This is a genomic window from Bombilactobacillus sp. ESL1202 (assembly GCF_058107125.1).
In genome coordinates this window covers 922745-1038087 of sequence record NZ_CM176590.1, presented here as the reverse complement: position 1 = coordinate 1038087, position 115343 = coordinate 922745, and the positions used below count along the sequence as shown (strand labels likewise).

General features: G+C 36.0%; 105 protein-coding genes, 3 rRNA genes, 2 pseudogenes, 1 riboswitch and 1 other annotated feature (2 of these 112 running past the window's edge). Of the genes and pseudogenes, 69 read left to right on the top strand and 41 right to left on the bottom strand.

Annotated elements, in window-relative coordinates:
• The 9 genes from AC3B7A_RS04585 to AC3B7A_RS04545 form a co-directional block, all read left to right on the top strand.
• A protein-coding gene (locus tag AC3B7A_RS04585) for a YycH family regulatory protein (RefSeq protein WP_489754963.1) crosses the window boundary here: on the top strand, positions 1–935 show its 3' portion. The gene continues 400 nt to the left of window position 1, outside the view; 935 of the gene's 1335 nt are visible here — the last part of the coding sequence; its start codon lies beyond the left edge, outside the window; the stop codon is at positions 933–935.
• Positions 935–1759: a two-component system regulatory protein YycI gene (locus AC3B7A_RS04580; protein ID WP_489754962.1), complete on the top strand. Its 825-nt coding sequence runs from the start codon at positions 935–937 to the stop codon at positions 1757–1759. Before AC3B7A_RS04585 ends, AC3B7A_RS04580 begins: the two co-directional genes overlap by 1 nt.
• Positions 1752–2552: an MBL fold metallo-hydrolase gene (locus AC3B7A_RS04575; protein ID WP_489754961.1), complete on the top strand. Its 801-nt coding sequence runs from the start codon at positions 1752–1754 to the stop codon at positions 2550–2552. The genes AC3B7A_RS04580 and AC3B7A_RS04575 overlap by 8 nt, the downstream gene beginning before the upstream one ends.
• 72 nt (positions 2553–2624) lie before the next feature.
• Complete coding sequence (locus tag AC3B7A_RS04570) at positions 2625–3887, top strand: S1C family serine protease (protein WP_489754960.1); 1263 nt, start codon at positions 2625–2627, stop codon at positions 3885–3887.
• A 406-nt stretch (positions 3888–4293) separates the two neighbouring features.
• Positions 4294–4773 carry a 23S rRNA (pseudouridine(1915)-N(3))-methyltransferase RlmH gene (gene rlmH, locus AC3B7A_RS04565; RefSeq protein WP_489754959.1) on the top strand — a complete coding sequence of 160 codons (480 nt, stop codon included), beginning with the start codon at positions 4294–4296 and terminating at the stop codon, positions 4771–4773.
• A 459-nt stretch (positions 4774–5232) separates the two neighbouring features.
• On the top strand, positions 5233–5823 hold the full coding sequence (gene apf, locus AC3B7A_RS04560) for an aggregation-promoting factor (RefSeq protein WP_489754958.1): 591 nt from the start codon (positions 5233–5235) through the stop codon (positions 5821–5823).
• 268 nt (positions 5824–6091) lie between these two features.
• Positions 6092–6451: an arsenate reductase family protein gene (locus AC3B7A_RS04555; RefSeq protein ID WP_489754957.1), complete on the top strand. Its 360-nt coding sequence runs from the start codon at positions 6092–6094 to the stop codon at positions 6449–6451.
• Between the two features lie 351 nt (positions 6452–6802).
• Entirely contained in the window at positions 6803–7888 is a 1086-nt protein-coding gene (locus AC3B7A_RS04550) for a YibE/F family protein (RefSeq protein ID WP_489754956.1), read from the top strand.
• Positions 7888–8628, top strand: coding sequence for a YibE/F family protein (locus AC3B7A_RS04545; protein ID WP_489754955.1), 741 nt, complete (start codon positions 7888–7890; stop codon positions 8626–8628). The genes AC3B7A_RS04550 and AC3B7A_RS04545 overlap by 1 nt, the downstream gene beginning before the upstream one ends.
• Before the next feature lie 113 nt (positions 8629–8741).
• On the opposite strand, the gene AC3B7A_RS04540 is transcribed toward AC3B7A_RS04545, so the two are convergent.
• The 4 genes from AC3B7A_RS04540 to AC3B7A_RS04525 all read right to left on the bottom strand — a co-directional run bounded on the left by AC3B7A_RS04540 (position 8742) and on the right by AC3B7A_RS04525 (position 13630).
• Positions 8742–9602, bottom strand: coding sequence for a helix-turn-helix domain-containing protein (locus AC3B7A_RS04540; RefSeq protein ID WP_489754954.1), 861 nt, complete (start codon positions 9600–9602; stop codon positions 8742–8744).
• A 558-nt stretch (positions 9603–10160) separates the two neighbouring features.
• Entirely contained in the window at positions 10161–11960 is a 1800-nt protein-coding gene (locus tag AC3B7A_RS04535) for a heavy metal translocating P-type ATPase (RefSeq protein WP_489754953.1), read from the bottom strand.
• 220 nt (positions 11961–12180) lie between these two features.
• Positions 12181–13131 (bottom strand): nucleoside hydrolase, encoded by a 951-nt coding sequence (locus tag AC3B7A_RS04530; protein WP_489754952.1) that lies wholly within the window; start codon positions 13129–13131, stop codon positions 12181–12183.
• A complete protein-coding gene (locus AC3B7A_RS04525) occupies positions 13124–13630 on the bottom strand; it encodes a MarR family winged helix-turn-helix transcriptional regulator (protein WP_489754951.1) in 507 nt (168 codons plus the stop codon). The genes AC3B7A_RS04530 and AC3B7A_RS04525 overlap by 8 nt, the downstream gene beginning before the upstream one ends.
• 388 nt (positions 13631–14018) lie before the next feature.
• On the opposite strand from AC3B7A_RS04525, the gene AC3B7A_RS04520 reads away from it, so the two are divergent.
• Both AC3B7A_RS04520 and AC3B7A_RS04515 read left to right on the top strand, forming a co-directional pair.
• Entirely contained in the window at positions 14019–14885 is an 867-nt protein-coding gene (locus AC3B7A_RS04520) for a CAP domain-containing protein (RefSeq protein WP_489754950.1), read from the top strand.
• A 93-nt stretch (positions 14886–14978) separates the two neighbouring features.
• On the top strand, positions 14979–15131 hold the full coding sequence (locus AC3B7A_RS04515; RefSeq protein ID WP_489754949.1) for a hypothetical protein: 153 nt from the start codon (positions 14979–14981) through the stop codon (positions 15129–15131).
• Between the two features lie 173 nt (positions 15132–15304).
• Here the strand turns inward: AC3B7A_RS04515 and AC3B7A_RS04510 are convergent, their stop codons facing one another.
• From AC3B7A_RS04510 to AC3B7A_RS04490, 5 genes are all read right to left on the bottom strand, one after another.
• Positions 15305–16045 carry a GntR family transcriptional regulator gene (locus tag AC3B7A_RS04510; RefSeq protein WP_489754948.1) on the bottom strand — a complete coding sequence of 247 codons (741 nt, stop codon included), beginning with the start codon at positions 16043–16045 and terminating at the stop codon, positions 15305–15307.
• A gap of 161 nt (positions 16046–16206) precedes the next feature.
• Entirely contained in the window at positions 16207–18096 is a 1890-nt protein-coding gene (locus AC3B7A_RS04505; RefSeq protein WP_489754947.1) for a beta-glucoside-specific PTS transporter subunit IIABC, read from the bottom strand.
• Between the two features lie 24 nt (positions 18097–18120).
• Positions 18121–19602 carry a glycoside hydrolase family 1 protein gene (locus AC3B7A_RS04500; RefSeq protein ID WP_489754946.1) on the bottom strand — a complete coding sequence of 494 codons (1482 nt, stop codon included), beginning with the start codon at positions 19600–19602 and terminating at the stop codon, positions 18121–18123.
• Between the two features lie 286 nt (positions 19603–19888).
• Positions 19889–20887 carry a D-2-hydroxyacid dehydrogenase gene (locus tag AC3B7A_RS04495; protein ID WP_489754945.1) on the bottom strand — a complete coding sequence of 333 codons (999 nt, stop codon included), beginning with the start codon at positions 20885–20887 and terminating at the stop codon, positions 19889–19891.
• Positions 20888–20949: 62 nt separating this feature from the next.
• Positions 20950–22374, bottom strand: a complete 1425-nt coding sequence (locus tag AC3B7A_RS04490) for a C69 family dipeptidase (protein WP_489754944.1) — start codon at positions 22372–22374, stop codon at positions 20950–20952.
• A gap of 341 nt (positions 22375–22715) precedes the next feature.
• On the opposite strand from AC3B7A_RS04490, the gene scrK reads away from it, so the two are divergent.
• A complete protein-coding gene (gene scrK / locus AC3B7A_RS04485) occupies positions 22716–23591 on the top strand; it encodes a fructokinase ScrK (RefSeq protein ID WP_489754943.1) in 876 nt (291 codons plus the stop codon).
• Positions 23592–23847: 256 nt separating this feature from the next.
• On the opposite strand, the gene AC3B7A_RS04480 is transcribed toward scrK, so the two are convergent.
• On the bottom strand, positions 23848–24750 hold the full coding sequence (locus tag AC3B7A_RS04480; protein WP_489754942.1) for a LysR family transcriptional regulator: 903 nt from the start codon (positions 24748–24750) through the stop codon (positions 23848–23850).
• 479 nt (positions 24751–25229) lie between these two features.
• Between AC3B7A_RS04480 and AC3B7A_RS04475 the strand changes: the two genes are divergently transcribed.
• From AC3B7A_RS04475 to AC3B7A_RS04460, 4 genes are all read left to right on the top strand, one after another.
• Positions 25230–25847, top strand: coding sequence for a histidine phosphatase family protein (locus AC3B7A_RS04475; RefSeq protein WP_489754941.1), 618 nt, complete (start codon positions 25230–25232; stop codon positions 25845–25847).
• On the top strand, positions 25847–26416 hold the full coding sequence (locus AC3B7A_RS04470) for a DNA-3-methyladenine glycosylase I (protein ID WP_489754940.1): 570 nt from the start codon (positions 25847–25849) through the stop codon (positions 26414–26416). Before AC3B7A_RS04475 ends, AC3B7A_RS04470 begins: the two co-directional genes overlap by 1 nt.
• Positions 26417–26624: 208 nt before the next feature.
• A complete protein-coding gene (locus AC3B7A_RS04465) occupies positions 26625–28025 on the top strand; it encodes a DHA2 family efflux MFS transporter permease subunit (RefSeq protein WP_489756545.1) in 1401 nt (466 codons plus the stop codon).
• Between the two features lie 310 nt (positions 28026–28335).
• The gene (locus AC3B7A_RS04460; RefSeq protein ID WP_489754939.1) at positions 28336–29208 is read left to right on the top strand and encodes an aldo/keto reductase; all 873 of its coding nucleotides are present in this window, start codon (positions 28336–28338) and stop codon (positions 29206–29208) included.
• A 282-nt stretch (positions 29209–29490) separates the two neighbouring features.
• Here AC3B7A_RS04460 and AC3B7A_RS04455 read toward each other — a convergent pair whose 3' ends face one another.
• The 6 genes from AC3B7A_RS04455 to AC3B7A_RS04430 form a co-directional block, all read right to left on the bottom strand.
• Positions 29491–29985 carry an Asp23/Gls24 family envelope stress response protein gene (locus tag AC3B7A_RS04455; RefSeq protein ID WP_489754938.1) on the bottom strand — a complete coding sequence of 165 codons (495 nt, stop codon included), beginning with the start codon at positions 29983–29985 and terminating at the stop codon, positions 29491–29493.
• A gap of 23 nt (positions 29986–30008) precedes the next feature.
• The gene (locus AC3B7A_RS04450; RefSeq protein WP_489754937.1) at positions 30009–30188 is read right to left on the bottom strand and encodes a DUF2273 domain-containing protein; all 180 of its coding nucleotides are present in this window, start codon (positions 30186–30188) and stop codon (positions 30009–30011) included.
• A 14-nt stretch (positions 30189–30202) separates the two neighbouring features.
• On the bottom strand, positions 30203–30766 hold the full coding sequence (amaP, locus tag AC3B7A_RS04445; protein ID WP_489754936.1) for an alkaline shock response membrane anchor protein AmaP: 564 nt from the start codon (positions 30764–30766) through the stop codon (positions 30203–30205).
• A gap of 174 nt (positions 30767–30940) precedes the next feature.
• A complete protein-coding gene (locus AC3B7A_RS04440; protein ID WP_489754935.1) occupies positions 30941–32083 on the bottom strand; it encodes an ABC transporter permease in 1143 nt (380 codons plus the stop codon).
• Complete coding sequence (locus tag AC3B7A_RS04435) at positions 32080–32751, bottom strand: ABC transporter ATP-binding protein (protein WP_489754934.1); 672 nt, start codon at positions 32749–32751, stop codon at positions 32080–32082. Before AC3B7A_RS04435 ends, AC3B7A_RS04440 begins: the two co-directional genes overlap by 4 nt.
• Complete coding sequence (locus tag AC3B7A_RS04430; protein WP_489754933.1) at positions 32752–33498, bottom strand: hypothetical protein; 747 nt, start codon at positions 33496–33498, stop codon at positions 32752–32754. It abuts the gene before it with no gap.
• 409 nt (positions 33499–33907) lie between these two features.
• On the opposite strand from AC3B7A_RS04430, the gene AC3B7A_RS04425 reads away from it, so the two are divergent.
• From AC3B7A_RS04425 to AC3B7A_RS04400, 6 genes are all read left to right on the top strand, one after another.
• Positions 33908–35356: a glycoside hydrolase family 1 protein gene (locus tag AC3B7A_RS04425; RefSeq protein WP_489754932.1), complete on the top strand. Its 1449-nt coding sequence runs from the start codon at positions 33908–33910 to the stop codon at positions 35354–35356.
• Between the two features lie 403 nt (positions 35357–35759).
• Positions 35760–36614, top strand: coding sequence for an ABC transporter ATP-binding protein (locus tag AC3B7A_RS04420; protein WP_489754931.1), 855 nt, complete (start codon positions 35760–35762; stop codon positions 36612–36614).
• Positions 36614–37474: an ABC transporter permease gene (locus AC3B7A_RS04415; protein WP_489754930.1), complete on the top strand. Its 861-nt coding sequence runs from the start codon at positions 36614–36616 to the stop codon at positions 37472–37474. Before AC3B7A_RS04420 ends, AC3B7A_RS04415 begins: the two co-directional genes overlap by 1 nt.
• Position 37475: 1 nt before the next feature.
• Complete coding sequence (locus AC3B7A_RS04410) at positions 37476–37928, top strand: LytTR family DNA-binding domain-containing protein (protein ID WP_489754929.1); 453 nt, start codon at positions 37476–37478, stop codon at positions 37926–37928.
• Positions 37928–38314, top strand: coding sequence for a DUF3021 family protein (locus AC3B7A_RS04405; RefSeq protein ID WP_489754928.1), 387 nt, complete (start codon positions 37928–37930; stop codon positions 38312–38314). The genes AC3B7A_RS04410 and AC3B7A_RS04405 overlap by 1 nt, the downstream gene beginning before the upstream one ends.
• A gap of 146 nt (positions 38315–38460) precedes the next feature.
• A complete protein-coding gene (locus AC3B7A_RS04400; RefSeq protein WP_489754927.1) occupies positions 38461–38679 on the top strand; it encodes a hypothetical protein in 219 nt (72 codons plus the stop codon).
• A 209-nt stretch (positions 38680–38888) separates the two neighbouring features.
• On the opposite strand, the gene AC3B7A_RS04395 is transcribed toward AC3B7A_RS04400, so the two are convergent.
• Positions 38889–40322, bottom strand: a complete 1434-nt coding sequence (locus AC3B7A_RS04395; protein ID WP_489754926.1) for a nicotinate phosphoribosyltransferase — start codon at positions 40320–40322, stop codon at positions 38889–38891.
• A gap of 187 nt (positions 40323–40509) precedes the next feature.
• A riboswitch (M-box (ykoK) riboswitch) is annotated at positions 40510–40680 on the top strand.
• Positions 40681–40736: 56 nt separating this feature from the next.
• Between AC3B7A_RS04395 and mgtA the strand changes: the two genes are divergently transcribed.
• A complete protein-coding gene (gene mgtA / locus AC3B7A_RS04390) occupies positions 40737–43382 on the top strand; it encodes a magnesium-translocating P-type ATPase (RefSeq protein ID WP_489754925.1) in 2646 nt (881 codons plus the stop codon).
• A gap of 9 nt (positions 43383–43391) precedes the next feature.
• The gene (locus AC3B7A_RS04385) at positions 43392–43598 is read left to right on the top strand and encodes a hypothetical protein (protein WP_489754924.1); all 207 of its coding nucleotides are present in this window, start codon (positions 43392–43394) and stop codon (positions 43596–43598) included.
• Positions 43599–43791: 193 nt separating this feature from the next.
• Here the strand turns inward: AC3B7A_RS04385 and AC3B7A_RS04380 are convergent, their stop codons facing one another.
• Positions 43792–44244 (bottom strand): threonine/serine exporter family protein, encoded by a 453-nt coding sequence (locus AC3B7A_RS04380; RefSeq protein ID WP_489754923.1) that lies wholly within the window; start codon positions 44242–44244, stop codon positions 43792–43794.
• Positions 44245–44256: 12 nt separating this feature from the next.
• Complete coding sequence (locus tag AC3B7A_RS04375) at positions 44257–45006, bottom strand: threonine/serine exporter family protein (RefSeq protein ID WP_489754922.1); 750 nt, start codon at positions 45004–45006, stop codon at positions 44257–44259.
• A gap of 74 nt (positions 45007–45080) precedes the next feature.
• On the opposite strand from AC3B7A_RS04375, the gene AC3B7A_RS04370 reads away from it, so the two are divergent.
• Both AC3B7A_RS04370 and AC3B7A_RS04365 read left to right on the top strand, forming a co-directional pair.
• A complete protein-coding gene (locus AC3B7A_RS04370; protein ID WP_489754921.1) occupies positions 45081–45695 on the top strand; it encodes a hypothetical protein in 615 nt (204 codons plus the stop codon).
• A 102-nt stretch (positions 45696–45797) separates the two neighbouring features.
• The gene (locus AC3B7A_RS04365; protein ID WP_489754920.1) at positions 45798–46061 is read left to right on the top strand and encodes a SemiSWEET family transporter; all 264 of its coding nucleotides are present in this window, start codon (positions 45798–45800) and stop codon (positions 46059–46061) included.
• 241 nt (positions 46062–46302) lie between these two features.
• Here the strand turns inward: AC3B7A_RS04365 and AC3B7A_RS04360 are convergent, their stop codons facing one another.
• A complete protein-coding gene (locus AC3B7A_RS04360; protein WP_489756498.1) occupies positions 46303–47058 on the bottom strand; it encodes a biotin--[acetyl-CoA-carboxylase] ligase in 756 nt (251 codons plus the stop codon).
• 196 nt (positions 47059–47254) lie between these two features.
• On the opposite strand from AC3B7A_RS04360, the gene fabZ (AC3B7A_RS04355) reads away from it, so the two are divergent.
• From fabZ (AC3B7A_RS04355) to AC3B7A_RS04240, 24 genes are all read left to right on the top strand, one after another.
• Positions 47255–47686, top strand: a complete 432-nt coding sequence (gene fabZ / locus AC3B7A_RS04355; RefSeq protein WP_489756497.1) for a 3-hydroxyacyl-ACP dehydratase FabZ — start codon at positions 47255–47257, stop codon at positions 47684–47686.
• A gap of 60 nt (positions 47687–47746) precedes the next feature.
• A complete protein-coding gene (locus AC3B7A_RS04350) occupies positions 47747–48208 on the top strand; it encodes a MarR family winged helix-turn-helix transcriptional regulator (protein WP_489756496.1) in 462 nt (153 codons plus the stop codon).
• A gap of 6 nt (positions 48209–48214) precedes the next feature.
• The gene (locus tag AC3B7A_RS04345) at positions 48215–49183 is read left to right on the top strand and encodes a beta-ketoacyl-ACP synthase III (protein ID WP_489756495.1); all 969 of its coding nucleotides are present in this window, start codon (positions 48215–48217) and stop codon (positions 49181–49183) included.
• A 30-nt stretch (positions 49184–49213) separates the two neighbouring features.
• Positions 49214–49462, top strand: coding sequence for an acyl carrier protein (locus tag AC3B7A_RS04340; protein ID WP_489756494.1), 249 nt, complete (start codon positions 49214–49216; stop codon positions 49460–49462).
• Between the two features lie 2 nt (positions 49463–49464).
• The gene (fabK, locus tag AC3B7A_RS04335; RefSeq protein ID WP_489756493.1) at positions 49465–50418 is read left to right on the top strand and encodes an enoyl-[acyl-carrier-protein] reductase FabK; all 954 of its coding nucleotides are present in this window, start codon (positions 49465–49467) and stop codon (positions 50416–50418) included.
• Positions 50419–51354, top strand: coding sequence for an ACP S-malonyltransferase (locus AC3B7A_RS04330; protein WP_489756492.1), 936 nt, complete (start codon positions 50419–50421; stop codon positions 51352–51354).
• Positions 51354–52088, top strand: coding sequence for a 3-oxoacyl-[acyl-carrier-protein] reductase (gene fabG, locus AC3B7A_RS04325; RefSeq protein ID WP_489756491.1), 735 nt, complete (start codon positions 51354–51356; stop codon positions 52086–52088). The genes AC3B7A_RS04330 and fabG overlap by 1 nt, the downstream gene beginning before the upstream one ends.
• Positions 52089–52098: 10 nt before the next feature.
• Positions 52099–53331, top strand: a complete 1233-nt coding sequence (gene fabF / locus AC3B7A_RS04320) for a beta-ketoacyl-ACP synthase II (RefSeq protein WP_489756490.1) — start codon at positions 52099–52101, stop codon at positions 53329–53331.
• Positions 53332–53769, top strand: coding sequence for an acetyl-CoA carboxylase biotin carboxyl carrier protein (locus AC3B7A_RS04315; protein ID WP_489756489.1), 438 nt, complete (start codon positions 53332–53334; stop codon positions 53767–53769). It begins immediately after the preceding gene.
• Positions 53770–53906: 137 nt separating this feature from the next.
• A complete protein-coding gene (gene fabZ / locus AC3B7A_RS04310) occupies positions 53907–54347 on the top strand; it encodes a 3-hydroxyacyl-ACP dehydratase FabZ (RefSeq protein WP_489756488.1) in 441 nt (146 codons plus the stop codon).
• Between the two features lie 11 nt (positions 54348–54358).
• Positions 54359–55744, top strand: a complete 1386-nt coding sequence (locus tag AC3B7A_RS04305) for an acetyl-CoA carboxylase biotin carboxylase subunit (RefSeq protein ID WP_489756487.1) — start codon at positions 54359–54361, stop codon at positions 55742–55744.
• Positions 55737–56603 (top strand): acetyl-CoA carboxylase carboxyltransferase subunit beta, encoded by an 867-nt coding sequence (locus tag AC3B7A_RS04300; protein ID WP_489756486.1) that lies wholly within the window; start codon positions 55737–55739, stop codon positions 56601–56603. Before AC3B7A_RS04305 ends, AC3B7A_RS04300 begins: the two co-directional genes overlap by 8 nt.
• Positions 56581–57354 carry a carboxyltransferase subunit alpha gene (accA, locus tag AC3B7A_RS04295; RefSeq protein ID WP_489756544.1) on the top strand — a complete coding sequence of 258 codons (774 nt, stop codon included), beginning with the start codon at positions 56581–56583 and terminating at the stop codon, positions 57352–57354. Before AC3B7A_RS04300 ends, accA begins: the two co-directional genes overlap by 23 nt.
• 192 nt (positions 57355–57546) lie before the next feature.
• On the top strand, positions 57547–58557 hold the full coding sequence (locus tag AC3B7A_RS04290) for a zinc-ribbon domain-containing protein (protein ID WP_489756485.1): 1011 nt from the start codon (positions 57547–57549) through the stop codon (positions 58555–58557).
• Between the two features lie 67 nt (positions 58558–58624).
• Positions 58625–59308: a response regulator transcription factor gene (locus AC3B7A_RS04285; protein ID WP_489756484.1), complete on the top strand. Its 684-nt coding sequence runs from the start codon at positions 58625–58627 to the stop codon at positions 59306–59308.
• Position 59309: 1 nt separating this feature from the next.
• Entirely contained in the window at positions 59310–60362 is a 1053-nt protein-coding gene (locus tag AC3B7A_RS04280; protein ID WP_489756483.1) for a sensor histidine kinase, read from the top strand.
• Positions 60359–61891 (top strand): UDP-N-acetylmuramoyl-L-alanyl-D-glutamate--2,6-diaminopimelate ligase, encoded by a 1533-nt coding sequence (locus AC3B7A_RS04275; RefSeq protein ID WP_489756482.1) that lies wholly within the window; start codon positions 60359–60361, stop codon positions 61889–61891. The genes AC3B7A_RS04280 and AC3B7A_RS04275 overlap by 4 nt, the downstream gene beginning before the upstream one ends.
• A gap of 3 nt (positions 61892–61894) precedes the next feature.
• Positions 61895–62641: an aspartate/glutamate racemase family protein gene (locus AC3B7A_RS04270; protein ID WP_489756481.1), complete on the top strand. Its 747-nt coding sequence runs from the start codon at positions 61895–61897 to the stop codon at positions 62639–62641.
• Positions 62642–62806: 165 nt separating this feature from the next.
• Positions 62807–63934: an LCP family protein gene (locus AC3B7A_RS04265; RefSeq protein ID WP_489756480.1), complete on the top strand. Its 1128-nt coding sequence runs from the start codon at positions 62807–62809 to the stop codon at positions 63932–63934.
• 436 nt (positions 63935–64370) lie between these two features.
• Positions 64371–65937 (top strand): 16S ribosomal RNA (locus AC3B7A_RS04260).
• Between the two features lie 148 nt (positions 65938–66085).
• A 23S ribosomal RNA gene (locus AC3B7A_RS04255) occupies positions 66086–69003 on the top strand.
• A gap of 73 nt (positions 69004–69076) precedes the next feature.
• Positions 69077–69193, top strand: a 5S ribosomal RNA gene (gene rrf / locus AC3B7A_RS04250).
• The 16S, 23S and 5S rRNA genes sit together here, the layout of an rRNA operon.
• An 82-nt stretch (positions 69194–69275) precedes the next feature.
• A complete protein-coding gene (locus AC3B7A_RS04245; RefSeq protein ID WP_489756479.1) occupies positions 69276–70031 on the top strand; it encodes a threonine/serine exporter family protein in 756 nt (251 codons plus the stop codon).
• 14 nt (positions 70032–70045) lie between these two features.
• On the top strand, positions 70046–70495 hold the full coding sequence (locus tag AC3B7A_RS04240) for a threonine/serine exporter family protein (RefSeq protein WP_489756478.1): 450 nt from the start codon (positions 70046–70048) through the stop codon (positions 70493–70495).
• Positions 70496–70666: 171 nt separating this feature from the next.
• Here the strand turns inward: AC3B7A_RS04240 and AC3B7A_RS04235 are convergent, their stop codons facing one another.
• Together AC3B7A_RS04235 and AC3B7A_RS04230 are read right to left on the bottom strand one after the other, a co-directional pair.
• A complete protein-coding gene (locus AC3B7A_RS04235) occupies positions 70667–71503 on the bottom strand; it encodes an alpha/beta hydrolase (RefSeq protein WP_489756477.1) in 837 nt (278 codons plus the stop codon).
• Positions 71481–72593, bottom strand: a complete 1113-nt coding sequence (locus tag AC3B7A_RS04230; protein ID WP_489756476.1) for a hypothetical protein — start codon at positions 72591–72593, stop codon at positions 71481–71483. Before AC3B7A_RS04230 ends, AC3B7A_RS04235 begins: the two co-directional genes overlap by 23 nt.
• Before the next feature lie 91 nt (positions 72594–72684).
• On the opposite strand from AC3B7A_RS04230, the gene AC3B7A_RS04225 reads away from it, so the two are divergent.
• Both AC3B7A_RS04225 and AC3B7A_RS04220 read left to right on the top strand, forming a co-directional pair.
• Positions 72685–73869, top strand: a complete 1185-nt coding sequence (locus AC3B7A_RS04225; protein ID WP_489756475.1) for an MFS transporter — start codon at positions 72685–72687, stop codon at positions 73867–73869.
• Complete coding sequence (locus tag AC3B7A_RS04220; RefSeq protein WP_489756474.1) at positions 73853–74788, top strand: alpha/beta hydrolase; 936 nt, start codon at positions 73853–73855, stop codon at positions 74786–74788. Before AC3B7A_RS04225 ends, AC3B7A_RS04220 begins: the two co-directional genes overlap by 17 nt.
• Here the strand turns inward: AC3B7A_RS04220 and AC3B7A_RS04215 are convergent.
• Entirely contained in the window at positions 74781–75287 is a 507-nt protein-coding gene (locus AC3B7A_RS04215; RefSeq protein WP_489756473.1) for a GNAT family N-acetyltransferase, read from the bottom strand. The genes AC3B7A_RS04220 and AC3B7A_RS04215 overlap by 8 nt on opposite strands.
• Positions 75288–75492: 205 nt before the next feature.
• On the opposite strand from AC3B7A_RS04215, the gene AC3B7A_RS04210 reads away from it, so the two are divergent.
• Positions 75493–77136, top strand: a complete 1644-nt coding sequence (locus AC3B7A_RS04210; protein WP_489756472.1) for a peptide ABC transporter substrate-binding protein — start codon at positions 75493–75495, stop codon at positions 77134–77136.
• Between the two features lie 177 nt (positions 77137–77313).
• Here AC3B7A_RS04210 and AC3B7A_RS04205 read toward each other — a convergent pair.
• Positions 77314–77601, bottom strand: a pseudogene (locus tag AC3B7A_RS04205) (IS30 family transposase); the annotation flags it as partial.
• A gap of 518 nt (positions 77602–78119) precedes the next feature.
• On the opposite strand from AC3B7A_RS04205, the gene AC3B7A_RS04200 reads away from it, so the two are divergent.
• Both AC3B7A_RS04200 and AC3B7A_RS04195 read left to right on the top strand, forming a co-directional pair.
• Positions 78120–78809, top strand: coding sequence for a hypothetical protein (locus AC3B7A_RS04200; RefSeq protein ID WP_489756466.1), 690 nt, complete (start codon positions 78120–78122; stop codon positions 78807–78809).
• Positions 78810–78975: 166 nt separating this feature from the next.
• A complete protein-coding gene (locus tag AC3B7A_RS04195) occupies positions 78976–80451 on the top strand; it encodes a glycoside hydrolase family 1 protein (RefSeq protein ID WP_489756471.1) in 1476 nt (491 codons plus the stop codon).
• Positions 80452–80537: 86 nt separating this feature from the next.
• On the opposite strand, the gene AC3B7A_RS04190 is transcribed toward AC3B7A_RS04195, so the two are convergent.
• Genes AC3B7A_RS04190 through trpX form a run of 3 tightly spaced genes read right to left on the bottom strand, consistent with a single transcriptional unit; the run spans position 80538 to position 83201 of the window.
• Positions 80538–81305 (bottom strand): ABC transporter ATP-binding protein, encoded by a 768-nt coding sequence (locus AC3B7A_RS04190; RefSeq protein ID WP_489756543.1) that lies wholly within the window; start codon positions 81303–81305, stop codon positions 80538–80540.
• Positions 81301–82206, bottom strand: coding sequence for an ABC transporter permease (locus tag AC3B7A_RS04185; protein ID WP_489756470.1), 906 nt, complete (start codon positions 82204–82206; stop codon positions 81301–81303). Before AC3B7A_RS04185 ends, AC3B7A_RS04190 begins: the two co-directional genes overlap by 5 nt.
• A complete protein-coding gene (gene trpX, locus AC3B7A_RS04180) occupies positions 82203–83201 on the bottom strand; it encodes a tryptophan ABC transporter substrate-binding protein (protein ID WP_489756469.1) in 999 nt (332 codons plus the stop codon). The genes AC3B7A_RS04185 and trpX overlap by 4 nt, the downstream gene beginning before the upstream one ends.
• A gap of 685 nt (positions 83202–83886) precedes the next feature.
• On the opposite strand from trpX, the gene AC3B7A_RS04175 reads away from it, so the two are divergent.
• Together AC3B7A_RS04175 and AC3B7A_RS04170 are read left to right on the top strand one after the other, a co-directional pair.
• Positions 83887–84519: a hypothetical protein gene (locus tag AC3B7A_RS04175; RefSeq protein WP_489756468.1), complete on the top strand. Its 633-nt coding sequence runs from the start codon at positions 83887–83889 to the stop codon at positions 84517–84519.
• Positions 84520–85087: 568 nt separating this feature from the next.
• Entirely contained in the window at positions 85088–85633 is a 546-nt protein-coding gene (locus tag AC3B7A_RS04170; RefSeq protein WP_489756467.1) for a TetR/AcrR family transcriptional regulator, read from the top strand.
• Between the two features lie 96 nt (positions 85634–85729).
• Here AC3B7A_RS04170 and AC3B7A_RS04165 read toward each other — a convergent pair whose 3' ends face one another.
• The gene (locus AC3B7A_RS04165) at positions 85730–86419 is read right to left on the bottom strand and encodes a hypothetical protein (protein ID WP_489756466.1); all 690 of its coding nucleotides are present in this window, start codon (positions 86417–86419) and stop codon (positions 85730–85732) included.
• A 511-nt stretch (positions 86420–86930) separates the two neighbouring features.
• Here AC3B7A_RS04165 and AC3B7A_RS04160 point away from each other — a divergent pair.
• The 3 genes from AC3B7A_RS04160 to AC3B7A_RS04150 all read left to right on the top strand — a co-directional run bounded on the left by AC3B7A_RS04160 (position 86931) and on the right by AC3B7A_RS04150 (position 91071).
• Positions 86931–88205, top strand: a complete 1275-nt coding sequence (locus AC3B7A_RS04160; RefSeq protein WP_489756465.1) for an MFS transporter — start codon at positions 86931–86933, stop codon at positions 88203–88205.
• Positions 88206–88365: 160 nt separating this feature from the next.
• Positions 88366–89787, top strand: a complete 1422-nt coding sequence (locus tag AC3B7A_RS04155) for a glycoside hydrolase family 32 protein (RefSeq protein WP_489756464.1) — start codon at positions 88366–88368, stop codon at positions 89785–89787.
• A gap of 294 nt (positions 89788–90081) precedes the next feature.
• On the top strand, positions 90082–91071 hold the full coding sequence (locus AC3B7A_RS04150) for a LacI family DNA-binding transcriptional regulator (RefSeq protein WP_489756463.1): 990 nt from the start codon (positions 90082–90084) through the stop codon (positions 91069–91071).
• Positions 91072–91231: 160 nt separating this feature from the next.
• Here the strand turns inward: AC3B7A_RS04150 and AC3B7A_RS04145 are convergent, their stop codons facing one another.
• Positions 91232–92044, bottom strand: coding sequence for a Cof-type HAD-IIB family hydrolase (locus AC3B7A_RS04145; RefSeq protein WP_489756462.1), 813 nt, complete (start codon positions 92042–92044; stop codon positions 91232–91234).
• A gap of 3 nt (positions 92045–92047) precedes the next feature.
• A complete protein-coding gene (locus AC3B7A_RS04140; protein WP_489756461.1) occupies positions 92048–92824 on the bottom strand; it encodes a tyrosine-protein phosphatase in 777 nt (258 codons plus the stop codon).
• Positions 92825–92882: 58 nt separating this feature from the next.
• Between AC3B7A_RS04140 and AC3B7A_RS04135 the strand changes: the two genes are divergently transcribed.
• Together AC3B7A_RS04135 and AC3B7A_RS04130 are read left to right on the top strand one after the other, a co-directional pair.
• Positions 92883–93656 (top strand): glycosyltransferase family 2 protein, encoded by a 774-nt coding sequence (locus tag AC3B7A_RS04135; RefSeq protein WP_489756460.1) that lies wholly within the window; start codon positions 92883–92885, stop codon positions 93654–93656.
• Positions 93653–94033, top strand: a complete 381-nt coding sequence (locus tag AC3B7A_RS04130) for a DUF1694 domain-containing protein (RefSeq protein WP_489756459.1) — start codon at positions 93653–93655, stop codon at positions 94031–94033. The genes AC3B7A_RS04135 and AC3B7A_RS04130 overlap by 4 nt, the downstream gene beginning before the upstream one ends.
• A 315-nt stretch (positions 94034–94348) precedes the next feature.
• Here AC3B7A_RS04130 and AC3B7A_RS04125 read toward each other — a convergent pair whose 3' ends face one another.
• Positions 94349–96673 carry an HAD-IC family P-type ATPase gene (locus AC3B7A_RS04125; RefSeq protein WP_489756458.1) on the bottom strand — a complete coding sequence of 775 codons (2325 nt, stop codon included), beginning with the start codon at positions 96671–96673 and terminating at the stop codon, positions 94349–94351.
• 74 nt (positions 96674–96747) lie between these two features.
• On the opposite strand from AC3B7A_RS04125, the gene AC3B7A_RS04120 reads away from it, so the two are divergent.
• Together AC3B7A_RS04120 and AC3B7A_RS04115 are read left to right on the top strand one after the other, a co-directional pair.
• Entirely contained in the window at positions 96748–97398 is a 651-nt protein-coding gene (locus AC3B7A_RS04120; protein WP_489756457.1) for an HAD hydrolase-like protein, read from the top strand.
• The gene (locus AC3B7A_RS04115; protein ID WP_489756456.1) at positions 97395–98324 is read left to right on the top strand and encodes an alpha/beta hydrolase; all 930 of its coding nucleotides are present in this window, start codon (positions 97395–97397) and stop codon (positions 98322–98324) included. Before AC3B7A_RS04120 ends, AC3B7A_RS04115 begins: the two co-directional genes overlap by 4 nt.
• A gap of 185 nt (positions 98325–98509) precedes the next feature.
• Here AC3B7A_RS04115 and AC3B7A_RS04110 read toward each other — a convergent pair whose 3' ends face one another.
• From AC3B7A_RS04110 to AC3B7A_RS04100, 3 genes are all read right to left on the bottom strand, one after another.
• Positions 98510–99922 carry a C69 family dipeptidase gene (locus tag AC3B7A_RS04110; RefSeq protein WP_489756455.1) on the bottom strand — a complete coding sequence of 471 codons (1413 nt, stop codon included), beginning with the start codon at positions 99920–99922 and terminating at the stop codon, positions 98510–98512.
• A 513-nt stretch (positions 99923–100435) separates the two neighbouring features.
• Positions 100436–101350: a class II fructose-1,6-bisphosphate aldolase gene (fba, locus tag AC3B7A_RS04105; protein WP_489756454.1), complete on the bottom strand. Its 915-nt coding sequence runs from the start codon at positions 101348–101350 to the stop codon at positions 100436–100438.
• A gap of 210 nt (positions 101351–101560) precedes the next feature.
• The gene (locus AC3B7A_RS04100) at positions 101561–101977 is read right to left on the bottom strand and encodes a helix-turn-helix transcriptional regulator (protein ID WP_489756453.1); all 417 of its coding nucleotides are present in this window, start codon (positions 101975–101977) and stop codon (positions 101561–101563) included.
• A gap of 259 nt (positions 101978–102236) precedes the next feature.
• Between AC3B7A_RS04100 and AC3B7A_RS04095 the strand changes: the two genes are divergently transcribed.
• Complete coding sequence (locus tag AC3B7A_RS04095; RefSeq protein WP_489756452.1) at positions 102237–102500, top strand: helix-turn-helix domain-containing protein; 264 nt, start codon at positions 102237–102239, stop codon at positions 102498–102500.
• A 160-nt stretch (positions 102501–102660) separates the two neighbouring features.
• Here AC3B7A_RS04095 and AC3B7A_RS04090 read toward each other — a convergent pair.
• A pseudogene (locus tag AC3B7A_RS04090) lies at positions 102661–103712 on the bottom strand (IS30 family transposase).
• Positions 103713–104536: 824 nt separating this feature from the next.
• On the opposite strand from AC3B7A_RS04090, the gene AC3B7A_RS04085 reads away from it, so the two are divergent.
• Complete coding sequence (locus AC3B7A_RS04085; protein ID WP_489756451.1) at positions 104537–108079, top strand: pectate lyase-like adhesive domain-containing protein; 3543 nt, start codon at positions 104537–104539, stop codon at positions 108077–108079.
• Positions 108080–108325: 246 nt separating this feature from the next.
• On the top strand, positions 108326–109600 hold the full coding sequence (locus AC3B7A_RS04080) for an ATP-binding protein (protein WP_489756450.1): 1275 nt from the start codon (positions 108326–108328) through the stop codon (positions 109598–109600).
• A 114-nt stretch (positions 109601–109714) separates the two neighbouring features.
• On the opposite strand, the gene AC3B7A_RS04075 is transcribed toward AC3B7A_RS04080, so the two are convergent.
• Positions 109715–110047, bottom strand: coding sequence for a type II toxin-antitoxin system PemK/MazF family toxin (locus AC3B7A_RS04075; protein ID WP_489756449.1), 333 nt, complete (start codon positions 110045–110047; stop codon positions 109715–109717).
• A gap of 3 nt (positions 110048–110050) precedes the next feature.
• On the bottom strand, positions 110051–110314 hold the full coding sequence (locus AC3B7A_RS04070) for an AbrB/MazE/SpoVT family DNA-binding domain-containing protein (RefSeq protein WP_489756448.1): 264 nt from the start codon (positions 110312–110314) through the stop codon (positions 110051–110053).
• Positions 110315–110529: 215 nt separating this feature from the next.
• Positions 110530–110766: a binding site (T-box leader), on the top strand.
• 111 nt (positions 110767–110877) lie between these two features.
• Here AC3B7A_RS04070 and asnA point away from each other — a divergent pair.
• Both asnA and AC3B7A_RS04060 read left to right on the top strand, forming a co-directional pair.
• Positions 110878–111885, top strand: coding sequence for an aspartate--ammonia ligase (gene asnA, locus AC3B7A_RS04065; RefSeq protein ID WP_489756447.1), 1008 nt, complete (start codon positions 110878–110880; stop codon positions 111883–111885).
• Positions 111886–112003: 118 nt separating this feature from the next.
• Positions 112004–112573, top strand: a complete 570-nt coding sequence (locus AC3B7A_RS04060; protein WP_489756446.1) for an NAD(P)H-dependent oxidoreductase — start codon at positions 112004–112006, stop codon at positions 112571–112573.
• A gap of 149 nt (positions 112574–112722) precedes the next feature.
• On the opposite strand, the gene AC3B7A_RS04055 is transcribed toward AC3B7A_RS04060, so the two are convergent.
• The 4 genes from AC3B7A_RS04055 to AC3B7A_RS04040 all read right to left on the bottom strand — a co-directional run.
• Complete coding sequence (locus AC3B7A_RS04055) at positions 112723–113463, bottom strand: LytR/AlgR family response regulator transcription factor (RefSeq protein ID WP_489756445.1); 741 nt, start codon at positions 113461–113463, stop codon at positions 112723–112725.
• Positions 113464–113474: 11 nt separating this feature from the next.
• Entirely contained in the window at positions 113475–114275 is an 801-nt protein-coding gene (locus tag AC3B7A_RS04050) for a GHKL domain-containing protein (RefSeq protein ID WP_489756444.1), read from the bottom strand.
• 526 nt (positions 114276–114801) lie between these two features.
• On the bottom strand, positions 114802–115113 hold the full coding sequence (locus AC3B7A_RS04045) for a hypothetical protein (protein ID WP_489756443.1): 312 nt from the start codon (positions 115111–115113) through the stop codon (positions 114802–114804).
• Between the two features lie 191 nt (positions 115114–115304).
• On the bottom strand, positions 115305–115343 hold the 3' portion of the coding sequence (locus AC3B7A_RS04040; protein ID WP_489756442.1) for a ThiF family adenylyltransferase. The gene runs 414 nt beyond the window's last position; only the last 39 of its 453 coding nucleotides appear in the window; its start codon lies off the right edge, out of view; its stop codon occupies positions 115305–115307.

Sequence of the window (115343 nt, the reverse complement as noted above, 5' to 3'; positions counted from 1 at the left end):
CCTTGGCACAAATGATTGACCAGAATGGATTGCAGCAGCATGGTGATCATAATTTTAATCGTATTGTCATAACGTTACCCCCTAAAAATCAGCGCGCTAAGATTTTTTTGTTAAATGATCATAATCAAGCCGTCTATCAAGTGCGTCAGCGTCAATTGGCGGTTCAACGTTTACGAAAAATTAGTCAAACTGATAATTTTCAAATTCCGGTTAGTATCAAGCAAAATGCTAAAACTAAAACGGCCAATCTTTACTATGAGCGACCATTGAATTTAAGTAAGGTTAGTTATTTAACAGCTAAGCAAACTAACAATACTTATGTTTCTAATTTATTGAACTCGCAGCAGGAAGCTAATATTTCCACGCGTAAAACAGGTGATCTAACCACTTATCGTAGTGGTTCTAATCGCAGTTTAGTGATTGATAATAAAACTAATGAAGTCACTTATAACGATTATTCTAAAACTAGTGTTCCTAAGACAACGAGTGATATCTTTAATCAATCTTTTCAAACTTTGGTGAAGTCAGGTAGTGCACTCAATAGTCTATATTTATTTTCTTACAGTCATAAAGATAATCAATTAGTTTTTCGCGACTATGTTAATGGCTACCCCATTTTTTATTTAGGAATAACTGGGAGTATGAACATCAATTATTCTAATGATGGTCAGATGTTAACTTTCTCCAAGCAGTTTTTACAAGTGCCTTTACCCACTGATCAAGCGCCCGTTCAGTTGCCCTCAACAGCCACCGTTATGCAAAAATTGGCTCAAGCTGATTATAATCCTAAAAATGTGCAGAAAATTTTAATTGGTTATACTTGGATGACTGATCAACAAAATAAACAAATTGTTGATTTAACGCCGGAGTACTATATTTTAATTAACAATCAGTGGCGAACTTTAGATAATTGGTTAAATCGTGGGAGGCAATAATGGACTTTCGCAGAATTGAAATTATTTTTATAGCTGTTTTTATTGCATTAGATGTCTTTTTATTTACTTCTTATACGCAAACGCGCCATCAGGTAGTTATCACCAATAATCCAGTGCATTCCACCTTGGAAAAAGAGATGAATCAAGATAATATCACGATTAATGGAAAATTAAGTACGCATAATGGCGAAGGTTATTATTTAGCTAGTAAAGATAATCAGCATGTTTTACGAACTGATCAAATGAAATTGCGTGATATTACTTGGAGTTATGATGAAATTAAAAAGCAGTTGAATTGTTATTTAGAAACACCGTTAGTTCTAAAACCACAAACGGAAGTTGCGCAGTTAAATCGCTACTTGACTAAAGCGCAAAATGTGACCTATGGCCAGTCTTATCAATATTCAAAACATCTTTCAACAAATAACAATTTAGTTTTTGTGCAAAAGGTTCAATTAGGACAAGTCTATGAACCAACGGGGCGAATTAATTTTAAAATCGTTAATCATCGCCTAGTTAGTTATGAGCAAACTTACGTTAACGCCATGAATGTTTTGCGAGAAAAACAAAGTACTATTAGTGAACAACGGGCCGTTTATAATTTATATACTAATAATGAAATTCCCAGCAATTCCCAAGTTAAATGGGCCGATTTAGCTTACGCTGAATTATTGAAAGTGAAAAACAGTACGATTTATATTCCAGTTTGGTATGTCGCTTTTGTGGCAAAAGGTGCCCATACAACGCAAGTCAGACGTGTCAATGCGTTTAGTGGCGCAGTGTTTAAGAAGAATACTACACAAGGAGTAAAAATTAATGACTGAAGCAATGCAGATTAGTGTGTTGGCAAGTAGTAGCCAAGGAAATTGTCTTTATATTAAAACACCACAACGTCAGGTTTTAGTAGATGCTGGTTTATCCGGAAAAAAAGTCAAAGAACTTTTAGCTAGTATCGGTGAAGATATTAATCAAGTTGATTCATTGTTTGTAACACATGAGCACAGTGATCATATCCAAGGCGTGGGTGTTTTGGCTAGAAGATATGGCATTGATATTTATGCAAACCAAAAGACCTGGCAGGCGATGAGTGCTAAAATAGGACGCATACCAGTACAACAACAACATTTTTTTGCAGCGAATAGTGTTTTAAATTTGGGTGATTTGGATATTGAAAGTTTTAGTGTGTCACATGATGCAATTGATCCACAATTTTATAATTTTCATTATCAAAATCATAGTTTTGTTGATTTAACAGACACGGGTTATGTTTCCGATCGCGTAAAATATGTTATTCAAAATGCGGATGGCTTTTTGATGGAATGCAATCATGATCTAGAGATGTTGCGGGAAGGACAATATCCGTGGTCATTAAAACAAAGAATCATTAGTGATGAAGGACATTTGTCCAATTTGGATGGTGCTGATGTGTTATTAGATGTGATTGGTAATCGGACAAAACAAGTTTTTTTAGGTCATTTAAGTCCGCATAACAATTTACCTAAACTAGCACATCAAACTGTTAGTCAAATATTAATGAGCCACGATTATGGAGTTGATCATGACTTTCAACTTCATGATACTTATTCGCAGCAGGCAACAAAGTTAACAATAATTTGAAGAAATATTCATGATTTTTTTAAATCCATTGTTTAAAATAAATTAAGTAAGATTAAAAGGGGGAACAAGAACTTGAAGAATAATTCAAATCTAAGCCTATTAAAAATAGCAGTTGTCGCTTTAGTTTCGGCATTTATTGGTGTGGGATTAGGCTTCTATGGTTTTAGCCATTGGGGCAGCCAGCAAGCTTCTAATGCGACGCAAATGATGACCGCTGGTTCTGGTAAAGCTGGTACTACTAAAATAAGTAATGTGACCGTGAAATCCAATAATCAGATGACTAATGCTTTTAAAAAGGTTAAGGGTTCTGTGGTTTCAGTCATTAATTATCAGCGTGAGGAACAAAATGATGATAGTTCTTTAGGCGCTTTATTTGGTAGTCTTTATGGTGATAATGGTGGTTCACAAGGTTCTAATTCCGATGATCAAGATAAAGATAAATTGCAAGAATCAAGTGAAGGTTCTGGAGTAATTTACGCTAAGCAGAATGGCAAAGCTTATATTGTAACTAATAATCATGTGGTTTCTGGTTCGCAAAAATTAGAAGTCATTTTAAGTGATGGTAGTAAAATTACGGCTAAGAAAGTCGGTACAGATTCAATTACTGATTTAGCAGTTTTATCAATTGAAGCAGCTAAGGTTAAATCTATTGCTACTTTTGGTAATTCTGATGCAATTAATCCTGGTGAGTCAGTAATTGCTATTGGTTCACCTTTAGGTAGTCAATATGCAACTTCAGTCACAGAAGGGATTATTTCTGCTAAGAACCGGACGATTGATACAACTGATGAAAAGACTGGTCAAAAAACTGGACAAGCAACAGTTTTGCAAACTGATACGGCGATTAATCCTGGTAATTCAGGTGGTCCCTTAGTCAATGCGGCTGGTCAAGTTATTGGTATCAATTCGATGAAGCTAGCTTCGAGCACTGATGGAACTTCGGTTGAAGGAATGGGGTTTGCCATTCCAAGTAATGAAGTAGTCAAAATTATTAATCAGTTAGTTCAAAATGGTAAAATTGAACGTCCAGCTTTAGGCGTGAAAGTTGCCGATTTAGATCAAGTACCAAATCAACAGCAACGCTCAATTTTGAAATTACCAGATAATGTTAACTCAGGGGTTTTGGTCTACTCAGTTTCGAATGATTCAGTAGCTAAGACTGCCGGTTTAAAGAAGTATGATGTCATCGTAGGCTTAAATGGCAAAAAGATTAGTAATATTGCTGATTTGCATACGCAATTATATAATCATTCAATTGGTGATACGATTAAATTACAATTTTATCGTGATGGTAAAGAACAGACAGTTGACCTCAAGTTAACTAAGGCTGATTAGTTTTCTAATAAAAATAAAAATAATTCAAAATGAGGTTGGGTTGAAGGTCTCCTATTAGGTGCACTGCCAATTGATTGAATTTCGAAGTGGAACTTGACTTCAGAGAATTAATCAATCTAGGCAGGCACGGATGGCGGACTTTTAGAAAACAATAGGAGTTAATGCTCGTTTTTTAATCTGAGTGTGTGGCCTATTGACCCGACCTCTTTTTGTCTGGCGTTGTCTAAATAACAAGTTATCCACATGAATGTGGATAATTATGTTTATAACTGCGAGAGCAAACCTTAAAAAAATGACAACTTATCCACAAAATTATCAAAAATTAGTTGATAAGTGGATAAACTTGAGTTGTTTGTTAACTAGACTTGATTTAATCGTGTTTTCAATTTGTGGAAAAGAGTAACTAATGAAAATAAAAATAATTGGTGTTGGTAAAATTAAGAAAAATTTTTTTAGCCAGGGTATTAATGAATATGCGAAACGCTTGAAAAAATTTTGTAATTTTCAAATAGTAGAAGTTAATGATGAAAAAGCACCTGAAAATTTGAGTGCGGCTCAAATGGAGCAAGTAAAATTAATTGAAGGTCAGCGCATCTTAAGGAAAATAAAAACTGACGAATACGTTTTTGCGCTGGCCATTAGGGGGCAGGAACTGACTTCTCCACAATTAGCGGCTAAAATCAGTGAGCTAACAACTTATGGACACAGCAAACTAACCTTTGTAATTGGTGGTTCCCTGGGATTAAGTGCGGAAGTGTTACAACGATCCCAATTCCAATTGTCTTTTGGTCAATTTACAATGCCGCATCAACTCATGCGCTTAGTTTTAAGCGAACAAATCTATCGTTCGATGATGATTAATGCCGGCAATCCTTATCATAAATAAATTTTCGTTTTTAGAAATGTTACTTGAGAGTCAATCTAGTTCAGGTTCATAATGTAAATTTTGGTGTTAATGGCTGAAAATTAGTAACTTTAAAAAACAATAAGCGGCTAATTTTGAAGAATTGTAATATTTGAGAATAAAAAGATTGCTACATTTTTTGCTAGCAATTTTTTTTATGGGCGCAATCAATTGGTGAAAATATTAATTTTGTTAGTTGCAAAGCCTTAAATAATAGGATTTAGTTAAATGCTGATTTTTAAAAGATTTTCATTTCTAATATAAGATAAATCTAAAAAATCAATTAGATTCTATGTAATATTTTTGTAACATAGCTCGGAATTTATTATTAGTTTGAAACACTTTCGTAATATTTCTCTGTTAGTATATCCTTTGTTGAACGGCAGAGCCCGTTTAGTAAATTTATTTTCGTTTTTTATTTTAAAGGAGAGTATATATTCTATGAAATTTAGACAAGTAGCCGTTGCCACAGTTTTAAGTATTGTCTCATTCTTCGGTGCTTCACAGGTTGCTAAAGCAGACAGCATTTATACAGTTAAACCAGGTGATACTTTATCCGGTATTTCCTTACAACTTCGTAATGATCTTAGTTTAATTAATCAAGTTGCTGCTGATAACAGTATTCAAGATATTAATATGATTTATGTTGGTCAAAAATTAGTGATCAAAGATGACGGTCAAGTTGCGCAAGCCACTGATAGTCAAGTGCAAAGCACACCAGCTGTGGCTTCTGTACAACAAGCAGTTAATAACAATGCTACAAGTTACCAACAACCAGCAGTTCAAGCAAGTAACCAACAAGCTGCTGGTAATTATGACAGTGCTCGCGAATGGATTGCTGGCCGTGAATCTGGTGGCTCTTATACTGCCCAAAACGGTCGCTATTATGGTAAATATCAATTAGATTCTTCTTATTTGAATGGTGACTATTCACCAGCTAATCAAGAACGAGTTGCTAATAATTACGTAACTTCGCGTTATGGTTCATGGGCTGGTGCTCAACAATTTTGGATGAGCCACGGCTGGTACTAAAATATCAATTACAATTTAATATTAACTTATCTTCTATTCTAACGTGCTAAAAGGCGGCCTATTATTGGTCGCCTTTTTTAATCTATTAATTCTTTTGTCTTTTAGTATATGATGTAATTGGTAACTTAATTTATCCATTATTGGTATTAAAAAATCTGCTTAAGATTAGAGTTAAACTTTTTTGCTTTTTAGACTTCAACCAATGGAATGACTAGAATTATCAGTTACTAATCATAATTATTTGTTTGAATAAGGGGAGGATTATTATATGAAAAAATTTTACGGTTATAAAAAATGTTCTACTTCGCGTAAAGCACAACAATATTTGGATGAGCATCATGTACAGTATGAATTTCAAGATTTAGTGGCGCAACCACCGACTAAAGAAGATTTAGTTAAGTGGTTGCGTGCTCATCAAGATCGTGATTTAAAATATTTTTTTAATACTCATGGTGCTGATTATCGCCAACAAAACTTGAAAGCTAAAGTAGCTACGATGACTATTGATGAAGCGGCGACTTTAATGTCTCAAAATGGTAAATTAATTAAACGACCATTAGTGGTTGAAGGCGATTGTTTAACTTGTGGTTTTAGTGAGAAAACTTTTGCTGAAAAGTGGTTATCTTAGTAATTTTGTCAATGTTGTTCAAAAATATGTGAAGCGGGCTGAAGTTTAGGTGACTGATAATTTTAGATTGGAGTATAATAGGCCATTATGAAATGGTATAACTGGTAGGTTACTCATGTTTTGTGGAGAATTAAGCAAAAGTTAATTCATTAATGCAGCTACAGTTTTTTAATGACGTTCACAAAAATTTAGTTCGAACTACCTGAACCTTTAAATTTAAAACCTAACCTAAAAATGGGGTTATTCTCAGCTGTTAAAAGTTTCTTGACTCAGTCGATGTAAAAGTCAGCAGTTTATTGTTTAGCTGCAAGACGACTTTTGTTCTAGACATTAAAGAAAAGGATATTTGATTTGAAACAAAAGTTACAAGCTAATAAATGGTGGGGCTTGCTTTTCGTTGTGGCGATATTAATAGGCATTGTTAATTGGCAAAGCTTTCAGCATCAAACCGTAGCACAAGTTCAATCAGTACAAGTAATTAAGCGTCAGAATCAACAAGATTCTTATCAAAATCATGATCAACGGATTACGCAGAAATTACGGGTTAAAATTTTGAATGGGTCTAAACGTGGTCAAGAGGCAACTCTATATAACACGTACTTAAAATCTCAAGCTAATACAAATCGTTATTTTAAATACACTAAATTATTTGTGGGTAAAGATTTAAAGGCTAAACACTATAGTATTATTGGACCGAAACGTGACGGAGTTATGTGGTTGATGAGTCTGTTAGTGTGTGTTTTATTAATTGGACTCTTAAAAAAAGCAGGTTGGCAAGCTTTATGTAGTGCATGTTTAAATATTGTCTTTTTTTTAGGAGCGCTAATTTTAACTACTAATTTACAAAATCAGCATATTTTAGCCGTGAGTTTTGGTCTAACCGTAGTGGTAACGGTGGTGACTTTATGGATTATTTTTGGACATACAAAACAAACGCTCATTGCAGTAATAGCCACTTTATGTAGCACATTGTTGGCTTTGGGCTTGAGTGCAGGAATTTTACAACTGAGTCATAATCAAGGTATACATTTTGAAACCTTAAATTATGGGATCCAACCGTTTGAATTGGTTTTTTTGGCAGAAACTTTACTGGGAGTTTTAGGAGCAGTGATGGATGAAACTACAGACATTACCGCTTCTTTAGCACAACTTCTACAAGAACAACCAGAATTAACCGCACACCAAATTTTTCAATCAGGTTTAATAATTGGTCGTGAAATTATTGGTCCATTGGTTAATATTTTATTTTTTATTTTCTTAGCAGAACTAATTCCAATTGTGGTGTTATATTTACGTAATGGCAATACGTTAGGTTTTGCCTTATCACGAACTATGACGTTAGGCTATACGCAAACTGTGATCAGTGCCATTGGCATTGTTTTAGCAGTACCACTAACAACGCTTTTAGCTGGGCATTTTTTACGAGGACATAAGTAATGATTTATTTGACGATAGTTTTATTAATTCTTTTATTATTAATTTGTGGACAGCAAGGGTGGAAGATTTTTTTAAGTTTAGGTAGTAATTTTTTACTGTTACTTGTTTTAATTATGCTTATTGCGGATGAGTTTCCGCCGATTATTGTGGGCGTTATTTTGATTATTGGACTCACCTTTTTAGCAATTTATCCTAATACTAAAAATCCATTAGTGCAAAAGACGGCAGTTGTAACTACTTTAATCATGTTAGTAGTAGTCTTATTAATGACATTATTAATAGTTAAACTTTCTTTCAGTCATGGTTTTTCTGTGGAAGATACCGAGGAAATTGAGCAGTTCGTTTTAGGCGTGGGGATTTCGTTCCCACAAATTCAAGTAGTAGTGGTGCTCATCAGTGCGTTAGGGGCGATTGCAGAGGCTAGTATTGCCGTCAGCTCTGGTGTTTGGGAGATTGTTCGCTATCAACCTGATATTTCTGAAAAAAAATTATTAAATGCAGGATTAGTTATTGGTCAAAAGAATATTGCTACAGCCTTAAATACGTTATTGTTTAGCTTTTTTGGCAGTTATTTAACTTTGTGGCTTTGGTTTGTACAATTGCACTATTCGTGGCTTAAAATTATTAATAATGCCATTTTTACGGCAGCTATTTTAGAGTTGATTATTTCTTTTATCGGAGTTTTAGGCGCAGTTTATTTAACAAATTATTATATTTTATGGCAGAGACGACACCAATAACGTAACTGAAATAACATTAGACTAGTATCCATCATAAAAAAAACTAAGCCGTTAAGCTTAGTTTTTTAGTTTGTGAGAATATCTCCCAAAGCTAGGATTTTGTCCTAATTTTTTTATGATTCGTAATTAAGAACTAATTGTTCAGAATCTTTTAATTTATGGATCCAACGTTGCATGGAATAGTGTTCCAAAGTTTGAATAGCTGAATCCATTTGAGCCTTTCCTTCAGCTGATAAACCATTAATATAATGAATGGCTCCATTAATGAATTCTCGTAGTAAACGTTCTAGTAATTGATTAGGTGATAATTTAATTTGGTTTAAAGATCCCGCCAAGAGTGCTAATTTTTCAGTTTGTTTTTTTTCAATTGCTAAAAAGGATAAAATTACGTGAATTTGAACTACTAAACTTAATTCACTGGGATAATACATGTATTTGTTGATGTCTTTCATTAAGGTTTGCAAAAAATGATCAATTGCCTTGTTACTAAACGCAAAGATACAGTTCAAAAACAGTGTGATATCGTATTGTGACCAAAATTCTAAATTATTAAAATATTTCAGCAATGGATCTGCTTTTTCAGTATGCACTTGATTTAATAAGTAATCAGATGATAATTCAGCTTGAATGGCTAAATGTTGATATTTAGAATTTTTGTCGTTACCATATTTTTGCTTAATTTCTTCGGATAATTGATGAAGTTCTGTCGCTTTATGATTGCTGAGTAAATCAGCAATTTGATCCTGATAAAGAAAAAAGTCAGTACGTTGAAATTCATTATTAATGTATTGAAACTCTTCTAAAGTCACGTGTAAACGATCTAATAATTGAAAGAAAACGTCAACCGCTAACTGCGTTTGACCATTGATAAACCGATAATATTCCGATCTGGAAACAATATTATCAATTAATTCGGTGACTTTAATACCCTTCATTTTTTGGAGATTAGCAATAGTCTGCCCAATATGTTGCATTTACAACTTCCCTACCTATCACTTTTCAATTCGACGAATTTGGTTCAAAATTAATCTAACGATTGAGTTTAAGTCAAGGATGTTGGTACCAAAAAGCGGATAGTAATGAGCATTAGTCATAACATGTATCGAGGTTATACACTTTGGTTTGAAAATTCAATGCTGCTAATCCCAACGATTTCCTAGTCGAACCGCCTTAAAAATTAATGCCCAAATAATTTATCCAAATATTTGATTATTAATTCTATTTTTCTCAATCATTATTCTAGAAACCAATCTTAGCTTATGGAATATAAGACTTATTTAACTTTCAATGTAAAAGAGTTGATCATAATTATTCCAAGTTTAAGCCTAAACAACCAAAAATAATTCACTTGCTATAAAAAGTATCTACTATTTCTAGTATAACGCTAAATGATTAGAATTATTGCCTTTTTGATGTAATTTATCTAAATAATTATTTCTTGGGATAATTTAGAATAAATAAAAAGTTACCATATTTAATTAATGATGGCAACTTTGAATAAGTGGTAACAAACTTTGAAAAGTTGATTAAATTTAGTTAAAGGTAGTTCTACCATGCCGAGCTTTTAAGGCCCATAAAATAGAAACAGTATCAATCACTTCTTGTAATAATGCGCCAATGATGGTCGGAATAATACCTAATGCAGCAATCAACATTAAAGCAATACAGATAAAAATCCCAATTAAAACAGATTGTTTAGCAATGGCCATTGTTTCACGAGAAATAATTAAAGCACGTGTTAAACGGCTGAGGTCATCTTTAACGATTACCATATCAGCGGCTTCACTAGCAGCAGTTGATCCTTTTGCACCCATGGCAATACCAACATCAGCAATTGCTAAAGAAGGAGCATCGTTTACGCCATCACCAACCATTGCGAGTGGTCGTTGCTCAGCAGGAGTTTGTTTCAGTGCTTTGATTTTGTCTTCAGGTAAAAGATTAGCTTTAACTTCGGGCATTTTAACGACTTGAGCAACATTTTCAGCGGTTTTTTGATTATCACCGGTTAACATTTGCAAATGGTTGATGCCTAACTGTTTTAATTGATCTAAAGTTGATTTAGCTTCAGGACGAACTTGATCTAGGAAAGTTATTTTACCAGCATATTGTTGATTGATACTCAAATAAATTGTTGGTTGATTATTGTTGTCACTAGAAGTGCTTGGGGCGACGAATTCTAGTTTACCCGCTTTAACTAGCTGATTGTCAACTTGGCCTTGAACACCTTTAGCAGTGACTTCTGTTAATTTTTCAACGTTTAATAATGAACCGTGATAGGAACTTAACAAAGAAGTCGCCAGGATATGATTAGATTGCTGTTCAACACTAGCGGCTAATTGCAAAACTTGCTGTTCAGTGAAAGGGGCTTGAACTTCAATTTGATCTAAAGCTAATTGCCCCTGAGTAATAGTGCCAGTTTTATCGAAAGCGATTGTTTTTAAGAGTGCCATCTTTTCGATTGAGGTACCACTTTTGACAATAATACCGTTGCGACTAGTTCGACTCATACCAGAAACTAGGGCAATCGGTGCTGCTAAAATTAAAGGACAGGGTGAAGCGACAACTAAAACTTGAGCAAAACGATTAGGATCTTTAGTAATAATCCAAGCAATCCCCGAAATAATTAAAGCAACAATTGTAAAGGGAACGGCATACCGGTCGGCTAAACGAACAAAATGAGCTGGCTGATTTTGCGACTCTTTAACTAAACGGATAATTTTTTGATATTGTGAATCCGCTGCTAACTTAGTGGCTTGGTATTCAATGGCTGCGGAACCATTAATTGAACCAGACATTAATTCACTACCAATATTTTTTTCAACAGGTTGTGATTCACCAGTTAATGAAGATTCGTCAAAGTTGCCAGCACCTTGAGTGACTATTCCATCAACTGGCACTTGCTCACCAGGCTTAACCAGTAGATGGTCATTGATTTTAACCTCATCTAAGGCCACATCTTTAATTTCACCGTTAGCACTTAATAAATGGGCTTGTTCAGGCGCATTGGCAAGCAAAGCTTTTAATTCACTGCCAGCACGATTGGCGGCATAATCCTCCAATGTATCACCACCAACTAACATTAATAAAATAATTAAGCTAGCCCAATATTGACCAACTGCTAACGTTGAAATAATAGCTAAAATAGCTAATAAATCGACACCGTATTTACCAGAACGTAAGGTTTTAATCATCTCAAAAGTCATTGAAACAGCTAAAATCAAGCCGACTACTGTGATTAAAATTTGCGCCCAAAGATTTAGATGAAAACCAAATTGTAATACGACTGCGAGTAAGGCAATCATAAAGATAACGAGTAACTTCTTATAATGCATAACAGGACTTCCTACCTTTTTCTAGTTTAGAATCATTATAATCTAAAAAAGATAATAGTCAATTGATTAGGCTTTGAAGCAATTCCAGATATGAAAAAAGATTGGTAGCAAGTGATAAATTTTACTTGCATACCAATCTTGAGGTAAAAGTGGAAATTACTTAATAGTTGTGTACAACCTTACCGAATAGAAAATTATATCCGGAAGATGGTTGTTGATTTTATTCAAATGCTGATAAATGATGATCTAACTGTGTTAATGAATCGCTTAATAATTGAGCAACACGCTCACGGTCAACTTGTTTTAATACTAAAACGTTAGCTGTGGCGGTTGCGTCAGGATTAATGCTGACTTGGCCACGCAATTCGCCCCAAGAAGTATCGACTTTCAGGGCTAATTTTTGACCTTGATAAATATCAGGCTGTAGTAAATAAGTGGTTGTTGCTAAATCATGGATTGGTGCCATATCGAAATGATGATGTTTTTGTTCTGCTTTAAAATACGGAACTAAAATTTCGTAAGCCAATTGACTAGCAGGACCGCGATTTTGAAAAGCTTGCATTTCAGTGGTTGTTAGTGCTGTATGATTGGTAACATCTAAACCACACAAAACGATGTCTAAGCCAGATGAGAGAACAATGCTTGCTGCATCGGGATCAACATAAAAATTGAATTCTGCTGCTGGTGTGACGTTGCCCTTGGTTAAAGATCCACCCATAATAACAATTTTGTTAATCTTAGTCCTATCTTGTGGAAATACTTTGAGTAATAAGGCAATGTTAGTTAGGGGAGCGGTAGCGACAACTGTTACTGGTGTAGGACTTTTTTGAATAGTTTCGTGTAAAAAAGTGACACCATTGTCGCTAGCTAGCGGATAATTATCGGCTGCTTGAGGAAAACTTGGCCCCGCAAGCCCATTTTCGCCGTGAAATTCAGAGGCATTTTTCAAATTTTTAATAATGGGCTGGGCTTGTCCTGGAGCCATTGGTGTGGATTGTTTCAGAAACCAAAGAACATGTTGTAAATTGCGGGTAACATTACTTAAAACTTGATTTCCACCAACGGTAGTCATACCCAGTACGTTAAATTTTTCGGGATGGGCAAAAAGTTCTAAGATCGCAATTGAATCATCACTGCCAGGATCACAATCGAAAACAATATTTTCAGTCATTTTTCTCCTCCACGGGCTTATTTTTTACCAATTCGGTTGGTAATTTTTCCAAAGCTTTAACAAAGCTACGACGTTGAAATGTACTTAAACTACTTAGTAATTGTTCATTGTTTGTTTCTAAAAATTGGCTGATTTGCGGTTGCAAAGCTTCAGCCTTTGGCAACACCGAAACAATTTTTAGACGTGAATCTGATGGTGAAATATTGCGGACAATTAATTCGTTTTCTTCCATTTTTTGCAAAACGCTAGTTGCTGTGGAACGCCGGATATTAAATTCACGTTCAATATCTTTTTGATAAACATATTGATTTTGTGGTAAATGATTTAAATAATCGACGATTTGAACTTGCACCCCAGTCAAACCAAATTGTTTAGCAAATTGATTAATTTGTCGTGATAATTGGTTGGAAACCACCTTAATTAAATGCATGACGTTCTCGGTCACAAACAAACCACCCCCTCTATTAATGATGTTAGCATATTGGGAAAATAAATTCATTAATTCGCAAAGGTCAGGACTGAACTGCTTTTAATCTAAAAAAAGAGCAATTAAAATTTTAAGTGAAATTTTCCATAGTTGAAGTAATTATAAGTTATAATTAAAGTTGAATTTAGATATGATGCGTAATTTGAATTGAATAAACAAAAGTCACTTAGTGGTAAAAATGTCTCAGGCACAAATCATTGACTTTTACAAAGCAATAATGATTAGTATTGGCTTAATTTAAACAGAAGCTGATTAGTCAGTTGATTATCTCGACTGCAAATAAAAATTATTTATTTGCAGCGATAGGTAACTTTTGATAGTTAGCTAACTTTGAATCTCAATTCATTGAGTTACGTGAAAGTTTAATTAATTCAGCTGAAAGCTGGTGGGAGGAAAATCCATGAAAATCCAACGTTGTTTAGTGGGATTAATGACCTTGATCTGTAGTTTATGGTTTTTTAATCAGCAAATAATACCAGCACGAGCTCAACAATTAAATATTAATGAATATAATCAGGCTTTAAATCAAGAGTTAAATCGGTTACGACAACAAAATCAGTTGCCAGAGTTACAAGTTGATGAACAGTTAACGACCTTTTCTCAGCAACGAGCGAACGATTTAGCGCAGCAGCAAATTTTAAATCATGATCATAATTGGGGAGCAGTTTATCCTAATAGCTATGCTGGTGAAAATTTAGAACGAATTATGGACACGGGTAATGTTCGCCAAGATGTCATTAATGCGTTATCTTTTTTCTATGATGATTATGGTAATCCTGACTATGGTCATCGAAAAAATATGTTAAATCCATTGTATACGCATGTAGGTGTTGGCGTTGCTAAAAGTGACGATGGTTTATTATATATCGTCCAAACTTTTTGGACACCACAGACCAGCCAATGGTCACCAGCTCAACAACAACAAGCTCAAATTTATTATCAATATACCAAAACTGAGGGAATTGATAAACGTTATGCTTCTACTTACGATCTAGCTGGTAAAGAAGATTGGTGGCATTATCCCCAAAAAAATATTTCCCCGGAAATGTATCGTTTGAAAGGGGTATTAAAAATCAAGCAGACGACATCTTTATATGATCGTTTAGGAAAATTAATACCAGCGCGGCAATTACCAGCCAACTCTAATTGGTATACTAATTGTTTTAAAATGATTAATAATGAACCGTTTTATCAAGTTGCTGCTAATGAGTGGGTACCAGCGGTTGTTGTTGACCGAATGGCGCAAAATTCTAATAATGGTTATTGAATTTAATTAATTATGACTTGAATCTTGCAGCTTTTTTCCGTAAAATAAAATAGTTAGATTAAAATTAATTTTAGAACAGGGAGGAGGATTACGATGGCTAATACACATAAAGGTGTGACCGGACGTCGCCGCCCAGTTTCCAAATTGAACTCTGCTAAGCGTCGTCAACATACAGATAAAGTACTTGCTTTCTTGCAAGATGGTTTAGATGATATGAAAAAAGAATATCATAAAGCTGCTAAGTAGTAAGCAATTAAAAAACTCTCGTTAGGTTTAATGCTAGCGAGAGTTTTTTATATGGTTTTAAATAGAGCTTGTCCTAAGAAGTTAAGATCAAAAAAGGCTGGGACAAAAGTTAGAAGTTTATGTTGAACGCAGTTAGTGCTTAACTTCTAAATGACTTTTGTGCCAACCGCTCTTTAATCTAGTTTTTTGAACATAAAGAGCTTTGTTAAATGAGCATCGTAAGATAATTTAGAAAAGGCGAATAGTTTACCAGTGCTTAGATAAGAATCATCACAAATGCTTAATGTAGGAGCATTGGGACGGGATTTGAAAAACTCAGTCATCTTTTTATCCATTAATTCTGATGTTATGATCGTATCTTGAAAGCCTAGTTTTAAATTAGTTTCTTCTTTTAAGAATTTAAATAGTGATCCATACAGTGCTTTTTTAGGTAGCTTAGGAATTAAATCACGCAAATAATATGAACGTTCATAAATAAACGGCTTACCGTCTAGATAACGAAGTCGTTTAACGGACCAGATAGCAGTAGTCGTTTTTAAATCAGTACTACCAAAGGGACGAAATTCTGCTTCGGCGATAGTACAAGCTTTTATTTCTGCCGTTTTGGTAGTTAGTGTTCTACCTTGGCGAGCAAGATCTTCATTTTGACCAACGGTTGTTTGAATTAAGGTACCATCACTTTTTAATTGAGGGCGGATAAAGGTTCCAATACCATGAATTTGAAAAGTATAACCCATGTCATTAAGTTGTTTGAATGCTTGTCTTAATGTGTAACGTGTTACATGATAACGCTGCATTAATACAGGCTCAGCTGGCAATTTATTAGCTTCATCACTGATAGTTTGCTCCTTAATTTCTTGAATCATTTTTTCGACTAATTCGGCAATTGCTAAAGAACTTTCTCTTTGTGCCATGATTTTCACCTTTTTAAATTGATTAACTTAGCACTATTTTTCGATCTTGATTTGTGCTAATGATTATATTCTAGCTGATTATCATGAAAATATAAGGAATCTAGATCAAATATTTTGATATAGGTCCCTTTTATTTTTGAGCGTAACTTACTTTCTTTGATTTAGATATTGAATTGGAGAAGACAATCACCATGTTGAAGTTCATTTGTCGAAGTGGTCGTAATTTTCTTGAAATCTTTAGTATTGAGAATGATAACTGTTGAAATTAAATTATATCCTGCTTCGGTGATGGCTTGATTATCAAAACTGATTAATTTTTCGCCACTTTGAACGTGATCACCATTTTTAACGAAAGCTTGAAAATATTGACCATTTAATTCAACTGTATTCAAGCCAATGTGGATTAATAGTTCAATGCCAGTATCAGTTTTAAACATGATGCCATGTTTTGTTTTCATAATAGAAACAACTTCACCATTAGCCGGTGCGTAGACAACATTATCTTTTGGTTGAATAGCGATACCGTCACCCATCAACTTTTGTGAAAAAGTAGGGTCTGGTACTTGTTTTAAATCGACAATTTTCCCAGATAGTGGAGAATTAAGACTAGTCGTGTCGATTAATTTTTGGAGAGTTGAATTTTTAGCTATTGTTGGTTTGTCTTGCTTATCATCTTCTTGATGAGGATCTTTAAAACCGAGAACTAAAGTGAAAATAAACGCTGCAATAAAGGAAACTAAAATCATGATTGAACCAAAAGCAAAATTAAGCCACGGTTTTTTACCACCAATAAATGCTGGTAATGCTAACAAACTATTTTGTGGTAAATACAATGTTACTTGAAAAATTCCGCCAATAATCCCCCCAATGCCAGCTGCTAAGCTAGCGGCAATAACCGGTCGTTTCAATTTTAAGGTGACACCATAAAGTGCTGGTTCGGTTATGCCCATTAACGCTGAAATACCGGTAGCTGAACCTAATTGTTTCATTTGCTTATTATGTGATTTAACCGCTACAGCTAGAGCAGCACCACCTTGAGCAACATTAGAACAAACTTGCGAAACAAAAATTAAAGTATCACCTTTGGTAGCCACGGCGTTGAGACCGATGGGTGTTAGAGCATGATGCATTCCGGTCATAACAATATATGGAAATGCTGCTGCTAAGATACCAACAATTACAAAACCTAAATGAGCAGATAAGAAGTCGATGGCAATGGATAACCAATTACCAATAATTCCACCTAAAGGACCAACAATTAATAAGGCTAGTGGCGCACTGATAATAATAATTAATGTTGGTTCAAAAATTAAACGAATAATATCGGGGGAAAATCTTTTAGCAAATTGAGAAATATAAGACATTAGCCAAACCATTAGAATAATAGGAATAACTGAGTAAGCGTAATCATATTTGAACACGGGAAGACCAAAGAAAATAATGGGTGCTTTAGCAGCTACCATTTTAACAAAAGTTGGGCTTAAGAAGACACCAGCTATTAATAATGCCAACGACTGGTTAACGCGAAAAACCTTAGCAGCATTGGCAGCAACAAAAAATGGTAAAAAGTAATACATAGAATCTGCCATGAAATTAACAACTTGGTAAGTAGAGCTGGTTTGTGCTACCCAATTAAAGGTTGTACATAGAGTTAATACTACTTTGATCATTCCAGCAGCAGTTAGAGCTGGAATTAAAGGTGTCATACAACCAGTAATTGCTTCAATAATCTTACTACCGAGTCCTTTATTAACTGAAGCAGTATTAGAGACAGTCCTATTATCTGAATCATCATTAGGCACACCCAGATTAACTAATTCGTCATAAATGCCACCAACATAAGTTCCACAAATTATTTGGAATTGATCATTGCTCCAATTAGTACCGTTAACTTCAGGTAATTGTAGAATTTTATTATCATCAATTAAATTTTTATCCTTTAAGTAAACCCTTACACGGGTCATACAGTGAAACATTCGTGTAATATTATCAATACCACCTAAAGCTTGTGCCATAATTTTTGCATCTTTAGGATAATTCATTTTTACCATTTTTATCCTCCATTACAAGACAATTTAATTAGATTGTTCACCATTATTAGCAATTAGTTGTTGATACCATGCAAAAGAATCTTTCTTATAGCGTTTCATGGTTCCTTGACCTAAATCATCGCAATCAACGTAAACCAAACCGTAGCGCTTTTTCATTTCGCCGGTTCCATTAGAGACTAAATCAATTGCACTCCAGACGGTATAACCCATAAGGTTAATTCCGTCTAAGTTAACAGCATCTTGCATGGATTTGACCGCAGCACTTAAATATTTAATCCGATAGTCGTCATGAATAATTTCATTTTCTTCCAACTTATCAGACCAGCCTAAGCCACTTTCAACAATCCACAACGGTTTGTGGTATCGATCCCATAAGGTGTTTAAAGCCAAGCGTAAGCAATGGGGATCAGTAGCCCAGCCCCAGGCATTAGTTTCTAGGTAAGGATTTTTAACGCCAGTGACGCCTAAATTAGAGGCAGTATTTTGCTTATCATGATGCGTGGTAATGGTTGATGAACCATAACAAGAAAAACTAAGAAAATCGGCAGGATACTTTAGTAATAATTGGTAGTCTTCAGGTCTATCATCAAGCTTGATGTTTTCTTTTTCGTATTGTTGCAGACGATATTGGGGATAATGACCACCAACTTGGACATCAGCATAGAATAGCGTATCTTGTTGTTGTTTCATGACTGCTAATTGATCCTCTGGATCACACGTATAAGCATACAATGGCGAGTAAGCGAGCATTTGACCGACTTGAAGTTTAGGATCAATCTGATGTGCTACACGGACCACTTTGGCACTGGCGACAAATTGATTATGGGCACCCTGAGCGCGATTTTGTGGAGTCGGATTTAGTAGTCCGCCGCCCATATAAGGTGCTAAATCCATAGCGTTAATTTCGTTAAAGGTAGTCCAGTACTGGACTTTTTGATGATAGCGCTTCAAAACGGTAGTAGCATAAGTTACAAAAAAGTCAATTAATTGCCGATTACACCAACCACCAAAACGTTTGACTAAAGATAATGGTGTGTCGTAGTGTGACAAAGTAACCATTGGTTGAATTTGATATTTAGCACATTCATCAAAGATTTGTTCATAAAATTTTAGACCTAGTTCATTTGGCTGGCTATCATCACCATTGGGAAAAATTCTTGACCAACTAATAGATAAGCGAAAAGTTTTAAAGCCCATTTCAGCCATTAATTTAATATCTTCTTGATAATGATGATAAAAATCGGTGCCGTGGTGACTAGGATAATGATAATTAGGTAAAATTTGTGGTGTAGCATCGGCCGGTATTTTAAAATCTTGTCCCCAAACTAAAGGCGAGGTACCAGTAGTACCATTGCTTTTTTTCCAAGTTACTAATCGTGGTTGATTCAGTGATCCATTAGTTAAGACATCAATAGTACTTAAACCCCGACCATCTTGGGCATAACCACCTTCATATTGATTAGCAGCACTAGCACCACCCCATAAAAAATTTTGTTTAAAACTCAAAGAATCAATCCTTTCTATTTAGAAATTTTTAAAGCTAACAAACTGAACTGCAAAATTACTCATTCGAATGAATGTCATTCGGATGAATTAAGAGTAGCACAGTTAGATGTTTGTTGCAATCGTTTTCCTTGAGGGAAATATATAAAATAGAGCTTGTCCTAAGAAGTTAAGATCAAAAAAGGCTGGGACAAAAGTTAGAAGTTTATGTTGAACGCAGTTAGTGCTTAACTTCTAAATTACTTTTGTGCCAACCTCAAGACAATTGGTTAAGGTAAAATAGTTTAATTTATCCTAAATTGACTATATTATCAGGTTTTTGACCTTGAATCATTTTGAGATTTTCATCATGAGCAGTTTGAACCATATTTTTGACAGCCGTTTCGGTATAAAAAGCTGTGTGGGGTGTTACAATAACATTTTGACGCTGCAATAAATTATTTAAATTCTGATCTGGCAGAGTTTTTCCATGCCAATTCTCGTTAAAGATACCGACTTCATTTTCGTAAACATCTAAACCAGCAGTACCAACTTGACCATTATCCAAACTACGAATTAAAGCTGCAGTGTCAATCAAGTCTCCCCGCGAAACATTAATGATCATGACGTTATTTTTCATTGTTTGAATTGATTGGTCATTAATCATGTGAATGTTTTCTGGAGTTGAGGGGACATGTAAACTAATGATATCAGATTGTTGAAATAAGTCTTCCAGACGATCAACGTAAAGACCAGCTTGTTCTAATTGTGGATTGCGATAAGGATCGTAGGCAATAACTTTGGCACCAAAACCTTGTAAGGTTTTAATCAAAACTTGACCGATGTGGCCAGTACCAACGATACCGACAGTTTGCATTCGCAATTCACGACCAATTTCTGGTGCCCAACGTAAATCGCGTTGAGCTATTTTAGCACTGGCTTCAGGTTCACGTCTTAATAAGCGTCCCATTAACCAAATAGCATGTTCGGCGACTGCGTTGGGTGAATAAACAGGAACATTAGTAATTTGAAAACCCAGCTGCTGAGCTGCTATTAAATCAATATTATCAATTCCTACATTACGCAGTGACATTTTATTAATACCTTGCTCATGAACGGCTGTCAAAACATCTTTGGTATATGGCAATTGTTGAAAAGTAACAATGCCATCAGCTCCTTGAGCTTTAATAGCCGTTTGTGGTGTTAGTAAATCCGTTTCAATTTGAACTTCTACTTCTGGATGTTGTTCTTGCCATTCTTGTAAAGCGGGACGTTCATCATTACGAATACTAAAGCTGACAATTTTCATATTTTTCTCCTTATTAATCAAGTTAAGCATTACGGCAGAAAGAGTAAAAGTTGTGGCTTATTTTATAAATTTTTATCCATATTAAAAGTTAACTTGGATAGATTAATGCCTTGGGTCATTAAATCGGCCATGTAATTGAAAGTTTTTTGACGATTTTGTTGAACTAAGGCTTGGTTTTGCTGAGTTAAAAAGTTAGTTAATTCTGCACCGCTTAATTGTCCTGCAGCCTGATCACTAGCTGCCAAAGCACTGCGGAAATCTTGCTTACATTCAGTTAAAAAGTCGATGTCACTTTGGATAAATTGATGGTAGTGACTTTCTACTAAAACTGATAAACCATTATATAACCAATAGGCATCCTTTAAATTAAATTTCATGGCAGTGTCATTAAATGAAGGATCGGTCTCATTCATATTGGTGTAAAACGGTAGATAAGGCGCAAAGCTTGGGAAACCAAAGCATAACCACATTACGCCTGCTAAGTCTTGGGGGACGTTATTGCGCAGTTGTAAAATGTGTGAATTTTGTGTACGGTTTAACCCGATTGGCCGGTAACGATATTTGTCTTTTGATTCACCACTTTGCAACGGATCATACGGGGTTTCATTGTAGTGTGATCCCAGAACATATTCGATGTCTTCGACCGAGATTTTATGATCGGTGTAACAAATAAATGGTAATTCACCATCTTCAGGTTCTTGAGGAATTTCGGGGTTGAAATATTTTTGACCAAACCACACACGTGGATTATTATAGTGCCGATCTTTTTGATTATCTGTTCCAAAAATATGCCGGAAATTCCACCCTGATTGGTCAGTATTAAGTTGATTTTGTGTAACGAATTCTCGAATATTTTGTGACCACATGAATTCTTGTGGCTGGTCAAAATCAACTTGTTGAATAGAAACGCGATTAGCGGCAATGGCATAAGCATTATCTGGAATTCTTTGGGCTACCCAATGATGGCCGGTAACAATTTCCATATACCAAACATCATGATTGTCACTGAATAAAACAGAATTACCAGCAGGTGAACCGTATTGTTTGATCAATTGACCCGTTCGCTCGACAGCTTGTTTAGCCGAAGTTACATAAGGTAAAACCATTCGGACAATACAATCCTCATCTAAACCGTCAACGACGAGCGGATCATAAGCTAATGCTCGCTCGTTGCCATAAGTGCTCTCCGTTGCTGACATGGCAACATTATGATCGTTAATACCGCTTTCGTCATAGTAGCCTTCATTTTGATAGTCAACGTTAGGCACCCCTGACCAACCAAAATTTTTTTCTGGAACTGGGGCTTGAAATTTATTTAACCAAGACTTTACGATTGGTTGTTCACGATGAGCTGCGGGATGATATTCAAATTTATGTGGTGCGACAGCCTCAAAAGTATCATCGTTACGGGCGATCATGGTTGAACCATCTAACGAGGCCTTTTTGCCGACAAGAATGGTCGTACAAGCAGAAAGTTTTCTAGACATTAATGAAACTCCTTTATTCTTTAATTTTCCCTTAAGTCTATCATAAGCGTTAGCAATTGAGCGACTTAATTAGCAATTACCAGTTTAAAACGCTGACTTTTAGTGGCAACAATTTTAAACTACTTATATTTTAAACTTTTACTCATTATCAAGTTAACTCTGTTGCTAATTTCAGCTTAATATTTTTGATAAACATTGATTGCCAATAATTTGGGCTAATTATGTAAAAATTACTCAAACTAATTTACTATTTTTTTTAAAATCCCCATGGGAACTTTCTTGCAGTTAAATCTAGAAATCGGTATTATGAAGTTAATTATTCTAAAAAAAGAGGCAATTTTATGTTATTAGGTAGTGTTGAAGCGGGTGGAACCAAATTTGTTTGTGCAGTTGGTAATGAAGATTATCGGATTTTAGATCAAACGCAATTTCCAACGACCGATCCTCAAACGACAATTCAGCAAATGATTACATATTTTCAGAAGTTTCCTGAATTGGCTGCCATCTCCGTTGCATCGTTTGGCCCGATTGAATTACAGAAAAATAATAAATACTATGGTTATATCACGGATACGCCTAAAGCTCATTGGCATTATGTTGACTTGATTGGACCATTAAAACGTAATTTTGAAGTACCAATTTATTTTACGACGGATGTTAATGGCTCTGCATATGGTGAATATGTCACAGCCAATCTATTTAATGAAAAAATTAATTCCTTGGTTTACTATACTGTTGGAACTGGTGTCGGTGGTGGTGCCGTGTTAAATGGTCAGATTTTGCAAGGTATTGGTCATCCAGAAATGGGGCATACTTTTTTGAAACGCCATCCTGATGATTTAGATTTTGCAGGTGTTTGTCCGTTCCATCATGATTGTTTGGAAGGTTTAGTTTCTGGACCGACGTTTGAAGCCCGACTCAATAAAGCAGGCAAAGACGTGCCTCATGAACATCATGTCTGGGATATTATGGCTTATTATGTTGCTCAAGCGGCAGTACAACAAACATTGATTTTACGTCCTAATAATATTGTTTTTGGTGGTGGCGTAATTAGTGAAGACTTTTTGGTTAAAGTACGGCAGCAGTTTAAAGAATTGTTAAACGGTTATGTTCATGTTCCTGAATTGGACAAGTATATTACAATGCCACGTGTTAAAAATAATGGTTCTGCGACATTAGGTAATTTTGCTTTAGCTTATCAAATTCAAAGCGAGTAAATATTTTAATAAAAAATAAACGGTGCGGGTTAATTTTTTAAAAATTAGTCAGCACCGTTTTTAGGAGTGAAATTTATTTTGATATCCGATTAATAAGAATTTAGTTTGAGCACGACTGCGGATTAATCAAGTCGCGCAAAAGAAATCTTTTCATTAGATGGAACTTTACGGGTGGCGGAATTATTAACTGATGGTTTTCATGATCATAATGTTTGGTCATTATGAAAAAGTGAATGGTGCCTGTCAGTCATTGTGGTTATTTAATGTCTAGGCATTCTTCATATAGTGCTTCTTTTAATTGAGTAAGAGGTCTAGATAAATTAGGTTCTTTCAGAGTGACAACGCCCATTTGAATGGGCAAAATTTGCGAAATGATTGGTAAGACCTGGAGTTCTGTTTGTTTTGATTGTTGCTTCATAAAATATTTAGTTACCATACCAGCAACTTCATTATCCTGGACAATAGCTAAGCAGGCCGAATAGTCATTGACCTCGTATTTAACGTTAGCTTTCAGATTATTTTGATTAAAATATGATTCTAAGTGTTGGCGCACCACAAAATCACGATTCAAAGCGACTAGTGGATTGGTAAAAAGTTCAGCAAAAGTGATTTGTTTTTTATTAGCTAAATTTTTCCATTTTTTAGGTATTAGAGCCACAGTTTTATCTGTAAATAAAAAAGTAAACTCTAAATCGGCATCTTGGGTGATAGAAGAATCTAACGGCGTAATAGCAAGGTCGATTTTTTCATTTTTTAGTTGGTTAATAATTTGGTGAGTATTGAGTTGAGCAAAATTAAAAGTGAACGGATTTTTGAGATGTTGACCAGCTTTAATCATTAGTGGTGTTAAGTAATTGCCACTGACACCAATATGTAAACTAGTTTGTAATGTGCCGTTATTTTTGATACTAGGAATTTTATTTTTGACAATTTTAGTCTGCTGTAAAATTAATTGTACGTGACGGTACAGCTCCATTGCTGCTGCGGTTGGTTGCATAGAGCGACCGATGCGAACAAATAGAGTGACGCCTAATTCTTGTTCTAAATTTTTCATTTGAATACTGAGATTTGATTCGACTGTTTGTGCTACTTTGGCTGCTTCGCGAAAACTGTGGCAGTTGATAATTGTAGCAAAATAGTGTAATTGTTTGAGTTCCATAATCTTTCCTTCCAGCTGTTTTTAACGAAAAGTTGGGGATCAAAATCACATGATAGTTGGCATTATTGCTCTTAATGCACAAGGCCTAAACCTAACTGGAAAATTAGGCGCAATTAGATGCTAACTTGTTTTTTAAACGCAATCTTTAATTAAGATACGTTAAATACGAGCTGCAATTTTATTGTTCCGGTCCCTTATTTCTAAACAGCATTTATTAGAATTTAATACTATTATAATCCGACTTTGTCCAAAAATCTGTTATTTTTTGAATGGTATCATAAGAAACGATACACAATTTGCAACTCAACTTATAATCATGGATTAAAAACCTAAATCAACCAATGATCAATTATTCAAATATTAATGGCCGCTTAGTGGTTTTTGCTTGGTTAAAAGTCTAATCTAACTGATGGGATTTTGTTTTGAGTACTGAAAATTTGCTATAATAACTAAATGGTTAGTTAGAAAGGAGAAAGAGTGTGATTAATCTTTTTATTGTTCGACATGGACAAACTGATACCAATAAATGGGGACAAATTAATGGTTCTGGCACAGATCTACCATTGAATGCTACTGGTGTGCAACAAGTTCAAAATTTACATACTAGTTTTGATATTAGTCAGATTGATTGTCTGTACAGTAGTCCGCTCAAGCGAGCCGTCCAAACAGCTGAAATTTTGAATCAAAATCAGTTACCAATTCAAACAGATGATCGATTGATGGAAATGAATTATGGTGATTGGGATGGCAAAGATTCAGCATTAGTGCAGCAGCGTTATCCCCAAGTTTTTGATGAACAAGGATATTTAACTGAAGAATATGTCAACTACAGTACCGGTGAAAGTTATGATCAAGTTGCTCAACGTTTGCAGAGTTTTTTACAAGAGGTGCGACTCAAACGGGCAGGCCAAAATGTTTTACTAGTTTGTCATGGGACAGTTTCGCGGATCTTAGTTCAGCGTCGATTAAGCATTCCGACAATCAGTCAAGTAGGCGAAATTCAAAATGCAGCAGTCATTAATTTAAAACTGAATGAAGAAACTGGAAAAACTTACCTTCATTATTACAATCGTTTAGCGCCAAGTGAGTTTTTCTAATGGCAGGTGAACTAAAGCGTTGCCCTTGGGTTGGTGACGATCCGTTAATGATTAAATATCATGATCAAGAGTGGTGTCGACCAACACACAACGATCGTCAATTGTTTGAACTGTTGGTATTGGAAACGATGCAAGCTGGTTTAAGTTGGGCCACCGTTTTGCACAAACGTCAAGCTATGCGCCGAGCCTTTTTTAATTTTGATTGTCAAAAAATTGTACACGCTGATGAACCAGTGATCGCTAGTTGGCTGCAGAATAAAGATTTAATTCGTAACCGACTAAAAATTAGAGCCATGATTAATAATGCGCGAATAGTCATTAATGTCCAGCAACAAGCTGGTAGTTTTGATCATTGGCTGTGGTCTTTGGCGCAAAATCGGGTTTATAACCATCACTGGCAAAACCAAGCGCAAGTGCCAACGACTGATCAGTTGGCTCAACAAATGACTAACAAATTTAAGCAACAAGGTTTTAAATTTGTGGGACCAACGATTATGTATTCTTATTTACAAGCAGTAGGGATTGTTAATGATCATTTACAGTCTTGTACTTTTAAAACAAGAACTTAGGTTAATAGTTTGAGAAATAAGAGCTAATTTTTTTAACGGAATGAGTTTAGGTTTGAAAAAATTTAAGCTCATTTTTTGATTTTAATAACCTTTTTCTAATAGATTAAAAATATTTGTGGATAAAAACTTACATCAAGCGATTTTATTTGTTAAGATAATCTGGTTGCGAAAAAAACGTGAAAATAGAAGGAGTTTTTACATGGATGAAATGAAAGCAGTTGTTAAAGTGCAAAAACCCTGGCTAGTAATGTCAAGTATGTTAATTGGGGCTTTTGTGGGAATGTTATCTGAAACTTCCTTAAACATTGCCCTACCACAATTGATGCACGCCTTTAATGTGAGTGCAGCAACAGTACAATTGTTAGTCACTGGTTATATGTTAGTTATTGGGATTGTGTTACCTTTTTCGAGTTTATTAACTAAATGGTTTACTACAAGACAAATTGTCATTTTTGGTTTAGCTGATTTTATTGTTGGAGCAATTATTGCCGCCTTAGCACCAAATTTTGGTATTTTACTATTAGGTCGGGTCATTCAGGGGTTAGGTACCGGTTTAATTTTGCCGCTGATGTTTACCGTAGCAATGACCATTTTTCCACCATTTAAATTAGGTGCAGCCATGGGTGTTTGTGCATTGGTGATTATGTTAGCACCTGCTGTGGGGCCTACTTTAACTGGATTAATTTTAGGTAAATTATCTTGGAACTGGGTTTTCTGGGCATTTGTACCATTTTTAGCGATCGGTTTGTTATTAGCGATCTTTGGCTTGAAAAATGTTGGTAAAATTTCCAAACCGCATGTTGATGTGTGGTCTGTGTTGGAATCCATTGTTGGTTTCTCTGCTTTAGTTTTAGGTGTTAGTTTTGCCAGCGAATGGGGCTGGAGTTCACCGTTTGTTTTAGGTTTATTAGTCGTCGGTATTGTTGTACTAGTCTTTTATGCGCGACGCCAATTAAAATTAGAAACACCCGTTTTGAACTTACGGGTCTTTAAGCATAAAGCCTTTACTTTAGGGGCCTTAGGTGTCATGTTAGATTTTGCGATTATTTTGTCAGCAATGTACTTGTTGCCACAATATTTACAACAGGGTCTCTCATTACCAGTTGCTTTGACCGGGATGATTATGTTACCAGGTGGAATTATTAATGCTATTGTTTCCGCAGTGGCTGGTCGGTTATACGATACTTTGGGTGCGCGTAAACCAGCAGTCGCCGGTTTTGTGGTAGCTGTAATTGGGGTTGTAATGTTGCTCTTATCCAATCAGCATTCCGCTTTATGGTATATTATCTTAGCGCACGTTGTGTTGATGGTTGGTTGTCCTTTAGCAATGTCACCAGCGCAAACACACGCTTTGAATTCTTTATCCGGTGTTGAATCTGCGGATGGTAGTACTATTTTAAATACTATGCAACAAGTTATTGGTGCAGTGGCAACTGCTTTATCAACTAGTTTCTTAAGTTTAGGTCAAAATGCTGTTAGTGGTAATTTAGCAACTAAATTTACTAATGGTGTTCATTACGGCTTATACTTTACTTTATTGTTGGCGGTTGTTGGTGTGATTATTGCTCTTAATTTACGGCATCAAGCTGCGCAAACGCACGTTGAATAACTAGGTTAATGTTAAATTTTAAATATAATAAGCATTGAAATTGGGAGTTTTGTTCTGGATTTCAATGCTTTTTTAGTTTACAAAAATATTGACGAGTGTCAGTCAGAAATTGATGGTTATTGTTTGACTTCGAGTGAGCTTTAAGTATTATGATAAATTTAAGTTGTCATTAAATTGAAATCATGCCGGCTTGAGGTTCCAATTAGATGGGATTGTTAGTAGATATTTGTGAGAATTGAGCCCAAAATTAAATTTGAATTTAATTGGCAACGGATTTGATAGAATTTAATTTTTTAAAGGAGTACTAAAAATGAGTGTATTGACCCAAAATTATACTTTGACTAACGGTGTTCAAATTCCGAAACTAGCCTTTGGAACTTGGTTAATTGATAATGATCAAGTTCAAGAATCAGTCCAAGCTGCTTTAGCAGCTGGTTATCGCCACATTGATACGGCTCAAGCCTATGGTAATGAAGCAGGTGTTGGTCAAGCTTTACAACAATCAGGCATTAAGCGCCAGGACATTTTTGTAACGACCAAATTGGCCGCCGAAATTAAGTCTTACCCTGAAGCAGTTCAGGCGATTGATGAATCGTTAAAAAAATTAGATTTAGAATATCTTGATTTAATGATTATTCATGCGCCAGAACCTTGGGCAGATTTTCGCAATGGTAATCATTATTTTGCAGGCAACCTAGAAGCCTGGCGGGCGTTAGAAGATGCTTATCAGGCTGGTAAAATTCGCGCCATTGGGGTCTCTAATTTTGAAAAAGTAGACTTAGATAATATTTTAGAACATGGAAAAATCAAACCGATGGTCAATCAGGTTTTAGCTCATATTTCTAATACGCCGTTTTCTTTGATTGATTACTGTCAACAACAAGATATCTTAGTAGAAGCTTATTCACCGGTTGCACATGGTGCGATTTTACAAAATCCCCAAATTCAAGCAATGGCTGCTAAATACCAAGTTGAACCAGCACAATTATGTATCCGCTATTGTTTACAATTAGGTTTACTACCGTTGCCAAAATCACAAACTCCGGCTCATATTAAGAGTAATACACAAGTTGATTTTGTGATTTCAGACACAGATTTAACACAATTAAAGCAAATTGCGCAGATTAAAGATTATGGTCAAGCTAATGATTTTCCAGTTTATGATAAAACTGACAAAGCTTAAGGTCAAGATAAAAGTCGTTTAACAGTTGAGCACTACCAAAATGAAATTTCAAAGCCCAAACTTGACTGTGAAAATTTAATTTTGTTAGGCAAAAACTGTTGACTTTGGGAAACGCAAGAATGAATTAATGTTCGTTTAATTTGCGATATAATAAGAACCTGTCCCAACTTCATTGAATAAAAAACAAGACTGGAGTGCAATGATTTCATTAATGTTCGTTCAATTAGGCGATCATTAATGGAATTGCTCCAGTCTTGTTTTTTTGGGACTTTTTAGAATTGATTATTTGACGCGTTCTTCAGCACGTTTTTGTTGTTTACGCTCATATTGTTTTTGATTAGCTTTCTCTTTGGTATCCTTAGCTGCACCGCTAAAGCGATCTTGTAAACTAACGGAATCTTTTTCATGTTGCTGTTGTGTCTTGATATCAACGACACTGACGTTAACTTCGACAACGTCTAAGTCCGTCATTGACTTAACGCGATCAAAAATTTGTTGTTTAATTTGATCATACAATTTGGAAATATCAATTCCATATTCAGCGACAATATCAATATCTACGGCCACTTGCTTTTTACCGACTTCAACATTAATACCTGAAGTAACATCATCGTTATTGACCAATTTATCAGTTAAATTGGAAAAGAAGCCGCCATCAACTGTTAATAACCCATCAATATCAGATAGGGCAATTCCAATAATTTTTTGAATAACTTTAGAATCATATGATAATTCACCTTTAATTTGTTCTGCATTTTTTTGTGTTGTTTCTGCCATGTTTGACCACTCCTTTTGAAAAATTATTTATCACGTAGCTGCTGTAACTTTGGCCAATAATGACCAATGATGCCACCACAAGCGGTAATTGCTGCCAAAAAAACGGTGCGTAAAAAGCCTAATTCTAAAAAGCAAATTGCTAATAGGAGACCGATAATGACACCAATTGTTTCCGACATGTGTTGGTCTAACCAATCCTTCATTAGTAGATCCCCCCTTAATAAACCCGCTGTTTGTTGTGATCAGAATTATCCTGGGCGTCGAAGTTAGTGAACCTAATTTCAATCTTAGGTTTTTGTTGAATACCCAACAATTGCTTTAGATCATCCTCTAATTGATTTAAGTAATTGGTTAAGTGCTTTTTGACACTATCACCAGGTGCTAAATCGCCACTAACCTTGACACGCAAGCGGCGATTAGTCAATTTGGAAGTGATTTTAGGATATTGAAGATAAGGTAATTGGGTTATAGAAGCATTAATAAAGCCGTTAATGGCCTTACTAGTAATTTTTACTTGACCATCTTTTTTATGAATTAATTGGAATTTGTTGCGTGTTGGCCAAAATAAACTGATTAAAATACTAATAATAATTAAAACCAAGGCTAGAACACTAATCACAATTAGATACCATGCAAAACCACGATCTAAATTGGTAATCGCGGGTAATTTTAGATCTAGATAGCGCTGCCAAAAACGACTATTATTCCATAAAATATAAGTTGGCAATGGCAACACTAAAATTAAACTAATAATTAAAAACCATTTCTTGCTCCGTTTCAATTTTTCACCATCCTTCCTGCTACCAATTTTGATGATAGCACGCTGACATCAACTGGTCTAATAATATGATTATGAAAAATCAGGTCATAGACAACTTTCATATAATAAAAACTCAACCAAGATTAAAGCTAAGAATCCAGGTCGAGTTTTTTAATGGTTAATAAATTTTTAAAACTAGCGAATTAAATTGACAATATTCTTTTTGGCTGCCCGCCGAGCCGGAACATAACTAAAAATGATGCCAACAATTAAGACAATGATCAACACCACTGTAATATTGGTGCTGGAAATATTCATCGCGAAATGAGAAATGTGGAGCGCGTTGATTCCGGTTTGGATTAGTAATGCTAATATAAGTGAAATTAGACCACCTGATAGTGTGAGCAGAGTTCCTTCCAGTAAAAATTGTAGCGTAATATCATGTTTGCTGGCACCGATAGAACGGCGTAAACCGATCTCTTGGGTTCGTTCGGCAATATTAGCAGTCATGGTCGTCATGATCCCCATGCCTGCCGTAATGAGCGAAATTCCAGCAATTACAGCAATAAAGGCGGCTAACATTTTGATGATTTTATCCATTTGTTTTTTAGCACCACTAGTATCCGGACAACTGTAATCGCCTAAAGTATGGTAAAAACCTTTATTTTCTAAAGTTTGTAAAATTTTGGCTTTAGCCTGTTGTTCTTGTTTAGCAGAGAGGTTTTTTTGTAAAGTAACATCCATTTCGTCATAGTTATTAGCATGCCGGCCTTTTAATAATTGATAATCTTGTTTGCTGATCCGGCCACCAGCTGGTCCAACGCCGATAAAGGGGATAGGCTTACTATACAACTTGGTAACTTTAAAGGGACGGTCTTGAATGAAAAGGTAATCGCCGACTTTAATATTACTAAAATTAGTATCCTTGAGTAAGGCTTTATTTAATTCGATAATATTAGTTTGATGAGCCTTAGATCCTGATTTAATCGCTTCTAAATCTAACGATTTATTTTGACCTTGCCAAACTAAATTTTTACTTAAAATATCATAAGAAGGCAATGTGACCTTTTTGACATTCGGTAAATGACGGATTAATTGTAAATCAGATTTTTGAAAGCTTCCTGTATCTTCGTTAGGAATATACTCAATCATTAATTTATCGCCTTCATAGCCTTGGAAAAAAAGGTGGCTGACGGTTTTGCTTAAGCCGTTACCAATTCCTAAAACTAATAAAACACTCAAGGTTCCGACGATAATCCCCATCACGGACATTAAATTGCGAAAGAAACGTTTACGCACACTGACTAAAGCAATGCGTAGGTTGTTAAAAAATTTCATTGATATAACCGCCCATCTTTAATTTTGATTGTTCGATCGGCAAATTCAGCAACCATCTCACTATGTGTGACCATAATGATAGTTTTGTGTTGTTGGTCGTGTAATTTTTGCATTAACTGCATGATTTTTAAAGAAGTTTCTGAATCAAGTGCTCCTGTTGGCTCATCAGCGATAATTAATTTGGGATCATTAATTAAAGACCGCGCAATGGAGACACGTTGTTGTTGCCCACCAGATAATTGTGTGGGGTATTTATTAGCTTGGTCTTGAAGACCAACTTGATCTAAAATTCCTAAGATCTTTTTTTTGCGCGAGGCAAACGGTTTTTTACTATACAAGTGGGGTAGATTAACGTTATCAATGACGGTATAGTTACGCAATAATTTGAAATTTTGAAAGACAAAACCAATATATTGATTACGTAAGCGCGATAATTTACGATCACTTTTAATTTGTTTGACGTTGGTACCGTTAAGCTGATAAGTTCCTTGATAAGCAGTATCTAATAAACCTAAGATATTGATAAAAGTTGATTTTCCAGAACCAGAAGGTCCCATAATGGCCACAAATTCACCATCTTGAATCGTTAATTCTGGAATACTTAAGGCATAATTGGACTGTTGGTCATAGGACTTTTGAATTTGGGAAAGTTCAATTACATTTGCCATTTATTTATCCTTATAAATTAATTTAGTTTGTGGTTTTAGATAGTTACGATCGACATAGTAGTATTCATGGTCGGTTTGCTTGATTTGGTCTGGTCCGATGGCTTGCTTAGTTTTATTACTTAATTGAACTTCATGGTTCTTAACTACTTTTTTAGGAATTTGCGTATATGGTGAAGGAATAGAAATAATCACATGTTGACCGAGACGATAATTTTGCGGTAGTGAAGCTTCGAAGGTGTAATAAGAAACGCCAGCAGTTTGACGAGTACTATTTAACTGTAAATAAGTTATTTGACCGGTTTGGTTTTTCTGGTTGTTATTACCAGTTAAAGCTTTGACATTAACTGAGTTATTCACGGCAATTTTATCTAGGTCATATTCAGAAACACTACCTTGCGCTTTGAATGGCGTTGTATAAACAAAGTTTTGCTCAGCACCTAATTCAAAAACACCGTTAGCAGGAGCTAATTGACCTGTGGTGTCTAACTTCTCACCCTTATAAACAGTCTCACCGTTGTTCACTAATAATTGCCAGCTATTGACTTTGATTAAATTGTATTTTTGTTGGTAGGTCACATTGGCCGATAATTCTAACGGACTGGCCGCTTTGACAACGAAAGAGTGTTGTTGCTGTTTGGGCTTAGCACTGGCTGTTTTGGCCTTTTGCTGGTTTTGAAACCAGAACGCTCCACCTAATAGAATAATAATTACGATGATGACCGTAATCCAAATACTTTTTTTCTTCATAATAATGACATCCTTTAACTTCAAAATATGTAACACATTTGCTGTGTACTACTACACTATAACTCTAAGCCTGAGGTTTCGCAACAATTTTTTAATTTAATATTTTATTTTCTCATTCAAAAGCATCTTTGTTGCTCCACCAATTTTTTTAAATTAACTATTAACATTCATAATATGATGGATAAATATGAAAACTCTTTTGATAGTATGAATTCTTAACTGGGTATATTCTTAATGATGTTGCAACGGATCAATAATTTAAAAAATTCAGGCTACGTTAATTTTTAAATTACTAGGTTGCCTTGTTTCATGGTAATCTAATAGAAAAAATAGAATTTTCTATCATTTTCGGTAATAGAAAATGATATAGTATTTTCTATGAGTACTAAGTTATTTTGAGGAGGATTTTATGTCAACAATTAAGTTTCCACAAAACTTCTTATGGGGTGGCGCTACTGCAGCTAACCAATTAGAAGGTGCTTATCAAAAAGATGGCAAGGGACTATCTTTACCAGACGTAATGCCTGAGGGTAAAGATCGGATTCAAGTTATGAATGACCCAAACTTTGATTTTTCAATTAATGAGGATAAATATTTCTATCCTAATCACATTGGTAATGATCATTACCATCATTTTAAAGAAGATATTAAGTTATTTGCTGAAATGGGCTTCAAATGTTATCGGTTCTCTATTGCTTGGTCACGGATTTTTCCTAACGGTGATGATGCTCAGCCCAATGAAGCAGGTTTAAAGTTTTATGATGAATTGATTGCGGAATGTTTGAAATATCAAATTGAGCCGGTTATTACAATTTCACATTATGAATTACCGTTGAATTTGGTTAAAAAGTATGGTAGTTGGAAAAATAAGCAGTTAATTGATTTTTATGAACGGTTTGCACGGACAGTATTGACTCGTTATTATAAGCAAGTCAAATACTGGATGACTTTTAACGAAATTAATAGTGCAGCTCATTTTCCAGTGATGAGTCAAGGCTTAGTGAAAGCTAACGGTGCTGATGATAAAAAGAATATCTATCAAGCTTGGCATAATCAGTTTGTCGGTAGTGCCAAAGCAGTTAAAATTGGCCATGAATTAGATCCTGATTTACAGATTGGCTGTATGATTTTATATGCCACGAATTATAGTTATGATGCTAATCCAGTCAATCAATTGGCTTCTTTGCAGGATAATCAAGCTAATAATTTCTTCTGTGCTGATGTTCAAGTTCGTGGTCACTATCCGGCTTATACCAAGAGTTTATTGGCGCGTAATGGTGTTCAACTCAGTGATTTGGATTATACCCAAGAACAATTAGATTTATTAGCCAAATATCCAGTTGACTACATTGGCTTTAGTTATTATATGTCTACAGTTACAGAGGTTACTCGTTCGGATAATAAAACGACGGCAGGTAATTTAATGGGTGGTGTGGAAAATCCATTTTTGAAATCCAGTGATTGGGGCTGGCAAATTGACCCCACCGGTTTGAGAATTGCTCTCAATGAATTATCAGATCGTTATCAAAAACCGTTGTTTGTTGTAGAAAATGGTTTGGGTGCGATTGATGAACCTGATGAAAATCATTATGTAGCTGATGATTACCGGATTGACTATTTACGACAACATATTCAAGCTATCGGTCAAGCAATTGATGATGGTGTCGATGTAATGGGTTATACACCGTGGGGCTGTATTGATTTAGTGAGTGCGTCAACCGGTGAAATGTCGAAACGTTATGGTTTCATTTATGTTGATGAAGATAATCAAGGCCAAGGTACTTTTAAACGCTATAAAAAGAAATCCTTTGATTGGTATAAACAAGTTATTGCTTCAAATGGTGATAACTTAGATTAATTAGTAAAAAGTAGGTCATTTCTGGTAATAACTTATTGAAATTGAAACGTAGTTCAACACAGACTTCTGACTTTTGGAGCACCATAAAGCGGCCAGGGCAAAGGTTTTGGATCTGAACAAAAAAGCAAGGCAATCTGGAATTTATTTTCTTGATTGTCTTGTTTTTTACTTTAAAAGATATAAAAATTAATAAATTGGAATAATCGTATTTTGCTTTGAATTAGATCAAATTAATTCATGATGACATTTTAAAAATCAACGGTCGGGCCTCAGATTCATAAATATTTGATGTATCAGATATGGTTTTTTATAGCAATTACATGGCAACTCATGTCAATGAGCCAGACAAAATCGGCTTTTTTGGTCATACTAATAATAGTTTTTGTGAAAAAGGAGAACTTTAATGCTCATTGAAACTTTTAATTTAACTAAAAAATACGGTCAGAAAACGGCTTTAAATGCTGTTAATTTAAAAATTGCTTCGGGTCAATTGGTGGCTTATCTTGGCACCAATGGCGCTGGCAAATCAACAACTATTAATTTACTGACAGGTTTTTTAAAACCAACTGCAGGAACCATCCAATATGCTAAAAACCTAAAGATGGGCGTCGTTTTTCAAGATAGTGTTTTAGATGACGCTTTATCTGTCAAAGACAACATCTTATTAAGAGCTCAAATGTATAAATATTATGATCGAAAATGGCTAGAAAAATTAGTTGAAATAATTGGCTTGAAAAAATTTTGGCGACAAAAATATGGCACTTTATCAGGTGGGCAAAAGCGTCGCGTTGACATTGCCAGAGCATTAATTGATCAACCTAACTTATTATTTTTAGATGAACCCACAACGGGTTTAGATTTACAAACCAGATTAGCCATTTGGGACTTGTTACAGAAATTACAGACTGAACAAGGTTTGACGATCTTTTTAACTACGCATTATTTAGAAGAAGCTCAAAATGCTGATCAGATGTACATTTTAGAAAATGGTAATCTGTTAGCTAGTGGTTCGGCTGCCATGATTAAGGAACAATATGCACCCAGTAAGTTAAGGATTACATCAGCTTGTATGGACCAAATTCAGGTAGGCAACGTAGTCCAGAAAGTATCGCGAAATGAGCTGGAATTATCGGGACTAACCAGTCAGCAGACAATTGAGGTTTTACAAAAGAATTCTGGTTTAATTAACACTTTTGAATATCGTCCGGGTTCGATTGATGATGCCTTTATTAATATTACCGGAAAGGAGCTGCAATAATGTTAGCTTTAACGTACAGAAATATTAAAGTTTATTTTAGTAATATTGCCAGTGCCTTGATGTCATGTTTAGGTGCTTTAATTGGCTTCTTTATTTATATTTGCTTTTTACAAAATTATTTACTCAGTTCCTTGCCGAATATTGCTAATAAAAAACAGTTACTGGATTTGTGGATGTTGGCTGGCTTAATCGCAATTGCGGGAATTACAACATCGTTTCAAGCACTCAGTCAATTTGTTATTGATCGACAAACTAATACCGAAATGGATTTTCAATTAACTGATGTTTCACCGGCAAAACGTAGTTTGAGTTACATTTTTTCAGCCACCTTGATTAGCTTTTTGATGCAATTGTTATTATTACTAGTGGTCGGAATCTATTTTAAGTTAGTTGATGAAGTAACTATTCCACATGATTTTTATTTACCGGCAGTGGGTTTAATATTGTTGAGTGGCTTTGCGGCCACTTTAGTTAATCAATTGTTTGCTCTATTAGTCCATTCTAGTGTGACTTATAATCATTTGGCTTCAATTATGAGTGCGGCGGCTGGCTTTATTGTGGCGACTTATATGCCGTATGGAACGCTCTCAAAAAGTATGCAATTTTTAGTCAAATTAATTCCTAGTAGTTATGAAGCCACCATTTTGCGTAGTCTTTTGTTAAATAATTTAAAAGGACAAAATGTTCCTGTGCCAATGAGAATAAAAATGATGAAAGATTTAGCAATTCAGTTTGAAATTAATGGCTCGCAAATAACTAACACAATAAACATTTATATAATGGTAGTGATGATTGTCATTTTATTGATAGTGGTGATTGTTTTATCCACTGTAATTAATCAGAGAAGAAAGAAGAAATAACGTGAAAATAGATCTTCAAATCGACGCTTCATTAGGCAAAGATGAAATTGAAATTGAGATCAAGTCAGGCTCCCAATCGGTGGCAGTTAATAATTTTTTGTCGTACATCAAACAATATGAGTTGCAGGCGCAAACTTTATTGCCTATTAAAACGGCAGAGCGGATTTTGACTATTAAAATTAAAGACTTAATTAAAATTGAGGTCCAAGGAAAAAATTTAACTTACTATACAAAAAGTTCCATCATTGAAGCGACAGGAAGGTTATATCAAGTTTTAGAAAAGTTGACACCAGATTTTATTCAAGTTTCACGGCATTGCGTGATTAACTTGAATTGTTTGGACTCATTAGAATCAGGTTTTGCTGGCAATATGATTGCCATTTTGCAGTGTAATTTAAAAACTGATGTTTCACGTAAATATTTAACAGAGTTAGAACAAAGGTTGGGCTTATAATGAAGTTATTACGCAAAGTATTAGAGCATTTTGTTATTGGCATGGGATTTGGATCCATGGTTTATTTACTGGTCGTGGCATGTGGTCCTCATGAAATCAATATTTCTTTAGTGACAGTTTTAGGAGTTTTTTTATTTAGTGGCTTAATGGGTGAAGGCTCTTTTATAATGGAAACCGATTGGCCATTTTTAGTAGCACTATTTTTACATTTAATTGTGACGTTTACTTTGTTCTTAATGATGATGCTAGTTTGTCATTGGCCGATTGTTATCTGGACGATTGCTGTTTTTTTGATTACGTATATTATAATTTGGTTGATTATTTTAATATTGCAAGAACATCAAATTAAACGGATCAACAATCGACTAAAAAAGCGAAGAGAATGATAATTAATATCTGAACCTAAATGATTAAATAAATTGAAATATCTAAATGGTGACCCCGTTGCGGGGCTTTTTGTTTGGGATGGCGGGGACGAATTTTAAAATAATATACAATATGGGGAAATTAATGGTTAAAGTTGGTTCCTGAATTGTCAAATCAAGCGCAAAAATATCAAACTATGGCTTCATTCTGGCGTGGTCAACAGAAAAAGAAATTTGAACAATTTCAAACTGATACGTTACCAATTTTGCAGATGAACTTCCATAAACATGACAATAATTTGAATTACATTCAACAAAGAATACAACAGCTAGAAGCACAGATTATCGCCTTAAAAAATGATTTAGCGTCAGTAAAAGGTAAGTAGAAATCATCATGATAGTTATCAAAATGGTTAAACTTACTTATAATTACAAAATTCAACAAGCTAAAATGTAGTTCAGCAATAAGTCCCCCACCTCAAAGCTGCATTCTATTGTCTTAACAGCAACAGTGGTAGTTGGTTGTTAACAAAAAATCTTCTAAGTCCGGTCCGGATTTAGAAGATTTTTTATTACCTTTAAATTATTTTATTTATTAATTTTTTAAACTTTTTTTGATTAAATCAGCTTGTAAATCAGCTAATTTAGTCGTGATATATACAGGATAAAAATCTGGATTAACAATCCTTAAGGTAGCCTCTGGTAATTCAGCTAGTTTTTCTTGACAAGTTCGTTGGATTTTTAGAACATCAGTTTCAGTTTTGACGACCTGGCCGTGATTTAAAACTAGTTGTGATAATTCTACCGCTTTGAAATCTTGCAGTTTAACTTGATCTTTAACGGATAAAGGATTGGAATTCACAACAGTAATTTGTTCAGTTAATTGTTCATCTGCCAAACTAATCACATCAGCAATTGCTTTGTGCGTTTGACGATCATACAAGCGATAAGTCTTTTTAATGCCCGGCAAAGTCAATTTATCACGGTTATCACTAACTTTAATCTTAGGAATTAATTGTCCATTATCAATGACAGCAGCTAATTTATACACACCACTTAAAACGGGTGATGAAGCACTAGTGATTAATTTTTCACCAACACCGAAATTATCAATTTGTGCTCCTTCAGCCAGCAACGATTGGATGACGCGTTCGTCCAAGGCGTTAGAAACAGTAATTTTAATTTGAGGTAGGCCAGCTTGATCTAAAGCTTGCCGCGCTTTTTTAGTTAATTGTGCAATATCACCTGAATCAATGCGAATTCCACCTTGAATCTGCCGACCATTGGCTTGTAATTCTTGAAACACCGTAATAGCGTTCGGTAAGCCAGATTTTAAAACGTCATAAGTGTCAATTAAAAATGAAGCATTATCGGGATAAATTTGCGCCCACTTACGAAAAGCTGTTAATTCATCGGGAAAAGATTCCACCCAAGCGTGAGCCATGGTCCCAGCTGGTGGGATGTTAAACATTTTAGCTGCTAAAACATTGGAAGTACTAGCGCAACCACCAATGACAGCAGCACGGGCACCATTAATCGAACTATCTGGTCCTTGGGCACGACGGGCACCAAATTCCATGACCGGTTTGTTTTTGGCAGCAAAAGTAATTCGCCGCGCTTTAGTAGCAATTAATGATTCGTGATTTAAAAGATTTAAAATTAAAGTTTCTAATAATTGTGTTTGAATTAAGGGACCTTGAACAGTCATAATTGGTTCCCGTGGAAAAACGGGAGTTCCTTCGGGAATGGCTGTAATTGAACAATCAAATTGAAAATCTTTTAAATAATTTAAGAAACTGGTACTAAAAATTTTCAATGAAGCCAGATATTGAAGATCTTCATCATCATAATGAAAATTTTCGACGGCTTCGACGACTTGTTGAAGTCCCGCATTAATGATAAAGCTACCATTATCTGGTACTTTGCGGAAGAAAACGTCAAAGACACCTTGTTTATCTTTATTAACTGCATCATAACCGTTAGCCATGGTGAATTCATATAAGTCAGTCAACATTGCTAAATTTCTCATGAGATTATTTGTCCTTTTAATTTTTTGACAGAGTTCAACCAACTAATGATGGTTTGAATAATCGGTCAAAGCTATCACAGCTAGTATAGCATAATCTTCAAGTCTTTAACCGCAATAACTAATTCACCTTGACTTTCACTATTTAAAATGTTAACTTATCGTTTGTATTAGGTAAAAATGATTAATGACAATAATAAAATAAAAGAGGCTCCTACACGGACATATGCTACTGTACAGAAACGTTGCGAAACGCCAATGTATAGGACAGGGCTTGCCGATCGAAGGCAAGCTCCCAAGTAGCTAGACAATCGTCTTTACGCCGGGTAGTGCTAAACTAAAAAGTTGGGGTCGCAAATTTTTTTGCGACCCTTTTGTGTTTATTGAGCCTCCTTTGTTAAACGAGGAGGTCTTTTTATGTTATCTGATCAAAAGTTGTTGCAAATTGCCCAAGCTTCGGTATCAGCAATTAAGCAGCAATATCAAACTCCTAGTTCGGGCTTAACAAAAAAGCAAGTCCAAACCTTGCAGCAAAAATATGGCAAGAATACTTTGGCTTATCAGCAAAAAATTCCACTTCAGCGGCAAATTTTTCAAGCTTTTGTGACACCCTTTACGCTAGTTTTAATATTATTAGCTCTAATTTCTTTCTGGACAGATTATCTTGTGGCTGCGCCCAAGGATAAAAATTTAACTGCAGCCATGATTATTTTAGTCATGGTTATTGCCAGTGGAACAATGACCTTAATTCAATCGGTAAAATCAAATAATGCGGCAGCACAATTGCAATCACTGATCAGTGTTAATACTCAAGTTTTACGAAAGCAAAAGTTAACAGTAATTCCGCTAGATGACTTAGTACCAGGAGATATTGTTAAATTAGCCGCCGGTGATATGATTCCGGCAGATTTACGCTTAATCCAAACTCGTGATTTATTTGTTTCGCAAGCTGCTTTAACAGGCGAAAGTTATCCGGTTGAAAAACAAGCCCAATTAGATGCTGACACTTATGAGCAAAGTACAGATTTAAAAAACCTAACTTTTATGGGCAGTAATGTGATTAGTGGTACCGCTTGGGGGGTAGTGATTGCGACTGGTCAAGCAACCCGGTTTGGCAAAGTCAGTCAGACCTTAACTAATGATCAAAAAACAGTAACTAATTTTGATCTGGGTATTAGTCAAACTTCGTGGTTATTAATTCGCTTTATGGCAGTTATGGCGCCTTTAGTTTGTGTTTTGAATGGTTTGACTAAGGGCGATTGGATGCAGGCACTCTTGTTTGGTATCTCCACAGCGGTCGGGTTAACACCCGAAATGTTGCCGGTGATTGTGACGACTAATTTAGTACGTGGCGCTTTAGAAATGTCTAAGCAAAAAGCAGTTGTCAAAAACGTCAATGCTATTCAAAATTTAGGAGCTATGGATGTCTTATGTACGGACAAAACTGGAACTTTGACACAAGATAAAATTATTTTGAAATACCATTATGACCCTGAGCAGCAAACAACAAAGCAAGTTTTATACTATGCCTACTTGAATAGTAATTTTCAAACGGGTTTAAATAATTTGATGGACCAAGCAATTATTAAGAAAGCACAATCAGAATTGAAATTAGATGATGATCAACATCAAAAAATTGATGAGCTACCGTTTGATTTTACAAGAAGACGTATGAGTACCATTGTCAAAACGCCACAGCAAAAGGTCGAACTGGTCACGAAAGGTGCCATGGAAGAAATGCTGCAAATTTGTTCCAAAGTCTTTAAGTACGATCAAGAGTTGCCTTTGACCCCAGCTTTGATTAAGCAATTACAAGCTCAAGCGGCTAATTTAAATCAAGCAGGGTTACGAGTTTTAGGCTTAGCACGTAAGGTTAACCCCCAGCCAGTTAATGGTGAAAAATTGACCACGGCTGATGAACAGGACATGACGTTTTTAGGTTATTTGGCTTTCTTAGACCCACCCAAAGCTACAGCCAAAAAGGCGATTGCTTCCTTAAAAGAATACTGTACGCAAGTTAAAATTATTACTGGTGATAGTAAATTAGTGACTTTAGCGGTTTGTCGGCAAATTAATTTTCCAGTGCAAAAGGTTTTAACTGGCCAAGAAATTAGTCAATTATCAACCTCACAGTTAGCAAAAGCTGTTGAACAAGCAAATGTTTTTGTAAAAGTTGCCCCCGAACAAAAAGCTTTGCTGGTTCAAACTTTACGACAGAATCAGCATGTTGTCGGCTTTTTAGGTGATGGTATTAATGATGCTCCTGCTATGAAAGCAGCTGATGTGGGGATTTCTGTGGATACAGCAGTGGATATTGCCAAAGAATCGGCTACCATTATTTTGTTGCAAAAAGATTTGATGATTTTAAAACGGGGCATTTTAATTGGCCGTAAAACCTTTGGCAATATTATGAAATATATTAAGACAACTTGCTCTTCTAATTTTGGTAATATGTTGTCGGTTTTATGTGCCAGTGCATTTTTACCATTTTTGCCAATGCAACCTTTACAGATATTATTTTTAAATTTAACTTATGACTTGTCTTGCTTATCAATTCCTTGGGATCAAATGGATCAAGAGTATCTGAAAGTGCCACGTAAATGGGAAGTACAATCTATCGGTCGGTTCATGAAAATTATTGGCCCGACGAGTTCCATTTTTGATATTACAACTTATTTAGCAATGTATTTTTTAATTTGTCCACAAGTTGTTGGTCAAGCCTTTCAGCAAACTAGTGGTTTAGCACAGCAGAAATTTATTCAACTATTTAATAGTGGTTGGTTTGTAGAATCACTTTGGAGTCAAACTTTTGTACTTCATGCTTTAAGAACTAAAAAGTTTCCTTTTCTTCAAAGTCGTGCTTCTTGGCTCATGACTTTGGTTACTACAGGAGCGGTTATTTTTGGCTCACTCGTTCCATTTACGAAGCTAGGTCGATTTTTAAAGTTGGTGGCCCTACCACCTGATTTTTGGCTTTTGTTAGCAGTGACTATGGTGATGTATTTGTTAGTGGTAACCGTGATTAAACGAATCTATGTTCAATATTTTGGTGAACTACTCTGAGGTAACAATATGAAAAATAAAATGCGGTATCCTGTTCAATTTTGGCTAGCCATCTCTTGGCTATGTATTGGAGTTTCTTGGTTATTATCAAGCCCTTTGACACGAGGCAAGTTAGTAATTAGTGGTTTGTTTATTTTGATATCCAGCTTAATTTTATGGGATTGTACCAAGTGGGGGCATAACTTTTTAACTAAAGTTTTGCGGTTTTGGTTGTAAGTATTACAAATTTAAAATAACGAAATTAATTTTTAGGTTGTTAATCGTTTCTTGGCGCAAGTTAAGAGATTGCGCTCACAAGACCTAGCAACCTTACGCCTAAGAACTTAAGATAAAAACCACATTTAAATCCTGAGTTTAGGCTAGTTTCTTGTTTCTAAACGGTCTTGTTCACGGCTTAATTGATAATTTGCTACTCATTTTGATGGACTTCTTTTTTCTTTTTAAATAATAGTTCGCCAATTAATTGAGCTAAAACGTAGCCTAATGCAATGGCTCCCGTTAATAAAGTGACATGTAAAACTTGAGTTAAAGCACTATCTAATTTTCCGGTCATAAATTGTTCCAAAGCTTGATAAGCACTAGCCCCAGGCACTAACGGCACTAAGCCCGGAATGTTGAAGATAGTACTGGGCTGCTTTTTGACGCGTGCTAAAATTAAACCACTTAAGCCAACGACTAAGGCACCTAAAAAATTGGCAGCAATTTTACCGACATGAACTTGCACCAATAACCAATAAACGGTCCAGCCCAAGCTACCAGCTAAACCGGCCCAACTTAACTCTTTGACGGGGACTTGGATAAATAAACCAAAAGCAACTGTTCCGATAAAACTTAAAATGATTTGTACTAATAAATGATACATGGCTACAACTCCTCAGCGAATTAAGTAAAAAGCAATACCCACACCAACAGCAATAGCACCAACAACCATTGTTGATTCGATACCGCGTTCTATTCCGGCTAATAAGTTGCCTTCAAATAAATCTCTAAGGGCGTTGGTCATGGGAACACCGGGCACAAGTGGCATAATGGCACCAATAATAATGTTATTAATACTTTGACCACCTAAAAATTGTACGTCAAAAATTGTGAGTAGCGCGATAATCAAAGCCCCAATTAGCTCACCAATAAAACGTAAACGGCTATGTTGACCAATTAAGATGGCTACTAAATAGCCTAAAGCACCAATAATGAAAGTGCTGATAAAATCTTTCCAATCATAATGTTGTGTGAAAATGATCATGAGACAAGCACTTTCTAAACCAGCACCGAAAGTTTGCATTGGTAATCTAAAAATAGGCGGTTCTTGTTTAATTTGTTGTAACTGATGTTCAAAAGTTGTGAGATCAATTTCTTGGGCTTCGTATTTTCGGGATAAGGTATTGACTTTGGTGATGTTGTTCATGTCAATTCCCCGGCGTGATATTTGTAAGAAGCGCGTGTAGGGAGCTTGCTTAAAACTAATTAAGACACCGGTTAAACTAGTAAAAGCGGCATTATCAGCTTCGTGTCCACAAAAAGCAATGCGGCGCATAGTGTCCTCCACCCGATACATTTCCGAACCAGCTTCGACTAAAATTTGGCCAGCTAAAAGACAAACTTCCATTAGTTGATCTTGTTTCATTTGAGCACCTTCTTTGAAACGTAATAATCAATATTATACTATGATTTTTAAAATGAAGACTGGCGGTGAGATTGTTGCAAATTGGAATAATGGGCGGTTCTGGTTATTTGGGTCAGGATTTATTACGAAAATTTAGTCAGCAACCAACTTGGAAATTGGTTAGTTTGTCCCGTAGTGGTGAACAAAAAGTACCGCCTGCTTTAAGAACCAAAGCCCAGTTTATCCAAACGGACTTTGTGCATGATAAAAATTGGCAGTTAGCAGTGAGTCATTGCGATTGGTTGCTTGATTTAATCGGGATTTTACGCGAAAAACCACAAAAAGACTTAACTTATCAAAGGTCAACTTTTCAGCCGGCTCAAGTAGTGACCGACTATTTAGTGCAACACCAATTGACAACTAAAATGCTTTTTGTAGCTGCTAATTTTGCTCCAATTGGTTTCAAAAAATATTTATTTTATAAAGATAAAACCGCCATTTATGTAAAACGCAAATTAAAAAATCAGGCAATAATTGTCTATCCTAATTTGATTTATGATACTGATCGTCAAAGCAGTTGGTTGTTAGCTCAATTGCTCAAAATTTTACCACTTAATAAATTACAACCGCTAACGCGGAGCAGGTTTAGTCAAGAAATGACACATATTATTCAAGGACAGCCAAGTTTTTTGGAATATCGACGAAAATAATCTGAAAAATTTAATCGTTTTTACTGTAAATGAAGAGCAAATGTTTTAAAATTAAAACATTGTTATGTAAAGTGAAAGATTTTTTGAGGAGAAATAAAATTTATGAGTAAAAAAGAAAAAATTATTACAACTTTAGGCTGGATTGCAACTGGAACTGCGATTTTAATGTATGTTTCCTATATTCCCCAAATAATCAATAATTTACAAGGAGTTAAAGGCAGTCCGATTCAACCCTTAGCAACGGTCATTAATACCTTGTTATGGGTTGTTTATGCCTTGTTTAAGGAACATCGTGATTATCCATTGGCTGTCAGCAATGGTGTTGGTGTAATTTTTGGCGCTCTGGCAGTGATTACAGCTTTATAAAATAAAATTTAAACAAACGACTAGAACAAGAAAAATTTGGCGTTTAACTATGGATAATTAGCAGTTGGGACAAAATTTTGACGTTTGGAGCACTATTAAGAAGACAATATTCGTCTAAATTTACGAAAAATTATTTTTGTCTTGGCCTCTTTTGTTCAGATCTTCTTAAACGTTTTTTGTTCTAGTCTTTTATTTGGCAAAGAATAATTTGAAATTATTTAGCGCCTTTAATTAGTTTAACTTAAATTTGGCGAACTTTTTTTGCGTCACCACTATTAATAACTCGAAGCCCAGTGTTAGTTTGTAAAATTAAATTAGCAGATTGGCTGACTCCCACTAGCCGCCCACGAATGGTTTTTGTGCCTAATTGTACTTGAATGATTTGATTGCGCCAAGCTAGTTTGGTTTCATAATCTTTAAGAAAAAAACCATTAGCAAAGTTTTCTTTTAAATACCAGATTTGTTGAATTAAGACAGTGATAAACTGGCATAATTCTTTTTTAGTGGGCAGATAGTTTAAGAGATTGGTTCCCGTTACTAAATTAGTCTGCTGTAAGTTCAGACCAATGCCAATAATTGCGAGTTTTGGTTGTGGTTGTTCCACTAAAATACCGGCAATTTTCTGACCATTAAGTAGTAAATCATTAACCCATTTAATTTCGGTGGTTATTTGCCACTGGGTTTGAATCGCTTGATTTAAGCACCAAGCAATACCAGTTGTTAACAGGCCTTGATTTTTAAAGGTTAATTGGGGAACAGATAAACCGACTGACAGATATAGTCCGCCAGATTCGGAAATAAAATTACGCCCTTGTTTGCCATAACCAGCGCTTTGTTTTTGACTAATAATTAATTGGCTTTGCTGTTTAATGGTTGTTGAATGTTGTTTTAATAATTGATTGGTTGAAGTAACTTCATCATACCAAGCAATCGTTAAGGGAAAGTCGGTTAAGTTTTGCTGTAACTGTTTTTCTAAAAGTTTTAAATGTTGGTTCATTAATTTTAACTCCCGGGTAGAAAAAAAACTAATTTGAGTTTCAAAATAAAATATGATTATTATAAATTAAGGCTCAAGTGCTGATTATACCGGTTTTTATAATAGTAAAATTTGACATTTAAAGCAAGTTGCAATATGATACTGCCATCAAACACTTTGATGTTTGAAATAAAATGAAGGAGCTGTTGGAAATTTAATGGAACTAAATTCTAGTGAAATACGGGCACTAATTCCTAATCGTTATCCGATTTTTTTCATGGATGGTGTGCAATCCATGGAAGCTGACCAATCGATTCAGGCGATTAAAAATGTGACCGCTGATGAATCTTTTGTTGATAGTTATCGTCCTGGTCAGTTTATCATGCCGTCCACGTTAATTGTTGAAACGCTAGCTCAAGCAGCCTCAATTTTTATTTTGAGTTCACCTAGTTTTCAAAATAAAACGGCTTACTTAGGAGGAATTCCTAAAGCTGAATTTTTGTTTGATGTCCATGCTGGTGATCAATTACAGTTAAAAGTAGAATTAAAAAAGCAGCGTCAAAATATTGGCTTAGTTAGTTGCGTCGCTTTAGTTCAAGATAAGCCAGCAGTAACTGCGGAATTGATGTTTATCGTTGAGGATGCTTAAAATCCTTACGAATCAACTGATAAGTTGCAATTATTTTGATATTCAACAGGAGTCTTACGAATGACAGATAAAATGCAACGAATCAACCGGTTATTGACCATTGTGTATACCGATATTATGCGTGTGGAAGAACGTGAATTAAAGAAAAGTGATTTTAAAGATATATCGGTAAAAGAGATGCATGCTATTGATGCCATTTCAATGTATGATCACAAAACAAGTTCACAATTAGCTGAAGAATTAATGATTACACCGGGCACAGTGACAACTATGGTCGGTAATTTAGTTCGAAAAGGCTACGTAGTACGGTTTCACGGTGATGATGATCGACGCATTGTTCGTTTGGGCTTAACCAGAAAAGGGCGCTTAGTTTATCGTGCACATGACCTATTTCATCGACAAATGGTAGCAAAGTTTATTGAAAATTTTGATTCCGCGCAAGTTGATATTATTGAACGCGCATTATTAAACTTACGGGCTTTTCTAGAGTTTCCAGCTCATATCGATAAAACAAAGGAGTAATCCAGATTGGGATTGAGAATTAAGCAAACATCTTACTATGTACCGGACAAGATCGTTAGCAACGATGACTTGACAAAGTTTATGGATACTTCAGATGAGTGGATTGCTTCAAGAACTGGTATTAAACAGCGCCATATTGCTCAAAATCAGCAAACGTCTGATTTAGCCTTTAAAGTAGCACAACAATTATTAACAGCGGCTAATTGGCCAGCTGGTAGTTTAGATTTTATTATTGTTGCTACGATGTCACCAGATTACCAGACGCCTTCAACGGCAGCTTTAGTGCAGGGCAAATTAAAAGCGGATCACGCCTTTGCGTTTGATATTAGTGCTGCTTGTTCGGGATTTATCTATGCTTTAGCTTTAGCAGATAAGCTATTACAAGGCACTTATCAACGTGGTTTAGTTATTGGTGCAGAAACTTTATCGAAACTAGTTGATTGGACTGATCGTTCAACGGCAGTATTGTTTGGTGATGGAGCTGCTGGCGTTTTAGTAGAAGCCACTAATACACCAGGTTTAATTGCCGAAGATTTACAAACATTAGGTGATCAAGCACAGGCTTTAACTGCGGGTTATTTACCTGTTGAGTCTATCTTTAATCAAGATGCAACTGATGCTAAAAAACATTATTTTATGATGGATGGTCATGCAGTTTACCGTTTTGCAACTCACGAAGTACCTAATTCCATCCAGCGCTTATTATCGAAAACTGATTGGAATTTAGAGGCAGTTGATTATTTCTTATTGCACCAAGCTAATGGACGTATTATCAAAAGTATTGCGCAACACTTAAAGCAATCAGAAACTAAGTTTTTACAAAATGTTGCCGAGTTTGGTAATACTTCTGCTGCCAGTGTACCAATATTATTGGCTCAAGGTGTTGCTAATGGTCAAATCAAGCGCGGTCAAAAATTAATTTTGAGCGGTTTTGGTGGCGGTTTGACCGTTGGTAGTGTAGCATTAATTTATTAAATTTTAATTATTATAAAGGGGTTTTATATCATGACAGATCAAGAAATTTTTAACAAAGTAAAAGAAATTATCGTCGACCAAACAGGTGAAGAAGAAGAAGAAGTTACCTTACAAGCAAACATCAAAGATGATTTGAATGCTGATAGTTTGGATATTTTTGAAGTTATTAATGAATTAGAAGACGAATTTGATATTAAAATTGAAAATGAAGATGGTATTCAAACTGTGCAAGATTTAGTTGATTTTGTAAAGCAACAACTAGAAGCAAAGGAAGATTAAGCATGCAGTTAAGTCCATTTATTCAAAGCTTAGGTTTAAAGTATCCAATTTTTCAGGGTGGTATGGCCTGGGTCGCTGATGGTAAATTAGCAGCTGCTGTTTCCAATGCTGGTGGTTTAGGCATCATTGGCGCTGGTAATGCTCCTGGTGACGCTATTGCCGAAGAAATTAAGATTGCCCGTTCATTAACTGATCGACCTTTTGGCGTGAACGTCATGTTGCTTTCTCCTCACGTAGAAGAAGTGGTCGAAGTTGTCTTGGAATATAAAGATAGTATCGCTTTAGTAACGACAGGTGCTGGAAATCCGGGCGATTATTTCACACGCTTTAAGGCGGCAGGGATTAAAGTGATTCCGGTTGTTGGTTCCGTTGCTTTAGCTAAAATGATGGAACGCGTTGGCGCTGATGCAGTAATTGCTGAAGGTATGGAATCTGGTGGTCATATTGGTAAGTTAACAACCATGGCGTTAGTGCCTCAGGTTGTTGATGCCGTTGGGATCCCTGTGATTGCTGCCGGTGGTATTGGTGACGGCCGTGGTTTAGCTGCCGCTTTAATGTTAGGTGCTCAAGGTGTCCAAATGGGAACTCGCTTTTTAGTTGCCACTGAATCAAAAGTACATCCAACTTATAAAAAGGCTGTTTTAAAAGCTAACGATGCCAGCACAATGGTGACGGGTGATTTTGCGGGTCATCCTTCCCGGGTTTTGAAAAATAAGATGGCTAAAACCTACGTTAAATTAGAAAAAGCCGAAGCAGCCAAAGATCATCCTGATTACAGTAATATTGAAGAATTAGGTAATGGTAGTTTACGGCGCGCCGTATTAGATGGTGATGCAAAAACTGGTGCTTATATGGCTGGTGAAATTTCTGGATTAGTGAAAAAAGAACAGCCAGCTGCTGAAATTTTAGCTGACGTTTATAATCAAGCGGACAAGCTTTTAGGCGGTGAACGGTAAATGTTGGGATTACTGTTTAGTGGTCAAGGTGCCCAAAAGACAGGAATTACACAAGATTTATATGAGAGTTTACCAAATTTTAAGCAAAACATTGACCAAGCTGCGCAAATCTTACAGTTAGATTTGCCTAGTTTGTTGTACGATGAAGCTTTTAGTGAGCAATTAGCACAAACCAAGTTTGCTCAACCAGCGATTTTGGCATTGAGTTGGAGCTTGTACCAAGAAGTTAAATCTTATTTGCCACCCAAATACTTTGGCTTAGGTCTCAGTTTAGGCGAATACAGTGCCTTAACTAGTAGTGGTTATGTGGATTTTGCTACGGGGTTACAAGTTATTAAACGTCGTGGTGAATTGATGCAACAGGCTAGTGAACAAACACCTAGTCAAATGGTTGCCATCATGAAAGTTGATCTAGCTGATGTTGAAAAAGCAGTGCAAAGCGCTAGTGCTCTTGGTGAAATTGGTGTGGCTAATGTTAATACGCCACAACAAATTGTCATCGGTGGTGTGCCAGCAGCTGTTGCGCAAGCAGTCGCCCTTTTAAAACAGGATCAAGAAAAATTACGTGCGGTACCTTTGAAAGTTAGTGGCGCTTTTCATACACCACTAATGCAGCCCATTCAAGCTCAATTAAATGAGGTTTTAACTAAAGTTAATTGGCAACAAGGCACTTTTCCCGTTTTTAGTACAACAACTAAACAGGAATTTGTTCCGCAAACTTTAAGTACTAATTTAACTAACCAGTTAGTTTCAACCACTTATTTTGCTGCTACTTTGCAACAACAGGCCAAAGATTTGACAGCTGTGCTTGAATTAGGACCAGGTAAGACCTTGTTAGGTTTTGCCAAAAAAGTTGTGCGGAAAATTCCAACTTATCAAGTTGATAGTTATGCTGCTTTACAGCAAACTATTACTGCCTTAGAGGAAGTGGACTAATGGAACTCAAAGATAAAGTAGTTTTAGTAACAGGCAGCTCACGGGGCATTGGCTTAGCTATTGCCAAAGCTTTTGCTCAACAAGGAGCGAACATTGTTTTGAATGCACGACATCCCATTGCTGCGGATATTAAAGCTCAAATCATGGATTTGGGTGTGCAGTGTTTTGATTTTAGTGCTGATGTGACGCAAATGGATTCTGCGGAGCAATTAATCAAACAAACTTTAGCCGCAGCTGGAAGATTAGATGTTGTAGTTAATAATGCGGGCATTACTCATGACGGTTTATTAAATCGGATGTCACAGGATGATTTTAATAGTGTTTTACAGACTAATTTAGTTGGAACTTTTAACGTTATTCGGCAATCGTTACGTTCAATGTATAAACAACGTTCAGGTTGCTTTATTAATTTAGCTAGTGTGGTTGGCTTGACTGGAAATATCGGTCAGGCTAATTATGCTGCCAGCAAAGCCGGTATTATCGGTTTAACGAAGTCTGTCGCTAAAGAAGTGGCACTACGTAATCTGCGGTGCAATGCAATTGCTCCAGGAATGATTGATACCCAAATGACGCAACAATTAAGTGACAAACGTCAACAAGAGATTGTCCAACAAATCCCATTACAACGTTTCGGTCAAATTGAAGAAATTGCCCAAACAGCAGTCTTTTTAGCCCAAAATAATTATATTACGGGTCAAACTTTGACTGTTGATGGCGGTTTAACGATGCAGTAAGGAGATAGCAATGACAAGAGTAGTAATAACAGGACTGGGAGCATTAACACCAATTGGTAATGATGTTGCTAGTTTTCAAGCAGGTTTGAATTCACAAAAAATTGGTTTTGAACCAATTACTTATTTCGATGCTACAAGTACTGGTGTGACCGTAGCCGGACAAATTGATGATTTTGATCCGTTACAACACTTAACTAAAAAAGATACTAAGCGGATGGATGCTTTTACGCAATACGCGGTTTATGCAAGTGATGAAGCAATGGAACAGGCTCAAATTAATGCCAAAAATACTGATTCGGATCGCTTAGGTGTGATCTGGGGTTCAGGTATTGGCGGCTTGACGACCATTCAAGAACAAGTTATCAAAATGCATGATAAGGGTGCTGATCGTGTTTCGCCAATGTTTGTGCCTACGGCAATTGCCAATATGGCAGCGGGAAATTTATCAATGCGCTATCAAGCCCACAACATTAGTACGACAATTGTAACGGCTTGTGCGTCGAGTACGAATGCAATTGGTGAAGCTTATCGGCAAATTAAAGAAGGTCGCAGTGACGTAATGATTACTGGTGGTTCTGAAGCTTCAGTCAACCAAATTGGAATTGCCGGATTTGCAGCTTTATCTACGCTTTCAACTGCAACTGATCCTGCTAAAGCTAGTTTGCCATTTGATGCCAAGCGTTCTGGTTTTGTGATGGGTGAGGGTGCTGGTACCTTGATTTTGGAATCCTTAGAACATGCACAAGCTCGGGGAGCTAAAATTTTAGGAGAAATTGTTGGTTACGGCACGACTTCTGATTCATATCATATTACTTCGCCTGATCCTAAGGGAACCCAAGCAGCGCGGGCAATGAGTTTAGCCATGCAAGAAGCCGGCATCACACCAGAACAGGTTGGTTATATCAATGCTCATGGAACTGCTACTAAAGGTAACGACTCGGCTGAATCGCGGGCAATTAATCAAGTCTTTGGCGAAAATAGTTCAGTTTTAGTTTCGAGTACTAAGAGTATGACTGGTCATTTGTTAGGAGCTGCTGGTGCCGTAGAAGCAGTAGCAACGACTTTAGCTTTACAATCAGGTCAACTACCAGTTAATGTTGGTTTAACCAATCAAGATGAAGAATGTAATGTTAACTTGGTCACAACCGCTAATGCACAACAAAGTGTTGACTATGCTTTAAGCAATTCATTTGGTTTTGGTGGCCATAATGCTGTGTTGGCAATGAAAAGGTGGCAAGATTAGATGACTTTTGAAGAAATTCAAGCTTTGATGAAGCAAGTTAACCAAAGTAATATTAATGAATTGGATTTGGATTTTGACGGTGGTCATTTGTATTTGAGTAAGCAGACTCAAAATAATACTGCTGATGCAAGAACTAATGTGGCACCAACAGTTTCACAACCAGCAATTTCTGAGACGGATGCGCCCTCTATTGAACAATTGCCACAAATTAAGGCTCCTTTAGTGGGGATTGTTTACTTACAATCTGCCCCTGATCAACCACAATTTAAACAAGTTGGTGATCATGTGGAAGTCGGCGATGTGGTTTGCGTTATTGAAGCCATGAAAATGATGACCGAAGTTAAAAGTGAACTGCGAGGAACAATTAGTGAAATTCTGATTTCTGATGAAGAAGTCGTGGAATATGATCAGCCGTTGTTTACGGTTACTCCGGATTAAAAAATACTAAGCAGAATAATTTCTTAGATTTGTTGATAAAACGTAAATCTTATGAAAATAATAAAAATTTATTTTTTCAAATTAGTTTGATTTTTGGTGATTAATTATTTTAATCACGATGAGAAAGGTAAGTAAAAATGACAGAAAACCAAAATAGTTTAGATGTTGTACAAATTCAAGAAATTTTGCCTCATCGTTATCCAATGCTTTTGGTTGATCGAGTTTTAGATTATCAACCAGGTGAATATGCAATCGGACGTAAGAATGTTTCCGTTAACGAAAGTTATTTTCAAGGTCATTTTCCCGGAAATCCAGTCATGCCAGGCGCTTTAATTTTAGAAGCTTTGGCACAAACTGGCGCCATTGCTTTGTTAACCATTCCTGAATTTAAAGGAAAAACTGCTTACTTTGGTGGTGTCAAAAAAGTTAAGTTTCGTCAAATGGTCCGTCCAGGTGACAGCTTGCGTTTAGAAGTTAAATTAGATAAGTTACGCGGTAATGTTGGAATCGGCAAAGCGACAGCATATGTTGAAGACCAAATCGCATGTTCTGGTGAATTAACTTTTGCTGTACAGTAGGTGATGATTGAATGTTAGAGAAAGTTTTAATTGCCAATCGCGGTGAAATTGCAGTCCGCATTATTCGAGCATTACGTGAATTAAACATTGCTTCAGTGGCAGTTTATTCGACAGCTGATCGCAATGCGCAACACGTTAAAGAAGCTGATGAAGCTATTTGTATCGGTGGGCCACAACCTGCGAGTTCATATTTGAATATGCAAAATATTGTTAGTGCAGCCTTGTTAACAGGCGCCCAAGCCGTTCATCCAGGTTATGGTTTTTTATCTGAAAGCCCCGAATTCGCTCAGCTATGTGAAGAATGCCACTTGATTTTTATTGGTCCGAAAGCGACAACGATTGCTTTAATGGGCAATAAGGCCAACGCTCGAATCACTATGCAACAGCATAATGTGCCGGTTATTCCTGGCAGTGAAGGCTTTGTTAAAGATCCCCATGAAGCTTTGGCTGTTGCCCAAAAAGTTGGTTATCCGGTCATGCTTAAAGCAGCAGCTGGCGGCGGCGGTAAGGGAATTAGAAAAGTTTTTCATCCAGAAGACTTAACAGATTCGTTTGTCCAGGCTCAAGAGGAAGCTAAATTATCCTTTGGCGATGATCGGATGTATTTGGAAAAAATTATCTCTCCTGCTAAGCATATTGAAGTGCAGATTATGGCGGATCAAGCTGGTCATGTGGTGGCGTTACCAGAACGTGATTGTTCATTGCAACGACGCCAGCAAAAAGTTTTGGAAGAAACCCCTTGTGTAGCTATCAATGATCAAGAACGACAACATCTACAAAAATTGGCGATAAAAGCTGTTCAAGCTATTCATTATCAAAATGTTGGCACAATTGAATTTTTAATGGATCCACAACACAATTTCTATTTCATGGAAATGAACACGCGGATTCAAGTAGAACATTCAATTACGGAAGAAGTTGCGCAGATTGATTTGGTGCAAGAACAATTGAAAATTGCCTCGGGACAAGATTTATCAATTAGTCAAGCTGATGTTAAAATTCATGGTGCTGCAATTGAAGCGCGAATTAATGCCGAAGATCCGAAAAAGAATTTTCAACCACAAGCTGGTCAAATTAACCAAATGTCTTGGCCAGGTGGTTTAGGTGTGCGCGTTGAAAGTGGTGTTAATAGTGGTGACGTTATTTCGCCGTTTTATGATTCAATGATTATTAAAATTATTGCTTCTGGCAATGACCGTTCGTTAGTTTTACGGCGGTTACGTAATTCTTTACAAGAGTTTCAAGTAAAGGGCGTAACGACTAATCGCGACTTCTTAATTCAATTGTTACAACAAGATGTGGTTCAACAAGGCGAATATTTGACAACTTATGTTGATCAAGAATTTTTGCCTAACTATATGAAAGAACCTGTAAAGGAGGCCCGGGAAGATGAGTAAGAGTCATTTTGCCCCGCATCCAATTCAAGCTTTAAATAGTTATTATCACAACGTTCCCCAAGGAATTTTTCGTCACTGTCCACATTGTGGATTAAAATTTTATTTTCGCCGTGCCGGTAAATTTCAACTTTGTCCAGAATGTGGCTATGGTTTTCGGGTTAATGCGCTTCAACGTTTAAAAATGTTGACGAAGGATTTTACAGAGTGGGATAGTGATCTGGCAACGAAAGATCCGTTAGACTTTCCAGACTACCAGGAAAAATTGCATAAAGCGCAAACTAAAACTAAGTTAGCTGATGCTGTTTTGACTGGGCAAGCGGGATTAATGGAACATCAAGTGGCCTTGGGAATTATGGATCCTAATTTTGTGATGGGTAGTTTGGGAACAGCGACTGGTGAGCGAATTACACGCTTATTTGAACGAGCCACTAAAGCATCGTTACCTGTTATTATGTTTACCGCTTCTGGAGGCGCCCGGATGCAAGAAGGAATTCATTCTTTAATGCAAATGGCTAAGATTTCCCAAGCTGTTAATGAGCATCGCCAAGCGGGATTATTATATATTGTTGTGATCATGGATCCCACAACAGGTGGGGTCACGGCTAGTTTTGCCTCGCAAGCGGATCTGACGTTAGCAGAACCGCAAGCCTTACTAGGTTTTGCTGGTCGGCGGGTGATTGAACAAACTATTAATAAAAAGTTACCCCATGATTTTCAGAGCGTGGAAAATGCACAACAGCATGGCTTTATTGATGAAATAGTCGCTCGTCCACAACAATTACAAAAGTTTGATCAAATTTTGACTGTTTTTGCTGGTCAAAAGTGGAAGGGAGCAAATTTTAATGAAGCAACAAATTGATGCCATCATGGAAGGTGCTCGCAGTGATAGTAAAGCTAATTTGCAACCACTAATTGACCAAATTTTTACTAATTTTGTAGCTCTTCATGGCGATCAAGTTGATAGTGATGATCCCGCAATTATTGCTGGTTTTGCAATACTTGACAACCGGACAGTTGCAGTAATTGCAACTAATAAAGGTCAAGAGCTAGAAGAACGCTTAGCTACTCATTTTGGCAGTCCTACACCGCAAGGATATCGTAAAGCTTTACGAATAATGAAGCTAGCCGAGCAAATCGGGGCTCCGATTATTACCTTGATTAATACTCCTGGTGCTTATCCAGGTGAGGAAGCAGAAGCTAAAGGTCAAGGTCAAGTTTTAGCTAATAATATTAGTCAAATGTTACAATTAAAAGTCCCTATTTTGACCATTATTATTGGCGAAGCTGGTTCGGGTGGGGCGTTAGCTTTAGCATGTGCCGATCAAGTCTGGATGTTGGAACATAGTATGTATACAGTGTTATCACCTGAGGGTTTTGCTTCTATTATGTGGAAGGATGCTAAATTAGCTGCTAAAGCCGCTCAAGTAATGCATATTGAGCCAGATTGGTTAAAAGAAAATAAAATTATTGAGCAGGTCTTGCCAGAATCAGTTTTGGCCGATCAAGCGCACCAATTAAAAAAAATGATTTTACAACAATTAATTCAATTTGACCAATTAAGTTTGAATGAGCTATTAAAACAACGTCAACAACGATTTCGTAAATTTTAATTAAGCGTCTAATTAAGCGCAGCTAGCACAAATTTTGCTGGTTGCGCTTAATTTGTTTACCAAAATTAATTGATAAAATTTAGCAAATCTTCATAATTATCCTTTAAGATATAGGAGTATGAATGAAATTTTTCATTTGGTAAGTTGATTGATAATTTTTGAAAATTAGGATGTATGAGAGGATGATTCAAGATGCGTTATTGTCCTAATTGTGGTGCTAAATTAAAACTAAATGCTAAAAAATGTCCAATTTGTGGATTTAAGCTAAATTCTGATGAGTCGTCATCACCAGTTACAGAACAACCGATCGCTAATGAACAAGGTTATTCGCGCGCCCGTCGTTACCATCAAGCTTCGAAAAATTCGCTATTAGTATTTTTGTTATGGTTAAAAGCTAATCCAATTATGGCTATTTTAGCTGTGATTTTTGCTATTTTAACATATATTTATATTGGCAAATGGCTAAGTTTGTTAGTGGCGGTGGGCTTAATTGTAGCTGGTTATTGGCATGCAAATCAACATCAAACTAATTTGGATCGAAAAATTCGTAGTGCTTTTGGACGAACGAAACAGCCAGCTCCAACTGCACCGAAAATTGTATCAGTTCGAACTAAAAAAGTTTCTCAACCACCCCAGTTTTCTCAACCGCTGCAACCGCAACAACAAGCAGGAGTCAATGAAATAACCCAGAATATTAAATCATGGCCTGGTGCTAAGGCGCAAAGGTCTTGGCTATTATTAATAGTGGCAGTTATTTTATTGAGTAGCAGTTACTGGCCTAATTTTTTTGCGAATAATCCGTTAGGAAACCTGATAGGCAATGCAGGTATTGTAGCCCCTTCATTAGCTAAAAGTATTCAACAAGCTTTAAATTTGGTTAATTATTATTTACATTTTCAGATTAATCCAGATTTGGGTTTATGGTTAATTGCTAGTGGCCCCATCTTGACGATTTTAGGCGCTTTAATGCCCAATCGTTTTGGCAAAAAGCTCATGAAATGGGGGAGTAGTTTAAGCTTGATTTGGTATATAGGTGGTTTATTGATTCTCTATTTTGCCTTGAATTTTGGTGCTCGTGTTGGCGTTACTCCACCATTGGCGCTGGGGTCCAGTGCACATGTTGCAATTGGTTTAACCATTTTGTCAGTGGGTTTAACTTTTTGGGATATTCATCGATTTAATCAAAAATATATTCGGCATTGAGCCAATTAGTGATTATGGTATGATATGTTTAAACGGGGATTTAAAGTCACATGTGAGGCGGTAGTTTTTGAAAATATTAGTTGTCGATGACGATCAAGATATTGTTGAATTATTGAGTATCTATTTAAAAAATGAAGGTTATCAGCCAATAGTTGCTAATTCTGGTTTGGAAGCTTTAAATCAGTTAAAGAATAATCCCGATATTACTTTGATTATTTTGGATATTATGATGCCAGGAATGTCAGGGATTGAAGTGATTAAAACTTTAAGAAAAGATTCTGAGGTACCAATTATTGTAGTTTCAGCTAAAACTAGTGACTTAGATAAAATTCAAGGTTTAGTTACCGGGGCAGATGACTATGTTGTTAAACCCTTCAATCCGCTGGAAGTGATGGCGCGTGTGAAATCATTATTACGCCGCAGTCATACTAATCAAGATGTCATACCGGATGAATTAGAAGTCGGGCCAATTACGATTAATCGCAATACACATGAAGTAATTACGGCTGCTGGTTTGAAAATCCAACTGACGGCTTTAGAATTTGGTATCTTATATTTATTGGCTAGTCATCCCAAACAAGTTTTTTCTGCTGGAGAAATCTTTGAACGCGTTTGGAAACAAGATAGTGGAGTATCTGCTAAAACAGTTATGGTTCATGTTAGTCATCTAAGAGATAAATTAGAAGAAGCAACCAACGGGGAACAGGTCATTAAAACTGTTTGGGGAGTTGGCTATAAAGTGGAGGCTTGAGATGTTTCAGAAGTCTTCTAAAAATTGGCTATTATATCTAGCTTGGCTCTTTTTTCTGATTTGTTGTTTGGCTGAGATTTGGTTATTCCAAAAAAATATTGATTCACTGGTTATTTGGTTAGTGTTTTTGGGCTTAGATATTTTGAGTATTAGTCTTTTATGTTACCAGCACTTTTTTCATAAACAATTACGTCAGACACAACATTATTTTCAAAAAATTGCCCAAGAACCTGGAGGAAACAAAAAACCAACATTACAAATTAAAATGCCCGAATTGAAGCAATTAGTTAATCAAATGGATAATTTAATAGTGGCATTACAAAATTCAATGCAAGAACAATTAAAAACTGAACAAAGTAAGGATGAATTGATTACCAACGTTAGTCATGATTTACGAACCCCCTTAACTTCGATCTTAGGTTTTTTAGGTTTAATTGAACAAAATCCCCAAACTCCTGATGCGGAGATTCAGCGTTATGTTCATATTGCCTACCAAAAATCTTTACAGTTAAGCTCTTTGGTTAATGATTTGTTTGTGTATGTTCGTGCTAACAATTCTAAAACTGAGTTGAACATTCAGCAGTTTGATATGATTCAAATGTTAGAACAAATTGATGCTGATTTTGAATTGGAGGCTCAGAAAAAAGAAATTACAATTGAGGTTGTTAGTACGGTTGATCAGCTAATGATGAATGCGGATAGTCAAAAGCTAAGCCGCGTTTTTAATAACTTAGTTATTAATGCCATTAAGTATGGTAAAGGGGCCGATCATATTTGGCTTTGTGCAGAAGACTTAGATGATCATGTTATTTTACGAGTGATTAATAATGGTCAAGAAATTGCTCCAGAAAATCAAGAACATTTATTTGATCGTTTTTATCGAGTTGATCAATCCCGTTCCAGTGAAACGGGAGGTACGGGATTGGGCTTGGCAATTGCTAAAAGTTTAATTCAAATTCAAAATGGTCGAATTTCAGTTCAATCCGATAATCAACAGACTTGTTTTCAAATTGATTTACCTAAAAAAATAGTTAACAAAGGAGCTAACTCATGACTTTAATTCTGAATGGTTGCATTTTATTATTACAAGAGCATCAATTGCTAAAACATGCTGATATCGTATTTGATAATGAAGTTACTGCTGTCACATATGATTCACGACAGGCTCAAAAAGATGGAATGTTTTTTTGTAAAGGAACCCATTTTAAGGAAAAATATCTCAGACAGGCGCAGGCTAATGGTGCAACAACTTACGTATCTGAAGTAGCCTATCCTGACATTAAAGGAATGAATGCTTTAATTGTCAATGATGTTCAAAAAGCAATGGCTCTGTTAGGTGCGGCTTTTTATGATTACCCGCAAAATGATTTGTTTATTATTGCCTTTACTGGAACTAAAGGTAAAACTACTTCAGCATATTTTACGCGGGGAATTTTACAAAATTATTCCAATAAAAAAACAGCTTTGTTTTCAACAATTGATCGGATTCTAGGACCGGAGCCGAGTCAAACGTTTAAATCTAATTTGACGACACCAGAATCTTTAGATCTATTTCATGATATGCGAGAAGCTGTCGATAGCGGTATGACTCATTTGGTGATGGAAGTATCCTCACAAGCCTATAAAAGAAATCGCGTCTATGGTTTGAATTATGATGTGGGATTTTTCTTGAATATTACACCCGATCATATCGGTCCCAACGAACACCCTAATTTTGCTGATTATTTACATTGTAAATTACAATTGTTAGTTAATTCCAAAAATTGTGTTATTAATGGTGATACTGATTATTTTGATGAAGTTTACTTGGCAGCTAAAGCAACCACGCAACCGCAGAATCTGTATGTATTTGCCCGCCAAGATAGTGATAATCAACTAGCCGATTTTGTGTATCAAAGTCAGGAGAGTACTTTAGCTGATAGTGAATTTAAGCTGATTGCCAAAACTGATAAAGCCCGTTATTTAAATATTGCTGGTAATTATCAACTTAGTTTAATTGGTGACTTTAATGAAGCTAATGCAACCGCAGCTATTATTGGTGCTGGTATTGCCGGTGCTCCGTATGAGTTAGCCCAAACGTCAATTACTGATGTGCATATTCCTGGTCGAATGGAATCCCTTAAAACTAAGTCTCATGGAACAATTTACGTCGACTATGCGCATAATTATGCTAGCATGTCAGCGCTATTACATTTTTTGAAAAATAAAAACCCGCAAGCGAAGATTATTGTAGTTGTCGGTAGTACAGGTGATAAAGGGGTATCTAGACGGCAAGGATTTGCTAAGGCTTTAAGTAAATATGCTGACGTGGCTTATTTAACAACTGATGATCCTGGATTTGAAGATCCGCAGACTATTTGTCAAGAAATTGATCAATCAATTGATCATCAAAAAGTGCAAGTATCTATTATTTTAGATCGACAGCAAGCAATTAAGACAGCTATTACACAGAGTAAGTTAGCAGATATTGTAGTCTTAGCTGGCAAAGGCGAAGACCAGTACCAAAAAATTCGTGGCGTTGATACTGATTATCCAAATGATATTAACGTTGCCAAACGCGTAGTTCAAGAAATTGAGGGTTAAAAAATGAAAGACTTTTTTACTGTTCTGGGCGGTATGGGGACTGCCGCGACTGAAAGCTTTGTCCGCTTGTTAAACCAGCGGACGCCCGCCAAAAAAGATCAAGAGTATTTAAATTATTTATTAGTTAATCATGCTAGTGTTCCTGACCGAACGCAATATATTTTAGATCATCAACAACCCAGTTTTTACCCTGATTTGTTAGAAGATATTAAACAGCAGTCATTATTGAATCCGGCATTTATGGTGATTATTTGTAATACGGCTCATTATTTTTATTCTCAATTACAAGAACAAACTACAGTTCCTTTATTGCATATGCCTAGAACAGCGCTCAATTTTTTGAAGCAAACATATCCGCAGATAAGACGAGTAGGTTTGATTGCGACAAAAGGAACGATTGCTGACGGTGTCTATGAGCAGGAAATCCATAATCAGGGCTTGGATTATACTTTAGGAGACCAACAGCTACAAGCTGACGTGATGACTTTAATTTACGATGATATTAAAGAGCATAATGAGGTTGATGCTGTTTTATACCATTCTATTTTACGAAGAATGAAACAAGATTTTGGTGCAGAAGCCATTATTTTAGGTTGTACCGAGTTGTCGTTAGCTCAAGAAAAAGCCGCCGATCATCCGTATTTAGTTGTAGATGCACAAAGTATTATGGCTGATACTTGTGTTCAGTTGGGACAAAAATTAAAACAAGGTCACCCGCTTTTGATTGAAAATGGTCTAGTAGTTGATTAGCAATAATTCTTGTTAATTATCAAACGTGGCTTTAATCATGTTTGATTTATCGTAACTATAATGTATAATTAATAGATTGAGAATGTGAATTAAATATCTAACTAAATTTTTTGCTTCATAGGGCACAGAATAAATTATTTAGAATCTTGAGGTTAAATTTAAGTAATGAAGAATTCAGAACCAAAAAAATCCTTATTACAGCGCAATCAAAAGGTTTCAATGCAAACCAAACATCAAATGAGCAACTATCGTTTTTTAAAGGGCTTTTTACTGTTATTAATTATGGCGTTATTTGTGGTAGGGGCTTATGGTTTTCGAATCTATTCCCAAGCTAGTAATGCTCTAGGTAATGCTTATCATCCTAATACAACAATTACTCCTTCGAAAACCATTGCTCAAAGAAAACCGGTGACTTTACTATTATTAGGCGTTGATACAGGAGATGAAGGTCGCTCTGATCGAGGTAATTCAGATACGATGATTTTAGCTACCATTAATCCTGAAAAAAAGAAAACTTTACTCATGAGCATTCCGCGTGATACCTTGGCAGAAATTTATGGTGTTAAGAGCGATCAACGAGTAGTTCAAAAAATTAATTCGGCATATAATTTAGGTGAATCAGAAGCGGCAGTTAAAACAGTTCAAAAATTGGTTAATTTAAAAATTGATAACTACATTACTTTAGATTTTCATTCTTTGCCTAAAATAGTTGATGCAGTTGGTGGCGTTGAAGTTGATGCTCCGTTTGCTTTTAGTTATGACGGTAGTAGCTTTCATAAGGGAAAACAGGTAATTAATGGCAAACAAAGTCTGTCTTATGCTCGAATGCGCTATGAAGATCCGCAGGGCGATTATGGGCGGCAAATGCGTCAACGTCAAGTAATCATGGCAATTGTTAAAAAGGCAACTTCTTTGAGTACTTTGCCTAACTTACAAAAAATACTGAATAGTATTTCTAATTCCATGAGCACTAACTTATCATTAGATGACATTACTGCTTTAATTCAATATTATCGGGGAGCTTCAAAGGATATGAATTCTGACCATTTACAAGGCCATGGTACCCTGATTGATGGAGTTTCATATGAAGTTGCTCCTACAGACGAATTACAGCGAGTTTCAAATAAGTTGCGTAAAAGTGTCGGTCAAGATGAAGAAAAATTGGATAATGCCGAAGTACGGCAAAATAGGATGAATGTCATGAACAATGATTTTAATTTTAAATCTAAAGAAAATCAAAATTATGTAATTTATGGAGACAATATTAATAGTAATTATTTGATTAAGAACTAAATTTTGGCCAAAGTTATACGAATTATCATAGTGAAAGATACTGTTAAGAAGAAAAATAGACTTTTTAACAGTATTTTTTTATTAGCACAAATAGCGGTGTAAAGGGAATTAGAGAGAGGAAAGCAAAAAAAATCAAAAAAGATAACAAAAAGGGGTTGCAAAAAGGACAAAAAGTTGATAATATATTTTCTGTTGTCAATGAGTCATGCAGGTCGCTGCTAAACAAATAAAAAAAACAGTTGACAAGCTCATGATAAAATGATAAACTAAATGAGCCGCTTAATCAAGTGGCGAATGATAAAAAGTAGATCTTTGAAAACTGAACAAAGTTTCTTTTAACACCAAGTGCTGGGTTCTGAAAAAGAACCTGTCAATTGAACAAAAATAAAGAAGACAAAGAACGTTAGAGTTCTAGGTCTGAGTCAACAAACTAACAAAAAATGAGAGTTTGATCCTGGCTCAGGACGAACGCTGGCGGCGTGCCTAATACATGCAAGTCGAGCGAGCAGAAGTAACGGAATACCTTCGGGTAGGAAGATATGGACGCGAGCGGCGGATGGGTGAGTAACACGTAGGTAACCTGCCCTTTAGCGGGGGATAACAATTGGAAACAGTTGCTAATACCGCATAAAGTGCTTAATCACATGATTAAGGAATGAAAGACGGTTTCGGCTGTCACTAAAGGATGGACCTGCGGCGTATTAGCTAGTTGGTAAGGTAACGGCTTACCAAGGCAATGATACGTAGCCGACCTGAGAGGGTAATCGGCCACATTGGGACTGAGACACGGCCCAAACTCCTACGGGAGGCAGCAGTAGGGAATCTTCCACAATGGACGAAAGTCTGATGGAGCAACGCCGCGTGGATGAAGAAGGTTTTCGGATCGTAAAATCCTGTTGTTGAAGAAGAACGTATTTGAGAGTAACTGCTCAGATAGTGACGGTATTCAACCAGAAAGTCACGGCTAACTACGTGCCAGCAGCCGCGGTAATACGTAGGTGGCAAGCGTTGTCCGGATTTATTGGGCGTAAAGGGAGCGCAGGCGGTTTGAAAAGTCTGAATGTGAAAGCCCTCAGCTTAACTGAGGAAGAGCATCGGAAACTGTCAAACTTGAGTGCAGAAGAGGAGAGTGGAACTCCATGTGTAGCGGTGAAATGCGTAGATATATGGAAGAACACCAGTGGCGAAGGCGGCTCTCTGGTCTGTAACTGACGCTGAGGCTCGAAAGCATGGGTAGCGAACAGGATTAGATACCCTGGTAGTCCATGCCGTAAACGATGAGTGCTAAGTGTTGGGAGGTTTCCGCCTCTCAGTGCTGCAGCTAACGCATTAAGCACTCCGCCTGGGGAGTACGACCGCAAGGTTGAAACTCAAAGGAATTGACGGGGGCCCGCACAAGCGGTGGAGCATGTGGTTTAATTCGAAGCAACGCGAAGAACCTTACCAGGTCTTGACATCTCCTGCAAGTTGTAGAGATACAAGGTTCCCTTCGGGGACAGGAAGACAGGTGGTGCATGGTTGTCGTCAGCTCGTGTCGTGAGATGTTGGGTTAAGTCCCGCAACGAGCGCAACCCTTGTTACTAGTTGCCAGCATTAAGTTGGGCACTCTAGTGAGACTGCCGGTGACAAACCGGAGGAAGGTGGGGACGACGTCAAATCATCATGCCCCTTATGACCTGGGCTACACACGTGCTACAATGGATGGTACAACGAGAAGCGAACTCGCGAGGGCAAGCGGAACTCTAAAAACCATTCTCAGTTCGGATTGCAGGCTGCAACTCGCCTGTATGAAGTTGGAATCGCTAGTAATCGTGGATCAGCATGCCACGGTGAATACGTTCTCGGGCCTTGTACACACCGCCCGTCACACCATGAGAGTTTGTAATACCCAAAGCCGGTGGGGTAACCTTTCGGGGAGCTAGCCGTCTAAGGTAGGACAAATGATTAGGGTGAAGTCGTAACAAGGTAGCCGTAGGAGAACCTGCGGCTGGATCACCTCCTTTCTAAGGAAAAGATACGGAAAGCATTTGGTTAGAAACTTTGTTTAGTTTTGAGAGGTTTACTCTCAAACATTAGTACTTTGAAAACTGAATATTATGATAAGAAAGACACCGAGAATCGAGAGATTCGAGAAGTAAGAAGTAATAAATAGGTTAAGATAAAAAGGGCGCACGGTGGATGCCTAGGTACTAGGAGCCGAAGAAGGACGTAACGAACAGCGAAATGCTCCGGGGAGTTGTAAGTAAGCGAAGATCCGGAGATGTCCGAATGGGGGAACCCGGCTAAGGTAAAGCTTAGTCACACTTTGTTGAAAGATAAAGTGAGGAAGACGTGGTGAACTGAAACATCTAAGTAGCCATAGGAAGAGAAAGAAAAATCGATTTCCCAAGTAGCGGCGAGCGAAACGGAAAGAGCCCAAACCAAAGAGCTTGCTCTTTGGGGTTGTAGGACTGGGACGTGAGACAGTCGAAGATAGCTGAATCAGCTGGGAAGCTGAGCTAGAGAGAGTGAAAGCCTCGTAAGCGAAATCGAAGACGCTCTACCAGGATCCTGAGTACGGCGGGACACGAGAAATCCCGTCGGAAGCAGGGAGGACCATCTCCCAAGGCTAAATACTCCCTAGTGACCGATAGAGAACAAGTACCGTGAGGGAAAGGTGAAAAGCACCCCGGGAGGGGAGTGAAATAGATCCTGAAACCGTGTGCCTACAAGTAGTCAGAGCTCGTTAAAGAGTGATGGCGTGCCTTTTGTAGAATGAACCGGCGAGTTACGATTGCGTGCGAGGTTAAGTTGAGAAGACGGAGCCGAAGCGAAAGCGAGTCTGAATAGGGCGAAAGGAAGTACGTAGTTGTAGACCCGAAACCAAGTGACCTACCCATGTCCAGGTTGAAGGTGCGGTAAAACGCACTGGAGGACCGAACCCACGTAAGTTGAAAATTGCGGGGATGAGGTGTGGGTAGCGGTGAAATTCCAAACGAACTTGGAGATAGCTGGTTCTCTCCGAAATAGCTTTAGGGCTAGCCTCGGAGAAGAGGATCTTGGAGGTAGAGCACTGTTTGGACTAGGGGCCCAACATGGGTTACTGAATTCAGATAAACTCCGAATGCCAAAGATCTTTCTCCGGGAGTCAGACGGTGAGTGATAAGATCCATCGTCGAAAGGGGAACAGCCCAGATCACCAGTTAAGGTCCCAAAATCCATACTAAGTGGAAAAGGAAGTGGAACTGCATAGACAACTAGGATGTTGGCTTAGAAGCAGCAACCCATTTAAAGAGTGCGTAATAGCTCACTAGTCGAGTGGTTCTGCGCCGAAAATGTACCGGGGCTAAGTATGGTACCGAAACTGTGGATGTGCATTGAAAGATATGTACGTGGTAGGAGAGCGTTGTAAGCACGAAGAAGCCAGATCGTAAGGACTGGTGGAGAGCTTAGAAGTGAGAATGCCGGTATGAGTAGCGCGAGACCAGTGAGAATCTGGTCCACCGGAAGACTAAGGTTTCCTGGGGAAGGCTCGTCCGCCCAGGGTTAGTCGGGACCTAAGATGAGGCCGAGAGGCGTAATCGATGGAAAACAGGTTGAGATTCCTGTACTGTTCAGTGTTGTTTGAACGATGGAGGGACGCAGGAGATGAATTGTGAGCATGCAGCTGGAAAAGCATGTCTAAGCATCGAGTCTGGATATGAGTCAAATGCTTGTAACCGAGAAGGATGAGATGTGATAGGGAGCGAAAATAAAGTAGCGAAGCACAATAGTCACACTGCCGAGAAAAGCTTCTAGTTAGATACTGAGTACCCGTACCGCAAACCGACACAGGTAGTCAAGGAGAGAATCCTCAGGTGAGCGAGAGAACTATCGTTAAGGAACTCGGCAAAATAGCCCCGTAACTTTGGAAGAAGGGGTGCTGGTGTAAGAGCCAGCCGCAGTGAAAAGGCCCAAACAACTGTTTATCAAAAACACAGGTCTCTGCAAAATCGTAAGATGACGTATAGGGGCTGACGCCTGCCCGGTGCTGGAAGGTTAAGAGGATGAGTTAGACGTAAGTCGAAGCCCAGAATTGAAGCCCCAGTAAACGGCGGCCGTAACTATAACGGTCCTAAGGTAGCGAAATTCCTTGTCGGGTAAGTTCCGACCCGCACGAAAGGCGTAATGATTTGGGCACTGTCTCAACGATAGACTCGGTGAAATTATAATACCCGTGAAGATGCAGGTTACCCGCGACAGGACGGAAAGACCCCATGGAGCTTTACTGTAGCTTGATATTGAGTTTTTGTGTAACATGTACAGGATAGGTAGGAGCCGTAGAGATCGGTACGCTAGTATCGAAGGAGGCGCTGGTGGGATACTACCCTTGTTATATGAAAGCTCTAACCCGCGCCGTTGAATCACGGCGGGAGACAGTGTCAGGTAGGCAGTTTGACTGGGGCGGTCGCCTCCTAAACAGTAACGGAGGCGCCCAAAGGTTCCCTCAGAATGGTTGGAAATCATTCGTAGAGTGTAAAGGTAGAAGGGAGCTTGACTGCGAGACAGACAAGTCGAGCAGGGACGAAAGTCGGGCTTAATGATCCGGTGGCACCGAATGGAAGGGCCATCGCTCAACGGACAAAAGCTACCCTGGGGATAACAGGCTTATCTCCCCCAAGAGTTCACATCGACGGGGAGGTTTGGCACCTCGATGTCGGCTCATCGCATCCTGGGGCTGTAGTCGGTCCCAAGGGTTGGGCTGTTCGCCCATTAAAGCGGTACGCGAGCTGGGTTCAGAACGTCGTGAGACAGTTCGGTCCCTATCCGTCGCGGGCGTAGGAAATTTGAGAGGATCTGTCCTTAGTACGAGAGGACCGGGATGGACATACCACTGGTGAACCAGTTGTCTTGCCAAAGGCATAGCTGGGTAGCTAAGTATGGAAGGGATAAACGCTGAAAGCATCTAAGTGTGAAACCCACCTCAAGATGAGATTTCCCATTCAGGAATGAAGTAAGACCCCTCAAAGAAGATGAGGTAGATAGGTTGCGAGTGGAAGTGTAGTGATATATGGAGCTGAGCAATACTAATCGGTCGAGGGCTTAACCGAGGTAGTCGAGTAGGATCATAATATTCAGTTTTGAGAGGACTAAGGTTCTTTCAGAAGGTAAGAAGAGAGCAAGTGTGGTGGCGATAGCGAGGAGGAAACACCTGTCGACATGCCGAACACAGAAGTTAAGCTTCTCAGCGCCGAAAGTAGTTGGTGGGAAACTACCTGCGAGGATAGGTCGTTGCCATGCTGCCGATAAAGGATTATTGTCTATGATGATAGTCCTTTTTTTGTATTTTCTTTTTTATTTCAATTAAAGGAGATGGCTCAAAATGTTAACCTATCAACAACAAAAACTTTTGCGAGTTGGATTATTGGCGGGCAAGATCATGATTGAATCGGGAGCGGAAATGTATCGCGCTCAAGATACAATTCAAAGAATTTTAAATAAAGGTGGAGTTTTGCATCCAGAAATTTATACAACTCCAACAGGAATTTTTTTAAGTGCCAATCGGACTTCAACAACAAGAATGGTGCAAATTGATCAAGAAACAATTAATCTGTATAAAGTTACGGAAGTTAATTCGCTCTCACGTCAGTTTGTTAATGACAAGCTAACTTTAGAACAATTAGAATCTGGATTGCAAAATATTGAAACTTCAGTTTTGGATTTTCCACTGTGGCTGAAGGTAGCCAGTGCATTCTTAATTAGTAGTACTTTAATGATTCTATTTGTTGGTCAATATGATTGGTTAGATTTTGTACCTGCTGGCGTAGTCGGTGCTTTGGGCTATGTAATTGATTATTATGCAAAGTCTATTTTTAAAATAAGTTTTGTTAGTACGTTTATTGCTTCTACAATTATTGCTTTGGTGGCTGTCTTTTTAGAAAAAATTGGTTTAGCTAATAATTTAAATTATTTAATTATTGGTGCAGTAATGCCCTTAGTTCCTGGGGTTTCTTTAACTAATGCACTAAGAGATTTGATGGCTCGCCATCTTCTATCCGGCTTGGCGCGAATGGGTTCAGCGATTCTTTGTGCAATGGCTATTGGCGGTGGTATAGCTATGGTTTTAAGATTTCTTTGAAAGAAGGCCTGTGAATGATGCTAGATATTATGCAAGTTATGATTCAATTTACATTTAGTTTTATCGGAACAATTGGTTATGCAATCTGTATTAATATTTCACGACCAGCATTAATCACTAGCGGTCTTTGCGGAGCGTTGGGGTGGATGATTTATTGGGTATTTGTTAATTTTTTGAAATCTGGAAAAGTTACTGCCAGTTTACTGGCTGCTTTAATGATTGGTATTTTCAGTCATTTATGTGCTCGGCGTAAAAAAATGCCAGTTATTTTATTTAATATACCGGCTTTAGTACCGTTAGTTCCTGGAGCAACGGCTTATCAAGCTGTTAGATCATTAGTATTAGGACAAATATTTGATGGTCTGCGGTTAGTAATATTAGTAACTTTGATTATTGGTGCTATTGCCATGGGGTATATTTTATCTCAATTATTAGTTGATCTTGCTTTTCATAAATATTCATGATAAATTGTACTTATGCGATGAGTCGAGTGATCACTTTTTAGTGATGATTCTGGGAATGTCGATTGTTCTAAGCAACAATAGCCAGCGGATATGGTGACATTTTTATCATTAGATGTGAACTAATGGTAGATATTACGAATAGTAGTACCCGAAAAAGCCATAACATTTTTGTTATGGCTTTTTTTCTTCATTATTATGAAAATTATGATTAAGAATATTTTCTCTGATAAAGTTCACTATTTGTTGATTGGCTAGTAAACTGGAATGATCACTGTCGTCACCAGTAACTGTTGCTTGAGTATATTTATCAACATTATTTTGAAAAATATATTTGCCTGAATCAACACTTTGATACGGAACAATACCATCATCTTTGTAATTTTTTGTTCCTGCAATGGAATTAACAATTAAATTATGCGGTAACTTGTGGCGATTTTGATGTAATTGATGAAAAATTGCAGTTTGATTTTGCGGATTAGATTCTAAAGAATTATAAGGAGTCCCAATGGTTAACAATTGATTGATTCTTAAATTGTTTTTATTAAAATATTTCTCTAAATACCAAGTCCAAATCAAACCACCATTGGAGTGACCAACTGCGCAAAAGTTGTTAAAACTGTAATTATGGGTTAAATAATTCATGGCTATGTTTAACCAAGTTGTTTGTTTTTTGATGTTTTGGTAACCGTCAGCATTATTTTGAAAGGCAATCACAATCAATGGTTGTTTATCTCGGGCAGCAATTTTACCAGTCACTTTTAAGTGATTATTTTTTTTAACGGTGATTTTTAAAATACTATAACGCTTTTTGGGTCGATTCAAAGAGGCGAAGAGCTCATCAAAGCGATCTTGCGATGCGGAACTTCCAGGAATAAAAATAATGGGTGATAAAGTTGAATTATGAAACACTTTTTCATTGTGGACATTTTCTTTCATCGTGAAATAAGCGGGAATAATTAAAATGATAAAACTCAATAAAATAAATTTAATCCAAGTTGTTCGTTGCATGTTTTTTAACCTCATGTTTGACGAATGGTAAATAAATAAAAGTTGAAGTAATAATAGCGAAAATGGTAGCTAGTAAAGCACGAATATCACCATTGGTTCCTAAAAAGTTCCATAAAAAATTGGGTGTTCCGGAAAAAATTTGATAAACTGCTGGTGGTGTCCAATGTAAACTGATGAAACAATAACCGACGAACATACTAGCTAAGGGACTTAGTAAAAAGGGAATTAAAAAATAAAGGTTTAAAATAAGCGGCAATTTTAATAGCAATGGTGCGTTTAATCCAAACATACTGGGAATTAGATTTTCCAGAACTATTTTATATTGGTGGTAATATAAAAGCGCAAAGATTAGCCCTAAGGTACAACCAATACCACCTAAAAAGGCGTAGTTAGTATAAACAGAATGAATATTAATCGGATATGGCAAAGGATGATGGGATAGTGCGGCACTTAAATTAGCGGTTGCTTCGGTGGAAGTAATGGTCGGACTTTGTGAATTAAAGGGATTGAGGATTCCCAACCAATTACCGAGACCCCGTAGTACGGTTAAAAAAATTAAATTTGGTAGTTGAACTTTATGAATATTGCTTGAAATTCCTGGTATACTATTTAAAAAATTAAATTGATTGACAAAGTTCAGACTGTAACCTAGACCAATTGCCAATAAAATTATAATAGTTGGCTTTTTAATTTTGCTAAAGAGTTGGGAACAGATTAAGCTAAGTAAAATTACTGATAAAAGAGATGGTTGGTGGATGTAATTGTTATTTTCGTGTGTCAAGTTTGCTAAGATGATTACTAAAATAGTACAACAACTATTCATCAAAGTAGCTCTAGGCGTGAACTTTTGAGTTAATAAATAGCTAAACATTAATAGAATCATTAATTCCAAAATAGAATTGAGATTAGTGAATAAAGGTAAGAATTGGTTTAATTTTGGTAAATTGCCAATTTTTTGAAAAAAGCTATTTGGTATAATTAGAGTATCAGTAATTAGGTGGATATAAGCATCAAATAGGATTAAAGGATATAAAGTGTTAATAATTAGTTGACCTTTTAAGTACCAATTTTGTAATTTTAATTTATACATAATGATTTCTCCTTGCAGATATTGTAGCAGAGGATCTTATTTTTTGTGTGAATAAATTTAAAATACTTTATGTTTTAAGAACGGAGTAAGGATGAATAAGAAACAACAGCATTGGTTATTAATTATGAATATTGTTTTTAATTTGGTAATGGGTTTTGTTTTGCCCGTGAATACTATTTTTATTACCAAATATTTACATGAGTCGATGGTCACTGCCGGCTGGACATTGATGCTTTACTCATTGGTAATGATGCTAGGTAATACTTTAGGTGGGTACTTGTTTGATCATTTTTCCCGTTTAAAGACTTTATTGGTGGGTTATAGTATAGCGGCAGTAGGCTTTTTGATTTTGGCATTTCAAAATACTTGGCCGGTATATGTAATGTTATTAGTCTTAGTTGGTCTAGGAATGGGTATTGCTTATACTGCTATTAATTCTTATACAGCTGTAGTGGCACAACAAAGTCAACAACCACAAAAAATTTTTAATTTAATGTACTTGGCAGCTAATGTTGGCATTGCTGTTGGTTCAATGTTAGTTAGTGTGATTTTTCAAAAGAGTATTTTTTTGACTTTCTTTTTGCCAGCAATGTGCTTTTTATTATGTATAGTAATTGTGCTGAGTCGAGGCGCAATTTTAGAGCAAACCACTAAAAGAGCGATGCCTGACTCAGCAATTACTTCCTCAAAACCCTTTGCTGCGGGGTTACAATTATCCAAGAGGCGTTTAAAACTAAACCTTTTTCTTATTTGTTTAGCTGTTTTAATTGTGTGGCTAGGTTATTCACAATGGGATAGTAATCTGTCGTTGTATATGTTGAATAATCACCTAACAATGCATCAATACAGCTTATTATTTAGTATTAATGCGGCTTCGTTAATAATTATTCAACCGCTGATGAATCAGTTAATGATCCATTTATTTCAGCAAATCAAATATCAAATTGGCTTAGGCTTGTTAATCATGGCAGTTTCATTTTTGTTACTGCCCAACGCTTTAGTTTATCAAAATTACGTTTATAGTATGGTTATCTTAACTATTGGCGAATCAATTACTTTCCCGACGATTCCAGCTTTACTCAATAAATTTGCTAATCAAAATAATCGTGGGCGCTATCAGAGTTTTTATGTGGTTTTTGGTTCTTTAGGCCGGGCAATTGGTCCTTACATTGGGAGTTTGCTTGCGACCAGATATTCTTTTAATTACCTTTTTTGGGGAATAGTATTAACCATTAGTTTATCAGCAGTAGGAGTTTTGTGTGTTAAAGAGAAGTGAAATTATGTCTTATAAAAAAATATTACTTGGTTCCTGTTTAGTTAACGGCTCCCTTTTAGTTGGCAAGTTATTATTTGACTATATTCAAAAACGCGATAGTTCAGCTTTGAAAACTAAACCACCGCGGTATGATCAGCATAACTTGGCCGTGCAGGGTGCAGCTAAATTTCAACAATTGCCACAAGAAAAAATTCAATTGGTGGCTCATGATGGCTGGACTTTGAGTGCTTTTTTAACGCGTCATCCATTAAATCAAGGCACAGTTTTAATTGTTCACGGTTTTGGTGTGGATCACCATTCACTAGATAAAATTGGCTGGATATTTTATCAACTTGGTTATAATGTTTTACAACCCGATAACCGAGCTGCTGGAGCTAGTCAAGGTGATTATCTCAGCTATGGTTACTTGGAAAAGTATGACGTTTTATTGTGGGCCAATTGGCTATGTCAACAAGCTGAGCTCAAAACAAGTTTAGTTTTATTTGGGGCTTCCATGGGAGCAGCGACGGTTTTGCAGAGCTTAGCTTTGCAGCTGCCCCACCAAATATGCGGGGTGATTGCTGATTCCAGTTATACGAATGCTCAAGCAATCAGTGAATACACGATTAGACGTCAAATTCATTTACCGAGTAAATTAATTACAGACTTAGTCTCCATTTGGTCCAAAATTAAATTTGGGGCAAGTTATTCGCAAATTGATGCCAAACAAGCTATCGGGCAATCTTCGGTTCCAGTTTTATTAATTCGGGGCTTAAAGGATACGACAGTGCCACCGTTGATGTCACAGCAACTATTGGCTGCAGCGCCTTATATCAGTAAACTAGTTGATTTTCCACAGGGGAGTCATATTCGTTCTTATGAAAGTGAGCCACAACGCTATCAACAATTAATTGCTAAATTTTGTCAACAGGTCAATTAAAATGGCGTCCTAGAATAATTAAATCTAAAATCTCATCTTGAAGATTAGTGGCGACTGCTGGTAAAGATCCCCATTGCTGAAAATTATTTTTTAAAAATAGTTTTTTACTAGGGATATTAGGACTAAAGATTAAAGCCACGATGGTCTGGATTTGACATTGAGCTAACTGTGAAAAAACAAAATTTAAAGTCTGCTGTCCAATACCTTGGTTTTTCAGATTTTGGTCTAAGTAAATACTAATTTCACTCGTCTTTTGAAAAGCTTTTCTGGAATAAAAATCGGACAAGCTGACCCAGCCAATAATTTCCTGCTGTTCATTTTTAATAACCCATAAAGGCCGCAGCGGGTTATGAAAGTGTTCTTGAAACCAGTTTGTTTTTTGCTTGATTGAAACAGGTAGTAAATCACCAGTTATATTTTGGTGGATGATACTTTGATTATATATGGTGATAATGGTTGGTAAATCACTGCTTTGTGCTAAGTGAAAAGTAATATTCATATTTTTTTCCTCTTCAGTGTAATTAATAAGTGCAATTATATTATTTTTAAAAATTTAATACAAACCTTTCTCTTTTAGTTCAAGGCATAAGGTTACTCTTAATCCATGATTAAATTTTATTTAGAAAAAATCCAAAATATCTCATTTACTTTTAATTAAAAAGGGAGTAAACTCAATTACAACTCAATAAGGAGGGGTGAAAGCGATGAAGCTACCAAAAATTATTGCTGGAACAGGTATTACTTTAACCGCTGCTTTGTTAGTCGTAGGCTGTAGTTCAAAGAAACAAGCGCAACCACCAGCTAGTGAAGTTCGAATTATGTCTAAGGATTTATTAGCAACGATGGATACATCATTAATGACTGATATCTTAAGTGCTCAGGCAGCACAAAATACGATGGAAGGTTTATATCGCTATCAGGGTAAAACGATTAAACCAGCACTTTCAACCAAGGTGGTTAAGCCAACTAATAATGGTCTAACTTATACATTCCCGTTGCGTAAAAATGCAAAATGGAGTAATGGTGATCCAGTGGTAGCTAATGACTTTGTTACCTCTTGGCAGCGAATGGTTAATCCTAAGACTAAATCACAGTATGCTTACATTTATGAAGGAATTACCAACGCTAAGGATATTACTGCTGGTAAAAAACCAGTTAAGTCTTTAGGGATAAAGGCAATTAATGCACATAAGTTACAAGTTACTTTGGAAAAACCGATTCCTTATTTTGATGAACTGTTAACAGGTTCTCAATTTTACCCGCAAAATCCCAAAGCGGTACAAAAGTGGGGTAAAAAGTATGGTACTAATTCCAAAACTCTAGTTTTTAATGGGCCCTATAAACTCCAAAATTGGAATAATTCTGACAATACTTGGACCGAAGTTAAGAATAATACCTACTGGAATGCAAAGAAAGTTAAAGTTAAAACTTTAAAATATCAAGTAGTCAAAGATGCATCAACTGCTTTGAATTTGTATCAATCTAATAAATTAGACCGAGCAGAACTCAGTGGTGATACTTCTAAGCAGATGAAGGGATCTAAGGGTTATAGCGTTCAAAAGCAAAACTCTACTGATTACATTGAGTTAAATCAAAAGAAATTACCGATGTTTAAAAATCAAAAAGTTCGACAAGCTTTATCATATGCGATTGATCGCCAACAATTAACTAAGAAAGTTTTAGGAAATGGAACTTCGGCAGCCACCTCAGTGACGGCTGCTGACATGGCCTATGATCCCAACGATAAGTCAAAAGATTTTGTAAGCGAAACTAGTGCTACCGGTAAAGCTTACACCAAATATGATTTAGCCAAAGCGAAGACGCTGTGGAAACAAGGGTTACAAGAAAGTGGACAAACTAAAAAGAAAATTAATTTAGTTTTACTAAGCGATGATACCGATATTGCTAAACAACAGAGTGAATTTTTACAAAATCAGTTACAGAAATTACCTGGCTTAAAAGTAACTTTGAATAATGTACCTTATAAGAGTCGCTTGAGTCGTTCTGCTAATGGTGATTTTGACTTAGTAATCACACAATGGAATGCGGATTTTCCTGATCCAATTAATTTCTTGACTTTGTTTATGACTGATAATTCTTATAATAGTGGTAAATGGAGTAACCCACAGTATGATGAGTTGTTGAACAAGAGTATGAATGAAGATGCTAATGATACCAAAGCCCGTTGGAATGATATGAAAGCCGCACAGAATATTATTAATGAGCAGCAAGGTGTTATTCCACTGTATCAAAATGGTCAAGCATTTATGACTAAGTCGCGAATTAAAAACTTAGAGTTGGATCCTGATAATATGTATAACATGATTCAACTGCGTGTTAAAGATTAAATTTTGTTTTTATAATTTTGGGTGTTGATGATTAATTTCATCAGCACTTTTTTTATGTCAGAACAAAGGGGTTGACGAAAAAGACCTTTGTAAGCTTTACGTAATTTGTTTTGAAAGTGCTAATTATGCTATATTGAAAATCTGAATTGGCAAATCAAGTGCAACAATCCAGGAAATCTAACTTAAGGCTTTGAATTGTTGTTGGAAATTTTCTAATGCTGAACGATAATTGAGTATTTTTCGGTGTCTTTGATTAAGAACTAATTGGAGCTTGTGAATTGTCTCAATCGAATATTTACGCAGTGATTTACCTTTCGTTATGAACTCTCTGATTAAGCCATTTTGATTTTCATTACTGCCTCTTTCCTAGGAGGAATAAGGATGTGCATAATAAATCTGTGACCTCTTAACTTGATCTAATAACTGGAATTCTGAACCATTATCAAACGTAATACTTTTAAAGACTTGTGGCGTTTTATCAAAAAGCTGTTAATCAATTTTAGAATAAGAAAAAATTAGACAAACTGTAGATAGTGATACTGATTTAGAAGCCAAAGCAAAGGAAATTTATAATAAAATCATTTCTAATGATTATATGGATGATCTCAGAAATCTATGATTATTACCGAATGGTTGGCTTCATAATAACAATTTAAAAACAATTGTTGGTATAACTTTTGGGCATTAACTCTTAAATTAGGTCAACTATCTAAATTCTATCCCTTTATTGTGAACGTCCTCACTTAAAATGAAACAAAATCTCAATGTCAACCCTTATTTCACGAAATTATGTCCCACTTTTGAAACATTTGTCCAACATTTATTTTATTTGTGTCGTTTCTGCAACACTTCAATCGTTCTTGTAGTGGTTATCTGCTCAAATTTTCGGTACTATACAATTGTCAACTGAGAGAAAGCCTCTCATCTGATCATAATTGTAGAACATTGTAATTCAAGACCTCTTCTTTTAGGAGGTTATTACAATGAAAACATTTTTAAGTCTTTTTAGCGTTTTAGCAATAAACGCTTCCCTAGTTCTGAATCAGTTTGGTGGTTACTCCCCTAGTGCCGCCGCTGATGATATCAGAACTGAAACAATGAGTGCTGTAAACCCCATATCAAATAATAAAAAACAGCAACCCATTAAGGTTAAATCCGAATTAATCAGTACTCCCCATACTGGTAATTCGATTAACCACTTCCCCAATGACACTACAAATCAAAATAATCAAAGTTCTCCCCAGAACAATGAAGCACATCAAACAGTAGCAGCACCAAAAGCAAGTGCTACTAAGTCCCCAGCGATGGGCGATCAAACAAGTGATACAACAAACGCCATCGCCTTTGAAAATGTTAAGTTTCCAATGGGAAGTTTCCACGGCAATGGAAATGTACCAGGAGATGGACATATTTATCGTTGGGCAGATGCACCGATTGATAATTGGTTTTTACTAGAACGTTCAACACCGCAAGCAAACAAGGTCTGGAAGTTACAAGTAGGTTCTACAATCAAAGCAAATAATCAGACGTATCATGTATATGCAATTTTAAATCACGTTGGACATAACGATCCTCGTCCAATGGAACAATTACAAAACAATGGTGGTTTGTTAATTCAAACCTGTGAACAAGCAGTTTACAACTCCCCCCTAACCTTTGTTTTGGCTAAATAATATAATATATAATTTTAAGCAACTCTCTTATTGTCGGTTCTTATCGGCAGTAGGAGAGTTTTTGTTTCTTACAGTAGATTTCAATTAATAAAATTATCAACCGGTTAAAGTAGGCGTGCTAGAATAATAATGTATTTCCATTAAATAAAAGAAAAGAGTAGTGTCAATGATAACCAATAAGAAATTGCCACGGGGATTTTTATGGGGTGGTGCTACGGCAGATTTTCAGTATGAGGGCGGTTTTAACGAAGGTGGTCGTGGTTTTTTGTCACGCGATTATGAAACGGACGGTTCCGTGAATAATCCTCGGCATCATACGATGCAAACTGTGGATGGTAAAATTATCAATCCTAAAAGTTCTTTCTTTTTAGCTGATGATGTTCCGCAAGCAGCAGAGCCCATTTTTCTAAAAAATCAGTATTATCCGAGTCATCAGGCTGTTGATTTTTACCATCATTATCAAGAAGATATTCGACTGATGGCAGGTATGGGATTCAATGTTTTTCGCTTTTCTATTTGTTGGAGTCGGATTTTTCCTAATGGTGAAGAAGACGTTCCTAATGAAGCCGGACTTCAGTTCTATGATAATGTGATTAATGAAATGGCTAAATATCAGATGGAACCCTTAATTACTATCTGTCACGATGAATTGCCAATGCATTTAGCGCAAAAATATAATGGTTGGGCTTCGCGTAAAGTAATTGACTTGTATGTCAAATACGCCCAAGTTTTGTTCGAACATTTTGGTGATCGTTGTCGCTATTGGCTAACATTTAATGAAATCAATGCTGTGCGTGGCTTTGGTCCGACTGGGGTTCATAATGCTTCTGGTTATGACCGTTATCAGGCAGCACATAATATGTTTGTTGCTTCAGCTAAAGCAGTTAAATTGGGACATCAACTAATGCCCTACAGTCAATTTGGGGCGATGTATGCAATGAGTGAACTTTATCCTGCAACCTGTAAACCAGAAGATATGTTCCACCAAATGCAAGAACGACGTGAAAATTGGTATTTCATTGATATTATGGGGCGTGGTTATTACCCTAATTATGCTCAAGAAATCTGGCAACGACACGGTTTTGAACAATTAGAATTTGATCAAGAAGACTTGGAAGTTTTACAAGCTGGACAGTTGGATTATATTGCTTTTAGTTATTATCGGTCTAATATTACCCAAGCTGGTGATAAATGGTTTAATGTGGGAGGCGATGTTAACCCTTACTTGGAACAAACCCCTTGGGGTTGGCCAGTGGATCCCTTAGGATTACGCTATTGTATGAATGAGATTTATGATCGAATTCAAAAACCACTTTTCATTGTAGAAAATGGTTTGGGAGCAATTGATCAAGTTGATGAAAACGGTTATGTGACTGATGATTATCGGATTGATTACTTAAGACAACATCTCTCGGCGATGGCTGATGCTATTAATATTGATCGCGTTCCCTGCTTGGGTTATACCATGTGGGGACCGATTGATTTGGTTTCGCTCTCAACTGGAGAAATGAAAAAGCGTTATGGTTTAATCTATGTGGATATGGATGATAAAGGTCATGGAACCTTAAAGCGTACGCCTAAAAAATCTTATCATTGGATGAAAAAAATTATTGCCACCAACGGTGTAGCTTTACAAGATTAAGAATTAATCATATTAGAAAAGCCACGGTTCAATTCAATTTTTGAAAAACTGGATTGAACCGTGACTATTTTAATTGATAATCTTTATTAAGTTTGAAGCAAGAGGCGCGTTAATTTTTCTGTAGATAATTGCTGTTTTTCGTCTGCTTTAAAATCGGCACTAACTTGACCGTGATTTAAAATTAATAGGCGATTACCATAACGTAGAGCATCATCTAAATGGTGGGTAATCATTAAACAAGTTAACTTTTTTTGAGTAACAACGCGATTGGTTTGATTTAATAAAGCTAAACTACTTTGTGGATCTAAAGCGGCCGTATGTTCATCCAATAATAGAATTTCTGGGTGATTTAAAGTGGCCATTAAAAAACTTAACGTTTGACGTTGTCCTCCAGATAAGTGTTCAGTAGGTGTGTCTAATTTAGATTCTAGGTTATTACCAATTCTGTTTGTTAAATCAGTAATTTTCTGTTTGTTGCCTTTCAATTTTCGTAATTTTAATCCGCGTCTTTTACCGCGTTTATCAGCCAGTAAAATATTTTCGGCTACTGTCATGCGCGGAGCAGTTCCAATTTTGGGATCTTGAAAAACGCGACTCAAAAATTTGGTTCGGTTAGCAACTGAAGATTTGGTAATATCCTTTTGATAGTGAAAAATATGGCCACTGTCTGGTTGTAAATAGCCAGCTAAAACATTGAAGAGTGTTGATTTACCAGCACCATTGTTGCCCACGATGGTAATAAAATCTCCTGGATAAATATCTAAATTTAAATGATTTAGAATGGTTGCTTCATTAGTGGTATGTTTATTAACTTTGGTGGTAATATTTTGTAATTTTAGAATTGGAGTTTTAATTTTCAATTTGTGAGTCTTCCTTTCTCGTTAATAATTGATCTAATTTTAACCAGTGACGTAATTGTGGCAACATTAGACAAATTGCTAAGATAATTGCGGAAATTAGATTTAAGTCATTGGTTGAAAAACCGAGTTGCAGGACAATTAATAAAATGAAGCGATAAATAATACTACCTAAAGTAACTGCAATTAACCGCTGATTTAAAGTTAATTCACCAAAGACAACTTCACCGATGATAATTGATGCTAAGGCAATAACGATAATACCAATCCCCATATTAGCATCAGCATAACCGTTGCTTTGGGCAATTAAAGCACCACTTAAACCGACTAACCCGTTAGAAATGGTCGATCCCAAAATAATCATATTATCAGTTTTAATTCCTAGAGAATTGGCCATAATTGGGTTGTCACCGGTCACAATAAAGGCTTGACCTAAATCTGTGACTAAAAAGAGACTAACACAGCCAGTAATAACGATAACTGTTATTAAACCGATAGTAATACCGTCAAAATAACGCGGTAGACTCTCAAGGAAGGGGAGATTAAAAAAAGTTTTTTGTCCTAATAAAGAGATATTTGATCCCCCCATGATACGTAAGTTAACGGATAGACAACCGGTCATCACTAAAATTCCAGCTAATAAAATTGGTATTTTTCCTTTCGTGTAGAGCAAACCGGTTATTAAACCGCCAGTAGCTCCAGCTAAACATCCTAGAAGTGTTGCTAACAATGGTGAACCTCCATGAATAATGGTTGCTACGGTTACCGCAGCGCCCAAAGGAAAAGTTCCTTCAACAGTCATATCTGGAAAATTTAAAATTCGAAAGGTTAAAAATAAGGCAATTCCTAAAATAGCCCATAATAAACCTTGGGCGATACTTGATGTGATTAAACTCATTTGATGATCCTCCCATCTTTTTTAGCAGCTTGCATAATTGGATTTGGTATATGAAGATGCAATTTTTTAACTTCTTTTTCATTAATAATGTAGTGACCTTGAATAACGTGTTGAACGGGATAATCACTGGTTTTTCGTCCTTTTAAAACTTCGCCAGCCATTTGACCAGCGACTTTGCCTAAGTCGCGTTGTTTGATGGCGTAGGATATTGCCCCACCATCAGGAACCATAGTTTCTGCACAAGGAAAAACTGGAATATTAGCATTGTTAGTGACTTTGACGAGTGTCTTCATCGCAGAAGCAATGCCGTTGTCTTGTGGAGCATAAATTGCATCCACTTGTGTTACCATTTGCGTAGCAACTTGTTGTAAATCATTAGTATTAGAAATTGTGAACATTTTTGGTGTCAAGCCAGCTTTTTGAACAACTTTTTGAAATTCTTGGGCATTAACTTGGCCGCCGTGATCTGATGATGTATAAATGATCCCAATTCGATGAGCCTGAGGAACAATGGTTCGAATTAAGTTGAATTGTTTTTGAACAGGGTTTAATCCTGAAGAACCAGTAACGTTATTGCCAGGATGCGTCTCACTTTTGACTAAACCGCTAGAGGCCGGGGCAGAAATGCCCGCTAAAATGACCGGAATTTTATTATTAGCACTGTTAGCTAAAGATTGAGCAGCCGGCGTAGCAATGCCAAAAACTAATTTGTCTTTATTAATTAATTGTTGCGACATAGTTTTTAAATTGCTTTGATCACCTTGAGCGTTCAAAAAATCAATTTTCAGATTTTTGTCGACCAGATATCCTTTTTCTTGGAGACCATCTTTAATTCCTTGTCTAATTTGATCTAAAGCCGGATGAGTTACCATTTGTAAAATACCAACATGGACAACTTCATCATGCTGGCTAGCTTGTTGGAAACTGGGCTCTTTAAAAAAAGCAAATCCTAAAAATATCAATAATATACTGATGAAAGCGAGCATTCTTTTCATTTTAAATTTCACCTCATTTAATAGTTATGCAATAAAAAAGGGCAAACCAGCGAGAGTTCTGGTTTGTCCTTGAGAAACCAAAGTCTGCTGTGTTATAACCATGCAAACTTCAGTCAATTAATTGATGAAAATAAGTCAGCACGGATACAAACTGTTTGCCAGATCGTATCCGTCAAAAACGTGTACGATCATTTGTGCTGGCTTTGCCAAGAGATATTTAGTTGTAATATTAATAAACGTCTCATGTTTTTTCATCCTTTCTTATTTTTTGTTGGCATCAGTATAGCGCGCCATTTTATAGAAGTCAAACTAAAAATACAGTAATTATAAATCGATAAATGCCTTACTTAACTGGACAACAGTTTAATCAATTTGGTAAAAAGTTCATATAAGGGACACTTGGATGAACTTTTTGCTCATTAAAATAGCTTAAATGGGGCTGTTTTGAATGATAATTTTATTTATTTTATAAAAAAATGAAATACTGTTTCATTTATGGGACGATTTCCCAACAAGAATTTATATTGTGTCGTTTTTGCAACACTTTAAAAGTACCTGTCGTTGTTAAAGCAGAATAATTTGGTTATTATATAATTGTTCCTTGAAAGGAACGACAAAATTTTTTATTAAATACAATTTAAACAACTCGTAAATTTGGACCTCTTAATTTTAAGGAGGTACCCAAATGAAAGGTAAAATTTTATTAGCAGTTTTTAGTGCTTTAGCGATGAATATGACATTACCGGTTAGTCAATTAAATAGTCAGACATTAGCTGAAAAGAATGTCGCTAAATCGGAACAAACGATCACCGTTAATCATCAAGAACAGAATACAAGAACAATTAAAACAAATAATGAACAACCTGTGAAATCTTCCCCCGCAGTTACTACTGATAGTTCTAAAGCTTCTGGTACTGCAATTTCACAAGCTAGCGTAACAATTGTTGATCCGAATCATCCAGAAAGTTATCCGCGAGATGTGATGACAATTGATAAAGATGTTTTTCAGGTAGGAAATTACCACGGCAATGGTATCTTACCTGATTCTGGAAAAGTTTATCGCTGGACTGATGCTCCTCATGATAATTGGTTTTTACTAGAACGTACAGGAACGCAAGCAAACATGGTTCAAAATTTACGAGTGGGTACAAAAATTGTTGTTAATCAAAAAAGCTACCAAGTTTATGACGTGTTAGCAAATACTCCCCAAAATTCTACTCGTCCTTCAGAAATTCAATCTGAAAATGGTGGCATTGTAATTAAAGTTCAAGTAACACAAGATCAAAAAATTTCGAATATTTATCTATTAGCTAAATAATTTATAAGCTTGATTATATAGAAGTTGGGTTTAATAATAGTTGCTTAAAAAGTAATTATTATTGAATCCAATTTTTTGATTAATGATGACGATTCTTTTTTAGAGTTTAGTTTAAGCGATTAGCCAGTCTCTTTGAATAAAATCATAAAATTTTAATGGCTGATAGTTACTGTTAGAATAGGCAATATTACTGAAGGATAGTAAATAAAAATATTTTTAATGAATTTAGACTGTTATTTCTTAAAGTACCGTGCTATAATTATAAATGTGCAATGATTGAATCGTTTATTTAGACCTTGTCCGTTTGCTTGCGGTACTGTACGTTTTAATAAAAGGTAATTATCAGTCATGCAATTCAAGAATAATGAGTTATGATAATGAATATTCTATTGCCGTAGAATTGTTATTGTGCTTATTGTAATATGATTATAAACAAAAGACACTCGATGTGAATTCATTGTTCTGGGGAGGACTTTGGTAATTCTGATTATGTAGTGTCTTTTTTGTTTATTTTAAGGATGAAACAGTTTATTATAATGGTGTATATGGGCTTTATCGGGGGGATTCCATGCTAACAAAATCAGCAAGGTTTAATTATACTAAATTAATGTTACAAACTTCTTTGATACATTTGATGCAAAAAAAGATGTTAGATGATATTACTATCAAGGAATTATGTGATGTGGCCAATATTAATCGGTCTACTTTTTATGCCCACTATCGAAACACTTACGAAGTACTGACGGAAATTATTGAACAAAATGGTCTTGTCTGGATTGAAGCAGTTAAGAAATGTTGGGATCAACCAAACTTTTTAGTTGCTTATACACGAGTTTTAAAAGAAAGCTTATCAAAGATTAAAGATAATAATCAAAAGTTTCGAGTTTTATGTAGTGATGAATGCTTCTTTTTGTTTATTAAAACGCTAACAAATTATATTGTTAAGGAAGTATTACCACAGAAATCTTACGATCTGGTTTGGTACAATGTAGAGGGCGGTTTAGGCGTCGTCCGGCAATGGTATTTTTCTGGAATGGAAGAATCAATAGATGATTTAAGTGAAAGTTTAGCTAAATTATCCTATAATAACTTATTTATGTCTGATGATAAATGAAATTAATAAATGATATTTGATTTTTAATCATAGAAAAACAGATGAACGGTTTTGTTCATCTGTTTTTTAGTATGTTACTTAAAATTATATATTATATTATTTAGCCAAAACAAAGGTTAGGGGGGAGTTGTAAACTGCTTGTTCACAGGTTTGAATTAACAAACCACCATTGTTTTGTAATTGTTCCATTGGACGAGGATCGTTATGTCCAACGTGATTTAAAATTGCATATACATGATACGTCTGATTATTTGCTTTGATTGTAGAACCTACTTGTAACTTCCAGACCTTGTTTGCTTGCGGTGTTGAACGTTCTAGTAAAAACCAATTATCAATCGGTGCATCTGCCCAACGATAAATATGTCCATCTCCTGGTACATTTCCATTGCCGTGGAAACTTCCCATTGGAAACTTAACATTTTCAAAGGCGATGGCGTTTGTTGTATCACTTGTTTGATCGCCCATCGCTGGGGACTTAGTAGCACTTGCTTTTGGTGCTGCTACTGTTTGATGTGCTTCATTGTTCTGGGGAGAACTTTGATTATTTTGATTTGTAGTGTCATTGGGGAAGTGGTTAATCGAATTACCAGTATGGGGAGTACTGATTAATTCGGATTTAACCTTAATGGGTTGCTGTTTTTTATTATTTGATATGGGGTTTACAGCACTCATTGTTTCAGTTCTGATATCATCAGCGGCGGCACTAGGGGAGTAACCACCAAACTGATTCAGAACTAGGGAAGCGTTTATTGCTAAAACGCTAAAAAGACTTAAAAATGTTTTCATTGTAATAACCTCCTAAAAGAAGAGGTCTTGAATTACAATGTTCTACAATTATGATCAGATGAGAGGCTTTCTCTCAGTTGACAATTGTATAGTACCGAAAATTTGAGCAGATAACCACTACAAGAACGATTGAAGTGTTGCAGAAACGACACAAATAAAATAAATGTTGGACAAATGTTTCAAAAGTGGGACATAATTTCGTGAAATAAGGGTTGACATTGAGATTTTGTTTCATTTTAAGTGAGGACGTTCACAATAAAGGGATAGAATTTAGATAGTTGACCTAATTTAAGAGTTAATGTTCAACTAGATGGACTGGAATAATTTTAATTTTACTATTATTCCAACACGAATGTTGATGCTGGCTTAGTTAAACAATTTTTAAGTTTAATTATTTATATTAACCGGTTGACATATGAAACCGAATCCATATAATATTAATTGTAAACGTTTCATAAAATGCTAACCGGTTGGCATGTTATTTACCTAAAAAAGGGGTTGGAATTAAATTATGTTGAATTTAAAGAAGACATTGAAAAATCCGTCTTATTTACAGAATTCGGTAACTTTGTTGTTATTCTTCGCTTCATGGGGTGTTTGGTGGTCGTTTTTTCAATTATGGTTAACTTCTAAGCAGAATGGTTTAGGTCTATCTGGAAGTGCGGTTGGAACAATTTATTCGGCTAATTCCTTAGGCACTTTAGTTTTGATGTTTATCTATGGAACTCTACAGGATAAGTTGGTTATCAAACGTTACTTATTGATCTTTTGTGCAGCCTTGGATGCATTAATTGGACCATTTTTTGTGTGGGTTTATGCACCATTATTACATCATAATTTTGCTTTAGGAATGATATTGGGTGCAATCTTTTTGTCGGCTGGCTTTTTATCAGCTTCTGGTATTTTTGAAGCTGTTGCTGAAAAAATGAGTCGTCGCTTTAATTTTGAGTATGGACAAGCGCGGGCTTGGGGTTCTTTTGGCTATGCTTTGGTAGCGCTTTTAGCAGGCTATTTATTTGTAATTAATCCGAAGCTAAATTTTTTGTTTGCATCAGCTTTTGGAGTTGTACTATTGCTGGAATTATTGTTCTGGGTACCAAAACAAGAGCGAACAGTTGACCAAAATTTAGCGTTGGCTGGTGAAGGCAGCGATACACCGTCTTTGAAAGATATGCTGAGCTTGCTGAAGATGAAAGAACTCTGGTTAATTATTATTTTTATCATGTTTACTAATACTTTTTATACAGTTTTTGATCAACAAATGTTTCCAGACTTTTATACAAAATTATTTTCTAACCCAGCATTGGGACAACATATGTATGGCACTCTAAATTCGGTTCAAGTTTTCTTTGAGGCTTTAATGATGAGTTTAGTACCAATTTTAATGCGTAAAATTGGTGTCCGGAATGCATTATTATTAGGTGTGACAGTAATGTTTGTTCGAATTGGCGGTTGTGGTTTATTTCATAATCCAGTTGCAATTTCCTGTATTAAAATGCTACATTCAATTGAAGTACCTTTGTTTTCACTGCCAATTTTTCGTTACTTTACGTTGCACTTTGACACCAAATTGTCAGCCACTTTATATATGATTGGTTTTCAGGTTGCATCCCAAATTGGTCAGGTTTTATTGTCAAATCCGTTAGGAACTTTACGCGATCATATCGGTTATAGTAACACTTTCCACGTAATTGCAATTACCGTTTTATTAGCCGGTATTTACGCCTTCTTCGTTTTGAAAAAAGACAATCAAGATGTGAATGGTGATCCGTTTATTCGTTCTTAAATTAAAGATAGGGAAAAGATAAGAAATAATTTTCTCAGTTTCAAAAATTATGCCCTTAAAAATCAGTAGTTTACGTCATGAAATGAGCTCCAGTTTAGGGAGAATTTTTTACAACAGGCGTACTTGATTTTGTTGGCGGGTTAATAAAGAGGTTAAATTAATGACAAATTTACAAGTAACTAATCAGCGTTATCGTTTGGGGTATCATTTAATGGCTCCAGCTGGCTGGATTAATGATCCCAATGGCTTTTGTTATTTTAAAGGTTATTATCATATGTTTTATCAATATTATCCTGACGCTCCCGAATGGGGGCCAATGCACTGGGGGCACGCGCGAAGTCGCGACTTGATTCATTGGCAAACATTACCAGTTGCTTTGACACCGGGTGATCCTGAAGACCGTAATGGTTGCTTCTCAGGGAGTGCCATAGTTAAAGATGATATCTTGTATCTGATTTATACTGGTAATAATTATTATGATGTTAACGATCCTGATCGCTATTGGCAAAATCAAAACCTAGCTTATAGTACTGACGGCATTCATTTTACTAAGTATGAACATAATCCAGTCATTGCAACGCCACCAGACGATAATACGCAAGAATTTCGGGATCCGAAAGTATGGGAACATGATGGGCAATACTACGTCATCTTAGGTAGTCAAAATCAAGCTGGCTTGGGGCGGGTGCTCTTATATCGTTCAACAGATTTAAAAGATTGGGAATATTTAGGTGTTGCTAGTCAGGGACAACAAAGCCAATTAGATGGTTACATGTGGGAATGTCCAGATCTTTTTCATTTAAATGGTCAAGATCTATTAATTACTTCACCACAAGGTATTGAGGCACAAGATCATAAATATTTGAATTTACACCAAACCGGTTATTTTTCTGGTCAATTAGATTATCAGCAAGCTCAGTTTGAACATAATAATTTTAAAGAATTAGACCTAGGCCATGATTTTTATGCAACGCAAACCATGTTGGCTCCAGATGGGCGCCGAATTGTGGTTGGTTGGTTAGCCATGTGGGAAAGTGCAATGCCGGAACAAGCTGATGGTTGGTCTGGAGCTTTGACTTTACCGCGGGAGTTAATTTGGCAAAATGATCGTTTATATATGCAACCTATTAAAGAATTACAGGATTTGCGTCAAGAGCTCATCAGCGATCAACAACAGTCACTCAGTGAAAAAACAATCATTTGTAGTGGACAGAAAACGGCTGAATTACAATTGGAGATCGACTTACAACAATTTTTGGGATCACAGATTAATTTGACCTTTCAAGATCCCCAAACGACAGCCAAAACGCAATTGATTTATCAAGTGAAAAAACATCAATTGATTTTAAGTCGCTCCGATCGTGAAACTTCCCGCTATAGTCAGTTAATGCCAAGCGATCATTTACAACTGCAAATTTTTGTAGATCGCAGTTCGCTGGAAATTTTTGTTAATCACGGCGAAGTAGTTTTTAGTGAACGCTATTACTTTCAAGAAGCGCCAGAAATTCAGATTCAAGCTGACGGCGCAGGCACGGTAAACAGTTCGGTTTATCGTTTAGCTGCTGATGTTAATCAATATTAATTTAGGAGCGAATAGCCAAGACAAACTAGGCAAGAAATAGCAGTTGAAAGTTTAATAAATGAGGTTAGGAAAAGGTTAGAAATTAGGCCTTCAAATATTAATTACTAATGCCAGTAGGTTTTAGAATTTAATATTGATAAGGTTTAATTTCTCAATAACTTTGTTCCGAACCTCATTTTTATTTAAAAAATAATGTAGTTTGAGTGAGGACAAAACGGTGAAGATGATTATGGTACCAGTCGCACTAGGTAGCAGATTTGTTATATAATGAACTAAAATTAGGTGGTGAATGATTTGCCCAAATTAGAAGATGTAGCTAAACTAGCTCAAGTCTCTAAAACAACAGTTTCACGGGTTTTAAATCGCCGTGGTTATTTGAGCCAAAAAACAATCAATAAGGTTTATTGGGCGATGGAACAATTGGACTACCATCCCAATGTTGTGGCACGTCAACTATATAATAATAAAACGGATTTAATTGGTATTTTGCTACCAACTGTGGCGGATCCTTTTTTTGGTGAATTAACAACCAATTTGGAAAATCAATTATATCAACGAGGCTTTAAAGTTTTAATTGGGAACTCAATGAATAATCCACGCAAGGAAGCTGATTATTTAGATCAATTACTGATTAAACAAGTTGATGGGTTGATTGTTGGGACTCATAATCAAGGTTTAAGCCAGTACCAGAAAAAAAATCTGCCAGTTGTGGCAATTGATCGAGTGGTTAATGATGATATTCCAGTGATAGCTAGTGATAATTATCTGGGAGGAAAATTGGCGACCGAACATTTATTAGCACAAGGTGTTAATAAAATTATTCATACTAATGGCCCTCATGATTTAGCAACTCCCGCGCAGCAACGCAGATTAGCTTATGAACAAGTTATGTCTGAACATCATTTAGAACCAATCACCTATGAGTTAGATTTTAATATTAGTGCTGCGGCTAAACGGCTCGTATTTCAAAAAATTTTTCAAGAACAGCCGCAAGTTGAAGCTATATTTGCAGCCAATGATACAGATGCAATTTTGATTTGTCAGGTAGCCTTGGAGTTAGGCCGGCAAGTTCCTCGTGATTTATTAGTAGTCGGTTATGATGGTACCACCATGATGCAAAACTTGGTGCCCCAATTAACGACAGTTATTCAACCAATTAATCAATTAGCCCAATTGGCAGTTGAAGTTTTGAATCAGAGATTACATGGTGAAGTAACTGAATCAGAATATATTTTGCCTGTAAAATGGCATGAAGGCTTAACTGGTCGCCATTCAAAATCTTAGTATTGCGGCTGCTAATCAAAGGATACACGAAAAATAGCTGCTGTTCTAATTCAATAATCAATTAATGTTTAGATATAAGTCGCTCGCTAATTTATTGTCTTTACCTTGTCTGGAGAAGCATTGGTTGAATCTTATCTTTTTAGCTAGCCGTATATTAATATTAATCTTTGGTAAAGCGGATTAATGCGTCTTTAACGCCATCATGATTACAATCATTGACTAAATAATTGGCTTGTTTTTTCACGGAGGTAAAAGCATTGCCCATCGCGATACCAATTTTAGCCGTTTTAATCATGGGCAAGTCATTTTCACCATCACCAATAGCTAAAGTTTGATTTAAAGAATAGTGTAAGTGCTTGGTTAACCATTTCATGGCTTGTAATTTGGAAACTTGCGGAGCGACAATTTCCAAGTAAGTAGCTTTGGAACGGGTAAATTGCAAGGGTAATTGATAATTATTAATGAGTGTCATGAGTTGTTTGATAGTGATAGGATCAGCCATACAAAGAACTTTATTAATATTTTGGTTGGTTAAAATTGCTTGCCAATTAGTGTTGATCGTCGCTTTAGTTTGGGTCATTTCTTCTTCTAATTGGACAAAGCGATCGTGGCTTCTTGCATACCAAGTATTGTTAGTGAAAAAGTTACAAGAAACATTGAGGTTGGCTGTCTGAATTAAGTTCAGTAATTGCTGAATTGTGGTTGAGGCAATTTCTTGTTGGTATACAGTACGGTAACTAGAATTTTGTTGTTGTAAAATTAGCGCCCCGTTTAAGCAAATGGCCCAAGTATTATTAGCTGATAATGCATTTAATAACGGATAAGTCGCTTGAGGTGGTCGGGCAGTAGTTAAAATAAATAATCCACCACGGGCTTGATAATCATTGATTGCTTGTTTGGTAGCAGGGGTTAATTGATTTTGGTCATTGATTAAAGTACCATCAATGTCACTAAAAACTAGCTTGATGTTCATGGTTTACTCCTTAGTAGTATCAGGTTCAGTATATAAATTAATTAACAAGTCTTTTTTAACCTTACTCAGTCCCAAAATTTTTTGCTCAAAGTTGTTCCAGGAACCATAAATACCTGTAACAGCGACTTGAATGGCGGTAATAGCTGCCTGATCAGCAGGAGTAAAATTCATTTTTTGAATGGTTTGATCAGTGGGATTATCTAAATAACTTAAGTCAACAGCGTGGGTATACATTAAGTTGGTTAGTAAATAATCTTGTGTAATATATTCAACGGGTACTTGTAAAACCAAGAGTAACAAAATTGCTAAAATTCCGGTACGATCCTTTCCGGCAGAACAATGGAAAACAACGGATTGTTGAGGCTCTTGGCTAGCCAATAAGACTTCAAAAAAATGATAAAAAACTTTTTGGGAATAATGATCTAAAACAATTTGCTGATACATACCAGGTAAACCGGAAAATTGTTGTTGGGGTGACAAAGTTTGATATAATTTATCACCAGTAGTTGAACTATCACTGGGAGCATATAGTGGATCGGCAATTAAAGTTAAAAAATTAGTCTGTGGATCAGGCCAAGTTTGACGTTCATAATTGGAACGTAGATCAAAGCTATAACGAAGGCCATAGTTTTTAAGAAACTTTAATTCTCGTGGTGTTAAAGCACTTAAATAGCCAGCACGTAAAATTTTTTGCCATTTGATATGACGGTGATTAACAGTTTTGTAACCACCTAATTCGCGAAAGTTATTAGTTTTTGAAAATTGAAAAATTCTTTGCATTGAGATTCCTCACTGAAATTAATACAATAGAGTTACTGAACAATTAGGAGATTGAACTGTGGTTAAATTAACTTTAGTAATGCCATTATACAATGAAGAGCAACTTTTGCGTCGGAGTCTAACCTCCATTGCGGCGCAAATCAATCAGAACTTTGAATTGTTAATGGTTAATGATGCTTCGAATGACCAGACGGTGGAGATTGCACACGAATTTATGCAAAAACAAGCTAATTTTCGATTAGTTAATCAATCTTTTAATCAAGGTATTTCAGCAGCACGTAATCGGGGGATTCAAGAAGCACAAGGTGATCTAATTACTTTTATTGATGGTGATGATTGGCTAGAGCCGCAGTATACCAATTATTTTTTGTCAAAATTTGCACAAGCTTCCTTGGAACTGGCTATTTGTGGCTTTTTTAAAGAGTCGGAGAAGAAAATTTTAGCCCGACCTACAGAACATATACATGACTATGCTTCTCGCACCCAAGTAATTAAACAAATGACTAAATTAACCGGGAGTTTTGTGATGGGTTACACGTGGAACAAAGTTTATCGGTTAGATTTAATCAAACAGCATCATTTGACTTTTGCGCAAGATTTACCATTAATGGAAGACCAAGTTTTTAATGTCAAATACGCTTCTTTAGCGCAACATTTTTATGTTGATTCAACACCTTTATATCATTATTGGCAACATCATCAAAGTGTAACTCATACTTATACATTAAAAAATATGCAGAGTATTGGCCGAGCTAATTATCGAATTATTAAAACTCTATATCAGACTAGCAAACAGCATCCAACCAATGTTCAAGGAGGAGCTCCAAAATGACGAGTGTGGAAGATTATCTTAAACAAAATGTTTTTGGAAAGCCACAGTTAAAACCTGATGAAAAGCGGAAGTTTTTGGGTAATTTTCAAGATCGAGTGGCCTTAGCTTTAACAGTGGTTCAAGTTCGTCAGAACCAAAATTTAACCTTAGTGGAACAAATTATGCAACGTTATCCACAGTATCATCTTTATATTAATGGACGTTTAGGCCCAACTAATCGTCGAACTTTGGTTCGCTTGGCAGTTAGGTTACAATATGCTTTTACTATGATTGATCAACAAAAAGTACGGACAGCCACGCAAAAGTTAAGTGATCAAGAAATGGGTTTAGTGATTGCTGATGCCAATCAGGCAGTCAAAGGTCCAATACTAATTTAACGAGTATAAATATAAAAATTATTGGGCGCTGTAGATCAATTATTGAATCGCTTCTGGGTTGCAGCTTTATTGAAATTACGTTCTCAGAAGCAGGAATTTGCGTTTAGCTACGCCTAAATTCTCAAGTCTAAAACCGACTTAAGAACTTAGCCTAGGCTATACTCAATTCCTAATCGCTTCTGGTCGCAGCTTTATTGAAATTACGTTCTCAGAAGCAGGAATTTGCGTTTAGCTACGCCTAAATTCTCAAGTCTAAACCGACTTAAGAACTTAGCCTAGGCTATACTCAATTCCTAATCGCTTCTGGTCGCAGCTTTATTTAAAACAGTAACGAACTAAGACTTCACGTAACAATTTAAAGAGCGGATAAAAAGCCAAGATAATGAATAGGCTCCAATTAAGCATGGGTTCTTGCAACAGATTTAAGATTTCAAATGGGCGTCCCCAAGAGATAAATACTAGAAGATTAGTGATAAATAAAATTAAGAAAATAATTAAAATACCACGATTGATCGGCCGAGCAATCGTCCATAAAGCCGCAAAACTGATCATGCTCACGGCAAAAACGGCCAAACTTGAGGTTTGAGCATAATTCAATTGTTGTCCACCACCTACTTTTACAATTATAAAAACAGTTAACGTAATGCTTAAAGCGGCTGGTAACGCTACTTGCATCACATTTTTATAAAACCGACCTTCTGGTGGTCGAAAATCAGGCTGAAGGGCTAAGAAAAGAGTGGGGAGACCGACTGTTAAGGCATTAATTGGTGTCATTTGAGCAGGATGGAATGGATAATTGGTATGCATAAAGATGAACAAAATAGTTAAGAGAACAGAATACATAGTTTTGATTAGGTACAGGGCAGCAACTCGTTCAATATTATTGATGACACGGCGTCCTTCATTCAAAACATAAATCATCGAATCAAAATTTTGATCTAATAAAACAAAATCAGCGGCACTTTCAGCGGCATCACTGTTACCAGCAATGGCGATACCACAATCGGATTGACGCATGGCTAAAACATCATTGACACCATCACCAGTCATGGCGATTTGATGTTTTTTATGTTGTAAAGCTTGAATGAGTTTTTGCTTTTGTTCAGGTAAGGTTCGACCAAAAACGGTATATTGTTGGGCAATTTGAGCATAATCAGTCAAAGGTGCTTCTAGATCAATTGTGGACATATCAATAGCTTTGATTTGTTGACTTAAGTGAACCCGCTGAGCGATATTTTTGACTGTGGCGGGGTCATCACCGGAAATGATTTTTAAGGTAACTCCTTGAGCTTGCAAGTACTGAAAAGTACTTTGAGCAGTTGGGCGAACTTCATCTTCAATTAATAAGTAACCCAGTAGTTTTGGCTGAGAAATTTCTTCGACAATTGGCTGAGTAGCTTGGACAACGGCTAAGACCCGATAACCTTGTTGGGCATACTGTTGAGCAACTTTGATTTGCTGTTGGTTGCTTAAGATAAAATTGGGGGCACCTAGAGCAAAATAACCTTCCTTTTCTAAATTTACTGCCGACCATTTACGTTGGGAAGAAAAGGCAACAATACTGTTAACAAGTGGTAAAGAAGTTAATGGTTGTTGAGCTTGAAGAATAGCCTGAGCTGTTTCATTGGTTTCATTAGTGGCTTGGACAATTATTTGACAAATTTCAAGTAATTTAGTTTGTGTTAAGTTTTGGGGAATAATTTGCACTAATTTTAAATTGCCAGTGGTAATAGTACCGGTTTTATCTAAGCATAAGGTGTCTACGCGGGCTAATGATTCTAAAGCAGTCATAGATTTAACCAGCACCTGTTTTTTACTTAAGTGGACAGCTCCAACGGCCAAGGCGACTGAGGTTAATAGCACTAATCCTTGCGGAATCATACCGATAATAGAAGCTGAAGTTCCTAAAATAGCACCAGACCAGTTATGAGAATGGTGAAAACTACTCCAAAATAGTAGTAAGCCTAAGGGAACGATGATGTAAGTTAAGACCTTAATAATTTGATTGATAATATTTAATAATTGTGAAACATTATGACTTTGTTGCTTAGCTGAAGTGGCTAACCGATTGGCAAAACTTTGTTCACCAACAGCGGTTAATTCAATTAGAGCCTGACCGCTGATAACTAAACTTCCGGATAAAACTGGGTCATTAGTTGTCTTAATGACGGGATTAGATTCACCAGTTAGATTGGACTCGTCAACTTCTAAATGTGACGTTTGACAAATTCGACCATCGGCGGGAATCTGATTACCGCGTTGTAAGATTACTAAATCATGCAAAACCAAATCATCTTGAAAAATCTCTGTTGCCTGACCATCACGTAAAACAGAAATTTTTTGTCGGTTTAAGAAGGTTAATTGATCAAGTTGTTTTTTAGCGTGAATCTCTTGATATGTACCGATTATAAAGTTAGCAATTACTGGTCCTAAGAAAAACAGGTTGACAAAATTGCCGGTGCTAAAAATCAAAATAGCAATTACTAAATTGACTAAGTTAAATAAAGTCAATAAGTTTTTTGATATAATCTTAGATATTGATGTCGAATTCTGGTTTTTAACGTGATTAGTATTGCCATTTTGTTGTTGAAGACGGACTTGTTGCTGACTTAAACCACTCTGAACGTTAGTGCTTTTCATAAGTTCACCTCAATTATAATATATGGGTCATTGTAATCTTATTTTGTAAAAAAATTGTGAAGAAGGTCGAGATTTTGATAAAAAATATTTTTTTTGATTTAGATGGAACGTTAATTGATAGTGGATTAGGAATTATGAATTCTTTAAAATTTGCTTATCAAAAAGAACAGTTAGAGATTTTAAGTGATGAACAATTACGGAAGTTTATTGGTCCGCCGTTGATGGAAAGCTTAGAAAAGTATAGTCAAATTCCCGCTCATAGTGAACTGTCTACTAAGTTAATTGCTGATTTTCAAGAATACTACGGAAAAAAGGGTTGGTTAGAATTAGAACTTTATCCGCAAATTAGTGAAATGTTAACACAGTTAAATCTATCAGGTAAAGACCTATATATTACAACGGCCAAACCGGAAAACTTTGCCAAACAAATTATTGCCAAATTACAATTAACGGATCAATTTCAAGGAATTTATGGTGCAGATTTAAGCGAAACCATGGCGAAAAAAGATATTATTGCTCATGCTTTGACCACACATGAATTACTAGCTACGCAAACTTTAATGATTGGTGATCGCGATACTGACGTTTTGGGAGCTAAAGAAAATCAAGTGAAGACAATTGGCGTACTCTATGGTTTTGGAGATGCTGTTGAATTACAGCAAGCCGGTGCGATTGATTTAATTGAGCAACCGCTAGATTTGGTGAAGAAGGTTCAAGCACAATGAAAAAGCATTGGAAAGCAATTGTCATTACTTCTTTAATAGTACTTTTCTTAGCGGCGGATTTAGGTGGCGCGTACTACTTATTTAATTTTGCCATCAAAAAAGGTGGTTATAGTGCCCGTAACCACGGTCAACCCTTGACAACAACTGAATTGTGGGCCAAAAAGGCTCCCCAACAAGTGTGGCAACAAACAACGGCAGATCAAGCCAAAGTCCATTTGAAAGCTCGTTATTACCCCGCTAGTACGAATACGAAAAAAACTATTTTAATTGCCCACGGTTATGGTGATAATAGTTTGAGTATGGGGGCATATATTAAATTGTTTCATCAAGCAGGTTATAATGTTTTGGCGCCTGATGATCGGGCTTCGGGCCGGAGTGGTGGACAGTACCTTGGTTATGGCTGGCTTGATCGTAACGATTACCAGGAGTGGGTTCAGCAAATCCTGCAGCATAACGGGGCTAGCAGTCAGATTGGTTTGTTTGGTGTCAGCATGGGAGCTTCAACGGTAATGTATTACCTTGGTTTAAAAGTTCCACAACAAGTAAAATTTGCGATTGCGGATTGTGGTTACGCCACGATTAAGGGTGAATTAGAACATGAGTTGCATGCTTTATTTAAATTGCCTAGTTTTCCTTTAATTCCAACAGCTAATATGTTTACTAACATGTTAGCTAAATATAGTTTTTATGCTGCTGATACAGCGCAGACTTTGAAGCATAATAAAGTGCCTTTGTTCATTATTCACGGTACTGACGATACCTTTGTGCCAACCAAAAATGCGCGGATTAATTATGATAATGATCACGGCCCCAAAAAGTTATGGCTAGTCAAAGGTGCCAGTCATGCACAGTCTTATCAAAAGCAACCACAACAATATGAAGCTAAAGTTTTAAATTGGAGTCAACAGCATTTTGTAGAGAAATAAATCTCCATAAAAATGTTCCGTTTATATAGAAATATTATGGAATTATATGCATACAAAAAAGCGTCAGCAAGAAAATACTGACGCTTTTTTAAGTTTGTAGCCATTTGACCCGGTTGGACCAAATAGCTAGTTTTTTTGTGATGCAAGTAAAATTTTTGTGTTTCAATCTCTTTTTATATGATGGATTAATCATGCAAAGTAAACTGTAAATTCATGCGTGGAGCTACTAAATGAACCATTTCACCTAATAATTCGGTGGCATTGTCTAATGAAATTTGAGCCATTTGTTCATTGATTTTAGTTAAATAAGCCGGAACGTCACCTTCACTGGCAACTTGTTGATCAGCTTTGATTTGTAAATTGCGACAGCTAGCCACAGTGTTTTGTTCAAAAACGTTCTCTGAATCTTCCACTAAATTAAAATGATCATCACCAAAAGCTGCTAAAGTATTAGACAACCAGTACATCTTTTGGGGATCAAATTTGGCTGTGGTATCACGATAAGTGGCCGGAGTGTCAGTCACATTAGCATAAAACGGAATAACCGCATTGAATGTATTGGGACCAAAAGCTAACCAGTGAATACCAGCAATTTCTTTAGCAACATCGTTACGAATTTGTAAGATGTGTAATTCTTGATTGCGGTTGATGCCGATGGGCCGGAACAATTTTTTCTCAGCGTCAGTATTAGTAGTACCGTAAACATCATAAGGGGTGTTTTGATAATGAGAACTCAAAACGAATTTGATATCTTCGACACTGATTTTTTTCTTAGTCTGGCAAATAAATGGTAAGTCTTGGTCAATCGGGGTCGTTTTAAATTCAGGGTTGAAATATTTTTGACCAAACCAAGCTCGCGGATTATTGTAACGGGTGTCTTTGACAGTGGCACTACCAAAAATATGGCGTAAGTTATAACCTTCGGGATCGGGATTTAAGTGATACTTTTCAATTAAATCTTCTAAATCACTACTGCACAAGGTATCAGGTGATAAAAAGTCAAATTCAGTAATATTAAAGCGATTCGGGGCGATGACATAAGAATCATCAGGAATGCGAATGGCAGCCCAATGGTGACCAGCAATACTTTCAAAGTACCAAACTTCATCATTGTCAGCAAAACAAATTCCATTAGTTTCATAGGTTCCGTATTGTTCCAGTAATTGGCCGAGACGTTCGACACCTTGACGAGCACTGTGAATATAAGGCAAGACAATGGTCGGAATATCTTCTTCACCTAAACCGTCATTAACGAGCGGATCAATACCTAAAATACGACTATTGGTGGTGATGGTTTCAGTGGCACTCATCGCTACATTTTCACTATTAATTCCGGCTGCTGCCCAAAGGCCATGTCCGCTGACAGCCTCTGGGGTGGCGGTATATCCTAATGGATTAGCTGGTAAATCTAAGTTGAATTTACTTAAAACAGCTTGATAATGTTGGTTTTGTTCTTCAGGTTTCACATAGACGAATTTTTGGGGATGCAGAGGTTCATTGCCATCCTCATTGCGGGCGATCATGGTTGAACCGTCAATTGAAGCATTTTTTCCGACTAAAATTGTTGTACAAGAACCTTTTTTTCGATGTGCTTTCATATTATCCTCTCATTTCTATTATTTAACTTTATTTTAAGCCAATTGATATAGAAATACAGCTAGTTTGTACAAGTTTTCACCGCAAAAGTCAAACTTTCAGCTCTGACTTAACGAAATGAAAGAGTTAAGTCAGAAAAGTTTTATCACGAAATATTTGTCTGTTACGATCAATTGTCGAACCTCTTGTCAGGCAATTAACAGTCCTCTAGGATATATTGCAGATATAATTCACAAATTTCATAAGGCAGATGAAGTAAAGTGCAACTTAAAAAAGTTGATTCAACACACTTGTTCTTTATTGTTAAAGGTGTCGTGATTAGAATTTTGACGGAAATTGTGGTGGGAAAACTTTGATTTCACATGGTGATATTTTGATTCAAACAGGTGAAACGTTGATCATTTTTGCGAGATAAACTCAGCAGTAATTAACTTTTTAGAAAATGGCTATCAAATTATGTACTAAAAAAGCGAATCAGCACCAGTTGATTCGCTTTTTAAAATACTAATAATTAATTATTCTTCGTTCAATGAGCTACGATCAAAAGCAGCTGATTTTAACTCTTCATCAATTGATGGTGTACCTAACCAACCAATCATTTCTTTCATGGAGTCAGTAATTGCTTCAGCACCAGGAAGAAGTAATTTACGAGGGTCGTAACCCTTGTTTGCTTTATCTTCATCTTTATGTTCTTCAAAGTATTTACGAGTAGCTTCTTGGAAAGCTAATTGAAATTCAGTATTAATGTTAACTTTGGAAATACCAAGAGAGATCGCTTTTTTGATTTGTTCTTCAGGAATACCAGAACCACCATGCAAAACTAAAGGTACATCTACGGCATCAGCGATTTCTTTCAAACGGTCAAAGTTCAAGCCGGTCCAGCCTTCAGGATAAACACCGTGAATATTACCAATACCACAGGCTAATTTGTCAACGCCAGCAGCAACAAAGGCTTTAGCATCTTCTACAGAAGCTAATTCGCCGCCTTCAGCACCTTGGTTTTCACCAATTTTACCAATTTCAGCTTCAACAGAAATACCACGTTCGTGAGCTAATTTAACAATTTCTTTGGTTTTAGCTAAGTTTTCTTCTGTTGGTAAAGCATGACCATCAAACATAACTGAGGAGTAACCTAATTTAATACATTCAACAGCTGAGTCGTAGTCACCATGATCCAAGTTCAAAACAACAGGTACAGAAATGTTCATAGAATCCATTTGGTCTTCAACCATGTCTTTAACGAACTTGTAACCACCCATATATTTAGCGGCACCAGTGGAAACTTGAATCAACAATGGAGTCCTTGTTTCTTCAGCAGCGCGCAAAATTGCCCGTGTCCATTCAACGTTGTTAGTATTATATGCGCCAACTGCATAATGATTTTTACGAGCGTCTTTAAAAATTTGATTACCGTTATCTAAATAAGCCATTCAAATATCCTCCTAGTATAAATACTACAGTCACATTGTACCGTAATAATGAAAATGGAACAAACTTTTCCATAATGTAAACGTTTTTTACGGATGTACTAAACAAATTTCTAAATTATGTGCTTCATCAAACAATTGTTTTGCAATATTGGCAACCGAAGAGGTAGTTAGTTATAAAAGCTAGCACTTGATTTGTTAACCAATGATAGTTTAAACAAAATTATCTAAAAACCAAATTAAACCGCCAAAGCCGAAGATCATAATTAAAATTATTACCCAAAAATAATGAGCTAGAAATTCCCAGCCATTATTGATCGGACGGTAATGCCAAGAAAATTTTGTCGGTGACTGTGATTTACTAGCAGATTGATCAATCATTTGGTGAAGTAGTTGTTGGGCAGCCTGCTCAATTTTGTCATTGATAGCTGAGCCAAAGAGTAGCTCTTCAGTTGGCACTTTTAAAAAGTCTGCAATATTTTGAATTTTATTGAGATCGGGCGTTGCTTCTTTTAACTCCCACTTGGAAATAGTTTGTCGGGTAACCTTTAACCCTTGAGCCATTTGTTCTTGTGAAATATTTTTTTCTTTTCTGAATTTGAAAAGTTGGTCGCCAAATTTAATTTTCATTTCTTGAGCTCCTTATCCTGTTTTAACTTTAATATAGCTAAAAAGAGCGAGGGCTACCAGCAAATTTCGTTTGGAATTTGCGCAATTTTAAGTGGACGGACGCAATTCTTAAGCATTAACGGCAGAAGCGATTTTTAAAACGAGCAAGGAAACACGTTCTTTTAAGGACGTGATGAATTGCTCCGTGTTTAAATTTTAACTGTTTTGTAAATATCTATGGCTTATAATTAATTTATTAAACCAAGGGTGGTGCAAGATTGTGGTGCTCAAAGCTGTTAAACTAAAAATCTATCCTAACCAAACACAACGGCAACAAATTATTGAAAACTTTGGTGCGGTGCGCTTTGTTTGGAATCAAATGTTAGCGATGCAACAAGAACGTCACAGTAATGGTGGCCAATTCGTTAAGACCTTTGGCATGAATTATTTGGTTAAACAATTGAAACGAGAATATACATTCTTAAAGAGCGCTGAAGCTACTAGTTTGTTGAATGTTAATAAAAACCTCGGAACTTGCTTATGAGCGCTTCTTTCACAAGCAAGCTCGTTTCCCCAAGTTCAAATCTAAGCATTATGCCAAGCAAAGTTATACTTACAATAATGTTACGTAAATTGCAATAATAAGTTAGCCACTTTCTAAAAATCCTATAGATAAAGTGTTTCGGTAATCATTCAGTTCTAATTTAAGTCATTTGTTTTTGCTGGGCTTTTCTTAACTCTCTTTGGAAAGCAACTGCTGGTGTTTGATAATTAAGCAATCGGCGTGGTAAATTGTTGAGTCTATCTTCTACTTCTTGAACTTGAAGCGGGTTAACCAAGTCTAGCGATTTGCTCTTAGGAAAATACTGACGAATCATATTGTTATGACGTTCATTGATTCCTTGTTCACAAGAAGTGTATGGATGTGCATAATAAGTATCTGCAATCCCTGCAAGAACCACATCTAGAGAACTAAACTCTGTTCCATTATAGCTGTAACTGACTTCATAATCGTTCCTAATTTGGCAGTGATTTGTTGCAAGGCATAATTAACAGAATCAGCGTCCTTACCATCAATTAAACGAATCAGTTCAAAGCGTGTTTTACGCTCAGTTAGCGTCAAAAGGACACTTTCGTGTCCTTTTCTTTTACCAATAACTGTATCGATCTCAAAGTTTCCAAAGTCTTGGCGTTTGTCAATATATTTAGGCCTTTGATCAATACTAAGACCCTTGAGTCGCCGATGTTGGTGTGATTTGTGCTGTTTGGTTCGGAGTTTAGTTTTCATAGCTAAATCCAAATTTCTAACCTCTAACAATTGCTTATCAATGTAATTATAGAGAGTCTTGGTGCAAATCATTTCATCTGAACTAAATAGTTGATTACTCTTGGCAAAGCCTACGGCGACATTTGGTGACCAATTATCTTGATAAAAATGTTCATCAAAGAATGATAGAAAATCGGTGACTTGCGTGAATTTCAAGGGACGGCTACAGTTATTACGATTATTTAAATACCGCTCCTGAGAAGCTTCAGGACTATAAATATAGAAGTAGTAGATCTTGCCGTTAACCTTTTTAACTTGCTTAACTTTACCACGTTGCAGTTCATTATTAATAGTTTGATGAGAAACACCGAGTTGTCGAGCGATGGCTCTAGCATAGTAGCCCTGTTCATGTAAAGTGGCAATTTTGCCACGTTCCACCTCAGATAAATGCTTTCCTTTGCGGCGAGATGTGTTAAGATATTCATACACCAAGATAAAATCCTCTTTTCATATTGTTGTGGAAACTTTAATGATACCGGATTTTTATCTTGGTGTCTTTTTATTTTTTAAGTGGCTAACTTAATTGTAAAACTTACGCAAAATAAAGAATCAATTTAGTCAATAAAAAAATAAGAAATTACAATATTTTTTATTGTGAGCTATAATACTTAGTTTTAAACAACTTTAATCTTAATTGTCTAAGATTAATCAATAGATAATTTTAATTGATTGTTAAAATGTAGATTGTTAAGGGATAAATGTGAGAATTATGTTCTGTTAGTTGGTTTTCTAACTTGGATTTATTGAATTAAATAACTTCAAGAAACCTAGCTCCAGCAATCATATAAAGCACTTAAAAAGTGATTTTCTGAGAAAAATTCTTATATTTTTAATTTAGCATAAGCGGATTCCATTTTATTTTTATGAAAACGCTCTCTAAAAAACCTAAAAAATTATGAAAAATCCTAGTTTAAAATCTATCATTTTTACAAAACATTATTAATTATTATAAAAAACATTTGTGTTTTAAATTAAATATCTTTTGTGATTGCTTAATTTTTAATCCCTTGAAAAAGTTTATATTGATTAGATATATTTTGCCTTTAAATTATAATTTAGCATTGGTTCTCAATGGTATTTTTTTAAAAAAAATTAAAATTTATCTATCTTTTTGAATTTGTAAAAAAACAAGAAAAAAATCTAATAATAGCCTTGAATTTATCATCGTATAAGATAAAATGTCTCATTAGTTAAAAAATGGGGAATTAACATTATGGGGAAATAATGAATAATTTATACGGGGATAAAAAATTATGAATAAATTATTAAAAACAGGTTTGCTCACTTTGGGGATGAGTTCAATGCTTGTTTTTACACAGAATTCTGTTCAAGCGGATACTATGGGGGAGCCAATGGATCCGTGGACAACTTTGACAACCAATGGGGGATTGCCAAACGGTGCGACTTCTGATCAAGGATTAACAGCTTCAGGAGTTAATAGCTTAACAGAACCAAATTCAATCTTCAGAGCAAAGGGAAAGGGGGATCCTGAAACAACTGCCAAGGAGTTGAAAGAATTAAAAGATATGCAAACTGCTCATCAAACTGACCTTGATAATAAAAAGGCGATTAATGCCAAAATAACTCCTAAAGTAGCTCCTACTGATACTAACAGTGACGCTACTATTGCATGGGTGAGTAGTTGGGATGAGTTACGGAAAGCTTTAGAGAGTACAACTATTACTAAAATTATTTTTACTCAAAATATTTCAAGTACTGACAAAGTGGTTAATGCAGCTAATCCAGCACCAAAGGTTACGACGGACAAAACGATTGATTTTAATACGTACGATTTGCAGACTGATCAAGCCGGGGTGGCGGGATTAGCATCGACAACAATTACGTTAGCTAGTGGAACAACCACTTTGTTAGATGCTAAGTTGAATACAAAGACGTATGATAATTCAAGTAGTACAACTTTAACGTATGCTTTTACTTCAACAGGTGGTAGTTTAACTTTGCAAAATACTTTACGAGATCCTAATAGGGTACCACCAACTGGTAGTCAAGCTGATGATGAATATTACAATAATACTTTAATTCGTGGAGGATTATTTACTTCTGACAATAAAATTACTACTCCGATTAAATTGGTTTTTGATCATGTTAACTTAAACTATACAACTCCAGATAATTATTACTCTTCTAGTGACTCTACTACTTATACTAGTAGTGATAATTACAATATTGTTATGACTGGGACAGCGGATAATGATTTGACTTTTAAAGATAGTACCGTTCATGAAGAGACTAATTTATTTATTTACTATAATCGTGCAAATGTTACTGCTGCTAAACCAGCAATTGTACGTCATACCAATTTTGATAATACTAACTTTGAATCAACTCAAGCGGCTGTTGAAAAAGAGAATTCTACTGATGTTAAGCCAGTTTTTACTTCACAGAATAACCAATTTCTTAACTCAGATAATACCATTGGAGTTCCTACAAATACTTCACCTATGAATATTAATTTTACTAATCACTCTTCACTAAATATGAAACGAATTTGTGTAGCTGATTTGTGTGGCTTATTTAAAATTTATGGTGAAGATTCGACTTTTAATATCTCTAATCAGTCTAACGTTGATATTAAAAATATGTCCGGGACGGCTATTGTTGTTTCGGGGGAGAACAGTAAGTTTGATATTGATGGTAGTGCTAATACTAAGGAAGATCCTATGAGTTTTAATGCCACGCGTGGATGTTTACCATTAGGCACTTTTCAAAATAATTCTCCAATTAGGTTTGCTTTGTCTGGCGGTATGCAATTTGAGCTTTTGGGCCATGTCAATGCTAATGTTGAAAATGATATTACTACAACCAGTGGTCCAGGAATTAGATTATTTGGTGGTAATAATGGGATTTCTGTCTCCAAAGGAGCAGAGTTTAACGTTCGAAACAATACTGTTGATAACGTAAAAAGTCCTTCAACTTCTTCAGCTTCGGGTGGACAGGCATTGTTTTACACTAGTGGTTCAGCTAATTCATCAAACTTTTTTAAATTGAGTGATCCCGATTCGCAAGTTCTATTAGATGCTAAAGGTGGTCCAGCTATTAGTTCCAGTGTTGATGTTGAAGTTAATGCGGGTAGTACTTCTAATGATACAGTTTCATTTGTTGCTCGAGGATTTATGCCAGAAGGTAGTATTTTCTATAGTTCGGCCAAGTTAACATTTACAATGCCAAATCCCCGATATTTTGATTTTGAAAATCGAAGTAATGTTGCGGGGGCTGTTAATTCTGCAGGTAAGCCCGTTCCCTCTACTTCTAAGAAGAAATCTAAGTTATTTTACGGCTCCAGTGCTAATGCGAAAGCTAGTACATTTAGTCATGGTGAATTGCCACTGCAGGTTTGGTCCAATGCAAATGCGGATGGAAGTGATCTAGATGTTGAAAAAGATAATCCTACAAAGGATTGGCATCATATTGGTGCGTCTTATAGTTCAACCAGCTCGGCTGTTAATACATTTAATAAAGCAACTTCAACTGCAGCTAGTGCACCTGATGATAAGGAATCATTTGACGATTTTATGACAAACAATCTCGGTTTATCTCAATTAGCGCGAATGACAGCCAATATCCAGCCAGCTAAGGTTGATTGGATGCGTGACGAAGCTGGCCATGTTGTAGCGCCAACTAATGCAGATAAATATTTTTGGCTACAAGCAAAAATTCCGACAGAAAATGACTCTGAACGTGATGCATATGATGGTGAAGTTCATGTAGAAGTTCAAATTACATTACCGAACGGAACGATTAAAAATGTGGAAGCTACCTCGATTGGTAAAACTAATGACTATTATAATGGTGCTGATAAGACTGACTATGGTTTAATTAAAATTCCAGTGGACAATAACTTCTTACAAACTGGCTCTACTATTAAAATTATGAAAGTTTGGCGTAATGGGGCAAATGACACCACCGAGGGGGCAATTATTTCCGAGCAAGGGACAGATTTTAATACTGATACGCAAACTGTTATTGATAAAACACCGCCAACACCGGCTCAAGCTAAAACTGCTAAATCTAATTTGACGCCTGAAGGTAGTGAAGATAAGATTACTTCCGCAATTGTGCCAACAACCAATACTGTTTCGGGGACAAGTGACGAACCTGGAGCGAAAGTTTCTTATCGCGTCATTCATGATCCGAGTTTAGGCTTACCAGATACTGAATCTACACCTGAACAAGCAACTACAGTCGGTCCTGATGGTAAATGGACTTTGAGTGGTATTAGTGGTTTGGTTGATGGTGATCAATTACAGATCATCTTGACGGATACTAATGATAATGCTAATCCGAAAGCGGAAACTAATTATCATGATGCTGTTTTTGCTGCAGCTGCAACGATTCCAGTGAAAGGTCTTCTAACTTTGAATGTTCCTGATCAACTAGACTTTGGACGCCAAATTTCACAGGATCGACGAAATATTCCAATTTCACAAATGTCAGGTGATTTAAGTGTGACTGACACCTATCACAAAGAAAAAACTTGGACCGTTTCCTTACAGCTGTCTAATGATTTAGCGAATGCAATTGGTAAGAATGGGTTAAATATGTATTATGGTAATCAAACTAGTTTACCAATTACTACCGCTGCAACACCGGTGGAGACACACCCGAATCAAGCTGTAGATAACACGTTTAAAATATCTGATTTGTGGACTACTTCTAATAGTCCGATGAGCACCATGCCCAATGGACCTTATCTAAAAAATGAGGGACTTGATAAGCTTTCAGCAGGTGCTTATCAAGGTTCGGTTGTGTGGACATTGACCAATAGTTTGACTTAAAAAATAAAATAGTGTGACATGCAGATATTGTGTTACTAAGGATCTATTTTATCAGTATTAAAAAATGATTATTTTACTTTGATTTATCAGCTTTTCAATAAAAATTTCGGAACTACGATACTTTTTCTAAGGAAATTGTGTCGTAGTTTTTTGAATCGAAGTAAAAATTGTATAATATAAAGTGTAAAAATTGTACAGTAGCGAGTGTAAAAATTGTATAATGTTGAATTTAAAAGGAGAAAAATTATGTATGATCCTAGAATAATTGATCAACCTTTGAAAAATATTTTGATTGAATTACCTGCTGTCTTAGTTGAGGGAGCAAAAGCGGTTGGCAAGACAGAGACTTGTTTACAATTTGCTAAAACAACCTATAGTTTGGATAATGAAACAGAAAAATTGTTACTCACAAATGACCCAAACGTCATTTTAAAGGATAAAAAGCCAACTTTGCTAGATGAATGGCAATACGCACCTGAGCTGTGGACTTTTGTTAGACATCAAGTTGATAATGGTGTCTCCAATGGTAGCTTTTTATTTTCAGGGAGCAGTATTAGAACAAATTCAAAAATTCATGGCGGAGCGGGGAGAATTGTTAGACTGAAACTACGTCCGTATTCAATTCAAGAACGGCAAATGTCTGACAATTATATTCACATCAATGAATTATTTAATTTTTCCAATGAAAGTAGTGTCCATGGAGTCACTCAAAAAACGCTTAGTGATTATTTAGATGAAATTTTTAAATCGGGTTTTCCGGGGATTCGGAAAAGATCTCAGAAAGCGCGGGAACTTTTATTACAAAGTTATATTGATAACATTATCGATCATGATTTTTCTGAAAACGTATTTAAAGTTAGAAAACCTGCTAGTCTTTTGGCTTGGTTAAAATCATATGCAGCCTCTATTGGTACTACTACAAAGTTTCAAACCATTATTGATGCGGCAACTGCTAATGGTGAAAGTTTGAATCGAACCACAGCCAATGATTACCGCGAAGCTTTGGAAATACTTTATATTATTGATGAAGTACCGGCTTTCTTGGGAGTAGGAAAACTGTATCCTAATTTAGCCAAGTCACCAAAACATTTTATGTTGGATCCAGCAATTGCTTTAAAATTATTAGGGGTTGAGCGTAGTCAGTTGGTAGATTATCACGTACCTAAACATATTGGTAAATTTAATCAAACTTTTATTGGACAATTGTTAGAATCATTAGTCTATCAAAGCTTGATTGTATATGCGGATGCTAATAAAGCTACATTATCGCACTTTAGAGATCATCGAGGATTTCATGAAATTGATTTTACTTTACAAAAAGGTAATTCATTGATCTTATTTGAAGTTAAAGCGAGTGCTAATGCAGCGTCAGATCAAGATGTTCGCCATCTTAATTGGTTCGAAGATTTGGTTCAAGATGAATTTAAAGTAACCAAGGTTTTGTTGAATACAGGTCAATATGCCTATACAAGGCAAAAAGATCAGGTTCATGTTTTACCGATTGCAATGTTAGGAGTTTGAAAACTAATTAAGAATAATGTCAATATAAGAAATAGTTATCTTCCAAGCTCAATTTTTTCTTTGAAAATAAAAAAATCGTCCCAGATTTTTCGGTGACGTATAAGTGAAACGCTTTTAATTACTTTGACCGTTTATAAATTCAAATAGGCGAATGATATCTGAATCAGTCAATTTTCCAACTGGTTTGTTTTTTAAAACTTTAGCAGGTGGAAGTCTAAATATTTTATGAGTATCAATATAGGATTGTTTATTTAAGCCTGCTTCTTTCCAATCTATGATTTTATAATAATAAGTTTTTTTGAAATAGGATGTTTGAGAATATTGAGAGGTAATCTTAAAGAAGCCAATTTTTTGGGCAGTAACTTGGATAACTAATGCTGGACGTGTTTTTGCTCCATTTGTATCTTCATAAAAAACATTAGCCACATAAATATCCATTGCTTTCATGCTTTAACCATTAACCATCCAATCATGGAATTCTGGAGATTTTTTAGGATCATAGTTTCCATTATCATCAAATTCAACATCTTCTACTGGTATATCTTTGATCAGATTAGACCAGTCTAAAGCCGTTGGCAATTTTTTCACGATAATTTGATCGCCCTTGACTTCAAAAGATATTTTGCTTCCTTTTTCTAATCCTAATTGTTTGCGAACAGAGACAGGTATCACCACTTGACCTTTACTGGATAAAACACTGGTTAACTGTGACATATGATTATCCTCCTAATTTGTTCGGATTATTTCTTACCTCTTACATTTTACGGTAAGAAATTATTTTTATCAATTTATTTCTGTAGTGTGATACTGTTAAATGATTTTTGGCCTCCTTTCTACTAACAGAAACAACCGGGATTCTAAATGTTAATCCATTTTTAATATATCTCTTGCAATTCTCATTTTTGGTGTTATAGTGATAATCATAAAAGCTAAAAGCATTGAGAAAGAGGAGTAAAGCAGTTGTCTTGAACAGTGAATTGGGGCTGGTGAGAACCCAAAACAAGTTAAGACTGTTTGAAAAACACTTTCGAGAGTTGTCGACCTGAAAATACTAGTTGAGTAAGGTTTGACCGGTGATGGATCGTTATCATCCACGACGTATGTTTGTACGTGTAGAGTTGGCTGTAAAGCAACTAGGGTGGTACCGCGAGTCTCTCGTCCCTTGATTGGGATGAGGGGCTTTTTTTAGTTTTTATTAATCTGTAAAAAATGATATTTGCTCTTGTAGTTGGAAGTTATTTGTATGTTGGCAACTTTATTTCAAGGAGGAAAGTGCTATGACCTTAATTATTCCACAAAATTATGATCCTAAAATGTCCGTTCGGGAAACGCAAAAAGCCATTCGTTATATTCGTGAAACTTTTCAAACTGAATTTGGGGCAGCCATGCACTTGGAACGTTTGAGTGCACCGATGTTTTTACCGCATAATACTGGTTTAAATGACAATTTAAACGGTGTCGAGACACCAGTTTCCTTTACCATGAAAGATTTACCTGACCAGTCGATTGAAATTGTCCATTCTTTAGCAAAATGGAAACGTGCGGCGCTCAAAAAATATGGCTTCCAAGAGCATGAAGGCTTGTATACAAATATGAATGCCATTCGTAAAGACGAGGATTTAGATAATTTCCATTCAATTTATGTTGATCAGTGGGATTGGGAAAAAGTCATCAAGCGTGAGGAACGCAACGTTGATACTTTGAAGCAAACTGTGCAGTTGATTTTTAAAGTAGTGAAACATTTAGAAGATGAAGTCTGGTATCGTTATCCAGAAGCCGTTTATCATTTGCCAGATGAAATTCATTTTATTACCACGCAAGAATTATTGGATCGCTATCCTAATTTGTCACCCAAAGAACGCGAAAATGCGATTTGCAAAGAATATGGTGCCGTTTTCTTAATGCAAATTGGGGACGAATTAAGCAATGGTGAAAAACATGATGGGCGTGCACCTGATTATGATGATTGGCACTTAAATGGGGATATTTTATTCTGGTATGAACCTTTGCAAGTGGCTTTGGAGTTGTCCAGCATGGGCATTCGGGTTGATGAAAAATCGTTACAAAGCCAATTGGAACACGAAAAAGCAACCGATCGGCTAAAATATCCATATCACCAAGGAATTTTGCAGAATGAATTACCATTAACCATTGGCGGCGGCATTGGGCAATCACGCTTATGTATGTTGCTGTTAGGCAAGGCGCACATTGGCGAAGTTCAAGCTAGCGTTTGGCCAACTGAGATGCGTCGACAATGTGCAGCGGCTAAAATTCAATTACTGTAAAAAACTAATAGATAGACTTTGGAGAATGATATCCAGTTCAAAGTCTATCTATTTTTATTGTAGTTTGCATTGTAGAATAATAAATATGAGATTGATTATAGATTAGAAAGGAAAACTAATGAAAATTCTACTTATTTACGCCTATCCTAATCATGAAGGATTAAATGCGGCCATTGAACAGACTGTTACGAAAAATATTAATCAAAAAAATCAAGTTAGAGAACTAGATTTATATGCTGAAAAATTTAATCCAATTTTGTTTTTTGATTCCAAACATCGAAGAAGATATCTTAATCAAGATCCTGAAACTGAAAAATATCGCGATTTAATTAATTGGAGTGATTATTTAATTTTTATTTTCCCAATTTGGTGGAGTTCGATGCCGGCAATTTTGAAAGGATTTATCGATCGGGTGTTCGCCAAAGGGTTTGCTTACTATTATCGTGGCTTATCACCAGTAGGAATGTTAACTGGCAAAAAAGCTTGGATTATTAATACGCACGACACTCCGTATTTATATGCGCAGTTTTTTCAATCAGACTATGGAAGAATATTAAAGCGACAAGTTTTAAAAATGTGTGGAATCAAAAAGGTTAAACATACTTCTTTAGCTTATGTGCGAGGCATTAAGCAACATAAAATAGATAACTTTTTACGAAAAGTTGCGCAATTGAGCTCAAAAATTTAATATAAAAGTTTTATTAAATCATTCACAAGAAGCTGAGACAAAAATAATTTTTCGTGAATTTTGACGAACGTTTTCTTCTTATTAGTGCTTCAAAAGTCAGAAGTTAGTACGCAACTTAATTAGCAACTTTTGTCCCAATATTAGACTGATTATTTAAAAGAGTTCTCAAGCCAATCTTCCGAAGATTTTAGTTTACGGCGCGAAACAGGACATATAGCTTGACTAGCTAAAACGACGACTTTTTGTTTTTTATCGAATTGCACTAAATAATCGGTATTAATAATGAACGATTTGTGAATACGTAAAAAATTATTGGGTAACCGTGATTCCAAATCTTTGAGATCGCTGTTAATAGTTTCTTGTTTATTAAGTTCATGAATTAATAGTTTATGATTGCCAAGAGTTTCGATAAATTCAATTTGTTTACAATCTAAGTAGAGTATTTGATCGGTAGTTTTGACCATTAAGACTTGCCGCTGCTTTTGTTGTTGTTTTAACTGGTCGTTTACTTTTGTTAAGACACGAACGACGTCGGTTTGTAATTGTTGTGGATTATCCTTCAAAATAAAATCCAATGCAGCAACTTGATATTTGAACGTTTCACGAGCTAACTCATCATGAGTTGTCACAAAAATAATAGCTCCCAAACTATCAAACTGACGGATTTTTGCCGCTAACTGAATGCCATTAAGCTGGGCTTTTAAATCAATATCTAAAAAATAAATATTAGGCGTGGATGCACTTTGTTTTAAGGAACTTAAGATTTTCTGGGGATCTGCGCTAGCTTGAATGATATGCATATCCAAATTTTCAATTAATAAATAATTGTTGATTATCTTTTTTAGTCTTAGTAATTGGCTATTGTCATCTTCACAAATATAAATATCCATTTTAATTCTCTTTATTTAGCAATCAATTTTTGAATAAATTTTTCCTGAGTGATTTCCGTTTGTAAGGTCAGATTGGAATAACGTTGGGTAATTTCTTTAATATTCGCTAAACCTAATCCCGAATGTTCCTGTTTCGTTGAAAAGTTAGCTTGATAAATTTGTTTTAGATTAATTTTAGTTTGATAATTATTTTTAATAATGGCAGTTAATTTTGTGGAATCAGCGTAAAAAAGAATCGTCATCAGGTTTTGCTGAGGATTTTTTGCAGCCAATCGGCTAATCTCTTCTAAAGCATTATCTAAGAGAATTCCCAAACAGCGCGTATAATCTAACAGCGAAATGTTTGGAGGAAATTGCGAGATCTCTTGGGCGACTTCTACAGTAACCTGATTTTTTAAACGCCCAATCTGCCCCAGTTTAACTGCTAGTAACTCTTTGATTTCTACAATTTTTAAATTACTTAAGGCGGATAAATTAAATAAGTCAGTAGTTTGTTGCAGCTGATTGTTATTAATTACCTGATAGAAATATTTTTTTAAACCTGGTAAATCCTGATTTTCAAGATAGCCAGTCATAATAGCTAAAATATTGAGGTAATCATGCTTGAATTTACGAAATTCTTGTTGGGCATTTTCTAGTGTCTTCAAATAAGCAACTAATTGTTGTCGATTTTCCTTTTCTAGTTGTAATTGGCGTTGTTGACTACGATCATGGCTCCAGAAAAAGAAAGTTAGGATGAATAAGCTACAAGTTGCTAAGAATAAGATACTAATTTGAGTGATCGCCTGATTGGTATTAATTGTTTGATTCATTAAGTAAAAATAAATATTAATGATGATCAAAGTAATAAGACTGATTAGTAACATTGTTAATTTATGTTTTTGAAGGACTAAGTAGGTATGTGATTTGTCAAAGCCCCAGTTTAATAAGCTAACGATTATCAAATCAGAAATGATTGAAATAATAACATTGGTGCTAATCCAATTTAAGTTTCTTTCCTGAAACAGATAAGAAATCTTGAGAAATTTGTAGATTAAAATCTCGCTTAATTGGCTAGTTATCAAAATAATCAAAAATGATAATAATAGAAAAAATAGATGTTGCAAGAGACTTTTTTGATAGAGTAAATAAATTCCGGAAAAAATCACCTCTAAAAAAAGTAAGATAATCAATGAGCCATTAATTTTTAACCAATTCAAACTAAACATTATGCCTGCTAGAAGACTAATGCTAACTAATAAAAGTGTTAAGAACTCTTTTATTGTTAACTTGATTTGAAAGAATTTGAGGTTTAATAAATATGTGAATGTATATAAAAATAAAATGATTAACATGGTGTTAGACCTGAAATTGATAGAAGTTTCGGTAGAGGTCACCGACAAAAGCTGGATGCGGTTTACTTAAAATGTAATCGTCAAAAATCATTTTAATGAGGGCAAAAGCACTTAAATAGCCGTTAAATATTCCGCCCGAGTTGTCACTTACATAATTTTTGGCATTGATAGTTGCTTGCTGATTTTGAGCTTGGTTCATTAAAGCTTGGTAATTGTTGATATCAATTAACGTATCATAATGCATTAAAAATGAGTATCCACCATAGGACATTTTCATGCTGGGATAGTGATTAAATAAATTATCAACGAGGTTCATCTGTAGGGCAAAGTCATCTGCACAGTTAATGAAATAATTTATTTTGGCTAGATTAACTAAACTATCTAATTGGTTAAAACTATCAATTTTTTGCGGGATAAATTTAATGTTGACTGTATCATTCAGATAACATTTTTCTTGAATGGTTCCTTTTAATTGATCTAAGTCAGAAAGCTGATAATTTTGAGCCGCTAAATTTTTTCGTTCAATTTATCAGGATCAATAATGAT

Bases quoted from the DNA above. Each gene is read 5' to 3' on its own strand.
- AC3B7A_RS04580 (WP_489754962.1), top strand. From the start codon at position 935: ATGGACTTTCGCAGAATTGAAATTATTTTTATAGCTGTTTTTATTGCA.
- AC3B7A_RS04575 (WP_489754961.1), top strand. From the start codon at position 1,752: ATGACTGAAGCAATGCAGATTAGTGTGTTGGCAAGTAGTAGCCAAGGA.
- rlmH (WP_489754959.1), top strand. From the start codon at position 4,294: ATGAAAATAAAAATAATTGGTGTTGGTAAAATTAAGAAAAATTTTTTT.
- apf (WP_489754958.1), top strand. From the start codon at position 5,233: ATGAAATTTAGACAAGTAGCCGTTGCCACAGTTTTAAGTATTGTCTCA.
- AC3B7A_RS04555 (WP_489754957.1), top strand. From the start codon at position 6,092: ATGAAAAAATTTTACGGTTATAAAAAATGTTCTACTTCGCGTAAAGCA.
- AC3B7A_RS04545 (WP_489754955.1), top strand. From the start codon at position 7,888: ATGATTTATTTGACGATAGTTTTATTAATTCTTTTATTATTAATTTGT.
- AC3B7A_RS04540 (WP_489754954.1), bottom strand. From the start codon at position 9,602: ATGCAACATATTGGGCAGACTATTGCTAATCTCCAAAAAATGAAGGGT.
- AC3B7A_RS04535 (WP_489754953.1), bottom strand. From the start codon at position 11,960: ATGCATTATAAGAAGTTACTCGTTATCTTTATGATTGCCTTACTCGCA.
- AC3B7A_RS04530 (WP_489754952.1), bottom strand. From the start codon at position 13,131: ATGACTGAAAATATTGTTTTCGATTGTGATCCTGGCAGTGATGATTCA.
- AC3B7A_RS04525 (WP_489754951.1), bottom strand. From the start codon at position 13,630: ATGAATTTATTTTCCCAATATGCTAACATCATTAATAGAGGGGGTGGT.
- AC3B7A_RS04520 (WP_489754950.1), top strand. From the start codon at position 14,019: ATGAAAATCCAACGTTGTTTAGTGGGATTAATGACCTTGATCTGTAGT.
- AC3B7A_RS04515 (WP_489754949.1), top strand. From the start codon at position 14,979: ATGGCTAATACACATAAAGGTGTGACCGGACGTCGCCGCCCAGTTTCC.
- AC3B7A_RS04510 (WP_489754948.1), bottom strand. From the start codon at position 16,045: ATGGCACAAAGAGAAAGTTCTTTAGCAATTGCCGAATTAGTCGAAAAA.
- AC3B7A_RS04505 (WP_489754947.1), bottom strand. From the start codon at position 18,096: ATGGTAAAAATGAATTATCCTAAAGATGCAAAAATTATGGCACAAGCT.
- AC3B7A_RS04495 (WP_489754945.1), bottom strand. From the start codon at position 20,887: ATGAAAATTGTCAGCTTTAGTATTCGTAATGATGAACGTCCCGCTTTA.
- AC3B7A_RS04490 (WP_489754944.1), bottom strand. From the start codon at position 22,374: ATGTCTAGAAAACTTTCTGCTTGTACGACCATTCTTGTCGGCAAAAAG.
- scrK (WP_489754943.1), top strand. From the start codon at position 22,716: ATGTTATTAGGTAGTGTTGAAGCGGGTGGAACCAAATTTGTTTGTGCA.
- AC3B7A_RS04480 (WP_489754942.1), bottom strand. From the start codon at position 24,750: ATGGAACTCAAACAATTACACTATTTTGCTACAATTATCAACTGCCAC.
- AC3B7A_RS04470 (WP_489754940.1), top strand. From the start codon at position 25,847: ATGGCAGGTGAACTAAAGCGTTGCCCTTGGGTTGGTGACGATCCGTTA.
- AC3B7A_RS04465 (WP_489756545.1), top strand. From the start codon at position 26,625: ATGAAAGCAGTTGTTAAAGTGCAAAAACCCTGGCTAGTAATGTCAAGT.
- AC3B7A_RS04460 (WP_489754939.1), top strand. From the start codon at position 28,336: ATGAGTGTATTGACCCAAAATTATACTTTGACTAACGGTGTTCAAATT.
- AC3B7A_RS04455 (WP_489754938.1), bottom strand. From the start codon at position 29,985: ATGGCAGAAACAACACAAAAAAATGCAGAACAAATTAAAGGTGAATTA.
- AC3B7A_RS04450 (WP_489754937.1), bottom strand. From the start codon at position 30,188: ATGAAGGATTGGTTAGACCAACACATGTCGGAAACAATTGGTGTCATT.
- AC3B7A_RS04440 (WP_489754935.1), bottom strand. From the start codon at position 32,083: ATGAAATTTTTTAACAACCTACGCATTGCTTTAGTCAGTGTGCGTAAA.
- AC3B7A_RS04435 (WP_489754934.1), bottom strand. From the start codon at position 32,751: ATGGCAAATGTAATTGAACTTTCCCAAATTCAAAAGTCCTATGACCAA.
- AC3B7A_RS04430 (WP_489754933.1), bottom strand. From the start codon at position 33,498: ATGAAGAAAAAAAGTATTTGGATTACGGTCATCATCGTAATTATTATT.
- AC3B7A_RS04425 (WP_489754932.1), top strand. From the start codon at position 33,908: ATGTCAACAATTAAGTTTCCACAAAACTTCTTATGGGGTGGCGCTACT.
- AC3B7A_RS04420 (WP_489754931.1), top strand. From the start codon at position 35,760: ATGCTCATTGAAACTTTTAATTTAACTAAAAAATACGGTCAGAAAACG.
- AC3B7A_RS04415 (WP_489754930.1), top strand. From the start codon at position 36,614: ATGTTAGCTTTAACGTACAGAAATATTAAAGTTTATTTTAGTAATATT.
- AC3B7A_RS04405 (WP_489754928.1), top strand. From the start codon at position 37,928: ATGAAGTTATTACGCAAAGTATTAGAGCATTTTGTTATTGGCATGGGA.
- AC3B7A_RS04395 (WP_489754926.1), bottom strand. From the start codon at position 40,322: ATGAGAAATTTAGCAATGTTGACTGACTTATATGAATTCACCATGGCT.
- mgtA (WP_489754925.1), top strand. From the start codon at position 40,737: ATGTTATCTGATCAAAAGTTGTTGCAAATTGCCCAAGCTTCGGTATCA.
- AC3B7A_RS04385 (WP_489754924.1), top strand. From the start codon at position 43,392: ATGAAAAATAAAATGCGGTATCCTGTTCAATTTTGGCTAGCCATCTCT.
- AC3B7A_RS04380 (WP_489754923.1), bottom strand. From the start codon at position 44,244: ATGTATCATTTATTAGTACAAATCATTTTAAGTTTTATCGGAACAGTT.
- AC3B7A_RS04375 (WP_489754922.1), bottom strand. From the start codon at position 45,006: ATGAAACAAGATCAACTAATGGAAGTTTGTCTTTTAGCTGGCCAAATT.
- AC3B7A_RS04365 (WP_489754920.1), top strand. From the start codon at position 45,798: ATGAGTAAAAAAGAAAAAATTATTACAACTTTAGGCTGGATTGCAACT.
- AC3B7A_RS04360 (WP_489756498.1), bottom strand. From the start codon at position 47,058: ATGAACCAACATTTAAAACTTTTAGAAAAACAGTTACAGCAAAACTTA.
- fabZ (WP_489756497.1), top strand. From the start codon at position 47,255: ATGGAACTAAATTCTAGTGAAATACGGGCACTAATTCCTAATCGTTAT.
- AC3B7A_RS04350 (WP_489756496.1), top strand. From the start codon at position 47,747: ATGACAGATAAAATGCAACGAATCAACCGGTTATTGACCATTGTGTAT.
- AC3B7A_RS04340 (WP_489756494.1), top strand. From the start codon at position 49,214: ATGACAGATCAAGAAATTTTTAACAAAGTAAAAGAAATTATCGTCGAC.
- fabK (WP_489756493.1), top strand. From the start codon at position 49,465: ATGCAGTTAAGTCCATTTATTCAAAGCTTAGGTTTAAAGTATCCAATT.
- AC3B7A_RS04330 (WP_489756492.1), top strand. From the start codon at position 50,419: ATGTTGGGATTACTGTTTAGTGGTCAAGGTGCCCAAAAGACAGGAATT.
- fabG (WP_489756491.1), top strand. From the start codon at position 51,354: ATGGAACTCAAAGATAAAGTAGTTTTAGTAACAGGCAGCTCACGGGGC.
- fabF (WP_489756490.1), top strand. From the start codon at position 52,099: ATGACAAGAGTAGTAATAACAGGACTGGGAGCATTAACACCAATTGGT.
- AC3B7A_RS04315 (WP_489756489.1), top strand. From the start codon at position 53,332: ATGACTTTTGAAGAAATTCAAGCTTTGATGAAGCAAGTTAACCAAAGT.
- fabZ (WP_489756488.1), top strand. From the start codon at position 53,907: ATGACAGAAAACCAAAATAGTTTAGATGTTGTACAAATTCAAGAAATT.
- AC3B7A_RS04305 (WP_489756487.1), top strand. From the start codon at position 54,359: ATGTTAGAGAAAGTTTTAATTGCCAATCGCGGTGAAATTGCAGTCCGC.
- AC3B7A_RS04300 (WP_489756486.1), top strand. From the start codon at position 55,737: ATGAGTAAGAGTCATTTTGCCCCGCATCCAATTCAAGCTTTAAATAGT.
- AC3B7A_RS04290 (WP_489756485.1), top strand. From the start codon at position 57,547: ATGCGTTATTGTCCTAATTGTGGTGCTAAATTAAAACTAAATGCTAAA.
- AC3B7A_RS04280 (WP_489756483.1), top strand. From the start codon at position 59,310: ATGTTTCAGAAGTCTTCTAAAAATTGGCTATTATATCTAGCTTGGCTC.
- AC3B7A_RS04275 (WP_489756482.1), top strand. From the start codon at position 60,359: ATGACTTTAATTCTGAATGGTTGCATTTTATTATTACAAGAGCATCAA.
- AC3B7A_RS04270 (WP_489756481.1), top strand. From the start codon at position 61,895: ATGAAAGACTTTTTTACTGTTCTGGGCGGTATGGGGACTGCCGCGACT.
- AC3B7A_RS04265 (WP_489756480.1), top strand. From the start codon at position 62,807: ATGAAGAATTCAGAACCAAAAAAATCCTTATTACAGCGCAATCAAAAG.
- AC3B7A_RS04245 (WP_489756479.1), top strand. From the start codon at position 69,276: ATGTTAACCTATCAACAACAAAAACTTTTGCGAGTTGGATTATTGGCG.
- AC3B7A_RS04240 (WP_489756478.1), top strand. From the start codon at position 70,046: ATGATGCTAGATATTATGCAAGTTATGATTCAATTTACATTTAGTTTT.
- AC3B7A_RS04235 (WP_489756477.1), bottom strand. From the start codon at position 71,503: ATGCAACGAACAACTTGGATTAAATTTATTTTATTGAGTTTTATCATT.
- AC3B7A_RS04230 (WP_489756476.1), bottom strand. From the start codon at position 72,593: ATGTATAAATTAAAATTACAAAATTGGTACTTAAAAGGTCAACTAATT.
- AC3B7A_RS04225 (WP_489756475.1), top strand. From the start codon at position 72,685: ATGAATAAGAAACAACAGCATTGGTTATTAATTATGAATATTGTTTTT.
- AC3B7A_RS04215 (WP_489756473.1), bottom strand. From the start codon at position 75,287: ATGAATATTACTTTTCACTTAGCACAAAGCAGTGATTTACCAACCATT.
- AC3B7A_RS04210 (WP_489756472.1), top strand. From the start codon at position 75,493: ATGAAGCTACCAAAAATTATTGCTGGAACAGGTATTACTTTAACCGCT.
- AC3B7A_RS04200 (WP_489756466.1), top strand. From the start codon at position 78,120: ATGAAAACATTTTTAAGTCTTTTTAGCGTTTTAGCAATAAACGCTTCC.
- AC3B7A_RS04195 (WP_489756471.1), top strand. From the start codon at position 78,976: ATGATAACCAATAAGAAATTGCCACGGGGATTTTTATGGGGTGGTGCT.
- AC3B7A_RS04185 (WP_489756470.1), bottom strand. From the start codon at position 82,206: ATGAGTTTAATCACATCAAGTATCGCCCAAGGTTTATTATGGGCTATT.
- trpX (WP_489756469.1), bottom strand. From the start codon at position 83,201: ATGAAAAGAATGCTCGCTTTCATCAGTATATTATTGATATTTTTAGGA.
- AC3B7A_RS04175 (WP_489756468.1), top strand. From the start codon at position 83,887: ATGAAAGGTAAAATTTTATTAGCAGTTTTTAGTGCTTTAGCGATGAAT.
- AC3B7A_RS04170 (WP_489756467.1), top strand. From the start codon at position 85,088: ATGCTAACAAAATCAGCAAGGTTTAATTATACTAAATTAATGTTACAA.
- AC3B7A_RS04165 (WP_489756466.1), bottom strand. From the start codon at position 86,419: ATGAAAACATTTTTAAGTCTTTTTAGCGTTTTAGCAATAAACGCTTCC.
- AC3B7A_RS04160 (WP_489756465.1), top strand. From the start codon at position 86,931: ATGTTGAATTTAAAGAAGACATTGAAAAATCCGTCTTATTTACAGAAT.
- AC3B7A_RS04155 (WP_489756464.1), top strand. From the start codon at position 88,366: ATGACAAATTTACAAGTAACTAATCAGCGTTATCGTTTGGGGTATCAT.
- AC3B7A_RS04145 (WP_489756462.1), bottom strand. From the start codon at position 92,044: ATGAACATCAAGCTAGTTTTTAGTGACATTGATGGTACTTTAATCAAT.
- AC3B7A_RS04140 (WP_489756461.1), bottom strand. From the start codon at position 92,824: ATGCAAAGAATTTTTCAATTTTCAAAAACTAATAACTTTCGCGAATTA.
- AC3B7A_RS04130 (WP_489756459.1), top strand. From the start codon at position 93,653: ATGACGAGTGTGGAAGATTATCTTAAACAAAATGTTTTTGGAAAGCCA.
- AC3B7A_RS04125 (WP_489756458.1), bottom strand. From the start codon at position 96,673: ATGAAAAGCACTAACGTTCAGAGTGGTTTAAGTCAGCAACAAGTCCGT.
- AC3B7A_RS04115 (WP_489756456.1), top strand. From the start codon at position 97,395: ATGAAAAAGCATTGGAAAGCAATTGTCATTACTTCTTTAATAGTACTT.
- AC3B7A_RS04110 (WP_489756455.1), bottom strand. From the start codon at position 99,922: ATGAAAGCACATCGAAAAAAAGGTTCTTGTACAACAATTTTAGTCGGA.
- fba (WP_489756454.1), bottom strand. From the start codon at position 101,350: ATGGCTTATTTAGATAACGGTAATCAAATTTTTAAAGACGCTCGTAAA.
- AC3B7A_RS04100 (WP_489756453.1), bottom strand. From the start codon at position 101,977: ATGAAAATTAAATTTGGCGACCAACTTTTCAAATTCAGAAAAGAAAAA.
- AC3B7A_RS04085 (WP_489756451.1), top strand. From the start codon at position 104,537: ATGAATAAATTATTAAAAACAGGTTTGCTCACTTTGGGGATGAGTTCA.
- AC3B7A_RS04080 (WP_489756450.1), top strand. From the start codon at position 108,326: ATGTATGATCCTAGAATAATTGATCAACCTTTGAAAAATATTTTGATT.
- AC3B7A_RS04075 (WP_489756449.1), bottom strand. From the start codon at position 110,047: ATGAAAGCAATGGATATTTATGTGGCTAATGTTTTTTATGAAGATACA.
- AC3B7A_RS04070 (WP_489756448.1), bottom strand. From the start codon at position 110,314: ATGTCACAGTTAACCAGTGTTTTATCCAGTAAAGGTCAAGTGGTGATA.
- asnA (WP_489756447.1), top strand. From the start codon at position 110,878: ATGACCTTAATTATTCCACAAAATTATGATCCTAAAATGTCCGTTCGG.
- AC3B7A_RS04060 (WP_489756446.1), top strand. From the start codon at position 112,004: ATGAAAATTCTACTTATTTACGCCTATCCTAATCATGAAGGATTAAAT.
- AC3B7A_RS04055 (WP_489756445.1), bottom strand. From the start codon at position 113,463: ATGGATATTTATATTTGTGAAGATGACAATAGCCAATTACTAAGACTA.
- AC3B7A_RS04050 (WP_489756444.1), bottom strand. From the start codon at position 114,275: ATGAATCAAACAATTAATACCAATCAGGCGATCACTCAAATTAGTATC.
- AC3B7A_RS04045 (WP_489756443.1), bottom strand. From the start codon at position 115,113: ATGAACCTCGTTGATAATTTATTTAATCACTATCCCAGCATGAAAATG.